The sequence below is a fragment of the Aeromonas sp. 603079 genome, from assembly GCF_049172135.1.
GTDB lineage: Bacteria > Pseudomonadota > Gammaproteobacteria > Enterobacterales > Aeromonadaceae > Aeromonas > Aeromonas veronii.
Genome location: NZ_JAAKPX010000006.1, coordinates 1 through 115,343, shown reverse-complemented (window position 1 = coordinate 115,343; position 115,343 = coordinate 1). Strand labels below are relative to the sequence as shown.

The following is a 115,343-nucleotide window of genomic DNA, read 5'->3' as shown; positions in this document are numbered from 1 at the left end:
ATGTGCAGCTTTTGTGCAATGAAATTTAAACAGAGAAGCCGTGGAGAGCAGGTAGGGAAAGAGGAGGAGAGGAAACACCAATAAAGCAGAGAGGGTGGTCATTCAGGCCTATACGGCGCGGGCAAAACAATCAGGCCCGCAAGGGGCCTGATTGATCACAAGGGGAGGGTGGTTGCCGATCAGCGGGCGCGTACCACCAGACCCTTGAGGTAGAAGCCTTCCGGATAGGCGGTACCGATAGGGTGATCGGAGGCCTGGGAGAGCAGCTCCAGGATCTGGGCATCGCGACCGGCATCAAGCGCTGCATCGGCAACGATCTTCTGGAACAGGCTCTGCTCCATCAGGCCGGAGCAGGAGTAGGTCAAGAGCACGCCACCCGGCGCCAACAGCTGGAACGCCAGCATGTTGATGTCCTTGTAGCCACGGCAGGCACCCAGCAGCTGCGCCTTGCTCTCGGCGAACTTGGGCGGATCCAGCACGATGACGTCGAACTTCTCGCCCTTCTCGCGGTATTCACGCAGCAGCTTGAATACGTCGTGACGGACAAACTGGGTGTTGCTGGTATCCAGCCCGTTCAGCTTGGCGTTCTGGCGGGCGATATCCAGCGCATTCTGGGAGAGATCGACGTTGACCACTTCCTTGGCGCCGCCCTTGAGGGCATAAACGCCAAACCCGCCGGTGTAGCAGAAGCAGTTGAGCACCCGCTTGCCTTCGGTGTACTTGGCGGCAGCCTGACGGTTGTCCCGCTGATCCAGATAGAAACCGGTTTTGTGGCCGTTGCGAATGTCTACCAGGATCTTGACGCCGCCATTCTCCTCGATGACCACCGGCTCGTTCGGGGTCTCGCCATAGATAACGCCGGTGCGCTCTTTCAGCCCTTCCTTCTTGCGCACTGCCACATCGGAGCGCTCATAGATGCTGCACTCGGGGTAGAGGGTACGCAGTGCCTGCGTTATCAGCTCACGCTGGAACTCGGCACCGGCAGAGAGGATCTGGCACACCAGAAAATCGGCATAACGGTCGATGGTCAGACCCGGCAGGCCGTCGGATTCGGCGGCGCAGAGGCGATAGCCGGTGAGGCCCTGGCGCTTGATCAGCGGATCGCGAGACTCTTGCGCATATTTGAGGCGACGGATAAAGAAGTCGAGATCGACGGTCTCATCCTTGTCGAAGGTCCAGACCCGGGCTCGGATTTGGGAGCTGCCTGACCAGGCGCCACGGGCGAGCCACTTGCCATCGTTGGCATAGATCTCGACGGTATCGCCGTCAATGGGGTTGCCCTGAACCCGCTCAATCCCCTTGGAGAAGATCCAGGGGTGGCGACGCAGCAGGGATTTTTCGCGGCCTTTGACGAGATAGATGGAAGCGCTCATGAATGTTTGCCGATGGTAGAAAGAAAAGGGGCCACATTCTATGTGCAATAGTGCGGCTAAGCCAGCCTTTGCTGGTATATGGCAGAGTGACGAATTGTACAACTGGAGAACGCCCGAGTGTTGCATATGCAAGATTTGCAGAATCTCAATGTTGGCGTTTCACGCTGCTTATCTTATATACCACAGCTGGTTATGCTTGTTTTGCGTTCAATACTGGTTGTCATGTGCGCAAAATGTAGTCAGCAAAGCGTTTTAACCTTACTTTATAGTGATTTTCGCTAAAGAGTCATTTGATGATGTCGATAGTGGGGAAGACCATTTTGAATCTTTCCTGTATCGAGCTGTCCATGTCCCTCTCCATCGCTACCAATATTTCTGCCGTTAATGCTTCTCGCCATCTTGGTCAATCATCCAACACGCTGGATTCGGTATATCGACGACTCTCATCCGGCTTGCGCATCAACAGTGCCACCGATGATGCAGCCGGCTTGCAGATCAGTAATCGCCTCACCAGTGAAGTGAACGGGGTCAACACCGCTATTCGCAACGCCAACGATGGGATCTCGGTGATCAACGTGGCTGATGGTGCGCTTGATGAGTCGATGAACCTGATGCAGCGGATGCGCACCCTGGCGCTGCAGTCGGGAAGCGGTGCCAATACGGCAGAGGATCGTGTTGCTCTTAATGCCGAATTCAAGCAATTGCAGTTGGAGATGGACCGGATTGCCACAGGCACCCGGTTTGCCGGGCAGGATTTGCTGGCGGGGAGTTACAAAGGCATCTTCTCGGTTGGTGCCTATGCAGGGCAGAATACCGTCATTACCGATCTCAATGCCCAGACCAAAAATCTGGGGGAGATGGAGTGGCAAGCGCGCAGTCCGGCAGGAAGCAAGCCAGGGGCGTATGACATTGCTGATCTCAAGCTTTCATCTCAGCCTATCACCCTTAATGGCGTCACTTTTGACAAGGACTATTCAACCCTGGAAGCGTTCGTCGCAGATATTAATGGCACCACCTTTCCCAATAATCAGGGGCCGGTACAAGCGCAACAACTGCCATTTTCTGTCGCCTCCGCGGTCGATTTATCCGCATTACCCTCCTATATCGATGTGGCGGGTCACTCTGTGGATTTGACCACAGGCATTGATATGACCGGATGGGATCCGGTCAATCCGACAGCAAAAAATAGTGCCATCATGGCAACCGTGGTTCAACGCATCAACAGTACTGCGCAATCGGCAGGTCTAGGTTTTTATGTGAGTGCCTCCAACAACAGCAATCCCGCCAGCAATGTGTTGACCATGCATAGCGCTCAGGGCAACAGCCTTGCGCTGGCGAATGGCACAACCCCCCCTCCGCAGCCAGCACCACCGGCGCTTCCGGTGATCAGTAGTTCCTCTCTGAGCTCTCTGTTACCCGATGTTACATCGACGACGTATATCGGTCAGATGGAGCTGCGCTCATCAGGCGACAAGTATTCCAATATTGATATGCAGGGATCCAGCTTGCATGCGTTTGGCTTTTATCAAGAGGACAAGAAGAAATATACCGTTGATAATATTGATGTTCTTAGTGAAGACAACGCCAGCAGGGCCATCAAAACCCTGGATGTGGGTATGAAACAGCTGGGTGTTCAGCGCGCTCGGCTCGGTGCCCAAGCCAATGCGCTGGATTCACGGGTACGCAATCTGGCCAATGCCAATGAGAACCTCAGCGCTGCCCGCTCAAGGATCCGGGATGCCGACATGGCTGTGGAATCGGCGCGCTTGGTCAGCACCCAAATCTTGCAGCAGGCGAGAGCTTCGATTTTGAGTCAGGCAAACAGTCGCCCCAATGCGGCCCTGAGTTTGCTGCAATCCTGAGCGGGACTGCCAGCCAGCATAGCAATTGGTCGCTATCATTCATGGTCACTATCCATAAAGACAAAGAGGCCACCCAATGGGTGGCCTCTTTTCTTATTGCTTCTTGTTGCCGGATGCTATTCGGCAGCGTCAGAGAGTGATCCCCTTGAGTGCTTGGGTCAGTTCGCTGGCGGTGGCTTTCAGCCCTTGCGTGCCAGCCACCGAGGCGCTGGCAGACTCCTCCACCTGCGCCGCTTCATGGCGCACTTGATCCAGATTGTGGGTGATCTCGGTGGCGACCGAGCTCTGCTCTTCGCTGGAGGTGGCGATCTGGGTACTCATCTCCAGTACCGCATCGCTGTGGTTGCTGAGCTTTTCGATATCGAGCCCCACCTCGCTGATGAGCTGCTGGCTGCTGGCGGCGCGCCCCACGGTTTTCTCCATGATCTCGTTCAGCGCCCCGGTACCGGTCTGCAGCTCTTCGATCATCTGCTGGATCTCCACCGTCGCCTGCTGGGTACGACTGGCGAGGGTACGCACCTCATCAGCTACCACCGCAAAGCCGCGACCCTGCTCACCGGCACGGGCCGCTTCGATAGCGGCGTTGAGGGCCAACAAGTTGGTCTGCTGGGAGATGGCGTTGATGACGTTGACCACCTCGTTGATCCGGTTGGCGTTGTGGGTGAGCCGCTCGACCGCGCCGGAGGCGTTGCCAATTTCGTCGGCCAGGGTGCGGATCGCTTCGATGGTGCGGGCTACCCGGTTGGCGCCATTGGCCGCCTCTTCGCTCGACTGGCGGGTCTGCTGCAGGGTGTCGTTGGCATTGCGCGCCACTTCGCGGATCGCCGCCGACATCTGCTCCATGGCAGTGGCCAGTGAATCCATGTGCTGGCGCTGGGAACGCGCCATGGTCTCGCCTTCGCGGGCATGATCACGAAACTCGTCGGCGGCCATGGTCAGCGCTTCGGCAGACTCCTCCACCAGTTTGACGATCTGGTGCTGGCGGTCGGTAAAGCGGTCGATGCTGCCCGCCAAGGTGGAGAACTCGTCGCGCACCGGGAAGAAGTTGAGGCGGAAGGTGAGATCCCCGTCCGCCACGGTTTGCAATGCCTTGTTGGTGGAGTAAAGCGCACCGGAGACAAAGGTCATCATGTAGTGGATCACCAGCGCCATCAGGGCGGCCAGCGCGCCGATCAGGAGCAGGGTCGAGCCCTGCCCCTCCCACATGGAGAGGTTGCCGGTATCGAGATCACCGGTGACGTAGCCCGCCTGACCCGCTGGCGCGCTAAAGAGGTAGTGATCTCCTTGCTGCTGCAACCCGCTGCTGCCTTGCCGGGTGAGGCGCAGATCAGCAGGCAACACCAGAGTGGGCTGCTGGCTGACCAGCTGCGCCGTGGTTTCGACCCGTTGTTGCAACTGCGCTACCCGCAGGGAGATCTCCTGCTGATGGCTGGCCGCCAGCATGTACCAGCTGAGGAAGGCGATGATGAAGAGAGGTAACCAGAACGCGATATGGAATTTTTCACTGATGGTGAGGTGAATGAGATAGCGGTCAACCCACCGGAATTTAACTTCTTTCATAATGGAGCTGCATCCTGCAGAGATAGAGTGTCGGGCACATTATCGTCTCGGGAATTTTTTTCTTAAGCAGAAGGTGTGAGAAATGGGAGAGCAATCGTTTGTCATTCGGGTGTGGGGGCAGGTGCAAGGGGTCGGATTTCGCTACTTCACCCGTGAGCGTGCCTTGCAGCTGGGGCTGCGCGGCCATGCCTACAACCTGGAGGATGGGTCGGTGGAGATCCTCATCAGCGGGCCGACGCAGGGGGTACAGATGATGCTGGGCTGGCTGGAACATGGCCCGCGCACCGCCAGGGTGACCCGGATGGAGTATGAAGAGGCGCTGCCGCCCACCGGTCAGGGCTTTCACACCAACTGAAGGGGCGGAGACGAGATGGACGCTGACAAGGAAGGTCTGTTGCTGACTCAGGCAACAAGCTGGGTCGCCCGTTATCAGGAGGCGGCGCGGACGGTGCGCGAAGAGGCCAGTGAACCGGCCGTGCATGGCTACCGTATCGCAGCGCGCCGCTTGCTGGCGCTGCTCGCCCTGTGGCGGCCACTCACCTATCATCCCGAGCTGGAGCGGCGTCTGCTGCGCTCGGTCGGGCGGCTTTCGGCGCTGCGGGATGCTCAGGTTTACGCCGAGCGTTTTGGCAAGCCGCCTGCCAGCACGGGCAATACTCACAAATCGGCCTGTCGCGTACCCCTGTTGTCGCGGCGACTGGCCCGCTGGCTTGCGGCGGTGGCGCAGGTGCAGGATGCGTGGGCATTGGCGTTCCTCTATCAGCAGCATCTGGCCCTGCGCCTTGATGAGGCGCAGAGCGCTCACGATGAACCTATTCCCTGCGTTGGGAAATCTGCCAGCTCCCGTCAGCAACAGTTGCGCCGCTGGCATCGGCTGCGCCTCGAGATCAAGCAGGCCCGTTATGGCGTGGAACTGTTGCTGGATCTGGGGAGTGGAGATCCCGGCTGGTTGAGCACTTTGACTCACTGGCAGGAGCGACTCGGCCAGTTGCAGGATTGGCGTCAATGGCGGCGGAGGTTGCGAACAGAGCAGGGGAACACCTGCAAGCAGACGAAACTGCGGCAGCAGTTGAAGGGGAAGATCACCGCCCGTTTGTGTCAACTGGACTGCCAGCAGGCGGAGCTGGTGGCGCTCAAACTGGCGATGCTGGCAGGCCACAACATGAATGACATGCCAAGTCGGGTGGTCAGGTATTCAGAACAAAATGTATCGTCCACCAAGTCAAGCGCTGGATAGCCTCGAGGCCGCAATCTACGAAAGTCATCCGCGACCAGCATCTACAAAAACTATCCAAGCCAAACAGGTGAGACAAAAAAGAGAGGCCGTTTGGCCTCTCTTCTCTATCTGGTTGTGGTCGCAGTCAGCAATACGCTTACTTGACGCGCATGCCCGGCTGGGCGCCTTCCTGCGGCTCCAGGATCCAGAGATCCTTGCCGCCCGGGCCTGCGGCCAGCACCATGCCTTCGGACATGCCGAAACGCATCTTGCGCGGCGCCAGGTTGGCCACCATCACGGTCAGCTTGCCTTCCAGATCTTCCGGGTTGTAGGCGGACTTGATACCGGCAAACACCTGACGGGTTTCGCCGCCGATATCCAGTTGCAGCTTGAGTAGCTTCTCGGCTTCCGGTACCGCTTCGGCCTTCTTGATCAGCGCTACGCGCAGGTCAATCTTGGCAAAGTCGTCATAGGTGATGGTTTCGCTGATGGGGTCATCAGCCAGCGGACCGGTCACTTTCGGTGCCTGCTCTTTGGCCAGGTCTTCCTTGGATGCCTCGATCATGGCTTCAATCTTCGCCGGCTCGATGCGGGAGAAGAGGGCCTTGAACGGGGCAACGGTGTGATCGACCAGCGGCATCTCGATGCCATCCCAGCTGAGGGTTTCGGCCAGGAAGGCTTCGGCACGTTCGGCCAGGAGCGGCATGACGGGCTTGAGGTAGGCCATCAGCACGCGGAACAGGTTGATGCCAACAGAGCAAACCGCTTGCAACTCGGCGTCAGCCCCTTCCTGCTTGGCGATGACCCAGGGAGCCTTGTCATCCACATAGCGGTTGGCCTTGTCGGCCAGCGCCATGATTTCACGGATGGCGCGGCTGAACTCGCGGCTCTCATACGCTTCGGCAATGGCGGTACGGGCATTGGCAAACTCGGCGTAGAGCTCGGGTTCGGCGCAGGTTGCCGCCAGCTTGCCGCCAAAACGCTTGGCGATAAAGCCGGCGTTGCGGGAGGCAAGGTTGACCAGCTTGTTGACCACGTCGGCGTTGACGCGCTGCACGAAATCTTCGAGGTTCAGGTCCAGATCGTCGATGCGGCTGTTGAGCTTGGCGGCGTAGTAGTAACGCAGGCACTCCGGATCCAGGTGGTTCAGGTAGGTAGATGCCTTGATAAAGGTACCCTTGGATTTGGACATCTTGGCGCCGTTGACGGTCACATAACCATGCACGTTGACCTTGGTCGGCTTGCGGAAGTTGGCACCTTCCAGCATGGACGGCCAGAACAGGCAGTGGAAGTAGGCGATATCCTTGCCGATGAAGTGGTAGAGCTCGGCGTCGGAGTCCGCTTTCCAGTAGCTGTCAAAGTCGATGTCGCCGCGCTTGTTGCACAGGTTCTTGAAAGAGGCCATGTAACCGATGGGGGCATCCAGCCAGACGTAGAAATACTTGCCCGGGGCGCCCGGAATTTCGAAACCGAAGTAGGGGGCGTCACGGGTGATGTCCCACTGCTGCAAGCCGCTTTCGAACCACTCCTGCATCTTGTTGGCCATCTCTTCCTGAATGGCGCCGGAGCCACGTACCCACTCAGAGAGCCATTTTTCAAACTGCGGCAGGTCGAAGAAGAAGTGCTCGGAGTCCTTCATTACCGGAGTGGCGCCGGAGACGGCAGATTTCGGATCGATCAGCTCGGTCGGGCTGTAGGTGGCGCCGCAGCTGTCACAGTTGTCGCCATACTGCTCCGGAGACTTGCACTTGGGGCAGGTCCCCTTGACGAAACGGTCCGGCAGGAACATGGATTTTTCCGGATCGAACAGCTGGGAGATGGTGCGGCTCTTGATAAAGCCACCATTTTTCAGGCGGCCGTAGATCAACTCCGCCAGCTCACGGTTTTCGTCGCTGTGGGTGGAGTGATAGTTGTCAAAGCTGATGTTGAACCCGGCGAAATCGGCCTGGTGCTCCTTGGAGACAGCGGCAATCATCTCTTCCGGGGTGATCCCCATCTGCTGTGCCTTGAGCATGATCGGGGTGCCGTGGGCATCATCGGCACAGATGAAGTGCACCTGATGACCGCGCATTCGCTGATAACGAACCCAGATATCGGCCTGGATATGTTCCAGCATGTGGCCAAGATGGATGGAGCCATTGGCATAGGGGAGGGCGCAGGTTACCAGCATTTTACGAGGATCAGTTGCCATATTACGTTCTTGATGTGCTTGTTGGGATGATAGAGTGCCGTGCATGTTACCCGAATTGGGGGTAGCCTGCCTAGGGTTGTGGCTATGCCAACCTTGGCAGCACCTGCTGTTACGATGGCAGGCAAACCACTGATTTGTGTGCGGTAACCGTTCACCTCAAGATAATGACAAGATAATGAGGAGTTAATGGTGATTGATTCAGTAAAACAGATCCTCGCCGAATTTAAGCCAGCAGGCTGGCACAAGGATCTGGTGGATGCCGGATTCGTTCGCGAGATCATCAATCAGGGTCAGGGGCTTACTATCCGGCTGGTCTTGCCGTTTGCCGGTCTCTCGCTGCTCGATCAGCTCAAAGAGAACTACGATGCCAGGCTGCGTAGTGCCACCGGCGCTGCCCGTATCGACTGGGCACTGGAGATTGACGTCGCCAGCATGCCGCGGGCGCAGGGCCTCAATGCCGTGCAGGGCATTCGCAACATCATCGTGGTTGCTTCCGGCAAGGGCGGGGTAGGCAAGTCCACCACCGCAGTCAATCTGGCACTGGCGCTGCAAAAAGAGGGGGCGCGGGTCGCTATTCTCGATGCCGATATCTATGGCCCTTCCATTCCCACCATGATGGGCACCCTCAAGGAGCGCCCGGTCAGCCATGACGGCAAGCTGATGGAGCCGGTGATGGCCTGCGGCCTCAAGAGCAACAGCATCGGCTATCTGGTCTCCGAGCAGGATGCCACCATCTGGCGTGGCCCGATGGCGAGCAAGGCGCTGGCGCAGATCCTCCATGAGACCCGCTGGGGCGAGGTGGATTATTTGGTGGTAGACATGCCGCCGGGCACTGGCGATATCCAGCTCACCATGGCCCAGCAGGTGCCGACGTCGGCGGCGGTGATTGTCACAACCCCGCAAGATGTGGCGCTGGCCGATGCCCGCAAGGGGATCGCCATGTTCAACAAGGTCAATGTGCCAGTGCTCGGTATTATCGAGAACATGAGCTACCACGTCTGCAGCGCCTGTGGTCATCATGAGCCGCTGTTTGGTACCGGTGGCGGCCAGAAGATGGCAGAGCAGTATCAAGTGGCACTGCTTGGTCAATTACCGCTGCACATCGATATCCGCCAACACATGGATGATGGCTGTCCGACGGTGTTCGGCGCACCGGAAGGAAGCCTGGCTCAGGCCTATTTGAAGCTGGCGCGCAGGGTAGGGGCTGAACTCTTTTTCAGCGCAAAACCGATTGCGACCCCCCTCTATGCCATGGCGCTGGATGAATAATCGGCGGTCGGTCACTTGAAAGGGAATTGAGGGTGGGCATGACCCACCCTTTTTTATATAATGGATCGGTTTAAACCATCCCCACTGCTCTTCTCTTTTAGGTATTTGTCATGTCTGATACTCAACATTCGTGTGTGATCATCGGTATTGCGGGCGCATCTGCGTCTGGCAAAAGTCTTATAGCCCAGACCATTTATGAAGAGCTGGTGGCCGAACTGGGCGCAGGTCAGATTGGTGTGATCACCGAAGATTGCTACTACCGTGATCAGACCCACCTGACCATGGAAGAGCGGGTCAAGACCAACTATGACCACCCCAATGCCTTGGATCACGACTTGCTGGTACAGCACCTGAGCCAGCTGGTCAAAGGTGACGCGGTAGCCATTCCCCAGTACTCCTACACCGAACACACCCGGATGAGCGAAGTGACCCCGTTTGCGCCGCGCCGGGTGATCATTCTGGAAGGGATCCTGCTGCTGACCGACAGCCGTCTGCGTGATCTGATGGATGCCTCCATCTTCATGGACACCCCGCTCGACATCTGCCTGCTGCGCCGTCTGGTGCGTGATGTGCAGGAACGTGGCCGTACCATGGACTCCGTGCTCAAGCAGTATCAGAAGACGGTGCGTCCGATGTTCCTGCAGTTTATCGAGCCGTCCAAACAGTATGCCGATGTGATCGTGCCCCGTGGTGGCAAGAACCGCATCGCCATCGACATGCTCAAGGCGCGTATTCGCCACATGTTGATTGGTTAAGATGAAACAAGCCGGGTGATGCCCGGCTTTTTTAAAAGCACATTTTGTCAGGAGAGTCGCCCAATGCGTCTGTGTGATACCGATATTGAACGCCATCTGGATGAAGGCAAGATCGTCATTGAGCCACGGCCCGGGGTAGAGCGGATCAGTGGTGTCAGTGTCGATGTGCTGCTGGGTAACGAGTTTCGGGTGTTTCGCGATCATACCGCGCCCTATATCGACCTGAGCGGCCCGAGCAGCGAGATGGCCGATGCCATCGATCGGGTGATGAGTGACGAGATCCACATCCCCGATGGTGAAGCCTTCTACCTTCACCCGGGTCAGCTGGCGCTGGCGGTGACCTACGAATCCGTCACCTTGCCTGCCGATATCGTCGGCTGGCTGGATGGCCGTTCTTCATTGGCGCGCCTGGGTCTGATGGTGCACGTGACCGCGCACCGCATCGATCCGGGTTGGTCCGGTCGCATCGTGCTGGAGTTCTACAACGGCGGCAAACTGCCGCTGGCGCTGCGCCCGAAGATGAAGATCGGCGCCTTAAACTTCGAGATGCTCTCCGGTGTCGCGGCCCGTCCCTACAACAAGCGGGAAAATGCCAAGTACAAGAGCCAGCAGGGCGCCGTTGCCAGCCGTATCAATCAGGACTGATGACAGGCCGCATAGCAACGATTCAAGGGAGCACAAGGTGCTCCCTTTTTGCATCTGGAATCAAACGGATATGGGGTTGATGGTGCTGGTCGGATGAGATTAGTGGGGCAGGGACGTTTTATCACCACTTTCGCTCGTTTTTCTGTCATAAAAACGTCATAAAAATGAAATTATTGGCTTAATTGTCAGCTATTTTTGCCCTTTCCCGCAATCATTGGTGGCTTTAATTAATCGATGGCAAGCCGCATGATGACTGGCTCTAGGATATTTTTTTCCAAAAAGCTCTTTTTTTTTATGGCTGAAATATTTCAATGGTGGCTATGGTGTTGGCCGCCATCTGGCATAATCCGCCGCAACTCATAAACAGGCTTTTTTTTATGTTTGAAATGTTTAGTGGTTTGGGTTTGTGGTGGTCAATCGGTTTGGTATTGGCCGTTTTTTTTGTGCTTGCCTATGAATTTATCAACGGCTTTCACGATACCGCCAACGCGGTAGCAACGGTTATCTATACCAAGGCGATGCCAGCTCACCTGGCGGTCGTTGCATCGGGGATCTTCAACTTTTTTGGCGTCATGTTCGGCGGTCTGGGTGTGGCCTATGCCATTGTCCATCTGCTGCCCATCGACTTGCTGCTTGGGATGGACTCCACCCAAGGGTTGATCATGGTCTTCTCCTTGCTGTTTTCCGCCATCGTGTGGAACCTGGGCACCTGGTTCTTCGGGATCCCGGCCTCCAGTTCACATACCTTGATCGGTTCCATTCTGGGGGTAGGCGGCGCCTATGCCTGGATCACCCATAAACCGGTGACAGAAGGGATCAACGTGGGCAAAGCGATCGACATCATGCTTTCCCTCATCATTTCTCCCACCATCGGCTTCATCATCGCGGCACTGCTGCTGCTGGCGATGAAGCGCATCTGGACCAGCAACAAGATCCACAAAACGCCGGAAGAGCGCCAGCTGGTCGATGGCAAGAAGCACCCGCCGTTTTGGGCGCGTCTGACCCTGGTGGCCTCGGCCATGGGCGTCAGCTTCGTTCACGGCTCCAACGATGGCCAGAAGGGCATCGGTCTGGTGATGCTGGTGCTGATCTGTATGGCGCCCGCCTATTTCGCGCTGGACATGAACAGCCGCTCTTATGACCTGGATCGGACCCAGGATGCCAACCAGCGCATCATGGAGATCTACCAGCGCAACCAGTCCGCCCTCTCTGGTGTCATCAACTTCTCTGCACCGGCAACGGCTCAGGAAGAGCTGATGACCCACTGCTCCGCCGATGGCGTGCTGCAGGCGATGGCCACCCTGGATGCCCGTCTGGGTGCCGTGCGTACTTATGATCAGATGAGCCTGACTGACCGCCGCGAAGTGCGTCGTCTGCTGCTCTGTATTGATGACACCGCCCGCAAGGCTGCCAAGCTGCCGCTGCCAGCCAAGGAGCTGACCGATCTGGCCAAATGGCGCAAGGATCTGACCGCGACCGCTGAATACGCACCGACCTGGGTGATCGTCTCCATCGCGCTGGCGCTGGGTTGCGGCACCATGGTGGGCTGGCGTCGTATCGTCCATACCGTGGGCGAGAAGATCGGCACCACCGGCATGACCTACAGCCAAGGCATTGCGGCCCAGATCACTGCTGCTACCTCCATCGGGGTTGCCAGTCTGACCGGTATGCCGGTGTCCACCACCCACATCCTCTCTTCTGCGGTGGCGGGTACCATGGTAGCCAACAAATCCGGCCTGCAGAGCCAGACCATCAAGACCATTCTGATGGCCTGGGTGCTGACCCTGCCGCTGACCATGTTGCTCTCCGGTGGCCTGTTCATCGTCAGCCACCATCTGTTTGGCTAAATGCCAATACCATATTCGATAAAGGGCCTGCGGGCCCTTTTTTGTGTTTCCTGTCCTCTCCTGAATATGGTTTACACCTTTCCCCCCAATAAATGAACAGTCCTATGGGATAAGGTGTGAAACGGACACCGCGCGATGACTCGCTGACGTTTAAACTGGCGTTGGTCGAACAGATTGAAAAAGGCGAGCTCAGCTGCCTGCAAGCACAAGCCCGATATGGCATTCAGGGCAATTCGACCATTCTGGTGTGGTTTGCGTAAACATGGTTGGCAAGATTGGAGCCTGAGGTATCTGTACCCGCCGGCAATAGCATCACCATGCCTGACCCCGACAAACAGACGCACCAACAATGTATCAAAGAGCTCGAGCAGCTGGCGCTGATAAGCCTGAAGGCCCAAGTCGTCGATGTGCTGAAGAACGACTAGGCGTTTCCATCGTAAAAAAGCGACCCGATAAGTCCTCTCGCAGCGGCAGGTCGAGAGACTGACCATTGTCAGGGCTTGCCTGTTTCTGGGAATAAGCCGGCAGGCTTTCTACAAGCGCAATCGGGTTGCGGACGGACATCTAAGCTCAGGGGCTGCAGGTGGTGCGATTTGTGCGTCAGGTTCGGCTGCGACAACTGCAGGTCGGCACTAGCAAGCTGCATTATCTGCTTCAGGGTCAGGATGATGCCTAGTTCAAGGTCGGGCGGGACAGGCTGTTTCGGATATTGGCCGAGTACCGCTACTGGTGCAGCCCAGTCTAGGGTTTCCTCGTCGCGCAGTAATGCCGATTAATCCCTGTTTGTATTGTGTATGCACTGAGCGATGCTTTGCTGTTATATGCCAACAGACTAGAAATCGAATATCATTTTTAACGAGTCGGAAGATAGAATGAAAATCTTGAGCCGGTTTAGCAAACCTTTACGACACAGACACAGTTTGCTGTCGCCAAGCTCCCGGTTCAAACAGAGGAGGGAGTCATGAGCCAGTCTGTGGCTTGGTCAATGCCATGCGGCGTATCGGTAGCGGATTTGTTTGTCCATATCCGAGGTATTACTGACCGGAGTCGGGTGTTCAAGAGGATATTTGCATTAGGTTCCTCATCCAAACTCCTTATCGATGAAGCTCGAGCAATCTATGTCATGAAGATAAAAAAAGAGCCACACAATGGTGTGGCTCTCGATTTAGTCGTTACCGGTGGATATCAGGGGCGGCCGGCCGGGCAGGTGGCCACGTTGACGGCGGCAGTGCTGCCACCGTGACGACCTGATGTGCTCACTTCGTTGCGTACCAGCGGCGGGTAGTTAACCGGCTCACGAGCAGGCAGGGCAGGGGCTTCGGCGGGGGTTGCCATCGGCGCGGATGCTTTGCGGGCACGAGCCAGCAGGCCAGCTCCGTGAGCTACCTGTTTGGTGACGGCCGGAGTCTCTTCCACCGCAACGGCAGCGACAGGAGTCAGGGCTTCGACAACAGCAGCTGGCATTTCGACTGCAACAGGTACAGCTTCCACGACAGGAGTGTTGACTGCAGGGGCTTCTTCAACAACCGGAGCGGTTTCAACCACGGTTGCGGCAGCCACGTCGACAGCCGGAGCGTCGACAACGGCAACTTCCGGCTCTGCTGCAACCACGACCTCAGCGACAGCTGCAACAACCGGGCTGGCAGCCACATCGGCTTGAGTTGCTTCGACCTGGGCAGCAGCCTGCTCGGCCGCTTCTTCAGCAACGGCTTCGACAACCACATGCTCGGTCAGTGCCGCAGAGGCTTGCAGAGCAGCAGCGACGGCTTCAGCGCTCGGGATGGTAACAACAGGCACTACCGGCTCTTCAACCTGCGCTTTGGCAATATCTGCCTGGGCTGCGGTGGTCAGAGTGGTGGTATCTTGCTGTTCTTCGTCACGCTGGCTGCGGACATCTTCGTTGATGCGCTTGCGGCGCTGACCTTCGATACGCTGGCTGCGCGGAGTGCGGCGTGAACGGCGCTGGCCTTCACTCTGCTCTTCCTGCTCGTTACCCACGGTGGCATCGATCACTTCAGCTTGCGCTGGTACTTCGTCAATCGGCAGGGCAGGGGTGTCAGCAGCGGCGACATCGACGCGGATCTGCTTGCGCAGTTGGCGACGTTCGCGGCGCTCGGCCACTTTCTGCTCTTTCTCCTGACGTGGCTGGACGGCAGTTGCATCAACGCCGTCTACCGCTTCAACAACGACTTCGGCGCGCGGCTCACGGGGAGCACGAGGTTCACGGGCTGGACGTGGCGCACGTTCCTGGCGCGGCTCGCGAGGTTCGCGCTCCTGACGGGGTTCACGTTCCATGCGCTGTTCGCTACGCACCTCACCACGGGCTTCACGCTCCTGACGAGGCTCGCGCTCTTTGCGGGGACGGCGATTGCGGTTTTCACCGGCTTCGCGGTTGCCACCTTCACGCTTCTCGCCAGCTTCCGCATTGTTGCGGTTGCCACGATTGTCATCACGACGAGGACGCTGACCACGGCCACGGCCTTCTTCGCGCTGGTGACGTTGACCCTCTTCTTTGCGTGCTTCACGAGCAGCAGGTTTCTCGGCGGGCGCTTTCACGTCGGCAGGGGCAGCATCGCTGCTGAACAGGCCGGTAATGCCTTTGATCAGCTTGCTGAAGAAGCCGGCTTCGGCAGGGGCCGCAGCAACGGGAGCCGCCGGCTGTTGCGGTGCAACAGGGGCCGGTTGTGCCGGTTGGGCAAAGCCTTGCAGTAGCGGTTGCTCACGCTCGATCACCTGAGCTTGCTTCGGTTGGTAGACCGGCTTGGCAATCTCGGTTTTCAGCTCGTAGCTGGCCGCTTCCGGGATCTCGTTCTGACGAATGCGAGTCACTTCGTAGTGCGGGGTTTCCAGATGCTGGTTCGGAATGATGTAAACACGCACATCATTGCGCTGTTCCAGACTGGCGATGGCGGCACGCTTCTCGTTAAGCAGATAGGCGGCAACATCCACCGGCACCTGGCCGTGAACCTGCTCGGTATTGTCCTTCATGGCCTCTTCTTCGATGAGACGCAGGATGGACAGGGCGAGGGATTCGTTGTCACGGATCACGCCCTGACCCTGGCAACGGGGGCAGATGTGGCTGCTGGACTCGTTGAGGGAAGGGCGCAGACGCTGGCGAGACATCTCCAGCAGACCGAAACGGGAGATCCGGCCCAGCTGGATGCGGGCGCGATCCTGATGAACCGCTTCACGCAGACGGTTTTCTACTTCGCGCTGATGGCGAACCGGGGTCATGTCGATGAAGTCGATTACGATCAGGCCACCCAGGTCGCGCAGACGCAATTGACGGGCAATTTCGTCGGCCGCTTCCAGGTTGGTTTGCAGCGCAGTCTCTTCGATATCGCCGCCCTTGGTGGCGCGGGAGGAGTTGATATCGATGGAGGTCAGCGCTTCGGTCGGATCGATAACGATGCTGCCACCGGAAGGGAGGCGCACTTCACGCTGGAAGGCTGATTCGATCTGGCTCTCAATCTGGAAGTGGTTGAACAGGGCAACTTCACCCTTGTACAGCTTCACGCGGTTGAGGAAATCGGGACGTACCAGCTCGATATGGGCCTTGGCGCGTTCGAAAATCACCGGATTGTCGATCAAAATCTCGCCCACATCGCGACGCAGGTAGTCACGGATGGCACGCACGATGACGTTGCTTTCCTGGTGGATCAGCACCGGCGCAGCGCGCTCCTGAGAGGCCTTGTGGATGGAGTCCCAGTGGTTGAGCAGAACGTTCAAATCCCATTCCAACTCTTCCGGAGACTTGCCCACACCAGCGGTACGCACGATTAGCCCCATGCCTTCCGGCACGGTCAATCCACTCAGGGCTTCTTTCAGTTCAGTCCGCTCATCACCCTCGATGCGGCGGGAGATACCACCGGCACGGGGGTTGTTGGGCATCAGTACCAGGTAGCTACCTGCCAGGCTGATAAAGGTGGTGAGGGCTGCACCCTTGGTGCCTCGCTCTTCCTTGTCGATCTGGACGATAACTTCCTGACCTTCGCGGACCACTTCTTTGATGTTGGGACGACCCTGATAGGAGTAACCGGAGGGGAAGTAATTGCGGGCGATCTCCTTCAACGGCAGGAAACCGTGGCGCTCGGCGCCGTAGTCGACAAAAGCAGCTTCAAGGCTGGGTTCTACGCGGGTGATCTTACCCTTGTAAATGTTCGCTTTCTTCTGCTCGTGTCCCGGACTTTCAATATCCAAATCGTAGAGCTGTTGTCCGTCAACCAGCGCTACGCGCAACTCCTCTTCTTGAGTTGCGTTGATAAGCATTCTTTTCATTGAGTTCTCATTATTGTGTCATTTTGATTTCCTCCATCTGGGTCCTGCCAGCGCCGGCCTCGGGTCTTCAGCATACTGGGGCAACCTCCCGGTTGGGGTATGCATGAGGCGCAAACTAAGGGCGTTCTGGTCATCACTTCTCGAGAAGGAATGAATAAGGATGCCGAAATGGAGACAAATAAACGGTGATGTTTGTGTTCTCCATGCGTTGTACCTCGCACCCGGGAACCGTCATGTTCTTGTATACACGGTGTTTCGGGATTGGGTGGCATACTTTTTGGCCACTTAGTACAAGGCTTGAACACAATGACAAAACCTTGTTTATTATCCCATTTAAACCTCTTTTATAGCAAGGCGCCATTTTTCAACAAACCATGCAGCCAAGGGGCGCGGGCAGTGTTAAAATCCGCGCCATGACACAGATACAACAACAAGTGCAGCTGCTCACCATCGAAGCTGAGCATGACGGGCAGCGCATCGACAATTTTCTCAAGACTCAGCTAAAGGGCGTCCCCAAGAGCCTGATCTATCGCATCCTTCGTAAAGGCGAAGTGCGAGTAAACAAAAAGCGCATCAAACCGGAGTACAAACTCTGCGCAGGTGACGAGGTACGGGTACCCCCCGTGCGCGTTGCCGAGAAGAATGAGCTGCCTTCAGCCAACCTCGGGGTTATCCAGCGTCTGGAGAGCCAGATCCTGTTCGAAGACGATGCCATGATCGTGTTGAACAAGCCCTCCGGCATGGCCGTACACGGTGGCAGCGGCCTCAGCTTTGGTGTGATTGAAGGGCTACGCGCACTGCGTCCGGAAGCCCGCTTCCTCGAACTGGTTCATCGACTGGATCGTGACACCTCTGGGGTATTGCTGGTTGCCAAGAAGCGCAGCGCCCTGCGCAGCCTGCATGAACAGTTGCGGGTCAAGACCATGCGCAAGCAGTATCTGGCACTGGTACGCGGCAAGTGGCAGGCTCACGTCAAGGTGGTCAATGCGCCGCTGCGCAAAAACGATCTGCAATCCGGTGAACGGGTAGTGCGGGTCAGTGCCGATGGCAAGCCCTCCGAAACCCGGTTCCGTATCGTGCGTCAATTTGCCGAAGCGACTCTGGTCGAGTGCAGCCCCATCACTGGCCGTACCCACCAGATCCGCGTGCACACCCTGCATGCCGGTCACCCGATCGCCTGTGACGATAAGTACGGTGAAGCGGCGTTTGACGATAAAATGCGCAGCCAAGGTCTGAAACGGCTCTTTTTGCATGCCTGGAAGCTCAGCTTCACCCATCCGGCCGATGGTCGCGAAATGCAGGTAGAAGCGCCGCTGGCACCTGAGCTCGACAACTTCCTCAACGGCTTGCCACGTTGATGCAGGATATCCGGCTCGCCATTTTCGATTGGGACGGCACCCTGATGGATTCGGTAGGCCGGATTGTTGCCTGTGTGCAAGGGGCCGCCAGAGATTGTGAGCTGGCGGTACCTGCACCAGCCCAGATCCGGCAGATCATCGGATTGAGCCTCGATGTCGCCACGTCCCGTCTGTTCCCCTTATGCAGTGGCAGTGGCGCCACCAGCGGTGAGCGCCAGATTGCCGCACTCATCGATCGCTATCGTCATCACTATCTGCACGATGCCACCCCCAGCCCGTTGTTTGCCGGGGCAGGGGAGTTGCTGCATGACTGGCGGTCACGAGGGCTGCAACTGGCCGTCGCGACCGGGAAATCACGCCGCGGGCTGGATCGGGTATTGGATGAAACCGGGCTACGCCCGTTGTTTGTGGCTAGCCGAGGGGCCGATGAGGCCCGCTCCAAGCCTGATCCGCTGATGCTTGAGCAGATCCTGGACGAGCTGGGGCTGTCACCCCGGCAGGCGGTAATGATCGGCGACTCTGTTCACGATATGGCGATGGCCGAGGCGATCGCCATGCTGCGTATTGGTGTCACCTGGGGGGTGGATAGCCGCGATGCCCTCAGTCGTCACGGGCCAGTGGCGGTGGTGGATTCTATGGCGGCTCTTCGCGGGCTGTTATAGACGCCTCTCTTTAAGAGACGTCGATCTGATTGATAACAGAAGCCCGGTCTATTGACCGGGCTTTTTATATGCTCGATCTAGCTTATCTATTCGTCCGCGATCAGGGCAGGGCAATACCGTGGCGCTCCAGCAGCTCGATCAGGCCGATCAGTGGTAGACCGATCAAGGCGTTAGGATCGCGCCCCTCCAGCCCCTTGAACAGCACGATCCCCATCCCTTCACATTTGAAGCTGCCCGCACAATCTAGGGGCAATTCTGCCTCTACATAGCGGCGAATGGCGGCTTCATCGAGGTTGCGAAAATGGACGGTGAAAGGTTCCACCAACTGATGAGCCTCCCCGGTTGCAGCGTTAAGTACGCACAGCCCGGTGTAAAAGGTGACGCAGCGCCCCTGGGCCGCCATCAGCTGGGCGATGGCATTGTCTATAGTGCCCGGTTTGCCGAGGATGTGATTATCGCAGACACACACCTGATCAGATCCGATGATCAAGCCGTGATCACGTTGCCCGGCGATGGCATCAGCCTTGGCACGAGCCAGTCTGGCCACCAGCGCCTCGGCGGATTCGCCAGCCAGTGGTTGCTCATCCACATCGGGCGCGGCACATTCAAAGGGGAGTCCGAGCTTCTCCAGCAGGGCTTTGCGATAGCGAGAAGTTGAGGCGAGGATCAGATTCTGTGGCATAATCGAGTTACCGATGAAAGCGAGTACCGGCATTCTAGGGACTTGTGACGTTAAAATCATCGGCGGTAAGGACTTTTTCCTTTGACTATCAGTTGTTGGACCTATATTATTCGCGCCCTATGCAAAAGGTGAAGTTGCCCGTTAAGGTTGATCCAGTCCGTAGTGCCTTGAAGCTGCTCGATTACATCGGGATAGTGGAAAAGTCGCAGATGCCCAGGCTGGAGGAATCAACCGCTGGCTTGCAGAGTGATATCGAGGTATCACTGCACTTTGGCAAAGATGTCCAGAAGTTGACCGTTATGAAAGGCACTGCCCATGCCAAGGTTGACCTGGTTTGCCAACGTTGCGGAGAGACATTCGAACACCTCTGTGAAGCTGAATTTATCTACACTCCGCTGTTCGAAAGAACAAACGAGGAAGAACTGCCGGAAGCTTATGAGCCCATTGAGTTGGACGAAAACGGCGAGATAGATCTTCATCAAATCCTGGAGGATGAACTCATCCTCTCGTTGCCTCAAGTCGCTATGCATTCTCTGGATGCATGCCCGAGAGGAAACATGGAGATGACTTGGGGTGAAATCGAACCTGCTGATGAGCGGCCGAATCCCTTTGCAGTTCTTGAAGAGCTTAAACGTAAGTGAATTTAGGAGTTAGCCTACAATGGCCGTACAACAGAACCGTAAAACCCGTGCCAAGCGTGGCATGCGTCGTTCCCACGATGCGCTGACCACCGCTGCCCTGACTGTTGATCAGACCAGTGGCGAAATTCATCGTCGTCACCACGTGACTGCCGATGGTTTCTACCGCGGTAAAAAGGTAATCGCTTAAGGATTGCCTTTGTCTACGCAAACTGTCGCGCTAGACATCATGGGGGGAGATATTGGCCCCTCGGAAACAGTGCCTGCCGCCGTGCAGGCACTGTCTCTTTTACCCCAGTTAAAACTGATCCTGGTCGGCGACCAGCACCAGACCTCCTCTCTGCTGCAGCAACATGGTTTGCTGAATCATCCCCGAGTCCGTTTCGTACATGCATCCCAAGTGGTTGGCATGGGCGATAAACCGATCGTGGCGCTGCGTACTCTGAAAGACTCCTCCATGCGGGTGGTACTCAATCTGGTGAAAGCCGGTGAGGCCGATGCCTGCGTCAGTGCCGGCAATACCGGTGCGTTGATGGCGATGGCCAAGTGCGTGCTCAAATCCCTGCCCGGGGTCGATCGGCCGGCACTTATCAAGGCGCTGCCGACATTGAGCGGCAAACGCACCGTGATGCTGGATCTAGGCGCCAACGTCAGTTGCGATGCGGATACCTTGCTGCAGTTTGCGGTGATGGGCTCCGTCGTGGCCGAAAAGGTAGAAGGCATTGCATCCCCCCGTGTTGCCTTGCTCAACATCGGCGAGGAGGAGATCAAGGGCAACGATCTGGTGCGCCACAGCGCCGAATTGTTGCGTCAGTGCCAAGCGCTCAATTATGTCGGGTTCGTCGAAGGGGATCGCATCTTCAGCGGCGACAGCGATGTGATCGTCTGCGACGGTTTTGTCGGCAATGTCGCCCTCAAGACGGCAGAAGGGGTGGTGCGGATGATGGCCCAGCTGGCCGGATATCCCCGCAAGAAACGCACTTTTCTTGGCCGGATCGCCGGATTTATGTTCAAACGGCGTTTTTCTTACCTGAACCCCGACCAGTATAACGGAGCAAGTCTGTTAGGATTGCGCGGCATTGTGGTAAAAAGTCATGGGCGGGCCGAACGGCGCGCTCTGTGTAATGCGATCCTGCTGGCCGCACAAGAGGCCAAACATCAACTTCCACTGCAAATAGCAGATCGCCTTGAAGCTGTCTTCTCTGACAGGGATCTATAAGAACTCTATGCATAGCAAAATTCTGGGTACTGGCAGCTACCTGCCGAGTTCAGTGCGTACCAACGCCGATCTCGAGCAGATGGTTGAGACCAGTGATGAGTGGATCGTGGAACGTACCGGTATCCGTGAGCGCCGTATTGCCGGGGCTGACGAGACCGTTGCCACCCTCTCTTACCAGGCCGCTCTGCGCGCCCTGGATGCAGCCGGTTTGACCGCTGCCGATCTCGATATGATAGTGCTGGCCACCACCAGTGCTGAAAATGCCTTCCCGGCTGCCGCCTGCGAGCTGCAGGGGCTGCTCGGCGTACCGGGCATTCCTGCCTTTGACGTGGCAGCGGCCTGTGCCGGTTTCACCTACGCACTCTCCATTGCCGATCAGTTCGTCAAATCCGGCGCCGCCCGCCATGTGCTGGTCGTCGGGGCCGATGTGCTCTCCCGCATGTGCGATCCGCAAGATCGCGGCACCATCATCCTGTTTGGTGATGGGGCAGGGGCTGTGATTGTCGGTGCCAGCGAGACGCCGGGCATTCTCTCTACCCATCTCCATGCCGATGGCCGTTATGGTGAGCTGCTCAAGCTGCCTCATCCCCGTCGCGGCATGCCGGGTGCTGAGCTCGAAGCCTACATGTATATGAAGGGCAACGATGTCTTCAAGGTCGCGGTCACCCGTTTGAGCGAGATCGTCACCGAAACGCTGGCCGCAGCTGGCATCGAGCCGAGCGAGCTGGACTGGCTGGTACCGCATCAAGCCAACTTCCGCATCATCAGTGCCACCGCCAAGAAGCTGGGTATGAGCCTCGATAAAGTGGTGCTGACCCTCGACAAGCACGGCAATACCTCTGCTGCTTCCGTTCCGGTCGCCTTCGACGAAGGGGTGCGGGATGGCCGGATCAAACCGGGTCAGCTGGTACTGCTGGAAGCCTTTGGTGGCGGTTTCGCCTGGGGCTCGGCGCTGGTTCGCCTCTGATCTTCGGCGGGATGGTGCGCCTATCATCCCGTCACCGATTTCATTTTTGTCTTATCTAAAAGGAATCAATGATGACCCAATTTGCCATTGCCTTCCCGGGACAAGGTTCCCAGTCCGTAGGCATGCTGGCCGAGCTGGCCGAACAACATGCCGTGATCAAGGAGACCTTCGCCGAGGCGAGTCAGGTGCTGGGTTATGACCTGTTTGCCATGGTGATGGATGGTCCGGTTGAAGATCTGAACAAAACCTGGCGCACCCAGCCTGCACTGCTGACTGCCTCTGTCGCTCTGTGGCGCCTGTGGCAACAGCTGGGTGGGGCAACTCCTGCCATGATGGCGGGTCACAGCCTGGGTGAGTACTCCGCGCTGGTTTGCAGCGGCGCACTCGATTTTGCCGATGCGGTCAAACTGGTCGAGTTGCGTGGTCTGGCCATGCAGGAAGCGGTACCGGAAGGCACCGGCGCCATGGCTGCTATCATCGGTCTGGATAACGAATCCATCGCAGCCAACTGCGAAAAAGCGGCACAAGGGCAGGTCGTCTCTCCGGTCAACTTCAACTCCCCGGGCCAGGTGGTTATCGCCGGTCACAAAGAAGCCGTTGAGCGCGCCAACGTGCTGATGAAAGAGTCGGGCGCCAAGCGTGCGCTGCCGCTGCCGGTCTCCGTGCCGTCTCACTGCGCGCTGATGAAACCTGCCGCAGAAAAACTGGCAGCTGCGCTGGACGGGATCGAGATCAAGGTTCCAACCATCGCGGTCATCAATAATGTCGACGTATCCTGTGAACAGGATCCGGCCGCCATCAAGCAAGCGCTGGTACGTCAACTGTTCAGCCCGGTTCGTTGGACCGAGACTGTCGAGCGGATGGCCAATGATGGGGTTACCCTCGAGATCGAGATGGGACCGGGCAAAGTGTTGACCGGGCTCGCCAAGCGCATCGACAAGCGCGTGGAAGGTATTCACGCCAACGATGCCGCCTCTTTCGAGCAGGCGCTGGCCCAGATCAAGTAAACAGGAGCAAGTGATGAGTTTTACCGATAAGGTTGTGTTGGTGACCGGTGCCAGTCGTGGCATCGGCCGTGCGATTGCCGAAACATTCGTGGCCCGTGGCGCGAAAGTGGTCGGTACGGCGACCAGCGAGAGCGGTGCCGAGGCAATCAGCGCCTATCTGGGCGACAATGGTTGCGGTATGGCACTGAACGTGACCAGCCAGGAATCCATCGAAGCTGTCTTCGCCGCCATCAAGGCGCGCTTTGGCGACATCGACATCCTGATCAACAACGCAGGGATCACCCGTGACAACCTGTTGATGCGGATGAAAGATGACGAGTGGAACGAGATCATCGATACCAATCTGACCTCGCTTTACCGTCTGAGCAAACCGGTGTTGCGTGCCATGATGAAGAAACGTCACGGTCGCATCATCAGCATTGGCTCCGTGGTGGGAACCATGGGCAATGCCGGTCAGGTCAACTATGCTGCCGCCAAGGCCGGTCTGGTTGGTTTTACCAAATCGTTGGCGCGGGAAGTGGCATCCCGTGGTATCACAGTGAACGCGGTTGCTCCCGGTTTCATCGAAACCGACATGACCCGTGCCCTGAATGACGATCAACGTGCCGGCATCATGAGTCAGGTGCCTGCCGCCCGTTTGGGTGATCCAAAAGAAATTGCCGCAGCTGTGGTATTCTTGGCTTCTGATGAAGCAGCCTATATCACCGGCGAAACCCTGCATGTTAATGGCGGGATGTACATGGTGTAATCAATTTGTCGTAAGATCTGTTCAAATTTGCGATAGTACGCCGAAGTTTGGCACATTTCGTGGTTTGACCAGCGGCAAGCTACTTGCAAACTCACGTCAATTGAATAAACTACCCCAACCAGACGCAAATAGCGTATTTTTAAAGGAAAATTCAGGTCATGAGCAACATCGAAGAACGCGTAAAGAAAATCATCATCGAACAACTGGGTGTTAAAGAGGAAGACGTTAAGAACGCTGCCTCCTTCGTCGACGACCTGGGCGCTGACTCTTTGGATACCGTTGAACTGGTAATGGCGCTGGAAGAAGAATTCGATACCGAAATTCCTGATGAAGAAGCCGAGAAGATCACCACTGTTCAAGCGGCTATCGACTACATCACCGCTAATCAGGAATAAGTTCCTGTTCTGAAAGAAGCGGCCCAAGGGCCGCTTCTTTTGTATTTGTTCCTTTTCAAAACACCTCTCGGAGACTACCTCAGTGTCAAAACGCAGAGTCGTGGTGACCGGCTTGGGGATGCTTTCCCCGGTGGGTAACACTGCCGAATCCAGCTGGCAAGCACTGCTCAACGGGCAGAGCGGCATTTCCCTTATCGAACACTTTGATGCCAGCGAGTTTGCAACCCGCTTCGCAGGTCTGGTCAAGGATTTCGATCCAGAGCAGTACGGTATCAACCGTAAAGACGCTCGCAAGATGGATCTCTTCATTCAATACGGCATCGCGGCCGGTATGCAGGCGCTGGATGATTCCGGCCTGACCATCAATGAAGAGAATGCCGAACGTGTCGGCGTGGCGATTGGCTCCGGTATCGGCGGTCTGGGTCTGATTGAACAGAACCACGAAAGCTTGGTCAACGGCGGCCCGCGCAAGATCAGTCCCTTCTTCGTTCCGTCCACCATCATCAATATGGTGTCCGGTCATCTTTCTATCATGAAAGGTCTGCAAGGGCCGAACATCGCCGTGACTACCGCCTGTACCACTGGTACCCATGCCATCGGTATGGCTGGCCGGATGATCGCTTACGGTGATGCAGACGTGATGGTCGCTGGCGGTGCCGAGAAAGCCTCCACCGCGATGGGGATGGGTGGTTTTGCTGCCGCCAAGGCACTCTCCAACCGCAACGATGAGCCGCAAAAAGCGAGCCGTCCGTGGGATAAAGATCGCGATGGTTTCGTGCTGGGTGACGGTGCCGGTGTGCTGGTACTGGAAGAGTACGAACACGCCAAGGCCCGTGGCGCCAAGATATACGCCGAGCTGGTCGGTTTTGGCATGAGCGGTGACGCGTACCACATGACTGCGCCTCCTGCAGATGGCAACGGTGGTGCTCGCGCCATGAAAAATGCTATCAAGGATGCCGGCATTGCTCCCGAGCAGATTGGTTACATCAACGCGCACGGTACCTCCACCCCGCTGGGTGATGTGGCCGAGCTGCGTGGCATGAAGTCGGTGTTTGGTGAGCACGCCAAATCCCTGATGGTGAGCTCTACCAAGTCCATGACCGGTCACCTGTTGGGCGCCGCCGGTGCCATCGAGGCGATCATCACAGTGTTGGCCCTGCGTGATCAGGTGGCTCCGCCCACCATCAACCTGGACAACCCGGATGAAGAGTGCGACTTGGATCTGGTGCCCCATGTGGCCAAGCCAGGTAGCTTCGAGTACGCCCTTTCCAACTCGTTTGGTTTTGGCGGCACCAATGGCTCACTGATCTTCAAACGCGTATAATTTGCCGCAGGGCAAAGACACAGGCCCGATACTGCCGGTATCGGGCCTTTTTTATCGGAGGGATCCCTTTGCTTATCAATGGCATGAAGCTTGATACCATCTCGGCCCATGATCGGGGGCTGGCTTATGGTGACGGTCATTTCACCACCATGGCGGTCAGGGAGGGTCGCGTGTTGCAGTGGCCTGCCCATCTGGCACGGTTGCAGCAGGCGAACAACCGGTTGGGCTTGGTTGAACCGGACTGGGATCTCTTGACCCGGGAGGTTGAAGAGATGGTGGCCGACCAGCCACAATGCGTGGCCAAGGTGATCCTGACCCGCGGCGAAGGGGGACGGGGCTATGATGGCAGCGGATGTCAGCACACAACCCGGATGGTCACTCTGGCGCCATTTCCCACTCACTATGGCCAGTGGCAACAGGAGGGGATCGAGATGGTGGTGTGCCGCCAGCGGATCGGCGATGCCCCCATGCTGGCCGGGCTTAAAACCTTGAATCGTCTGGAGCAGGTATTGCTGAAAAGCGAACTTGTCAGCCGAAATGCAGTCGAAGGGATAGTGCTTAACAGTCGCGGTTTTCTCATTGAAGGGGTCAGTGCCAATCTGTTTTGGCGTCGGGGCAAGACGGTGTTTACGCCCGATCTCGCCCGCGGTGGTGTCGATGGCATCATGCGCCGCCAGGTGATGGCGATGTTGAAACAGATGAGTATTGAGTTGCGTGTGGTAGAGGCTCCGCTGGAGTCACTATGGCAGGCGGAAGAGGTGTGGCTCACCAATACCCTGATGGGGATCGTGCCGGTCAATGGCATCGAGGATATTCACTATCCCCCAGCGGTATTGAGTCGCCGTTTACAGGAGCGTTTGGTCATTGAAGTTTAATCGGCTTTACACCCTGCTCGCGGGGGCGGCACTGACGGTAGCCGCTGCCGGGGGCTATGTACATTACAAATGGCAACAGGTAGAAACGCTCACCAACAAGGGGCCGACCCGGCTCTTTACGGTGGAGAAGGGCGCCCATGCGGCGCGCCTCATCGCCGAACTGGGGGAGGGGGAAACCAGCCCCTGGGCGGTACGGCTCTGGCTGCGTAGCCACCCCGAACTGGTGGCCATCAAATCGGGCACCTACGAAATCAAGGAAGGGGCCCCTCTCAAGGAGACCCTTTCTCTGTTCGCATCGGGCAAGGAGTTTCACTTCAGCCTCACCTTCGTCGAAGGTTCCCGTTTCGAGGATTGGCAGAAGCAGCTCTCCAGCGCGCCATACCTTGAGCGATTGACCGTCGAGCAATCAGAAGCCGACCTGGCGCAGGAGCTCGGCATCGAGAATGGCAAGCTGGAGGGGTGGTTCCTGCCGGAAACCTACGCCTATACCACCCATGCCAGCGATCTCTCGATCTTGCGTCGTGCCCATCAGGATATGGAGACTTTCCTGCAGCAGAGCTGGGAGAAACGTCAGGCCAACCTGCCTTACAAGACCCCCTACGAGGCGTTGATCATGGCCTCCATCATCGAGAAGGAGACCGGTCAGCCGGACGAGCGGGCACAGATCGCCTCGGTGTTTGTCAATCGTCTGCGTCTGGGCATGAAGTTGCAAACCGATCCCACTGTCATTTACGGGGTGAAGGATCGCTACGATGGCAATATTCGCCGTAGCGATCTGACCGACAAGAACCCCTACAACACCTATGTGATTGACGGTTTGCCGCCCACGCCTATCGCTATGCCGGGCAAGGCCTCCATCGAAGCTGCGCTTAACCCCAAGTCGACCGATTATCTCTACTTTGTCGCCAAGGGGGGCGGTGCCCACTATTTCTCCAAGACCCTCGATGAACACAATCGGGCGGTTCGCGAATACATATTGAAGAAACCTTAATGTCTAAATTTATTGTGATCGAAGGATTGGAAGGGGCAGGGAAGAGCTCGGCCGTGCGTTATGTGACCGACTATCTGCAGCGCCACGGCATCAACCGGATCGAGTGCACCCGCGAGCCGGGTGGTACGCCGCTGGCCGAGCGGATGCGGGCCATCGTCAAAGAGGTGCACGACGAACGCCTCACCATCGAGGCGGAACTGCTGCTAATGTATGCCTCCCGGGTACAACTGGTGGAGACCCGCATCAAACCCGCACTGGCCGACGGTGTCTGGGTGGTGGGGGATCGCCACGATCTCTCCTCCCAGGCCTATCAGGGTGGTGGCCGTGGTATCGATGCCCAGCTTATCGGAGCCATCAAGCAGGCGGTGCTCGGCAACTTCAAGCCGGATCTCACCCTCTATCTCGATATCGATCCTGCCCTTGGCTTGCAGCGCGCACGCCATCGCGGCGAGCTGGATCGCATCGAACTGGAGCAACTGAGCTTCTTCGAGCGTACCCGAACTCGTTATCTCGAACTGGCCGCCCAGGATGATTCCATTGTGGTGATCGATGCGGCGCAAACGCCGGAACAGGTCAAAGCGGCCATCGAGTGTGCATTGGATCACTATCTGTCGAACGAGCCGCTATGTATCCCTGGCTGATCCCCGACTGGCATGCCCTGAGCCAGACGGCCCAGTCCGGTCGTCTCGGCCACGCCTGGTTGTTGCTGGGCGATCCCGGTCTTGGCAAGGAGCAACTGGCTGAGCGGCTGGCGCGTTTGCACCTTTGCCAACAACCGGATCGTGGAGAACCGTGTGGTCAGTGCCACTCCTGCCAGCTGTTTGACAAGGGCAACCACCCGGATCTCGGCACCATAACGCGCGACAGCAAGACCATCGGGGTCGAGGCCATTCGCGAGATCTGCACCCGGCTGCAGGGCTCTGCCCAGCTCGGCCGTGGCAAGGTGGTGATCATTCCTGATGCGGAGCGGATGACCGAATCGGCAGCCAATGCCCTGTTGAAAACCTTGGAAGAGCCGGCCGGCGACAGCTTGCTGTTGCTGATTGCCTCCCAGGTTTCCCGGTTGCTTCCCACCATTCTCAGTCGCTGTCACAAACATGTCTGTCAGTTGCCTGCGGAAGGGGAAACAGTACGCTGGTTGGCCGAGCAGGGTCATCAGGCCACTCTGGCTCAGGTGCGGATCTGTCAGGGGGCACCGCTGCGGGTACTCGACTATATCGAGCTGCAACAGGACGGTACTCGCCGCGAACTGCTGGAACAGTTTGTCGCCCTGAGTCAAAGTCCGGTCAAGGCGACGGCACTGTGCAGCCAGCTTGGTCAGGAGACGCAGGTCAGGTTGCACTGGTTGCAGCTCTTCTTGTGTGATGCCCTGAAAACCCAGGCCGGATGTGGTCACCATCAGCTGGCCATGCCTGATCTGGCCATCTTGAGCCAGCGGTTGGCGGAGCAGCACTCCAGCGAAAAACTGCTGGAGGCAGAACAAGATCTGGTTGCCCTGAAAGCGGCCTGTCAGCCGGGTCAGCTCTCCAATCCCACCATCCATCTGATGAACTGGCTCAGTCGCTGGTTATAAGTACCGACAAGCAGAAAGGTTTTATATGTTACTCGTTGATTCCCACTGTCATCTCGATCGCCTCAGCTATGGTAGCAAGCAGACCAGCATGGCCGATGTGCTGGCCAAGGCCACGCAACTGGACGTGGGATATTTTCTCTGTGTCAGTGTGACTCAGGCACAGTTCCCGACCATGCTCGAGGCGATCGCGCCCTATCCCCAGGTATTTGCCTCTTGCGGGGTACACCCGCTCAATCAGGAACCCGGTGTCGATGCCGAGTTGCTGCTCAAGCAAGCTGCCGATCCACGTGTGGTGGCCATCGGTGAGACCGGTCTCGATTACTTTTACTCGCCCGAGAACAAGGAAGTTCAGCAAGCCTCTTTCCGCGAACATATCCGGGTTGCTCGCGCGCTGAACAAGCCGCTGATCATCCATACCCGCGATGCCCAGCAAGATACCTTGCAGATCATGCGTGAAGAGGGCGCTGATCAGGTTGGCGGTGTGCTGCACTGCTTCACCGAATCCCTCGAAATGGCAGAAGCAGCAATGGCGATGGGGTTCTATATATCCATCTCCGGGATCGCCACCTTCAAAAATGCGTCTGCACTGCAAGAGGTGGTCAAGGCTCTGCCCCTGGACAGATTGCTGGTCGAGACCGACTCGCCCTATCTTGCCCCCGTGCCGCATCGGGGGAGGGAGAACGAACCTGCCTTTGTGCGAGACGTTGCGCAGTTTATTGCCGATTTGCGTCAGATTCCGCTTAATGAATTGGCAGAAGCCACCAGCCGGAATTTCTTTGAACTCTTCAAGCTGGCGAAAAAATAATCCCCAAGCCCCGTTGCTCGGGGCTTTTATATTTCAAATACCAAGCTGATTACCCACCTGAATATAAACACCGAGCTGCGTTATCTCTCACTTCTTCCTGCCAATTTTACTTTTTCGTTTCTGCTAAACTGGGTCGAATGATATTCCTATGTTTCCTTTATTCAGCGTGGTCAACGGGTATTGAAATAAGATGTTCTAGGTATCGATAATATTCATTATCGATACTTGATGTATGGGAAGGATCCTGTAAGATCCTCTCAAACTTCATATGAATCATAGAGTTCCGTGGCATATCCATCCTTATCCAATCCGGCTCATCAGTCACTGCAGACTGTTTTCGATGCACAGCTAAATAGTCGGGCACGCCGCTTTTTGCGCAGTGCAAAAGCGGATTCCACCCTCAATGCCTATCAGGCGGATACCCGTATTTTTGTCTTCTGGTGCCAATTACACGGGCTTGATCCGCTGCAAACCACCCATCACGACATCATGAATTTTCTCGCAGATCAGGCTGACGGCGTATTGGCCGACTGGGTATGGCTGGATAAAGAGGAGGGAAAAGGGGAGCTGCGCAACGGTGAACCTCGTAAACCGGCAACCCTGGTGAGACGGCTTGCCGGGATCCGTTATGCCTTCAAGCAGAAAGGGATTCACCCCTTGCCCACCGAACATCCCGAAATCAAGGAGATGATGCGCGGTATTGTCAGATTGGGGGATAACCGTAAACGCAAAACCGGCGCCCTGACGCTGCAACCATTGACCCAGGTGCTGGATGGCATCGACACCGGTGATCTGGCTGGCTTGCGTGATCACACCCTGCTGCTCTTGATGTTCAGTGGCGCCTTGCGCCGCTCGGAAGCAGCCCGAATTGAGGTGAGCGATCTCGATTTTGTGGGGCAGGGGATCCGCCTTCGCCTCAAACCGAGCAAGCATCAGCTGCATGAAACCGAGATAGCCCTGATCCCGGGCAAACACTACTGCCCCGTGTCGGCACTTCAAAAATGGCTACACAAAAGCCGGATCAGCGAGGGGCCGCTGTTTCGGCGCATGAACCGCTGGGGCCAACTGATGGCCGAGCCACTCGGCCCCCAGGGCATCAATCTGATGATCAAACGCCGAACCGGCCAAACCATCGACGATCTTTACGTCAGTGGCCATAGCCTGCGCCGCGGTTTTATCACCTCGGCGGTAACAGCCGGCAAACCAATGAACAAGATCATTGAGGTGACGCGCCACAAGGATATACGAACCCTGCAGGAGTACTTCGATGACGCCCATAAATTCTCCGATCATGCCCTTGATGGCTTGCTTTGACACAACTGCGCTACTGCATTTTTTATGTTAAATGATATCTTGTTGATCTGATGATATATTTGCCGTGCAGCCAGCAGCCCAAGGTGGAAGGGGCATCTTCCAATGGATAATGGCATGTGATGAGAGATAACAAACTCGGAAACGTAATATCGCAAGGACATATGAGCCAAGAAATGACAGTGCGTGAAGAGCAAGAGGCGGGGCCCCAAAACAATGCCGAGCGGCAGCGCCAACATGTAAAACGCAAGCAGGAGACCCATACCCGGCTGCAATGCTGGATCAGCAATCGCCACGCCGAACGATTGGCCGCACTGGGTCTTCATCTCGAAGACAGTCAGGCATCACTCATCGAGCAGGCGATCGATCTGCTCTACCAACATGAGTTGGGTAGAGAACCTCCGTTTGAAAACAGAGTCGCCACACAGGTCGAAGAGACCGTTGAATAGACACAAAAGTGAAGTAACAGCGATACGTGAAGAGATAAAAAAAGCCAGGTACGAATTCCTTGTACCTGGCATAGGGGAATTGGCTCCTTGCAGAGCCGTGCGCTAACTGGTGTTCGGATTGCCTTAAGCTTAGACAAGGCTCAAGGCTTTTCAAGATCCGAAGAAAAGTTCAACCAGAGTGTGGGTATTTCAGACTCGTTCAAGTGCTTATGCACCGAACGGCCCACTAGGCATTGAACAGATTGTTGTCACGCACCAGCTCGCGGGGGAGGGCATTCTTGACCCGACTCCCCACCCATTTCCCCATGCCTAGGGTATGCCCCTGATAGCGGACGATCACCTCGCCAGTGCCCGCATCCTGTTCTGGCCAGACATCCCGCCCCATCATGAATTCCCGCGCATTGGCGCTATCCAGCTCGACCACGCCCTTGCTCGCTTTATCGCCATAGGCCAGCGCCCACTCATGGGTGATGCGATAACCCTTCTTGAAAGTCTCCGCCAGCTTGATGCCAATGCGATCGAAGCGTAGCTTGCCCTGCACCTGATCAAACCGCTGGGGGAAGAGCCAGATCTCGTCATTGCGGCCAAACAGTTGACCCTGCGGTGCCACCCCAAAGTTGGCTTCGATCTCGCGCAGCATGGGCTCTGACTCTTTCGCTGCCAGTGGCAGGAAGGGGAATTTGCCCAGCTTGCCCGGCTTGAACATGGTGTTGGGCACCGAGTGATGTTTGCGCAATCTGGCGACGAAAAAGCCTTCACTGTCGAATATCTGGGGCCAAACGTGCAGGTATCCTTCGGATGTACAGGCCTGCTCTGCATGGGGGAACAGGTCAGCCAGCGAGTCAAAACTCAAGGCATCGCCAAACTTGTCCAGCAGGGATTGGCAAACCGCCTGATTCTCCTGCTCACTCAAGGTGCAAGTGGAGTAGACAAGCACACCACCCGGTTTTAGGGCATGGAAGGCGCTCTCCAGTAACCCTTGCTGCACCGCCGCAATCTCGTCGATGCTCTCGATGCTCCAGTTGCGCAGCGCATCTTCATCCTTGCGCACCGTACCTTCACCGGAGCAGGGGGCATCGAGCAGGATGGCATCGAAGGTCTCCGGCAACCACTGGCCAAATACCTTGGCATCAAAATGGGTCATGCCCACATTGGTCACACCGCAGCGCTGGATATTGGCACTAAGCACTTTCAACCGGCTGCTGGAAAACTCGTTGGCAACCAGCATTCCCTGATTGTTCATCAGAGCCGCGATCTGGGTGGTCTTGGAGCCGGGGGCCGCCGCCGCATCCAGCAACATGCCATCCGCTTTGATCTTGTCGCTGGCAAAGAGTGCCGTCACCGGCAGCATGGAGCTCGCTTCCTGAATGTAGAAGAGCCCGCTCAAGTGCTCGGCGGTGTTGCCAAGTGGGACGGTTTCATCGCTGCGGGTCAGCCAGAAGCCGGTATCACACCAGGGGACAGGGTCAAGCTGCCAACCCAGTGGCTCCATCAGGGCGACGAAATCCGAGACGGCGATCTTCAAGGTATTGACCCGAATGCTGCGGCGCAGCGGACGTCGACAACTGGCCACAAACTCATCCATCGAGAGATGGGCCGGCATGATGGCCGCAATGTGGCGTAAAAAGTAATCGGGAAGGAAGGTGTTGTCGTGCACTGTGCCGTCTCGTTGACCAAAAAGAGGGGCGATATCCTACCACAAGGCCAAGAATATTCTGAATCTGAACCCTATCAACAGGCACCGGAATATAAAAAAGCCCGGCACTGTGCCGGGCTTGGATGAGATACAAAGGGAAGAGATCAGGGCTGGATACGCGGACTCCACTCCAGCCACTCTTTCTCGGCTTTGCCGTAGAGCGGATAGCTGTGGCCAGCCTTGACGGTTGGCCCCATCTCTTTCTCCGGCGTATTGAAGGCGATGCCGCCGGCCAGCAGGCTCTGCACCGTCTCCACTTCGATGGTGCCACCGGTCAGCCCGATATCCGCCTTGACCCCGGAGACATTCCAGAAACGGGAGTTGGCCCGCACCAAATGGGCATACTCCTGATCCACGTTAACGTCGATCACCACCTCGCTGCCATCCCGAGCCAGCGCCACCTTGGTGACACTGCCCACCACCATCTTGCGAAACAGTAGCGGACTGCCGACGCTCAGGCCATTGACGGAGGGGCTCTTGAGGGTCAGGGCCAGACCCACCGGGCCGACCTGACTCAAGGGGAAGCGATCTTTGCCAGCGCCTTTACCGGGTTGTGCTTCTACAAACGCCCCCTTGATCAGGGTGTCGAGGTGAGCGACACCGCCCAGCCCCAGCTTGGCCTGCACCAGAGTAAAGCGGGCGCCGGACTGCAGGAAACGCTCGGCATAGTGACCATCAAGTTCCGCCTTGAAGATCACCTGACCCAGAGACGGCTCCAGCTCGATCTCTTCAATTTTGCCGATATCGACACCGCGATAGCGGATCGGGCTGCCAATCCCGAGCCCCGGATTGCTATCTGCTACCAGTGACAGCTGGCGCACCTTGGCCTTGGCTTGCTCCCTGGAATCGAACAGTTGATGACTGCTGCGGCCATTGGCCAACCGGTCGAACTCGATAGCGCCGCGCAGCAGGGTACCGAGGTTGCCCACCTTGACCTGCACCCCATCGACCCGCACCTTGGTGTCGATGGCCGGTTTTTTCCAGAACTGGGGTTGCTGGGCGAGGAGGGGTGCATAGACTCCATCAATCTCGAGTTCGATCTCGACCCCCTCTTTGGCGGCGCGCAGCTGTTTGACCTTGCCCGCTTCCAGCCCCAGATAAAGCACTGGCGAGCCAATGCCAATGCCATCGGCCTGATCTGCCTTGAGCAACCAGCGCCGGGGCTTGGCATCACGGGTACCGAGCAGTGCCAGCTCCTGACTCGGGTAGAGACGGTTAATCCGCTCGCCACTGCTGGCTTGTACCAGCTTGATCCCGCCCCCCAACCAGGCACTGGCCGGACTGGTTTCTACTTTGATGCCGCTCAGATCGGCATCGATCTGCAACGGGGCGGCGCGATAGAAGCGGGCACGGTTGAGCAGGTGACCATAGTTCGGCGCCATCACCAGCTCGACGCTGGCATTGCCGCGCGCATCCAGGGTGAGCTGGCTGATACGGCCCACCTGCAATCCCTTGTACCAGACAGGTGCATCCTGATTGAGCCCCGCCAGATCGTCAGCCTGCAGCGTCACCTTGGTACCGCTCTGGGGCGCGCGCTCGGTAAGTGTCATCTTCTCTACCGGTTTGCCCGCTACATAGTCGAGGCGAATGGCCGGGCCGGAGAGCAGGCGATCTGCATGCTGCACGCCGGTCGCGGAGAGGGAGACGCTCTCCCACACCAGTTGACTCTTGTCGGTAATGCGATAAGCCTGCTCCGGGTTGATCAGCGCTGTGACCACACGGCCTTTGTCGGTGAGGCGAATGGGGTCGATACGACCAATCTCGATCCCCTCATAGAGGATGGGCATCCCCTCCTTGACCGGAAGATCGCCAGCCGCAATGTCGATACGCTCGCCACGCGCCGCTTCCGCCAGCCCTTTATAGAGGACGAAAGTCTGTCCCTTCTCCGGCTCTGGTGAATCTTTGGGTGAGTCAAAGGCAATGCCGCCGCTCAGAATGGAAGTGAGGCTGCCTGCCTCCACGCTCACCCCGGCCAGACTGAAGGAGCCCTTGATGCCGCTGATGTTCCAGAAGCGGGTATCGGCTTTGACCAGATGTTCGAAACGCGGCTCGATCACCAGATCCAGAATGACGTTCTGGTTGTCCTGACCCAGACGGGTATTGATGACGCTACCCACCTCGATACCGCGGAAATAGAGCTTGGCGCCAATCCCCACCGAACCCAGCGAATCGGCGGTCAGGTGCAGCATCCGCCCCTGAGCCTGATAGCCGGGGGGAGGGCCCTCCAGTGCATCAAAGGTCTCCTCCAGCGGATTGCTTTCACGCCCCGGTTGCAAGTTTATGTAGTTGCCGGAGACCAGGGTATCGAGGCCGGAGATCTCGGTGAGCGACGCCTTGGGGCTCACCAGCCAGAAGTCGGATCCCTTGCGGATCAGCGGCCGGGCACGGCTGTCAATCTTGGCCATTACCGCAATCTTGCGGCCATCTTCAGCCAACTCCAGCTCCTGCACCACACCGATAGCCACCCCCTGATAACGAACCTGGGTTTTACCAGGCAAGATGCCGTTGCCCTGGGCGAAGTTGATCTGGATAAGCTGGCCACGGCTCAATACCTGCTGATAGAGAAAGCCACCTGCCAGCAGCAGGGCTATCAGGGGTAACAGCCAGACCGGCGATAACCAGCGACGCTTTTCGATGACGGGTTCAGCCCCGATCATAGTGACTCCTTATTGGCTGGATTAAACAGCACATCAGACAAAAACAGAGAAATCATCAACGGGCCGCCTTGTCCCACAGTAAACGGGTATCGAGCATGCGGGCCGACATCATGGTCAGCACCACCACACCGGCAAAGGCGGTGGCCCCCGGGCCTGCGCGGACACTCAGCAGCACACCCCGATCGACCAGTGCCACCATCAGCGAAATCACGAACAAGTCCAGCATTGACCAGCGACCGATAAAATCGATCACCCGATACATCACTAGCTGGCGCTTGCGCCGCACCGGCTTGGCCCGCTGCAACTGCCAGCAGATCCAGCCCAACCCCAATATCTTGCCCACGGGTACCAGTATGCTGGCGGTGAGGACTATGGTGGCAATCCCGCTCATCTTGCTGCGATAGAGCATCATGATACCGCTGAAGATGGTATCTGACTGCAGTAACCCCTTGTTGTAGAAATGGGTAATGGGCAACAGATTGGCAGGCAGCAACATGAAGGTGGCGAGCGCCAGCAAGCCCCACGACCAGGCGAGGGAACGGGGAATGCGCACCTGCAATTTGCTGCTGCAACGGGGGCAGACTGCCCCGGCTTGATAGCGCACCAGCAAACCACAGGTATGGCAGCGGCAGAGTCCCATCTCACGGGCGCTGGTCATGTTCCGGCTCCTTTAACGGGATCCGCGCCCAGTAGGGGGCGGGGTCAAACAGGATCAGCAGGGTCATGTTGAGCAGCATCAAAATACCGAGGCTGAGCAACCCGCCACCGAGGCGCACATCGGCGATGTCGATCAGTTTGAACAGGGCAACCAGCAGGCTGACGATATAGACCTCCAGCATGGCCCAGTGGCGAAACACCTCGACCAGCTTCAAGGTGACGGGAAGAATGTGCCAACGTTTGGCCAGACCCGAAGCCAGCACAAAGATCCCCGCCAATAACCCTACCGGTGCCAGTACGGCGCACCAAAGCACCAAAGAGGCCACCCAAAACTCACCTTCGCCAAACAGCACCAGGATACCGCGCAGCAGGTCGGCATCGGTGTTGACCCCAGCCAGCCGCAGATAGATCAGCGGCTCAAAAAATGCGGAGGGCAGCAGCAGAAATCCGGTGATGGTCAGGGCCATCAACTGGGAAGGTCGAAAGGCATAACGGCCATAGAGATGTTGGTGACAACGCGGGCAGTGGGCATGGCGACGCAGCGGCAGTGCTTTGCGCTGGATCAGCAAGTCGCACGCCGGACATACAATTACGGAACCGGGCTCCATCATACAATTCAACCTGTTGAAGGAATTGGTGAAATTTACCCTAAAACCGGTTTCCTGTCTTGCCTGCGGCCGGAATGTTACGAAAGTATAATTGACGTTAACGTAAACGTGATATTAGATAGCCAGACTAGACAGGTGAAAGGAGTCATGATGTCCAGTTTGTCCCCCTCGGCAGGCCTGCGCTTTCGCACCGCCCTTGCCAATGAACATCCCCTGCAGATCGTCGGCACCATCAATGCCTATATGGCGCTGATGGCCGAACGCAGCGGTTTTCAAGCCCTCTATCTCTCCGGCGCCGGGGTAGCCAATGCCTCCTACGGCTTGCCGGATCTCGGCATGACCTCCCTCAACGACGTGCTGATCGATGCCGAGCGGATCACAGCGGCGACCCGTGTGCCGCTGTTGGTCGATATCGATACCGGCTGGGGGGGGGCGTTTAATATCGCCCGCACCATTCGCGCGTTCGAGCGAGCCGGGGTTGCCGCCGTCCATATGGAAGATCAGGTAGCTCAGAAGCGCTGTGGTCATCGCCCCAACAAGGCGGTGGTCACGCTGGAGGAGATGTGCGATCGCATCAAGGCGGCAGTGGATGCCCGCGAGAATAGCGAGTTCGTCATCATGGCCCGCACCGATGCACTGGCGGTGGAAGGGATAGAGTCTGCTCTTGAACGCACCGCTGCCTATGTGGCCGCCGGTGCCGACATGATCTTCGCCGAGGCGGTGACCGAGCTTGCCCAGTACGACCAGTTCAAGCTGGCGGCCAAAGTGCCGATCCTCGCCAACATGACCGAGTTCGGCAAAACCGCGCTGTTTGACAAAGAGCAACTGGCCGCCCACGGGGTCGACATGGTGCTCTACCCCTTGAGTGCCAACCGGGCCGCCAATCAGGCCGCCCTCAACGTCTATCACCATATTCGCCAGGATGGCCATCAGCGCGCTGTCGTGGAGACCATGCAGACCCGGGAGTCACTCTACGACTTCCTCGGATATCACCACTACGAGCAGACACTGGATCGTCTGTTTACAGCCAAGGAATAGGAGGCAGCTTATGGGACAGCAAAAACCGTTGGGCGGGGCCGGTCTGCGCGGTCAAAGCGCAGGGGAGACCAGTATCTGCACAGTAGGCAAGAGTGGCACCGGTCTTACCTATCGCGGCTATGACATCAAGGAGCTGGCCGACAGCGCCCAGTTCGAGGAGGTCGCCTATCTGCTGCTCAAGGGGGAGTTGCCCGGTGAGCAGCAGCTTGACGCCTACAAGCGCGAGCTGCGCCGCCTGCGCACCTTGCCCCAGCCGCTGCTGGAGGTACTGGAGCGCATTCCCGCCGATGCTCACCCCATGGATGTGCTGCGCACCGGTTGCTCCATGCTCGGCGATCTGGAGCCGGAAGATGGCTTCGAGCATGAGCATGAAGTGGCGGATCGTTTGCTGGCCGCCTTTCCGGGCATTCTGATCTACTGGTACAAGTTCAGCCACGAGGGCGTACGCATCGCCCTCGATACCGACGAGGAGTGCATCGGTGGCCACTTTCTGGCGCTGCTGCACCAAAAAGCGCCGAGCGAGCTGGAGCGGCGGGTGATGCATGTCTCCCTTATCCTCTACGCCGAGCATGAGTTCAACGCATCCACCTTTGCGGCGCGGGTCTGCGCCTCGACCCTTTCCGACATGTTCTCCTGTATCACTGCCGCCATCGGTACCCTGCGCGGCCCACTCCACGGCGGAGCCAACGAGGCGGCCATGGCGATGATCGAACACTGGCAGGATGAAGCGCAGGCAAGGCGCGAACTGCTGGCCAAACTGGCGGCCAAGGAGAAGATCATGGGCTTTGGCCACGCCATCTACCGCACTTCTGATCCGCGCAACGTCATCATCAAGGAGTGGTCGGCCAAGCTTGCCGAGGCGGTAGGGGATGATCGCCTCTATCGCGTCTCCTGCGAGGCGGAGAAGGTGATGTGGGAAGAGAAAGAGCTCTTTCCCAACGCCGACTTCTTCCATGCCAGCGCCTATCACTACATGGGGATCCCGACCAAGCTGTTCACGCCTATCTTCGTCTGCTCGCGGGTCACCGGCTGGTGCGCCCACGTGATGGAGCAGCGCGAGCACAACCGGATCATCCGCCCGAGCGCCGATTATGTCGGCCCGGCCCCCCGTCACTTTGTCTCTCTACAACAACGATAAGGAAATCACGATGTCCGCCAACGTCGACGTCAACCACAGACCCGAGCCCGATCAGGTACTGGTCGATATTGCCGATTATGTCTGCAACCACCCCGTAACCAGCGAGGCGGCTCTCGACTCCGCCCGTTACTGCCTGATGGATACGCTCGGCTGTGGCCTCTTGGCCCTGCGCTTCCCCGAGTGTACCAAGCACCTTGGCCCCATCGTACCCGGTACTGTCGTGCCCCACGGTGCCCGGGTGCCCGGTACCCAGCTCTGCCTCGACCCCGTCAAGGCAGCCTGGGATATCGGCGCCATCATCCGCTGGCTCGATTACAACGACACCTGGCTGGCCGCCGAGTGGGGTCACCCATCCGACAATCTGGGCGGCATTCTGGCCACTGCCGACTGGCTCTCACGTACCCGCGTGGCCGAGGGCAAGGCGCCGCTCACCATGGCCGATGTGCTGGTGGCCATGGTCAAAGCCCACGAAATTCAGGGGGTGCTAGCGCTTGAAAACTCCTTCAATCGGGTCGGTCTCGATCACGTGGTACTGGTCAAGGTCGCCAGCACCGCCGTGGTGACTCACATGCTGGGTGGCACCCGCGATCAGGTGATTGATGCGGTCTCCCAGGCCTGGGTCGATGGGCAAAGCCTGCGTACCTACCGTCATGCCCCCAATGCGGGGTCGCGCAAGAGCTGGGCGGCGGGGGATGCCACCTCCCGCGCGGTGCGCCTCGCCCTTATCACCATGAGCGGCGAGATGGGCTATCCCGGTGTGCTGAGCGCCCCCAAGTGGGGCTTCTACGATGTGCTGTTCAAGGGCAACCAGTTCGCCCTGCATCAGGGGTACGGCAGCTATGTGATGGAGAACGTGCTGTTCAAGATCTCTTATCCCGCCGAGTTCCATGCCCAGACCGCGGTCGAGTGCGCCATGAAACTGCACGGTCAGGTGAAGGGGCGGCTGGATGAGATCGACCGCATCGAACTCACCACCCATGAGTCGGCCATTCGCATCATCAGCAAGGTGGGTGCCCTCAATAACCCGGCCGATCGGGATCACTGCCTGCAGTACATGGTGGCGGTGCCGCTCATCTTTGGGCGCCTGATAGCCGAGGATTACGAGGATGACGTGGCGGCCGATCCCCACATCGACGCGCTGCGTAGCAAGATGGTGGTGCAGGAGGACAAACGCTACAGCCGCGAATATCTGGAGGCGGACAAGCGCTCCATTGCCAACGCCATCCAGATCTTCTTCAAGGACGGCACTCACACTGCCAAGGTGGAGGTGGAGTACCCGGTCGGCCATCGTCGCCGTCGGGAGGAGGGGATCCCGCTGCTGGTGGAGAAATTCCAACACAATCTGGCCACCCGCTTCCCGGCCAAACGGGTCAGCGACATTCTGGCCCTCTGTCAGGATGGGCCGCGTCTTGCCGCCACCCCGGTACACGCCTTTATGGATCTGCTGGTGATCTGACCGCTCTTGCATTGGCCAACATATCGGCAAACAGTGATAAACGAAAAGCGGGCTCATAGGCCCGCTTTGTTATTCTGGCGGCTTATCCCTCGATAAGCCTTACCCCAGCACACGGCTGTCGCCGTTAAAAAGCGCCGTCATGATGGCCGTCTCGCGACTGGCGATGGTTTCGAGAAACTCGTTGGCACGCCCCATCTGATGACACACCTGATAACCACGCTCGACAAAGGAGAAGAGCTCGCCAAGCCCCGCCAGATGGGCGGGACCTGACACCAGCTTGAGGGTCGCCCCCAGCAGTGGTTTTCTCGCCAGCCTGTCCAGCGTCATGCCAAGCTCGCTCACCAGCGCAATCTGATGTTCCCGGCGCGCCTGTTCACCTACGGCACGATAGGCGATGGTGTAATGGTCCGGTGTGATGGGAGCAATGCCATCAATGCGCCGTAGCGCCACCACCATCAGGTAATCCAGCTCTTCGGAGAGAGCGTCTAGCTCGATCGCCTGCGCCAGCACCTTGAGACCGGACTCCGGCAACAACCGTTCGGCGGTCGGCATCACCCGCATCACGTCCGCATCGCGGCGGGCGCAATCCCCGGGGCCATAGAGATCGGTCAGGAAAAACTCGGCGGCGGGGCCGTAGCGGTCACTCTCCAGCAGATCTCGATGGGTTCGCCCCAACCGGTCGGCCTGCCACTGGCGTAGCCGATCCCGATCCTGCTGATCTTCCGGGTGGGCACGCATCTGCTCGCGCAAGGCTGCAACCCGCTTGAGCTGGCGGTATAGCCGACCCAGGGTGCTATCGTCGTCGTGGGCATGTTCTTGATGCGTCATCTACAGCTCTCTGGCCTTGGGCCCATTGATGGGGATTGGGTGATACGAAGATACAAGTGAATGAAAAACAAGCAGCTTTTGCTGACCGTTCCGTGACAAGTGTAGCGCGCACGGGGGAGGGAATAAATGCCATGCCCCGCTGATGGCCTGCATCCCTCTCGACTCTGTTAAGTGAGTCCCATTTATGTGAACCATCCTTTCATTTGTTGTGAACATGTGTTTAATATCAATAACTAACTTATGACCCAGAGTAACGACCATGTTCTTCAACTCGCTCGCTGGCAGCAGCGCACTCTCTACCATCCAGATCAGCCGTCAGCATCCGCTGGGATTGGCCGCCGCACGGCTCGCGGCCGAAGCCATCGCTGCGGACATGAGCGAGAGCTATCAACTCGATTGCGAATGGGCAGATGAAGAGGAGACCGAGCTACACTTTCGCGGCTCAGGGGTACATGGCACTCTCACCCTGGACGAAGATACCCTGGAACTGGAAGTGCATCTTGGTTTGATGCTGTTACCGGTACGCAGCGTACTGGAGCAAGAGATCCTCGATTATGTCGACAATCGCTTACCTTGCCCCAAACGTGTTTGAAACTTTTCGTCGGACTGGCTTTAAATAAACCAGCTGTAAACGATGGCTGTTTGAAATAAGTTGGCAAGCCATATGGTTTGTCAGGCTTATTATCCGGCAAGGTCTCGATTCTATTTTTCAAGTAATCTTTCATCTTTATTTCATATTTCGAGTCGGCACTCATTAATGTCATTCTGATTGCATCAAGCCTTCATCCGGATATGAGGACTTGAGCAATTTGCCGCCTCGGTAAATTCATTTTGTAGGGAAACAACCATGCCACTGAGTGAATTTATCTCCTGCGTCGATACCGCCTGGTTACGCATGGACAGACCCAACAACCTGATGCAGATCATCGGTGTTCTGATGTTTGAAGGAGAGCTTGATGAAACGCGTCTGCGGGCCGGATTGCGCCACACCATTTCGGTGCAACCTCGCTTCCACCAGCGGGCCGTGCTGGAGGGGGGCTCCTACTACTGGCGTCATGATCCCGATTTCGATCTCGATCAGCACCTCAAGCGAGTGATCCTGCCAGGTGAAGCAGGCAAGCTGGAGCTGGAGAAGCTGGTGGCCGATCTCGCCTCGACGCCGCTCAACCACCAGCGCCCCCTGTGGGATATGCACCTGACCGACACGTCGCTGGGTGGGCAAGCGCTGGTGGTGCGCATTCACCACGCCATGGGCGATGGCTTCTCGCTGGTTCGGGCCATGCTGACCATGATGGATAACATCCCGGAAGGGGCGCCGCGACCACCGTCACCGGAGCCACTGGATGACAGAGATGACGAGGATGAGGAGGATTGCCACCAGGGCAGCCGTCTGGTGCGGGCCGGTCTCAAGCTGACCGGTAGCCTCTGGTCCAAATATGTCGAAGTGGTCACCCATCCCACCAAGGCGGTGGATTACCTCAAGACCGGGCGCGATCTGGCGAGCGAGCTGTGCAATATCGCCACCCTCGGTGATGACTCCCCCTGCCGCCTGCGGGGCAAGACCACCAGCACCAAGCGGGTGGCCTGGTCGGAGCAAATTGATCTGCCGGATATCAAGGCGGTGGGCAAGGTGCTGGGCTGCTCGGTCAACGATCTGCTGATCGCCGCCACCGCAGGGGCGTTTCGCCACTACCTGCAGGAGAAGGGGGATGATGCCAACAAGGTCAAGATCCGCGCCCTGGTGCCAGTCAATATGCGTGCACCGGACGATGAGGGGGCACTTGGCAACCGCTTCGGGCTGGTGGCCCTGGACTTGCCACTGGATGTTGAACACCCGTTGCAGCGGCTCTATACCGTACGTGACCGGATGCAGGCGCTGCGCACCTCGCTGCAACCCGTGGTGGTGCTCAACCTGTTACATGCCCTTGGCATGGCCCCCAATGCGGTGCAGCAGCAGGCCGTCGAGCTGCTCACAGCCAAAGCCAGTGCGGTGATCACCAATGTGCCCGGCCCGCAGCAGACCCTCTATCTGGCCGGTGCAAAACTACGCCAACCACTGTTCTGGGTGCCGCAATCGGGGGATATCGGCGTCGGCGTCTCCATCCTCTCTTACGATCACAAGGTGCAACTGGGCCTAATCACCGACAAGAAGCTGGTACCGGATCCGGATCGGGTGGTCGAGCGGTTTGCGGTGGAGTTCGAGCAACTGCTGTTGCTGGTTCTGATGGAGCCGGAGCTGTTGTTTGACCCCAACGGACTGGATGCGCTGCTGGGTTGATCCGATACGTAAAAATCCCAATAAAAAGAGGCCAACCCGCGGGTTGGCCTCTTGTTTTGTTATCTATCCGTGGCAAGTGTGGCGGTTAATCCTCCAACTCTTCCCGCGCCGCCTCCACATCGAGGCGCTCCATGGCATCCATGGGTTCGCACTCGGCAGCTTCAGCATAGAGGGCTTCGGCCGCTTTCAGGCGGCTCTTGCCGTGCAGCATCACCTGAGCGTTGGCGTACTCCATGCGGGCGATAGCCGAGTCGGGGATCAGCGCCAGCGCCTCCTTGAAGTGACGCTCGGACTCCTCCTTCTTGGCGCCATAGGTGAGGCCGCCGATCATGGCCCCCAACTTGTCGACGATCTCCGCATGCCAGGCACCAAAGGCGATATGGGCCTCGGCGTGATCTGGCGCCAGCTCCAGCGCCTTCTCAAGGCTTGCCTTGATCTTGTCGCCAATTCCTTGCGAGAGGGCCTTGGAGATGGAAATCACCTGACTGTAGCGACCGAGTGCCAGCGCGTGGAAATACCAGGCGTTGGCGTTCCTGGGCTGGCGTTTTTGCAGCTTCTCGGCATGGCTGGCCGCCCGCTCGAAGGCGGCGCGCTTGGCATACTTGTCTTCCAGCAGATAGCTGGCGTGGATCACCAGTGCCTTGTTTGCCACATTGAGGCCCGCCTCACCGGCCGCTTCGCCAAGGGCGACGGCCCGGGCAAAATCCCCGGCATGATAGGCCCGCCAGGCATCCTGTACCTGCTCATCCTCGGGCCAGGGTTCGGCATCCCCCTGATGGAGACGATCCCAGTTGTCCGCCAGCTTCTGGCCAGCATACTCATAGGCCGCATCCGCGTAGGGGAAGGGGACAAATTCGAGTTGTGAAGTGGTCATGCTTGTTCTCCCTGTAGCATGTGAATCAAACCTTGTCGGTGTAGTGATGGGCGAGGGCGCCCAGATGAGCGCGGGCATCGGCCCGCAAATAGGGTGCGACCAGCTGCATCACCTGAAAGACGCCGAGGGCGATATCGGCATCCGCCTTGGGGTGCAGTGCCCGCTGGTAAGAGATCCAGAATGTGCCCACCAGCGCCACATTGGCCGCCAGCGTGCGCATCTGTTGCGTCGTGCCCTCCATCAGCCCGACCGTTTGCAGATGCCTGCAAATGGCGATGGCGGTCTGCTCCTTGCGGCGCAGCAGGGCGGAAAAGCGCTGTTCCACCTGATGATAACCACTCATCAGGGTCGCGATATCATAGTAGAGGAAACGGTACTGCCAGATGGCTTCAAACATCAGGTGGAGAAAGAGCCAGATATCTTCGGGCTCATCGGACGGGGTGCTGACCGCCTCCAGCAGGCGATCCATCTGCTGTTCAAATTCGCAGAACAGGGCGTTGACGATCTCCTCCTTGTTGTGGAAGTGGTAGTAGAGATTGCCTTGGCTGATCTCCATCTCGGCCGCAATGGCCGAGGTGGTGACGCTGGGTTCCCCTTGTCGATTGAAGCAGGCGAGGGCAGTGGTCAGGATCCGCTCCCGGGTACGACGTTTGGGTTTGCGATCCATGCTACTCCTTTGGTGATGAACGGCGCACGCCGTGGCGATAGCGTTTGGCAAGCCAGTGCTGCAACTGCTCCAGCGACTTGTCAAGGGCGGCGACCGAGCCAATGCCTGGGGCCAGCAGGGTGCGATCTTCATCGGCCAGCGCGGCCAGATTGAGCTCGAGGCCATGCTTGGCCAGCACCGGCGCAAGCTCGTCACGACGCTGCCAGAGATCGCGGCGGGTATGCTGGTAAGCGTGCTCGCAGAGGCGACGACGATCCCGATAACTGAACACATTGGTGAAGAACATCTCGCCATCGGCAGAAGAGGGCTCAAACAGCAGGGCGTCGGCGTCGGGATATTGGTGTTTGTAGCGATCCATCCCCACATGCATGCGGGAGTGGATGATGGCGCGAAAAGTCTGGGCCAGCACCACCGGCAGACCGCTGTCGACCAGATTGGTCGGGGTGCCGGCGGCCATGTCCGCATCATAGGGAACCAGCGGATTGATGCAGAACACCAGATCCGCCCCCTCTTCCAGCGCTACCGAAGCGTGCAGAGTCTTGATCAGCGCCCCGTCCACATAGTAACGACCGTTAATCAATGAAGGGGGAAAGAGGCCGGGCAAGGCGGCCGACGCCTGTACCGCCGCCGAGATTGGCACGTCATCGAGCCCCGGGCTGCCGAAGGCGACCGGATGACCGGTGTCGAGTTCGGTAGCGACCACAAACAGTCGGCTGCGCAGCTGGCGAAAATCGTTGCTGCGGCCGGGACGAGAAAAAAACTGGGTCAGAGTGCGATCCACCCCGCGGTTGTCGAACAGTCCGGTCGGAATGGCCTTGGAGAGCCCCTGCAGCGATTCAAACAAGCTACGCTTCCAGGGCGCCGCCAGATAGTAGGTCAGGCTCTGCCACGCCAGTGGCGGGATCGAGGTCAGGCGGTCGGCATATTCACGAAAGGCGGGTCGCAGCAAGGTAGCCGGGTCAAACATCTCCCCCGAATCATCGCTGAGCAGGATCCGTACCAGCTTAGCCGGCGAGATGCCGTTGGCCAGCGCCGAGGCCACCACGGCCCCCGAACTGACGCCAACATAGATATCAGCATGGTCAAGGCGCAGGCCGTTGATGCTGTCAGAGAGGGCTGCGCAGGCACCGATCTCGTAGATGCCGCCGAGCGGCCCGCCGCCAGCAAGGGCAATTGCGATGGTACTCATAGCGTCGCCTCTCTATCCATGACATTCACCATGACAAGACCGGCCCAGCGCAGGGCATGGGCCGGTATCAATCACCTTCCGTCACCGCGAGGGATCAGGGCAGGACGCTCTCTGCTTTGGCCTTCACCTCTTTCACCGCATCTTCCGCAGCGGAGAGGAGATCGGCGGCCTGCTCAACTACGGCCTCTTTAGCCTTGGCTACCGGTGCCTTCTTTACCGGAGGCTTGCGGGCAGCGGGCTTTTTGGCGGCAGCCGGTTTGGCTTCAGCGGCAGGGGCTTCTTCTTCCTGTGCATCCAGCAGTTGCTGGACCACGTCGGTCAGCTCGGCCATGCGCTTGGAGAGCTTGTCGATATCCTTGCGGGTCGGAATGCCGAGGCTGGCCACAGCGCGGGCCACGCGATCTTCAAACACCTGCTCCAGACGGCCCCAGGTATTGGCGGTCTTGTCGGTCACAGCGGCAATCTTCTCATCTGCACTTTGACGGGTTTTTGCTTGCAGCGCTTCACCTTCCTGTACCAGCGCTTCAAAGATCTTGCCACCCTCTTCCTGTGCTTTGGCATAGGCACCCAGACCCGCCAACCAGATCTGCTGGGTGGACTCCTTGATGGTGGAGGTGAGTTGGTTGTCGGTCACTGACCCTGCCAGCGCTTTCAATTTCTTAGCCATGATCTTCTCCTTGAATAACGACAGTTAAATGTAATGGCGACAACGAAACTGCAATCGGGTTGTGGCATTACTGATTTTTCAACTTCAGTCTAGGGACAAAAAATAGAGGGTTCTACCTAATAACGGAACAGGCACACCACCGAAATTAGGGTTTGCTCACGAACCGACAATCAAATTGCGGATTCCCATATGAATCGTGATATATCTAACAACCTAGTAACACCCTAATCAGTAGCAGGATTCTCTTTATGAACTATTTCATTACTGGCGGTAGTGGTTTTATCGGGCGTCGATTGATCAAAAAGTTATTCCAACAGCATCCCGACTGTATCGTCTATTTTCTGATGCGCGCCTCTCATCAGGATAAATTGCCGGAGTTATTTGCATTCTGGAATGTGGATGAATCGCGTGCAGTCCCGGTTTTTGGTGACATGACGCAACCGCTGCTGGGGGTGTCGGTCGAGATGCAGGAGCAGTTGATCGGCAAGATCGACCACTTTTTCCATCTGGCTGCCATCTATGATCTCAACGCCAAGGCAGGGATCCAGCAGCAGGTCAACACCGAAGGGACCCGTCAAGCCGTTCAGCTTGCCGAGCGGCTGGGGACGGGGCAGTTCCATCACTGCAGCTCCATCGCTGCAGCGGGCCTGTTTGACGGTCTGTTTCGCGAGGACATGTTCGATGAGGCCGAACACCTCGACATGCCTTACTTCCAGACCAAGCACGAAGCGGAAGGGATTGTGCGCAATGAGTGCACAGTTCCGTGGCGAGTCTATCGACCGGGGATCGTTGTCGGTGACTCCAACACCGGCGAGATGGACAAGATCGACGGCCCTTACTACTTCTTCAAGACCATCCAGAAGCTGCGTCGCCTGCTGCCGCCCTGGATGCCCGCCATCGGGGTTGAGGGCGGGCGCATCAACATAGTGCCGGTCAACTTCGTGGTCGATGCCATGGTGCATATCGCCCATCAAGAGGGCGAGGAGAACAAGACCTTCCACCTGACCGACCCCAACCCGATGCGGGTCGGCGACATGCTGAGCACCTTCTCCCGCGCCGCCCATGCGCCGGAGCCTGCGATCCGCATCAATGCCTCTCTCTTTAATTTCATTCCCCGCCACCTGACCGCCATGCTGATGACCATGGCGCCGGTGCGCCGCATCCGCGATGCCGCCATCGCCGATCTGGGTCTGCCCAAGGATGTGTTCCGCCTTATCAGTTATCCCACCCGTTTCGACAGTCGCGAAACCCAGCGAGTACTGAAAGGGACCGGTATCGAAGTGCCACCACTGCACAGCTACGCCTGGCGGCTGTGGGATTACTGGGAGCGTCACCTCGACCCGGAGCTCTTCATCGATCGCTCCTTGCGTGGTCGGGTAGAGGGCAAGGTGGTGCTGGTGACCGGGGCCACCTCCGGCATTGGCCGAGCAACCGCACGCAAGCTGGCGGGGGCAGGGGCCAACGTCGTTACCATCGCGCGCGACGAGCAGAAGATTGCCGAGACTAAAGCTGAGTTTGCCGAGCTGGGGCTGACCATCGAGATCTATCAGGGGGATCTCGCCAATCTGGCGCAAGCCGAGGAGATCACCGCTCGCATCGTGGCCGATCACGGCGGCGTCGATATTCTGGTCAACAATGCCGGCCGCTCCATCCGCCGCTCCATCGAGGACTCCTTCGATCGCTTCCACGATCTGGAGCGCACCATGCAGCTCAACTACTTCGGCGCACTCAAGGTGATCATGGGGGTGCTGCCCACCATGATTGAGAAGAAAAAAGGGCACATCATCAACATCTCCTCCATCGGGGTGTTGACCAATGCGCCGCGCTTCTCCGCCTATGTTGCCTCCAAGTCGGCCCTCGATGCCTGGGTGCGTACCGCCGCCTCCGAGTTTGCCGATAAGGGGGTCAGCTTCTCCATCATCAATATGCCGCTGGTGAAAACGCCGATGGTAGCGCCGACCAAGGTCTATGAGCAGGTACCTATGATGACGCCGGAAGAGGCGGCCGATCTGGTGTGCGATACCATCATCAACAAGCATGTGCGACTGGCCACTCGCCTCGGGGTGTTTGGTCAGGTGGTGCATGCCCTGGCACCACGTGTCGCCCAGGTGATCATGAACACCAGCTTCCGCACCTTTGCCGATCCCAAGGACGGCGACAAGTCCAAGGCGACCGCCGATCAGGTTGCCGTCTCGACCCTGATCAAGGGGATACACTTCTAACCGGATGATGGGATAAAGAGATCAACAGGGGCCTGAGCAATCAGGCCCCTGTTTTATTTGGAATAACAGTTGAAGGACGAATAAGGAGGGTCAGACTCGGGACAGCAGATCAAGCAGCAGATCTGTCGTACGACGGGAGTAGAGCAGAGAGAGATGGCCAATGGCAGGCAACTCGATATCTTCCATTCCCGCCAATCGTTGCCGCTCCTGCGGCATCACCACATTGTCGTGACTGGTGCGCACCGAGATGCCGGGCACGCAAAGCGGCACCGAAGCAAAACGCTGTAACCAACCGGAGCCGGGCTCCATCTCGCGGGCATTGGCCCCAAGCCCAAGGGCGGCTAGCTGACTGCCCTGATGAGGCGTAGCCAGCGTGATCAGGCGTGCGACCTTGTCACCCCCATGGAGAGCCAGATAGTCGCGGCAGACCAGCCCCCCCATGCTGTGACCGACCAGCACCAGCTTGTCAGCCCCGGTTTGCGCGAGCACATCGTCAATTCGCTTGGCCAATAGCGGCACCATCTCATCGATATGACCAAATGGTGGCATCAGGGTAATGGTGGCAACCACATGGCCTGCGGCTTCCAATCGGGCGCGCTGGGTGCGCCAGATCCCGCGACTGCAACCGTAACCATGCACCAGCAATACGGGACGCTGGTATGGCCGCAGCCGATCTGGTGCCATCAGCAAAGGCTCGAACGGTAGCAACAAGGTGAAGGTGTAGAGGTAGGCCAACATCTCCTGCGCCATCATCTTCACCCTGCGCCAGGGGCCGATAGCCGGGGAGGGGTAGAAGCGGGTAAACAGCCAGCTGCCGAGCACCACCAGACAGCGCAACCCAAGCAGGGCAAACACCACAAACAGCAGGGTCAGCAACCAGGGGAGTCCCACGACCACGTGGGCGATACTCCCGAGGAGCAGCACCTCTACCATCAGCAGGATAAACAGGTGTCGTACGATCGTCATAAGGCCATGATCCGACCAGTCTGGCGTGGAAGTCAAATGGCACTTTGAGACAACTTGATCCAGCGCGGCTTTTGTCGCTAACCCCCGACGAACTCATTTCCGGTGAGGTTATTTGCAATACTGTATATCCATACATATACTCTATCCATCATCACCAAGAGGAGGCCATCATGGCTGTCGAGATCAAATATGTGGTTGTTCGTGGGGGAGTGGAAAAAATGACCTTTGCCAGCAAAAAAGAGGCCGATGCCTATGACAAGCTGCTGGATACGGCAGACGAGTTGATGACCCTGTTGGCTGGCGCCCCGATCGAGTTGGCGCCAGAGCAGCAGGAGAGTCTGGCATTCTACCTGGCAGAGCAGCGCGATGTGCTGCAAACCCTGCTGCGCGGCGGCAAGGTTCAGGCAGGCACAAAAGAGGAAGAGGCCCCAGCAGCCAAGCGCAAGGAGAAGCCACTAAAGCAGGTGGCCTGATTGCACAGACCTGCTATTTCTCGGGATAAACAGCTCTGTGCATTCACTTTATTTGCATTTAAAACCATTTTTACGGCTATTTACCCCGAGAATTTTTTAACCATGCTGCATATCCCATGCATAACTGAATAGCGTGCACCACTGAGCGACACCAACCAGAACTATGAGGAAATAATGAGCAAACAGTGGAGAGAACGTTATCCAGATCGCTCCTGGTGACCTTAATCAGCAACAACAAGAGGTAGTACCAATCCCAATAGAAGCCGCATTCATCTATCACGAGCCCTTTTCTAGCAACTCGGCTCACAGGCTCATATCGACTCATCTCAGCATCAACAAGCAACACCATGACTCAACAACCATTATCCTTGCCGCCGGTCATGCCGCTGTTTGACAGCCTTATCTATCTGGAAGCTGGCAATCCGCAGGTCAATCAGTACCTTGCCAACCTCAGCCTCAATGATGTGCCCGATGCCGGGCTGGTTTACGAACTGGCGGTCGATTGGCTGCTAGAGCAGCGCAACAGCGAAAACAACTACAAAACCTATCGCAGCGAACTGACCACTTTTTTACACTGGTGCTTTCGCGAGGCGGCCATCAGCCCGAAAGATCTCACTCGCCGCATCATGATCCGCTATCTCGACTACTGTCAGTCGCCCCCTGACGAGTTGATCGCCTATCGCAACGTAGCGCAGTTCATCCTCGACAAGGAGTGGGGAGAGCGGTTGCCCAATCCGCAATGGCGACCGTTTCTCGGCAAGCGGGAGCTGGGCCGCACCTTGCCCTATCGTCTTAGCGAGCAGGCGATGAAGACCAAGCTCGCCATCCTGTCGGCCTTCTTCCAGTTCCTGATCCAGGAGGAGTACATGGACAGGAATCCCGCTCTGCTGCTGCAGCGGGTCAAACGGCCGCAACAGCAGGAGGCCGATGATCAGGTTCAGGCCTTCAGCGAATTGCAGTGGTCATACGTGATGCAGGCCGCCGATACCCTTGCCAACGACCATCCGGAGCAACACGAGCGCAGCCGTTTTCTCACCATTCTGATGTACGCCTGCTATCTGCGGATCTCTGAGGTTGCAGCCCGGCCGGGCTTTACCCCTGTGATGGGGCAGTTCAGGCGGGATCGCAAAACCGGCGTCTGGGGCTACTTTATTCCGCAAAGCAAGGGGGGCAAACGGCGTACCGTAGCGGTATCCCAAGCGCTGTTGGCGGCACTCGAACGCTACCGCCGTTTCCTCGGTCTCTCTCCCTTGCCGAGACCGGATGAACAGACACCACTGTTCGTTCGCCATAAAGCGGCAGCACATGGTCGCGATCAGGGGGAACTCAACGCCAACCTTGGAATTCGCCAGCTACGGGATTTGATCATGGTGATCATCGGTAAAGGCGCAGAATTGGCAGAGCAGGATGGATTTGTCCAGGATGCGGCCGAGATGCGGCAACTCTCTCCCCATGCGATCCGCCACACCGGGATCACCCATGACATCAACCTGCATGGTCGACCGCTTTCCCACGTACAAGCCGATGCAGGACATGACAGCATCGACACCACTTCGAAATACCTGCACACCAGCAACAGCGAACGACATGAGAGCGCGCAACAAAAACCGCTAGACAGATTGAGCCAACAAACGAGAGATAATCGTTCAAAGGGCGGGTGAGCATCGTGACCTAAAAAAGTGATTCATTAAGGTCTAATTCAAGCTGGTGCCGTTATTTTGTACTTCTCTGGATGGCAACCGGTTCAGGGAACAGCAGGGCTGTTAAGAACGAGCAGGTAGCCATCCGCGGGATCAATATTTATTCCGTATCAGAGAGAAAAATAACCAAATCGCTTGCTCAAACATCGAGACAACCCCCTATGCCGATAGACATCATCAAGAAGACCTACAAGATTGTCGGACAAGGCGATCTGATGGCGCAATTTACCCTTATCCCCTCAGGCACGTTGAATATCTGGTTTCCCGAAACAGGATTGCAGATGGAGGCACCCTGTAGCCAACTTCGTTTTGAAAATGACACCCTGCTCTATACCAACGGCATGCACTACAGCCAGGCGAGAGCATTCTGGTCGTTAACACTTCACTCTGTCGATATGAATGAACTGAAGAGGTTAATCATGGATATGTGCAGCAATGTCCACATATCCCATCCGCGAACGCCCATACCCAAACGCAAACATTGGCTAATAGCCTGATCAGCCGGAATGAAAGAACAAGACCCGTCTCGCAAAAGGCGGGTCTTTTTCATTCTCTCTGTGGAGTGCATCGAGGTCTAAAAAGGTGATTTGATGACTTATAAGAATGGTCATCATCGTGGGCTACCGAAAACACTCAGGAGCCAAACACAACATAACGAAAATATATAAATGGTTACGTTAAATGCACCATTATAAAAGTCACGAAAGCCAAGAGGGGAGGGAGCGCTTATTGCATCAAGGGCATTGGTGATCCAGCACTTTTGTAAGTGTTAACTATTCAACACGGGAAATTTGCATCTTTAGCATATTGAGTAAGGGCAGGGGATCTGTCCATCCATTAAGGCGACTACTTTAACCAGGTCAAGGCAGCCTCTAATAGTGGACTCTTGTCTCAAAATGGGACATTTGTGGTTTCAGAATATCGACTAAGGGGAGGGGGTATATCTGATCATTGGGATGACTACTTCAACCAGGAAAAGGCACCGCCCGACTTCCTGGTTGAGCGAGTAGATGTTGTGGGCGAGGGGGCTTTGGCGGATCAGTTGGCCAAGTTGGCCGACCTCTACATTGCCAAACAGCAGGGGAACCGGATGGCAGGTCTTGCTGACTTGGGTGAGGATCTTCTTAAGCTGGCCGAGAGCGGCATTCGTGACGGTTCATCGTCATGTGCTGGATTGGTGAAGGAATTGTGCCGCAGAACCGGCTGAATAAAGCCTTGTTATCTCTCACAATGATGCCGATAAATGGGGTTATCGGCATTAGCCTTAACCTTGTCTGCTATCTTGGCTTGTTGCATCATACGAATCTCATTTTCTACTTAATGAAGGACTATATGGCAAGCAGGGACAAACGGGCTCAGCGCTCGAAACTCAAAGCCAAGCAGGCTAGAAAAGCGAAGCAGGCGTCCATAGCTCGACAATCAACTCATTACACATTAAACGATGACCAGATTCGTGTGTTTCAGTCATTGCCGCAACCAGACCCTTCATTTTCCTATGTAAAACCATTGATAGATGAAATGTACGCAGGGCTCTGTGCTGAGGGCCAAGAAGATGATGTGTTGGCCTTTGAGTTCATTGAGATCGTAACTCTCGCCGCTGCTTCTTATATCATCTGGTCAGAGAACAACCTGAGGTCATTCCAGCAAAGTCTCATTGCCACAATATCCGATGAGCTTGCTGATAATCCTCAGTTCATGCACGCATTGATGGGTTCTTTGCCGCCAATCTTCCTTGAAGACCTCAGTGTGATGAGCCAAGTCTTCGAGAACGCTAACGAACAGGGTGAAGTTTCTGAAGACTTTCTGAAGAAACTCAATTCACCGGCTATCAACTTTCTCTGAACCCATATCTGGGCCCCAATCCATTTCACCTGGTGACGCGGCATTGGGGTCACAGTGTGCCAACAGTTCTTTCAGTGTGTAGCTCGGCTGGCCACGCAGTTTGGCACGAGCACGCTCCACATCATCAAACGCCGCAGTCAGCAGCGCCGGATCACCATCTTCAAGGGCTGCCTGCAGATAGGCAACCATATCGGCCTCAGTGGCCAAGCCGTCAGCCACATCAAAGCGGCTCCATTGCTCAGTTCTCTTCATTCAGTCCTCCTGCATCCGTCATTGCGTATAATGCATATTATGTTAAATCAATTGTCTTGTTTCCTGTCACCACTTATTGAACTGTGTATAATGGCAACAATTGATCCTATCTTCGACCGGATGTCTTAAGTGGCTGAATTAACATCAGAACAATTAAAACCCGCTTTTGCGATTGAACAGTTCCCCAAGCTTAGCGAGCTTGAACCTATCCCCTTTGCTGCGCTGCAACCCAGAGCCATTTCCGGCATCAAACGTCTTGCCAGCTTTGATGGTGACTGTCCGGTCATGCTGCTCAACGGGTTCCCCGGCGCAGATTACGAAGGCGTTTGCCAAACGTTGATTGCCGACTCCAATGGCAAGGATGGTGACCTGTTTGATCTCTGCTACACCGAGAATCTGAACAACCCCTACAAGCCTATCTGGCTGCGCCTGCAACCAGGCACCGGCGTTGAGTTTTGCGAAATGGTTGGCGAGCTGCTCAAGCTGTTGAGCCACCATCTCGATGCCGAACGCATCGTGACCCGCATCATGCGCAAGCAGAACAATGATCCGAAAATCGATGATTTCCTCTCCGATCTGGCGGCTCACGTGGCATTGGGTCTGGAATTCCAGCACCCCATTCTGATCAACTTGCTGATCCACCACGAAGCGCAGGAAGCGCCGGTAATTTATGGCCGTGATCTCAACTGGGATACCCTGTTTGGCTCCATCAACTACCAGACCGAGCAAGGCTCTGTGTATGCTAACCAGCACCTGCTGGAGCCTGGCTTGCTGCGCGAAGCCAACGGCGGCTACCTCATTTTGCAACTGGACGAGCTGCTGGATCAGCCGCACCTCTGGTTCAAACTGAAAAATGCCATGCAAAAAGGCGAGCTGGACTGGAACGCCTATCAGGAAGGGAAAACCCTGACCCCCTTCTTCGCGCCTGAAGCGACCCCCATCAAGCTCAAGCTGATCCTGGTGGGTGACCGACTCGACGTGGCCGAGTTCCAGATGCTGGATCGGGATATGTCCGAGCGCATCTTCCTGCGCGCGGATCTGGTGTCAGAGGTGAATATTGAAGAGGATCTGCAGGAATTTCTGCAGTACCTGGCCTGGCTGCGCCAGCGCTGGAGCCTGCTGGACTTCACGCCAGCCGCCCTCGCCGCCATTTGTCGTCATGCCAGCCGCCTCTGTGACCATCAGGAGTGGCTGTCGCTCTCCGAAGTGCAACTCTCCGCCATCATGCGGATGGCTGACAGTCTGGCCCGGGAGCTGGAATCTGATGTGGTCACCGACGAGCATATTCGCGGCGCACTGGAAGAGCAGGATTACCGCCTCAACTATCTGGTTGAGCAGTCCGATCAGGGGGTTATCGACGGCCAGATCCTGCTGCAAACCGATGGCGAAGAGATTGGCCAGATCAACGGCCTGTCTGTCATTCAGGTCTCCGGTCACCCCTATGACTTCGGTGAACCGGTGCGCCTCACTGCTACCGTACACCTTGGTGATGGCGATGTGGCGGATATCGAGCGCAAAGCGGAGCTGGCCGGTCATATCCACGCCAAGGCGATGATGATTATCCACGGCTATCTCTCCAACAAATTTGGTGCAGAGAACCCCTCCCCCCTGTCGGCCAATCTGGTGTTCGAGCAGTCTTACCACGAAATTGATGGCGACAGTGCCTCCCTGACCGGCTTGTGTGCCCTACTCTCTGCCCTCGCCCGCCAGCCTATCTATCAGCACTTCGCCGTGACCGGTGCGGTCGATCAGTTTGGCAATGTGCAGGCCGTTGGTGGCGTCAACGAGAAGATTGAAGGCTTCTTCCGGGTGTGCAAAATCCACGGCATCACTGGCAAGCAAGGGATCATTTTGCCGGGCACCAACATCCAGCAGCTGAACCTCTCTGACGAGGTGATTGCAGCGGTTGAAGCGGGCCAGTTCCACATCCACCCGGTGGATCATGTGGAAGAGGCCATCGAGTTGCTGACTGGCTGTGTCGCCGGTGAGCCTGATATACCCGATACCCTGTTTGGCCGTATTCAGGAGCGGTTGGACGAGTTGAACGGCTCCACTGCCAAAGTCGGACTGCTGCAATCCCTGCTGGGGCGCCTGTTTGGCCGCTGATGAAGTGATCGGAGTTGTTTAGCGAACAACTGTAAGCTAAATTGGCCCGGATTTGACCCATTTGAAGGAAATACCGCGTGACCGTAGACAATACCACCATGGAAGCCCGCCTTTCCCTGTGCGAACAGGGCAAGAACTCTTTTACCCGTGAAGAGCTGCTGGCTTGCAGCCGTGGCGAACTGTTTGGTGAGGGTAACAGTCAGCTGCCTGCCCCCAACATGTTGATGATGGACCGCATCGTCAAGATCAATGACAACGGCGGCGAACACGGCAAGGGCGAGATCCTGGCTGAGCTCGACATTACTCCGGATCTCTGGTTCTTCGATTGCCACTTCCCGGGTGATCCTGTGATGCCTGGCTGTCTCGGTCTGGACGCCATGTGGCAGCTGGTTGGCTTCTTCCTTGGCTGGAAAGGTGGCCCCGGCAAGGGTCGTGCTCTGGGCGTAGGTGAAGTGAAATTCACCGGCCAGATCCTGCCGACTGCCAAGAAAGTGACCTACAAGATCACCTTCAAGCGCGTCATCAACCGCAAGCTGGTGATGGGGATTGCTGATGGTGTGGTCGAAGTCGACGGTCGTCCGATCTACAGCGCCACCGACCTGAAAGTGGGCCTGTTCAAAGATACCACCGCATTCTGATCTCTCTGATTGGTGGTAAAACAACATTAACGCAAAGGGGCCACAACGGCCCCTTTCCTTTTGTAATGAGTGATGAAGTACCTGCTACTTCATGAAGAGGCCTGAGCCCCGCCCTTCCATGGCGTCACGCCAACCACCAAGCCAATGCCCTCGGGCATCCAGGCATTGATACGGACACGCTTCTTTCTGTTTGCCGACCACGCCAGCCTGATAACCACGAGCACGAGCTCTTTCCAGACGGTCCCGCTTCTGTCTCTTCATCATCTACGACCCTCTTCGTGGAACAAAAAAAGCGACCAATTCTGCATCGGTCGCTTTCATCTTTACTCCTGCGAGCGCACTCGGTCAAACAAAAACTTCCACCCTAACCGGGCTATGTGACACAAGGCACTGAACTGGATTAAGTTTTAATTACAGGGAACTTACTCCTTATTTTTGAGTCCTTCCAGCTCTTCCCAGCGAGCAAATGCCTGCTCCAGCGCGGCTTCAGCGGCATTGAGCGCATCGAGTTTCGGCTGGGTTTTATCTGCCGGCAGCGAGAAGAACCCAGGCTGGTTGATCTCGCTTTGCAGCGCATCCAGCTCGGCTTCCAGCTGCTCAAGACGAGCAGGCAACCCTTCCAGTTCAAGCTGCAGCTTGTAGGAGAGCTTCTTGCTTTTCTTCGGCGCTTCTGGCGCGGTGGCTACGACCGGCTCGGGCGCCTTGACCGGTGCACTCTTAGCCTGTTGTTGAGCGTTCTGCTGTTCGCGGGTCGCCATCATGTCGGCGTAACCACCCACGTAATCGCTGATGCGGCCATCCCCTTCAAACAGCCAGCAGCCGGTCACTGTGTTGTCGATGAAGCGACGATCGTGACTGACCAGCAGCAGGGTGCCGGGGTAGTCGGAAAGCAGCTCTTCCAGCAGCTCCAGAGTCTCGACGTCGAGGTCGTTGGTCGGTTCATCGAGGATCAGCAGGTTGCTCGGCTTGAGGAACAGCTTGGCCAGCAGCAGCCGGTTCTTCTCGCCACCGGAGAGCGCCTTGACCGGCGTACGGGCCCGCTTGGGCTCGAACAGGAAGTCCTGCAGGTAACCGAGGATATGACGGGAGCGACCACGCACCATCACCTCCTGCTTGCCCTCCCCGACGTTGTCCACCACCGTCTGCTCGGGATCGAGCTGCTCGCGGTACTGATCGAAGTAGGCCACCTCCAGATTGGTGCCCCCCTTGACGGTGCCACGGGTTGGCTCAAGCTGACCCAGCAACAGCTTGATCAGGGTCGATTTGCCGCAGCCATTGGGGCCGACCAGCGCAATCTTGTCGCCACGCAGCACTTGCAGATCGAGCCCCTTGAACAAGGTGCGATCGCCAAAATCCAGCCCCAGCCCTTCGGTCTCGAACACCAGCTTGCCGGAGCGATTGACCTCGTCCAGTTGCAGCTTGGCCTTGCCCTGCAACTCGCGACGCTGGGAGCGCTCCATCCGCATCGCCTCAAGTGCGCGCACCCGGCCTTCGTTACGGGTACGGCGAGCCTTGATACCCTGACGAACCCATACCTCTTCCTGGGCCAGTTTGCGGTCGAACTCGGCATTCTTCAGCTCTTCAACCCGCAGCCACTCCTCTTTTCCCTGCAGGTACTCGTCGTAGTTGCCAGGCCAGGAGGTGATGACGCCGCGATCAAGATCGATGATTCGGGTCGCCAGCTTGTGGATGAACTCACGGTCGTGGGAGATAAACACGATAGCGCCGCGAAAATCCTTGAGGAAATCTTCCAGCCAGTTGATGGCTTCGATATCCAGGTGGTTGGTCGGCTCATCGAGCAGCAACAAGTCGGGATCACAGGCCAGCGCACGGGCCAGCGCCACCTTGCGCAGCCAACCGCCAGAGAGACTATCGAGGGTCACATCGGGATCCAGCCCCAGCAGGGTCAACACTTGACTGATGCGGGTCTCGAACTGCCAGCCGTTCTGATAATCGAGCTGCTCTTGCAACTCGCTCATCTTGCGAATGTTGGCGTCTGACGGATCGCTCGCCAGCTCCATGGAGATGTGATGGTATTGCTTGAGCAGCTCCCCTACCCCGGCCAGCCCTTCGGCGGCATAGTCAAATACCGTCAGCTCGCTGGAAGCTGGCGGATCCTGCTCAAGGCGGGTCACTTTCAAATCTTGCTGCAGCACCAGACGTCCGTCGTCCAGCGGCAATTCGCTGGCAATGACCTTCATCAGAGTGGACTTGCCCGCTCCGTTGCGACCAACCAGACAGAGGCGCTCGCCCCGCTCGATGGTCAATTCGGCATTGTCGAGCAGCGGGAAATCACTGAACGACAGACATGCGCCGTGCAATGTTAAAAGAGCCATGTGTGTTCCTTATTTCATATGAAAAAAACGGGCAGCAGACTGGGTCTGCCCCCGTTTTATCGTCAAATCACTCTCACCCCTGACGGGCGGCCCAGCTTTTGAGCTCGACCAGCGTGAAGGGCCAGCCAAGCTCGCGGCCTGCCTCGTCACGCAGCACCGGAATGCGCACCCGATAGGCGGCAAGCCACTGCTCATCATCCATGATGTCGCACTGGCAGGTGGTAGCGGCAAGGCCTGCCTCCTCCACCAGCGCCCAGGCCTGCTCACACAGGTGGCAACCGTCGGTATGAAACAGGGTCAGCATCACGCCTCGCCTTGCTCCGGCGCATGAGTGATGATCCAGCAGTTGTGGATGTGCTGGTTACGTTCGAAATCCTTCGGTCGCGTCTTCTGGGTGATGTTCTGGGCCTTGAGACCAGTGGCCTCTAGACCGGCCAGATCCATCTTGAAGTGACGCTTGTTGTTGGAGAAGACCAGAGTGCCGTCCGCCGCCAGCAGGCGCTTCAGGTGCTGCATCAGCAACAGGTGATCGCGCTGTACGTCGAAGCTCTCGTCCATCCGCTTGGAGTTGGAGAAGGTGGGCGGATCGATGAAGATGAGGTCGTACTGCTCATCGGCTTCAGACAACCACTTCAGGCAATCTGCCTGGACAAACTTGTGCTGACGGCCCACCAGCGAGTTGAGACGCATGTTGTCCTGCGCCCAGTTCAGGTAGGTGTGAGACATGTCGACTGTGGTGGTATCGCTGGCACCGCCAAGACCTGCGTGCACGGTGGCACTGCCGGTATAGGCAAACAGGTTCAGGAAGCGCTTGCCCTTGGCCATCTGACCCAGCATGCGGCGAGTCTGACGATGGTCGAGGAACAGGCCGGTATCGAGATAGTCGTAGAGGTTGACCCACAGACGGGCACCGTACTCCTGCACTTCCATCCGGTGCTGCTCTTCGGAGAGCTTCTGATACTGCTGTTTGCCTTCCTGACGCTCACGCACCTTCAGGATCACCTTCTCGCCGTCCATGCCGGTCACCTTGATGGCGGCCTGCACCATGTCGAGCAGACGCTGACGGGTCTTCTGGGCGGGGATGTCCTTGGGCGCGGCATATTCCTGCACCACCAGATAGTCCTGATAGCGGTCGATGGCAGCGTTGTATTCCGGCAAGTCGGCATCGTAGATGCGATAGCAATCGATGCCCTCTTTGTTGGCCCATTTCTCTAGGGTTTTCAGATTCTTACGCAGACGGTTGGCAAAGTCCTGCGCGACCTCTTTTTGGGAAGCCACGGAGTCCAGTGCGATTTGATAATTGCGCAGCTGACACTCGAGGGCGCCGTTGAACAGGCGGTATTGCTTGTCGGCGCGCAGGCGCAGACAGCTCAGCAGCTCGGGCGATGCGGACAGAATGGAGACTTTCCAACCCTGGAAGCTACGACGCAGAGCATCGCCCAGCGCCTGGTGCACTTCCAGCAGCGCCGGAAATTCGCCAAGACGCTCGCCATAAGGTGGGTTGGAGATCAGCATACCGACCTGGCGGGCCTCCCCTTGACCTTCTTCCCCTTCAACAGGGGCAGGCATCGGCAGCGGGTTTTCCAGCTTGGTGACATCGGCTTGCTTGAAGGTGATGAGGTGCGCCACACCGGCCGCTTTGGCGTTATCACGGGCTTTGAGCAGCACACGCTGGTCGGCATCACAGCCAAACAGTTTTACTTCGCAACGCTGCATGCCGCGTTTGGCACGCACTTGTGCTTCCATCATCAGGCTCTGCCACAGCTCGCTATCATGCTGCAGCCAGCGATCGAAACCGAAGCGCTCGCGACGCAGCGCCGGCGCCATGTCGGCGGCGATAAAGGCCGCTTCGATCAGCAGCGTACCGGAACCGCACATCGGGTCCATCATGGGCTCACCGGCCCAGCCACTACGGGCAATCATGGCGCAGGCTAGGTTTTCTTTGAGCGGAGCTTCACCGGTGCCCTGACGATAGAAACGCTGATGCAACGCCGGGCCTGACAAGTCCAGCGTGATATTGGCCTTGCCTTTGCCCAGGTGCGCCATGATGCGAATATCCGGCGACTTCTTGTCCACGTCCGGACGCACGTGACCGCGCTTGGTGAAGCGGTCGACGATGGCATCCTTGATCTTCAGCGCGCCATATTGGGTATTGCGAATGGCAGGGTTGGTACCGGTAAAGTCCACCGCGATGGTAGAGGTACCGGAGAAGTGCTCTTCCCAGGGGATTGTGTGGGCGCCCAGATAGAGATCCAGATCATCGTTCATCTGGAATTCGGAGAGCACCAGCACGATACGGGAGGCAAAACGGCTCCACAGGCAGGCCTTGTAGCCAATCGCCAGTTCGCCTTTGAAATGGACGCCAGCCACGGTCTCACGGACCTGCTCTGCGCCAAGATTGGTCAGCTCGTCGGCCAACAGGTTTTCCAGCCCCTTGGGGCAGGTTGCAAAAAATTCTTTCATCACGCTCACGGGGAACCCATAAAAATAGTGCCGCATTATACCTCATCAGGCGGGCTGGAGCATGCAAAAGTCGGCGCAAACAGCAGGATGGAAACAGATTGATAGGTGGCGAAAAGGTAAAAGGCCCCATGACTACCCGATGGCGAGATCATGGGGCCAGACATCATTTAGCGGATCACTTCATACGAGCCTTGAAACGGGGATTGCTTTTGCAAATCACGAACAATTTGCCCCGACGGCGCACCAACTGACAATCGGGATGACGCGCCCGTGCGGATTTGAGTGAACAGACGACCTGCATTCAGGACTCCTTCTTGCTTGAAAATGCGCCAAAGCGCTTGTTGAAACGGGCCACACTCCCCTCGCTCGATACCTGCTTCTGCTTGCCGGTATAGAACGAGTGCGACTGGCTGGAAACATCGAGCGATACGTAGGGATACTCCTTCCCATCTTGCCACGTATAGCGGCGATCGCTCTTGATGGTTGAACCTACCAGGAAAAAGGCATCTGCCGCCGTGTCATGGAACAGCACCAAACGATAATCAGGATGAATATGAGGCTTCATAGCAACTCCATTTTGTTATGTTATAACAAAATGTAAGTGAGAATAGCTCTCGTTTCAAGCATAAAATGTCGTATGTAGAAAATCGCAGCAGTGAGTGATGTGTTGATAGCTAGGTGAAGGCACTACGCAAGCAGAACGAAACTAGAGGGAGGCACCATGCTTACAGCACGGAATACCAAGATACTGCGTGGTGCAAGTGGATGTAACAAGCCTCAAGAGAGGCTGGATCACAACTATGAAGATCAATCAGAATGGGCAAGATGTTCGCGGATCAATGAAGTATCAGAAACGAGGCACGATTGAGGTGACAACAGTAAAAACAGGCAGCGGTGTAATCACAGAGATAAAACGATTGATGAAAATATATCAACTAACCTGACGATATTGCTCGGTCACGGTAATACGCGGTTTCATCCGGTTATTCATCACCTTGATCACCCCGAAACGCGGCAAAGCTTTACTGGTGGTCAATACCAGATCGGCAGTGAGGTTCAAACAGACGCTGGCCTGCTCCCCTGCCTCAATGACCATAAATTCGCCGTTACCATGGGGTGTATTCATCAGGACCAGATCACCGTTTTGCGGGCTCACTTGCGGATGTTGTTCACTAAAAAACCAGCTTTGCGGCATCAGGGGTTTATAAAAACGACTGACCGCGATGGCATTAAGCACCAACTGAACCTGATGCGGAATACTCCACTCAAGTTCGGCTGCTTTATCCATCAACTGATAATAGAGGGCGGCATCATCGACACAAAAAGGCTGGGTCGCAAACGAGCTGGGCACCAATTGTCGCCCTTTATACTCGGTCGCAAATAACATGTTATCAGACAGGTCCAACATCAGACGGTCACTCTGGGCATCGTAGTGCCATTGCCAGCTATCGGTCGGTTGGATAAACATGTTGGAGCCCTTACTTGATAATTACCAGTTGACTTTATTCCATATGCAGGAAATCAGCAACGTCAAATAAAGGGCTCCGCCATCTATTTCTTAAATATTGGTCACAATCTCTTTGACCAGCCCCGGCCCTTTATAAATAAAGCCGCTATAAATTTGTACCAGACTGGCACCGGCGGCCAATTTTTCACGGGCGGCCATGGCACTATCAATACCACCCACCCCGATAATTGGCAGAGCACCATTGAGCGCCTTGGCCAGATGACGGATCACCTTGGTACTCTTGTGCTGCAGCGGACGACCACTCAGGCCACCCGCTTCACCGGCGTGGGGCATGTCATAAATCATCTCGCGCTCGAGAGTGGTATTGGTGGCGATAACCCCATCAATACCATTTCGTACCAGCGAAGCGGCCACCTGATCTATTTCTTCAAGGCTTAAATCCGGGGCAATTTTAACCGCCAGCGGCACATACTTTTTATATTGAGCGGCCAGCTCTTGCTGACGCACCTTGAGGGCGGCCAGCAATTCATCCAGCGCCTCGCCATATTGCAGTGAACGCAAACCCGGGGTGTTGGGGGAAGAGATATTGACGGCAATATAACCGGCATGATCATAAACCTTGTCCATGCAGATCAGGTAATCATCCTTACCCTGTTCGATGGGAGTATCTTTGTTCTTGCCGATATTAATGCCGATGACCCCCTGATATTTGGCCTCTTTTACCTTGGCCACCAGATGATCAACCCCCTTGTTGTTGAATCCCATCCGGTTGATGATCCCCTCTGCCGGAATAACCCGGAACAGGCGGGGCTTGTCATTGCCGCTTTGGGGTCTGGGGGTGACGGTACCGACTTCGATAAAGCCAAATCCCATGGCGCCCAGCGCGTCAATGCACTCACCATCTTTATCCAGACCGGCCGCCAATCCCACCGGATTGGCAAAAGAAAGCCCCATGACAGTGACGGGGCGTTTCGGCAAATTCTGGCGGAAGAAACAATCGAGTGGCGTACCGAGAAGGCGGGGCAAATATTTCATGGAGAGATCGTGAGCCTGTTCCGGATTGAGTTTGAACAGGAAATGCCTGGCGATGGGGTACAACATCTTTGCTCCTTAAAGAAAGCCCCGGCAACTGGCCGGGGCTTTGGGTGTAATGTCGGTGTCATGCCTTAATCTGGCAATTAAAGTGCCCGACAATTCAACTGGAGCAGGTTCAACTCTCGCAAGGCCACCGAGAACTTGGCGAACTCGTGGGTACTGGTGGTCTTGAAGTCGGCCAACATGTGGGTCCAACGGGACAAGAGTTGCTCATGCTCCGAAATCCAGTCGGCCAGTATGGTAGCGCATTCTCCCTGATCTTTGCACCCTTCCAGTACCACAGAAGTGAGACTGCGCTGCTGCCAGTCCAGATCTTCGCGGAAGGAGGCTCGCGCCATCGCCTGCCAGTGGTTGCCGACCGGCTGATGGTTGATCTGGTCGAGGAACCAGTGCAGATCCAGTTTGGCACCGAGGCGATAGTAAACATTGGCGGCACGCAGGATATCGGTCTTGTGCTCGGCGGCAATCTGCGCCAGATCCAGACTGGAGAAGAGGCTGCTCATATGGGCGACCTGACGGGCAATGGCTTCAGGCACCTGTTTCTCCATCCACTTGGCAACAGCCTGACGATGCTCGGCCACTTCGCTCTCATCCATCACCTCGTAAAGGTGCTTCCCTAAGGTCTCGAACGCCGGACGGAAGAAGGCGATGTTCTCGCTGATGCTCCAGCTGCGATTGCGGGCGCGCAGGAACCAGCGGGTGGCACGGCGCACGATGCGGCGGCTGTAGAACATCAGCTCGAGCTGAGTCTGGGCATCCACCAGGTTGTCGCACCCTTCGATATCGCGCCACAGCTGGTTCATGCCAAACACTTCGCGGGCCATGGCAAAGCAGCAGGCCACTTCCGCCACCGAGGCTCCGGTCTCGTCCTTCATCCGGCTGGCGAAGTTGAGCCCCATGTCATTGACCAACATGTTGGCCACCCGGGTAGCGATGATCTCGCCGCGTAGCGGGTGATCGGCCAGCTGTGCACCAAACTGCTGCTGCACCTTGGCCGGGAAGCTGGTGACCAGCATGTTAGCGAGGAAGGGCTCGTCGGTCACTTCCGGGCAGTTGAGCTGCTCTTTCAGCACCATCTTGCCGTAAGCCACCAGCACCGCCAGTTCGGGGCGGGTCAGTCCCTGCCCTGCCGCCATCCGCTCGGAAAGCTCCTCATCGGATGGCAGGAACTCGAGCGCACGGTCCAGCTTGCCTTCCCGCTCCAGTCCCTGAATAAAGCGCTGCTGCTCTTTCAGTTGTTCAGAGCCGCGGAAGCTGGTGACCGAGATAGACTGGGACTGGCGATAGGCGTTGGTGATCACGATCTGCGCCACGTCGTCGGTCATCTCATACAGCATCTGGTTACGCTGCTTGAGGGTCAGATCTCCTGCCGCCACCAACTGGTTCAGCAGGATCTTGATGTTCACCTCGTTGTCGGAGCAATCCACCCCGCCCACGTTGTCGGTAAAATCGGTATTGATGCGACCGCCCTGGCTGGCGTACTCCACCCGACCGAGCTGGGTAAAGCCAAGGTTGCCCCCCTCTCCTACGATACGGGCCCGCAGATCGCGACCATTGACCCGCAGTGCATCGTTGCTGCGATCGCCCACTTCCCCATCGCTCTCGCGAGCGCTCTTCACGTAGGTGCCGATGCCGCCGTTCCACAGCAGGTCGACATTGAGGCAAAGCAGTGCCTTGATCAGCTCGTTCGGCGCCATGCTGGCCTTGTCGGTGCCGAGCAGGGTCTGCATCTCGGGGCTCAGCTTGATGGATTTGGCAGAGCGCAGGAAGATGCCGCCCCCTTGTGATATCAGCTCGCGGTTGTAGTCATCCCAGCTGGAACCCGGCAGATCGAACAGACGCTGGCGTTCGACAAAGCTCTTTGCCGCATCCGGGGTCGGGTCAACGAAGATGTGCATGTGGTTGAACGCGCCCACCAGCCGGGTGTGCTCGGAGAGCAGCATGCCGTTGCCGAACACGTCGCCGGCCATGTCCCCAATCCCCACGCAAGTGAAGTCGGTGGTCTGGCAGTTGACGCCAATTTCACGAAAATGCCGTTTGACCGACTCCCAGGCACCGCGGGCGGTGATGCCCATCTTCTTGTGGTCGTAACCGACCGAACCGCCGGAGGCGAACGCATCGCCGAGCCAGTGACCGTATTCGAGACTGATCTCGTTGGCAATATCCGAGAAGGTGGCAGTCCCCTTGTCGGCAGCAACCACCAGGTAGTAGTCATCCTCATCGTGGCGCACCACGGATTTGGGCGGGATCACCTCGCCGCCAATGATGTTGTCGGTCACATCGAGCAGGCCGCGAATAAACAGGCGATAACAGGCCTTACCCTCCTCCTGGATTACGGCACGGGGCGCCCCCACCGGCATCTGTTTGCAGTAGAAACCGCCCTTGGCCCCTACCGGCACAATGACGGTGTTCTTCACCTGCTGGGCTTTCACCAGACCCAGCACTTCGGTGCGGAAGTCCTCTTTGCGATCGGACCAGCGCAGACCGCCACGGGCAACCTTGCCCCAGCGCAGATGTACCCCTTCCACTCGTGGTGAATAGACGAAGATCTCGAACTTGGGCAGCGGCAGCGGCATATCGGTGATGCTGGACGGCGCCAGCTTGAAGGAGATGTAGGGCTTGATGTTGCCCGCCTTGTCCAACTGGTAGTAGTTGGTGCGCAGGGTAGCGTCGATCATCTCCACATAGCGACGAATGATCCGATCGTCATCCAGGTTGGCCACCTGATCCAGCTTGGCGGCAAGCTCCTCGTGCAGCTTGGCCTGCACCTTGGCATCTTGCTTGCCGGCAGGATCGAGGCGCTGTTCGAACAGGGTAAACAGCAGTTGGGCAATATCCGGGTAGCGGGTCAGGGTCTCTTCGATATAGGACTGGCTGAAGGAGACGCCGGTCTGGCGCATGTATTTGGCATAGGCGCGCAGCACCGACACCTGACGGCCGGTAAGTCCCGCCCCCAATACCAGCCGGTTGAAGCCGTCATCTTCCAGCTGCTTGTTCCAGATGGCGGCAAACGCCTGCTGGAAGCGCTGCTGGCTCTGGGCCAGATCAAAGGGCTGCTCGCCGTGCAGCAACATGGAGAAGTCGAGGATCCAGAACAGATCGCCAGCCGGAGTGCGTACCTGATACGGGGTCTCGCCGATCACCCGCAGCCCCATGTTCTCCAGCATCGGCAGCACATCGGAGAGGTGAATGGGCTCGGTGCGATGGAACAGCTTGAGCCGTACCCGACGGTCGTTCTCCTCCTCCTGCGCGCGATAGAACAGCATGCCCAGCGGCTCGGCTTCGCTCAGGTTATCGAGCGCCATAATATCGGCCACGGCAGAGCCAGGCAGCACATCCTCCTTGTAAGCGCGGGGGAATGCAGTACTGAAACGGCGGCGCAGCTCGTTGCCACGAGCCTCGCCATAGTGGGAAAGCAGCACGGAGTCGAGTCTGTCGTCCCAGCTGCGGGCCGCTTCAATCAGGTTGTTCTGTACTTCGTTCACATCCACATCCACGTTGTTGTTGTTGACCCGCACTATGTAGTGGGTCCGCGCCAGCACGCCTTCGGTGAAGTAGACGTTGAACTCCACCTCTTCATTGCTGCCAAAATATTTCTGCAAAATTTGCTGGGTCTTGATCCGCAGCGCCGTGTTGTAGCGCTCCTTGGTGACATAGACCATGCAGGAGAAGAAGCGACCATAGACATCGCGGCGCACGAACAGTCGCAGCATGTCCCGCTCCTGCATCTCCAGCACCCCAAGACCGGTGGCCAGCAGCTCCTCTTCACGAGCCTGGATCAACTCATCGCGGGGATAGGTTTCCAATACGTTCAGCAGCGCCTTGTAGGCGTGGGAGCCCTTCTCGTGACCGGAGGCGGCCATGATGCGTTCGAGACGATGGCTGATGAGCGGGATCTGGGTCGCGCTGGTGTTGTAGATGGAAGAGGCGTAGAGGCCGATGAAGCGATCTTCCCCGATCACCTTGCCATGCTCGTCAAAGCGCTTGATGCCGATGTAATCCACATAAGCCGGACGGTGCACCCGGGACTTGCTGTTGGATTTGGTGAGGATCAGCAGGTCAGAACTCAGAGCGGCGTGACGGGCGCTGGCCGGCATATTGCCAAGGCGCTGACCCACCTCCTTGATGGAGTTTTTCATCAGCCCAAGGCTGGAGCTCGCCTGTGGCAGGATCTCGTGATCCCCCTCCACTGCCTTGACGTCGTAACGGCGATACCCCATCAGGGTGAAGTTGTGGGCAGCCACCCATTTGAGGAAGGCAACGCAGGAGGCCACCTCCTCCTTGCTGACCGGGTGCTTGCGCTTGGGCAGTTCGTCAATGATCTCATTGAGCTTGGCCAGCATGGGCTGCCAGTCGCCCACTGCCAGCGCCACTTCACCAGCCACCGAGTTGAGCTCGGCAGCCAGCGCGGCCATCTGCTCCTCGCTGGTGAGGTGATCGATCTCGATAAGGAAGGCCGTTTCAACCGAGGTCTGCCCATCGGTGTTGTCGAGCGCCAGAATGGCGTCAATCTTGCCATCCGCTCCACGAATGAGGTGCAGCGGTTGGTGCAGCATCATGTGGGCGGTGATATTGAGTCGCTTGAGCGCCATCCGGATGGAGTCCACCAGGAAGGGGGAGTCCTGCAGGATCACCTCGACGATGGTATGGGGCGATTGCCAGCCGTGACGGGTCAGTTCGGGATTGTAGACCCGGATGTAGGGATCGGTACCGCTGCGCTGATTGAGGGCATTCCACAGGCTCAGGGCCGCGCCATAGAGATCGCTGTCATTGCGATCGTGCAGGTCGGAGCTCGCCATGTTGCCGTAGAACTTGGCAACGAAGCGCTCGACCAGAGAGGCACTGTTTTTGGGCAACTTCTGATGGATCAGACTGAGAACGTTTTCGAGCAGAACTGAGGTAGGGGCGTCTTTCAATGCCATTTTTATATTCCTTATCGGACGACATTAACCACCGACGCAGAGGCAACCACCCTGGTTACCCGCTGGTGCAGAGTTGTTGCGAAGTGTAATGGCTTGGCTAAGGGAAGGCGAGGAAAGGTGCTAACGAGATGTTAAAAACAAGGTGCAGATCACGGCTTAAACTGTGAGAAATTTTGCAAATAACAAAAAATACAGAAATTCCCACTACCTTTGTGCCAGTTTACCGGATAGATAGTGACGCAAAGCAGATAAACAGTCGGTAATCTGTTCGATTTTTGTTAATTTATGCGTTCGAGACTGATAAAGCGGTAATCGTCCTGGGTTTTCAGCCGAAAATAGCCATGCACACCATTGATGGCGACAAAGGGTCGTATTTTTTCTATGCCAAGCTCCAGGGTCAACCCCTGTTCGCTGCGCACCACCAGCCGTCTGGCATGGCCCTGATACATCAGCATCACCTCGTCACTGCTCAATGAGAGCCGAAAAGTAAACTGCTTCACGCTTGCTCCTGATCACACAACAAATCACACAATAGGGGCAGGCGCATTCACGCCCCTGCCCCGTCGACACTTACTGCTGCAGCGCCTTGCTGACCTTCTCGAACAGATCCCGTGCCAGCCCCTCAAGGTTGGCAAGGCGGGTCAACTCGGCGCGGATCAGGGCCTTGCGCGCCTCATCCAGTCGCTTGAACTGGATAAGCGGAGTGATGAGGCGGGAGGCCACCTGCGGATTGACCTCGTTGAGCTCGATCAGCAGATCGGTCAGGAAACGGTAACCGCTGCCATCCACCGCATGGAACTGCACCTGATTGCTCATGGCGAAGCTGCCGATCAGCGCCCGCAGCCGGTTCGGATTGCGAATGCTGAAAGTGGGGTGATTCATCGCCTGTTTCACTTCGCTAAGCACATCGGCAGCCGGTTTGCTGCCAATCAGCCGCAGCCAGTTGTCCAGCACCAGTCCATCCTTGGCCCACTTGCCTTCAAAATCGGCCAGCAGCGCGGCACGGCATGGCAACAGATAGCAGTTGGCCACCTGCAGCGCCGCCAGGGTATCGGTCATGTTGTCGGCAGTTGCATACTGCTCGCGCACCAGCGCGTCGGCATGCTCTGCATCCAGCGCAGCCAGATAGCCGAGCACTACCCCTTTGAGGGCCCGCTTGGCCATGTCGGCATGCACCACCTGATAACCATTCAGACGCAGACTCTGATAGGTCGCCGCCAAGCGCGCGCCAAAGGCCTCGGCAAGACGGGTGTGGATCGCGTCTCGTACCTGATGGATGGCATCGATATCGGCCACCTCGAACAGCTCGGCCAGGGTCGCTTCACCGGGCAGCGCCAGGATCTCCGCCTTGAGGGCCAAATCGAGATCGCTGTCGTCCAGAATGGCGACGAAGGCGGCCAACAGGGTTTGGGAGAGCTCAACCCCCTGCCCATGCTGGACCCGTGCCACCCCGTCGATGACCGCCTTGTTGATCAGCATCTGGGCCGCATCCCAGCGGGCAAACTCGTTGCGGGCAAAGCGCATCAGGAAGGCGAGCGCTTCGTCGCTGTAGTCATAGTGCAGCTTGACCGGCGCGGAAAAGTCCCGCAGCAGGGAGGGAACCGGCTTGAGCGGCACCCGATCGAATACGAAGGTCTGCTCCGCTTCCAGCACATCGAGCACGTTGCCGATAGCCTTTCCCTGATACTGCAACGGGATGACGGCACCCTGCTCGTCATAAAGCTCGATGTCGAGAGGGATATGCAGCGGCAGCTTCTGCGGCTGATCCTGAGTCGGCGGGGTGTGCTGGCTCACATGAAGGCGATAGATGCCGCTGGCGGCATCGTACTCGTCGGTCACGGTCAGTTCGGGGGTGCCTGACTGGCTGTACCAGCGGCGGAAACGGCCAAGATCGACACCGGAAGCATCCTCCATCGCCTGCACGAAATCATCGCAAGTAGCGGCCGAGCCGTCGTGACGCTCGAAGTAGAGACGCATACCGGCCTGGAAGGCATCTTCCCCCAGCAGGGTGTGCATCATGCGGATCACTTCCGACCCCTTCTCATAGACGGTCAGGGTGTAGAAGTTGTTCATCTCGATCACCACATCCGGGCGGATCGGGTGTGCCATGGGGCCGGCATCTTCCGCAAACTGCGGGCCGCGCACGGTACGCACGTTGTTGATGCGGTTGACGCCACGGGAGCCCAGGTCGGAGGAGAACTCCTGATCCCGGAATACCGTCAGCCCCTCTTTCAGGCTGAGCTGGAACCAGTCTCGACAGGTGACGCGGTTGCCGGTCCAGTTGTGGAAATATTCGTGACCGATCACCCGTTCGATACCGTGGTAGTCGCTGTCGGTAGCGGTGGCCGGATTGGCCAGCACGAACTTGGAGTTGAAGATGTTGAGCCCCTTGTTCTCCATGGCGCCCATGTTGAAGAAGTCCACCGCGACGATCATGTAGATGTCGAGATCATACTCAAGGCCGAAACGCTGCTCGTCCCAACGCATGGAGTTGATGAGGCTCTCCATGGCAAAACCGGCGCGATCCAGGTTGCCCTTGTCGACGAAGATCTCGAGGGCCACCTTGCGGCCGCTCTTGGTGGTGTAGTGGCTGCGTTCCACATCGAAATCACCGGCCACCAGCGCAAACAGGTAGCTCGGTTTGGGGAAAGGATCCTGCCACTGCACGAAGTGACGGCCGCCATCCAGATCACCACTGTCGACCTTGTTGCCATTGGAGAGCAGGAAGGGGAACTGGGACTTGTCGGCGGTAATGCGGGTGCTGTAGCGCGCCAGAATGTCGGGGCGGTCCAGATAATAGGTGATGCGGCGAAAGCCCTCCGCTTCACACTGGGTACAGTAGGCATCGCCAGACTTGTAAAGCCCTTCCAGCGCGGTGTTGGCGGCCGGATCCAGCTGGGTGACAATGGTCAGCACACATTCGGCCGGCAGGTTGAACAGGGTCAGACTGCTCTCGCCTTGCTCGTAGTGGTCACAGGGAATGCCATCAATGGCAACGCTCTTGAGAGTCAGCTGCTCACCATCGAGGACGAGCGGCGCATTGTGCTCGCCGTTGCGACGAATGCGGGTGATGGCGGTGACCTGGGTCAGTGGCTCCTGCAGTTGGAAATCGAGGTCGATGGTGTCGATCCAGTAGAGCGGCGCCTGATAATCCTGGCGATATTTGGCCGTCATGGCCTGGGAGTGATCGGTCATTATTGTCTGCTTCCACGCTTGTTAAAGGCGAGAAAGAGGCTGTCACAACCAACTGGCGGGGTCAAACAATTTGCATTACGCCAGATAAGCCAGACAAAAAGAAAGGGCGACCGCAGTCGCCCTTGTGCATTGGAGGTCGCTTTGTCAGCTGCGTTTGCTGACCTTGGCCAGATCTGCCGTGATATTGGCCGCTTCGATGAGATACTCATCCGGCGCTTCAAAATCAGCGGGCAGCTCATCCAGACTCTTCACCGCCGGCTTGCCAAGACGTGCCAGACGCTCGTTGGTACGTTTGAGCGCTTTCTCATCCTGTTTCGCCTGCTCTGCAACACGCTCCGCCTCGTTGAGGGAGACCGACTTCTTGTCTTTCTCCTCCTTGTAGTCGGCGATGTCTTGCATCACATAGGCAAACTCGGGATCCTTGGCGATCCGGGCATCGTGCGCCGCCTGCAACTTGGGCAGTACGCTGGCGAAGTTGCCGAGTTTCTCGTAGTTGGCGGAGGCAATCTTGTCCCACGGCAACGCATTGAACTCACGGCTTTCGCCCGTCTCTTCCGGAGCAATCGGTGTCGGGAAGCTGATATCCGGCGCAACGCCCTTGTTCTGGGTGCTGCCACCGTCGATCCGGTAGAACTTGGCGATGGTGTACTGCACGTGACCCAGCGGCTGCTCGTAGAAGTCATAGACCTTGGCGAGACTGCGGTGCTGCTGCACCGTCCCCTTGCCGAACGAGTTTTCACCCAGAATCAACGCGCGGCCATAATCCTGCATGGCTGCAGCGAAGATCTCGGAGGCCGAGGCACTGTAACGGTCGATCATCACCGACATGGGGCCGCCGTAGTAGACGTTGCCATCGTCATCGCCATTGACCGTGATACGGCCCATATGATCACGAATTTGCACCACGGGACCGCTGGCAAAGAAGAGACCGCTCAGGGCGGAGGCTTCGGTCAGGGCGCCACCGCCATTACCGCGCAGATCGATGATCAGACCATCGATCTTCTTCTTGTTCAGGCTGGAGAGCTCCTTGATCACGTCGTCGTGCAGATTGACGTAGAAACTCGGGATCTCGATGACGCCAATTTTCTTGCCTTCGGCGTTAATCACCTTGGACTTGGCAGCCCGGTCTTCAAGGCGCACCTTGTCGCGAGTCAGCTCGATCTGCTCGGTCTTGGCGGTTGCACCCTTGCCGCGCTGGATCTCCAGCTTGACCTTGCTCCCCTTGGGCCCCTTGATGAGCTCGACCACGTCATCAAGACGCCAGCCGATCACATCGACAATCTTGCCATCTTCCTGCCCTACCCCGGTGATCTTGTCATCGGGTTTGAGGTGGTTGGATTTGGCTGCCGGGCCACCGGGCACCAGAGAACGGATGACGGTAAAGTCATCTTCCGCCTGCAACACTGCACCAATCCCCTCGAGCGAGAGGTTCATCTCGGTGTTGAAACGATCGGCACTGCGCGGTGAGAGGTAACTGGTGTGCGGTTCGATGGCGCGAGCGAAGGAGTTCATGAAGAGCTGGAAGACATCTTCGCTCTCGGTCTGGGACATCCGCTTGATGGCGTTGTTGTAACGCTTGCCAAGCAGCTCCTTGATCTCGGGCCACTCCTTGCCGCTGAGCTTGAGACTCAGGGCATCGAACTTGACCCGCTGACGCCACAGCTCGTTGAGCTCTGCTTCATCTTTGGGCCAAGCCGCCCCTTCCCGATCAAACACATAGTTGTCGGTCTGGGTAAAATCGAAAGGAGTATCAAGCAGTTTGAGGGCGTATTCGAACCGCTCATAACGCCGCTGCTGACTCAGGTTGAACATCTCGTAGGCGGGAGCCAGGCGGCCTCTTTCGAGGTCGGTGTCAAAACCGTTACGGTACTTTTCAAAACGGCTGATATCAGAGGCCAAAAACAGGTTGCGGCTGTAGTCCAGATTCTCCAGATATTTATCGAAAATCACGGAGGAAAAGGCATCGTCCAGCTTGAACTGTTTGTAGTGCGAGCGGGTAAACAGATTGGTAATTCGCTTGCTGGCCGTAGCATGTTGGCTCTCTTGAGCCAACACAGGCAAATCACTCTCCTTGAGCACCGGCTCGATGGCCTGTGCAAGCCCGGCAAGCGCCAGGCTACAGGCAACGAGGGAAAAACGAATTACGCCATGCTTCAACATTTGTCTCCTTAGAGAACCAAGTGCTCTGATTTGACCCGCACCATCATGCCGGTCTGCAGTTGGACCTGTACATCGTCCTTGGTTACTTCCTTGATGGTTGCCGGAACCGGGAATTTACCCATAACGACGCGCACATCCTGGCCCACTTTCAGCGTAGCGGCATCCACTTTAACCAGCGGAGCGTCAGCGACCGGTGCCTTGGCGGCAGCTTTCGGCTTGGCAGCTACATCAGCTTTCTCGGTTTTGCGCACAGCAGGACGACGGGGCTTCTTGGCCTTCTCATCCTTCTCTTTGGTATTGGTACGACGGCTGGCGAATACGCGCTCTTTGCTCTCTTTCAGAGCTTGCTTGGCGTGTTCGATGTGCTCTTCGGTCAGCAGCTCGCCCGGGTTGCCATCCAGATCAACGCGAGCCTGGCCAGCTTTGAGACCGTGCAGGTAGCGCCAGCTGGAGGTGTATTGACGCAGTGCGGAACGCAGCATGGTCTTGGAGACTCTGGCATCGTCAGCAAGACGCTCGGCCAAATCCTGGAAGATGCCAATCTTGAGCGGCTTGGCCTCTCCTTCAGCAACGAAGCAGGCCGGGAATTTCTCGACCAGGTAGGCAACGATCTCTTTACTGTTCTTCAGCTTCTCAGTGTTTTCCATGTATAACCTTGGCTTTCATATAAACGCACGGGCACGTCCCGAGCACAACAAAGGCCCCATTATAGAGAGCTTGGGGCCTTTTGCGAACCATCTAGCAATGACTTAGAGCATGCTTTCCAAAATTTGCACCGTTTCTTCGAGGCCAATCCGGTCTTCCTGGTTGAAACGGTTAAAAATCGGACTATCGATATCGAGTACCCCGATGATCTCGCCACCACGGCGCACCGGGATCACGATTTCCGAGTTGCTCGCGCCATCGCAAGCGATGTGACCATCGAACTGGTGGACATCGTCAATGAGCTGGGTTCTCCCCTCTGCCACTGCCGTACCACACACCCCGCGGCCGACCGGGATCCGCACGCAGGCCGGTTTGCCCTGAAATGGCCCCAATACCAGGGTCTCGCCCTGCAACAGATAAAAACCGACCCAGTTGATCTCCGCCAGCTCCTGATTCAGCAGTGCGGAGAGGTTGGCCAGATTGGCAATCAGATCGGTTTCCCCCTCCAGCAGCGCCTTGGCCTGCTGGTTGAGGGTGCGATAAAATGGTTGTTTTTCAATCATGATTAAATGAACTTCACTCCCTGATGGTTTGGGGAAGGTAACGCCTGGCCGGGAAATTTCAAATATTTTTTCCACTCCCCGCTCCTTGCGCCGTTATTCCCGGGCAACGGAAAGCGCCAATTGCTGGCGTTGACCATTACTCCACTCGATATTTAACAACCAGATCATGACGGGTGATGTACAACTCCCCACCTGGGTTACCCCCTGCCACTGTCCGTCTATTTGTTCAAAGTTCACCGGAATGGTGCCCATAAACATATCTTTGCCTTCGAGTGTCGCTTTCACCGGTTTGATGGCCGGATCGCCGCCGCTAATAGCGATGACAAAGTCATGTTCAGCGCGCAGCGGTAATTCCTTGATGGCGACCGTCAGCGACTTGTCACCAATCAGCGCGCTGCAAGGGGTGTGGGAAAGATCACAAATCTGATCTTTTGTCTGGTCAGCAGAGACGCTGTTATCGACCGAAAACCAGGTGCGATAGGCCATCAGCGCCAATAACAGCGCCAATACCAGTACGAGGTGCAAAACTTTACGTGCGGTAAGTCTCTCTTTCATCAAAAACAGCCCGATTAAGATGCAATTAAAATAGTTTTTTGTGATCTCGAACAAGGTAAAAAACTGCCATATCGAGACCGGACGGAGCCAAATATATCACTGTTTATACTGTTATTTTACCTGTCACTTCAGTATCATTCCCATGCAGTTTTCATTTAGCCATCTTTTGCTTTTCCTTTCGTTAACAGATGTTAACAACTGGTCGGCGGTGGCTGATGAAGCCAGTCCGGTTCTCCGGATACAAAACCAAACAACAGCAGCATCGGAAGCGGAATATAACGATGAGCCATACAACTAACCATCCTGAGTACAACTACACCGTTGTTCGCCAGTTTACCGTCATGACGATTGTCTGGGGAATTGTCGGCATGTCGGTTGGCGTACTGATCGCAGCCCAGTTGATCTGGCCTGCCCTCAACTTCGAGACCCCGTGGCTGACTTACAGTCGTCTGCGGCCCCTCCATACCAACGCAGTGATCTTCGCCTTCGGCGTCAGTGCACTGATGGCCACCTCCTTCTACGTGGTGCAGCGCACCTGTCAAACCAGACTGTTTGGTGGCCCGCTGGCAACCTTCGTCTTCTGGGGCTGGCAAGCAATCATCCTCTCTGCCGCCATCTCTCTGCCGCTGGGTTACACCTCCGCCAAAGAGTATGCCGAGCTGGAGTGGCCGATTGATATCGCCATCACTGTGGTATGGGTCGCCTATGCCATCGTCTTCTTCGGCACCCTGATGAAACGCACCACCTCCCACATCTATGTGGCGAACTGGTTCTTCGGCGCCTTCATTATCACCGTTGCGGTGCTGCACATTGTCAACAACATGGAAGTGCCCCTCTCCGGCATGAAGTCCTACTCCATGTACTCCGGCGCCATGGACGCCATGGTGCAGTGGTGGTATGGCCACAACGCGGTAGGCTTCCTGCTGACCGCCGGCTTCCTGGGGATGATGTACTACTTCGTGCCCAAGCAGGCGGGTCGTCCGGTTTACTCCTATCGCCTCTCCATCGTCCACTTCTGGGCGCTGATCTCCCTCTATATCTGGGCCGGTCCGCACCACCTGCACTACACCGCACTGCCTGACTGGGCTCAGTCGCTGGGCATGGTGATGTCCCTGATCCTGTTCGTACCCTCCTGGGGCGGCATGATCAACGGCATCATGACCCTCTCCGGTGCCTGGCACAAACTGCGTTATGACCCCATCCTGCGCTTCCTGATCGTCTCCCTCTCTTTCTACGGCATGTCGACCTTCGAAGGCCCGATGATGGCGATCAAAACCGTCAACGCCCTCTCCCACTACACCGACTGGACCGTTGGTCACGTTCACTCCGGTGCGCTGGGCTGGGTTGCCATGGTCTCCATCGGTGCTGTCTATCACCTGATCCCGAACTTGTTCGGCCAGGGCAGGATGTACAGCGTCAAGCTGATCAACGTTCACTTCTGGCTGGCGACCGTGGGCACCGTGCTCTACATCGTTGCCATGTGGATTTCCGGCGTGATGCAGGGCCTGATGTGGCGTGCAGTCAACGAAGACGGCACCCTGACCTACAGCTTCGTTGAAGCGTTGCAGGCATCCTATCCCTTCTATTTCGTGCGCTTCCTGGGTGGCTGCTTCTTCGTCACCGGCATGTTGCTGATGGCTTACAACGCCTATCGCACCATCACTGCGCCCAAAGGTTCTCTGGAACCTGTCGCCCAGCCAGCATGATTGAAGAGGTCAACCCATGAGCAACAATAACCGTCACGAAATATTTGAAAAAAGCGTTCCCATGCTGGTGGTCGGCATCATCTTCGCCATCAGTCTGGGGGGCCTGGTTGAAATCACTCCGCTGTTCTTCCAAAAGCAAACCACCGAGCCGGTGGAGGGCCTCAAGCCCTACACCGCTCTGCAGATGGAAGGACGCGACATCTTCATTCGCGAAGGCTGCACCAACTGCCACAGCCAGATGATCCGTCCGTTCCGTGCCGAAACCGAGCGTTACGGTCACTACTCGGTCGCCGGTGAGAGCGTCTGGGAGCACCCCTTCCTGTGGGGCTCCAAGCGTACTGGTCCGGACTTGGCCCGTGTCGGTGGCCGCTACTCCGACGAGTGGCACAAGGTTCACCTGATCAACCCGCGCGATGTGGTACCGGAATCCAACATGCCCGCCTACCCCTGGCTTGATACCAATGTGCTGACCGGTGAGATGACGGCCAAGAAGCTGGCGCTGTTCCGCGATCACTTCGGTGTGCCCTATACCGACGCTGATATTCAGGGTGCTGGCGAAGCCGTCAAGGGCAAAACCGAGCTGGATGCGCTGGTGGCCTATCTGCAATCACTGGGTCATGCCCTGAAATAAGGAGGCGAAAATGGACTACGGCACATTTCGCGGTCTGTATACCCTGCTGTTGATGGCCATCATGATTGGCATCATCGTCTGGGCCTACAGCAAACGCCGCAAGACCTCTTTCGACGAGGCTGCCAATCTGGTTTTTGCCGATGATGAGCAACCCGGTGCTGATAAAAAGAACGCAGGAGCGAAACAATAATGAGCACTCTGTTTAGCATTTTTGTGACTGTCATCAGTCTGGGAACCATCCTCGGCTGCTTCTTGCTACTGATGTGGTGCCGCAAGGACAAGATGGGTGTTGAAGAAGGTAAATCGATGGGTCACTCCTTCGATGGCATCGAGGAGATCAACAACCCGCTGCCGAAGTGGTGGACTTACATGTTCCTCTTCTTCATCGTCACCGGTCTGGTCTATCTGATCGCCTTCCCGGGGCTTGGCAACTTCAAAGGCCTGCTGGGCTGGCAAAGTTCCAACCAGAACGTGCGCTCGCTGGCCGAGTCCAAGGCTGCAACAGAATCGGCAAAGGCCGAAGGTCGCGCGGTGGAGTATGACCGCGAGGTCGCCAAGGCTGACGAGATCTACGGCGCCAAGTTCCGTGAACTCACCTACGAAGCGGATGGCAAAACCTATCGTGCCATCACCGAGATCGCCAAGGATCCGGAAGCCCTGAAAGTGGGTCAGCGTCTGTTCCTGCAGAACTGCTCCCAGTGCCACGGCTCCGATGCCCGTGGTGGCCGCGGCTTCCCGAACCTGACCGACAGCGAATGGCAATGGGGCGGCCAGCCTGATCAAATCAAGACCACCATCATGGGCGGTCGCCAGGGGATCATGGCTGCCTGGGGTGAAATCCTCGGCAAAGATGGCGTTCAGGAAGTGGCCTCCTATGTGCTTAGCCTCTCCGGTCGCAAGGTCGACCTGGTGGAAGCGAAGAAAGGTGAAGCACGCTTTGCCATCTGCGCTGCCTGCCACGGGGCCGATGCCAAGGGCGGTGTTGCCGTCGGTGCGCCAGATCTGACCAACAACACCTGGCTCTACGGTGGCTCCCGCGAAGTGGTGGTGCAAACCATCACCCACGGTCGTCACGGCGTGATGCCAGCCTGGAAAGATATTCTGGGTGAGGACAAGGTTCACCTGCTGGCCTCCTACGTTTACAGCCTGTCTCATCAACAGTCTGCCAAATAAGGTTCGCCCGTAACGTTGTAACATGTGATAAACACGTGATTACACAGCAAAAAGCCTCGACTCCTCGAGGCTTTTTGTTATCTTGTGTTGCGTAAAAACCATCTTCCACGTTAATCATTCGTTTCATGGCAGTAGCAATCATGACCCAACCTCTATCCAAACCGTGGTATCGCCAATTCTGGCCCTGGTTTATCATCGCCCTCCCCACTGCCGCCGTGGTCGGCAGTATCGCCACCGCCATCATCGCCAGCAAGGATGGGGTCAATCTGGTGGCCGAGGACTATTACAAACAAGGGAAAGAGATCAATCAGGACTTGAGCAAGTTTGACCGCTCCGAAGCACTCAATATCCGCTTTGGGCTGGAGGTTGACGGCAACGAGCTGACCCTCAAACCCATCAGCGGTGACATTCCTGCCGGGCAAGCTCTCTATCTCTCATTGTTCCATCCGACCTTGGCCGGTCAGGACAGCGAACACATGATCACCGCCGATGCGAGCGGCACCTATCGCCTCCATTTCGACAAGCCGCTGGTCGGCAAGTGGCACATTCGGGTCGATGCCTTTGATCATGAGTGGCGATTGCAAGAGACCGTCCAGCTGCCCACCCTGGCCCCTGTCGAACTCGACCCGAAAGGACGCTAAGCCATGACCGGCTGTTCTCACTGTGGCGAGCCGGTGCTCGTCAGCGCTCCTGCTGCTTGCATTCTGCATTCAGGGAGGCATAACGCATGACCCCCTGTTTTCACTGTGGCGAGCCGGTACCCGCCAATAGTGGCTATTCCCTCGAGATAAAGGGGATTGTTCGCCCCATGTGCTGCCCCGGTTGTCAGGCGGTGGCAGAAACCATCATGGAGTGCGGCCTCGCCAGTTACTACGATCACCGCACCGCTCCCGGCACCAAGGGCGATCTGGTGCCCGAGGAGCTGGCCGCCCTCACCCACTACGATCTGGCAGAAGTACAACAGGATTTTGTCACCGACAGCGGTACCCTTCGCGAAATCCAGCTGACAGTTGAAGGGCTCACCTGCGCTGCCTGTGCCTGGCTGATCGAACGCCACCTGATGACCCTTGGCGGCCTGCGCTACATCAACGTCAACACCACCACCCACCGGGCCCGCATCAAGTGGGATCCGGACCAGCTCTCCCTGAGTGACATTCTCAAGGGGTTCGCCCAAATCGGCTATCGTGCCTACCCGTTCCAGACCCATCAACAGGAGGCGCTCTACGCCAAAGAGGTGCGCAGCTATATGTTCCGGCTGGCACTGGCAGGGCTTGGCTCAATGCAGGTGATGATGTGCGCCGTGGCCCTCTACATGGACCTCTTCATCAGTGTTGAAGATGAGTTCATGGTCTACTTCAAGTGGATAAGCCTGCTGCTCTCCACCCCCATCATGATCTACTCGGCCCAGCCCTTTTATGTGGGTGCCTGGCGCAGTCTGAAACAGGGTCACCTGTCGATGGATGTGTCGGTGTCGCTAGCGCTGATCGGGGCTTTTATCGCCTCCATGTGGGCCACTGTGTTCAATACCGGTGAGGTCTATTACGACTCCATCACCATGTTCGTCTTCTTCCTGCTGCTGGGGCGCTTTCTCGAGTTGCGGGCCCGGCGCAAGGCGTCGGAATCAAGCTCCAACCTGGCGCGACTGGTGCCCATCATGGCGACCCGCATTGATGATGAAGGGGAGTATGAGGTAGCGGCCAAGACCTTGCAGGTCGGCGATCGGGTACGGGTGCTGGCCGGAGCAACCTTGCCAGCGGACGGCATCATTGTCGAAGGGCAAGCCAGCCTCAACGAATCCATGCTGACCGGCGAACAGCTGCCCCTGCTCAAACAGCCCGGCGATCAGGTCTATGCCGGCACCATCAACACGGATGCCCCGCTGCAGATCCGGGTCAGCCACCGTATTGAAGAGTCTCGGATCGCCCAGATCATGCGGCTGCAGGATCATGCTCTCGATGACAAACCAGCCATCGCCCAGATGGCGGATCAGCTGTCACGCCACTTTATTCTGGTGCTGCTGATCATTGCCGCCGCGGTCTGGACCTTCTGGCACTTCCATCAACCGGATCAGGCGTTCTGGGTCACCCTGGCCGTGCTGGTTGCCACCTGCCCCTGTGCCCTGTCGCTGGCCACCCCGACGGCGCTGACCTCGGCCACCGCCAATCTGACCCGCAACGGCATTCTGCTGCGCCGTGGTCATGTGCTGGACGTGCTGACCAAGGCCAACCGGATCGTGATGGACAAGACTGGCACCCTGACCACAGGTGAGATCAGTCTGACCGGCACCACCACCTTGGCAGAGATGGACGAGGCGCACTGCCTCGCCATCGCCCGGGCCATGGAGGCGCAATCCGAACACCCCATTGCCCGCGCCTTCCGACTGCCCGCCGACAGCATCGCCGTGTTGCCATCCGTTCGCGAGATCACCCCGGTCATCGGTCACGGCATCACAGCTCTGGTGGATGGCGTACGCTACCGCATCGGCAGTGCCCGCTGGCTTGGGCTGGATCCGGCGCAAGAACGCGGCCGCGGTCTGGCTATCTATCTGGCTGACGAGCAGCAGGTCTTGGCTCGCTTCAATCTGGAAGATACCCTGCGCCCCGATGCCAGGGCGCTGATCGCGGCATTCAAGGCAGCCGGTCTGCAAACTACCGTACTGACTGGCGACAGCTCTTTGCAGGCAGACGAGATTGCCCGCGAGCTGGGCGTGGATGAGCTGGTCAAGGGGGTCTCGCCCGATGGCAAGCTGTCCTACCTCAAGACCCGGGAAGCCCAAGGGGATATCAGCATCATGGTGGGCGATGGCATCAACGACGCGCCGGTACTGGCCGGGGCGCACGCCTCGTTTGCCATGGCTGGTGGTACCGATCTGGCGAAAAACAGCGCCGACGCCATCCTGCTGGCCGATGACCTGAGCCGACTGCTCGAGGCCAGAGTGCTGGCAATGCGTACCCGCAAGATCATCATCGAGAACTTCGCCTGGTCCATCGGTTACAACCTGCTGGTGCTGCCGCTGGCGGCCTGCGGCTGGCTGCCCCCCTATCTGGCGGCGGCGGGCATGTCGCTCAGTTCACTCATCGTGGTAACCAACTCCATGCGCCTCAACCAATGAGACCGGTGGCGAAAAATAGCTGAAAATGTGGCCTGCCTCCGATGCAGGCCACATTTCTCACTGATAGCGGCTGGCCCCCTGCCCGAACAGAGTTACCATAGGGGACGCTTGCCAAGGATGAACGCCAAGGTACCTCCCATGAATATAATTTTTGTCCTGATCCCCATCGCCATCCTATTTGTGATCATCGCCGGGGTCGTCTTCTTCTGGGCCATTCGCTCCGAGCAGTTTGAAGATCTCGACCGGCAGGGTTCCAACATCCTGTTTGACGAAGAGCAACCCACCCACAAACCCGCAAAGCCTGCTGACAATGACCCACAACCTTGACCTGGCCGGCGCCCTGCTGGTCGGACTGGCAGGCTCTGCCCACTGTATCGGCATGTGCGGGGGTGTCTCTGCCGCGCTCTCCATGGCGATCCCCGCCAACAAACAGCATTTTTGGGGGCGACTCGCCTATCTGCTCAACTACAACCTCGGCCGGATCCTGAGCTATGTGATTGCAGGTGCACTGGTGGGCGGCCTGCTCGCCACCACCAGCGAGCTGGGGGCTGGCAAACACGCCATCGCCGGATTGCGCTTGGTGGCTGCGCTATTGATGATTGCACTTGGCCTTTATCTGGCGGGCTGGTGGCAAGGGATCTTGCTGCTGGAGCGGCTCGGCGCCAGACTTTGGCCCCGTATCAAACCGCTGGCGGGCAAATTTATCCCCTTCACCTCACCTGTGCAGGCACTGCCCTTTGGCATGGTGTGGGGTTGGCTGCCCTGCGGGCTGGTCTACTCCATGCTGACCTGGAGCGCGGCGGCGGGTTCGGCCGGCGGCGGGGCGCTCATCATGCTCTTTTTTGGTCTCGGCACCCTGCCCACCTTGTTTGCGTTGGGCGGGCTCGCCGATCGCCTGAGATACTGGCTCACTCTGCGCAGTTTGCGCCTTGGCGGTGCCCTGCTGCTCATTTTGTTCGGGGTACATACCTTCTGGATTGGCATTGCTTCCTTTTGAAACCCTATCCAAAACGGATGAGTTGATGGTAAACTTGTTTGATATAAATCAATTATTCGTATGAGCCTATGATCCCGGAAAAGAAACCTGGCAGACGTATCCAGAGCGGTGGCTGTGCAATTCATTGCCAGGATTGCAGCATCAGTCAGCTCTGTATTCCCTTCACTCTGAACGACAACGAGCTTGATCAGCTGGACAGCATCATCGAGCGCAAGAAGCCGATCCAGAAGGGTGAAGAGCTGTTCAAGGCTGGCGATGAGTTCAAATCGCTCTATGCCATCCGTTCCGGGACCATCAAGTCTTACACCATCACCGAGCAAGGGGATGAGCAGATCACCGCGTTCCACCTCGCTGGCGATCTGGTCGGTTTTGATGCCATCCACAAACAAGCACACCCCTCCTTCGCCCAGGCGCTGGAAACCGCCATGGTGTGCGAGATCCCCTTTGAAGTGCTGGATGATCTCTCCGGCAAGATGCCCAAGCTGCGCCAGCAGATCATGCGTCTGATGAGCAACGAAATCATGGGCGATCAGGAGATGATCCTGCTGCTCTCCAAGAAGAATGCCGAAGAGCGCCTCGCCGCCTTCCTGCACAATCTGTCGGTACGCTTCTCCGAACGCGGCTTCTCCGCCAAGGAGTTCCGTCTATCCATGACCCGTGGTGACATTGGCAACTATCTGGGGCTGACCGTTGAGACCATCAGTCGTCTGCTCGGCCGTTTCCAGAAGTCCGGTCTCATCAGCGTTAAAGGCAAATACATTACCGTACTGGATCAGGTCGCGCTGGGCATGATGGCCGGTGCAACTCGCCCGCCCTGCGGCTGATTTTTCCGCTTACCCTCTCACTTTTTTCCTGCTTTCCCTGCCGGATCCTTTCCTCTGGAATGTGATCCGGTACGTTCCCCATACCCTCCTCCTGCGCTAAGCTGTAATGGCTAAGATTCTGCTGTCATTGGACTTTTCCAAGGAGGAGAAGATGGTCAAATATCAGAATATTCTGGTGGTTATCAATCCAGAAGAGGAGCGCCAAATCGCCCTCGAACGGGCAGTCAAAGTCGCCGAGCTGGACGAAAACGCCCATCTGACCCTGCTGCTCACCATCTATGACTTCTCGTATGAAATGACCGCCATGCTCTCGGTGGACGAGCGGCAAGAGATGCGCGACGGCGTCATTTCACAGCGACGTGAGTGGCTGGACGAGATCCTGACCCCCTATCGGGCACAGGGGATCGAGTGCGAAGTGAAAGTGGTCTGGCACAATCGTCCCTTCGAGTGTGTCATTCAGGAGGTGCTGGAGCAGCGCCACGATCTGGTGGTCAAAGCCACTCACCATCACAGCTTCCTGCAAACCTTCATCTTTACCCCCACCGACTGGCACCTGCTGCGCAAATGCCCCTGTCCGGTGCTGCTGGTCAAAGAGGGTCACTGGCAACGGGGCGGCAACATCATCGCCGCCATCAACTGCTCAAGTGACGATCCGGATCAGAAACTGCTCAACGAACGGATCACCCAGGAGGGAAGCGACATCGCCGAGCTGCTGGGCTCCAATCTCTATCTGGTCAACACCTACCCGGGCACCCCGGTCAACGTGGCCATCGAGCTGCCAGAGTTTGATCCCAACGCCTACAACGAAGCTATCCGCAAGCACCACGAAAGCCTGCTGCTAAGCCATGCCGACAAGTTCGGTATCGGTCATCTCTGGACCCGGGTTGCAGAGGGGCTACCGGAAGAGGTGTTGCCGGATATGGCCGAAGAGCTCAAGGCGACCCTGATGATCATGGGCTGCGTCGGCCGTACCGGGCTTTCTGCAGCTTTGCTCGGCAATACCGCCGAACATGTGATTGACCGCCTCTCCTGCGACATCCTGATCCTCAAACCGGCGGACTACAGCTGCCCGGTCGACAGTCGTCGCAATCAATCATAAGGTGCCTGGCACCTTGCCCTCCCCCGGGACATGGCTATAATAACGCGCTTATTTGTGTCCCGGGTTTTACGAGCATGCTAGAAGAGCTGAACGCCAAAGAAAAATACAGTTTTAACAAACTGCAGAAGCGCCTGCGGCGCAACGTGGGTCAGGCCATTGCCGACTTCAACATGATTGAAGAGGGCGACAAGGTCATGGTCTGCCTCTCAGGCGGCAAGGACAGCTTCGGTATGCTCGACATACTGATGAGCCTCAAAGCCAGCGCCCCCATCCATTTCGATCTGGTTGCCGTCAACCTGGATCAGAAGCAGCCCGGTTTCCCCGAGCATGTGCTGCCCGAGTATCTGGATTCCCTCGGCATCGAGTACAAGATTGTTGAAGAGGATACCTACTCCATCGTCAAGGAGAAGGTACCGGAAGGCAAAACTACCTGCTCTCTTTGCTCACGGCTGCGCCGCGGTATTCTCTACCGCACCGCCCAAGAGCTGGGTTGCACCAAGATTGCCCTTGGCCACCACCGCGACGACATCCTCGAGACCCTGTTCCTCAACATGTTCTACGGTGGCAAGCTCAAGTCCATGCCGCCCAAGCTGGTGAGCGACGATGGCAAGAACGTGGTGATCCGCCCGCTGGCCTACTGCAAAGAGAAGGATCTGATCCGCTACGCCGACGTCAAAGCCTTCCCCATCATTCCGTGCAACCTGTGCGGCTCGCAGGAGAACCTGCAGCGTCAGGCCATCAAACAGATGATGCAGGATTGGGATCGCCGCTTCCCCGGTCGTATCGAAACCATGTTCACCGCCATTCAGGACGTGATCCCGAGCCACCTGCTCGACCACAAGCTGTTTGACTTCAAGAGCATCAACCGCGACTCCGGCATCATCGATGGCGGCGACAAGGCCTTTGATCCGCCCGATATGCCAAAGGCGCCGCTGCTGGATATCGACGAGATGGACATGCTGGATGTGATTGAAGTGCGCTAAGCCGCGCTCACATGGCAAACGCCACACAATAAAAAAGGAGCGATAATCGCTCCTTTTTTGCTTTCTTGACCTGCCTGTTACCAACGTGACAACACCATCGGCATCAGTCCTTGTGCAGCCAGGGGGTCAGTCGCAGCACGTCACCCTGCAGGCGCAGTTGCCCGGCAGCGAACGCGGCCAGTTGCTCATTGCTTAGCAGCAGGTGGCCTTCCTGCCAGGGCAGCGCTTCCTGACGGGCGCCATCAATCAGATAAGCAGTGCCGCTCTGCTGCACCAGGGTAATGCGTACCCCTTCCATCTTCGGCAGGAAGTGCTTGCCGACCATGCCCGCCATCTTGTCGAGCAGCGACTGCATCTGCTGCTGACGGGCCGCCAGCTCCGCCAGCGGCAGTTCGGGGCCATTCGGTGCGTCGGCCATCACCTGTACCGTCATATCGCAAGTGGCGTGCTCTTCTTTCAAGCCGACGGTCACGATCCCCTTGTCGAGGTTGAGATCCTCATCAAAAGGCAGGCGCAGTTCGCTATCGACCGTTACCTCGCCCGCGACCTCCTTGCTGTCGGTTGCAACCCGGGCAAAGGTGAGGCCGCAGCGCTGACCATTTTGCGGATCGGTCAGATAAAACCCCAGTCTGGCGTGACCAAACTCCCCTTTGGCAAAGGTCTTCATCTGGCTGTAGAAGGTGCTGTATTGCAGATCCAGCACCGGCTCAGCCAGCGCCAGCCCTGGCAGCAAGAGCGTGGCCAGCAGACTCTGGCGCACAGCCTTGGTCACTCCATATCGACGGGTCATTCAACGTCCTTTTGCATCATGCATTGAAATGGTTGGGGCCTTCTGTCACCTCGTTAACCTCTACCCCCACCCCGCAGAGATCCCGATAGAGGATCCCCTTGCAGTTGAAATAGAGCGGTGCCACCCAGATAAGCCCCAACCCCATGGGGATCAGAGCCAAGAAGAAGAGCGCGGTCATCACGCCGTGGAACAGCACAATGCTGGGCCAGCCGCGCGCAAAGAGCTTGAGAGAAACCAGAATGGCTTGGGGCGGCGTCAGGCCACGCTCCAGCACCAGAGGTACGGTAAAGAGCAGCCCCATGCCGATCAGGGCCGAGGGAATGAAAGAGAGTACGGCGGGCAATCCCAGCAGATCGAATAGCGGGCCAAACAGGCTGGTGAGCAGACTGCCAAGCAGGCTCAGCATGCCGAGGCGTACAAAGTGGCGGAAGAAGTCGAACACCTGGTTGGCGCGGGCGCGCACCCCGACCGACTGCTGCAACCCAAGCATATCGAGGGAGCTGGTCATGGGGGCCATCACCACCGTCATCAGCAGACTCAGCACCATGGCCACATTCATCTGGCTGTCATCCCCCAGATAGGGCAACAGCAGCACATTGCTGAGCAGGATCCAGATCGCCGTCACCCCGACAATCGCCAGCAGCAGGCCAAATCCGGTACGGCGGGTCTGTTGCCATCCCTCCTGGATGACCCCTTTCAGATCAAGGCGGTAGCCCTGGTTCAGAGACTGCTCAAGGGAGCCGCCAATACGCATTTTATTACTCAATTGACTATCCAATATCGAAAACGACCAAATCAGGTGGCACATTATAGCGATTTGGTCTGCTATTCGTAGCCGTTTTTCCTGCGCACTTGCGGCTAATTCGGGCCAAAAAGCCTTTAATTTCATGTGTCGGCTGCATAGAATGCGGCCCTCTTTCAACACGATGGCCACTGGCTGGGGTGAGACTGGCGGATGATGAACAATCCACAGGTAATTGTCGCGCTGAACAAGATCAGCAAAAAATACGATGGCAAGGTGATCCTGAGTGACCTTGACCTTGAAATCTATGACGGTGAATTTCTTACCCTGCTGGGCCCTTCCGGCTGTGGCAAGACCACCCTGCTGCGCCTGCTGGCTGGGCTCGAATCGGTCGATGGTGGCACCATCCATCTGGCCGGTGACGAGATCACCCATATTCCCGCCGAACACAGGCACATCAACACCGTGTTCCAGAGCTATGCGCTCTTCCCCCATATGACGGTGTTTGAAAACGTCGCCTTTGGCCTCGAGATGCAGAAAGTACCGGCCAGCGAGATCCGCCAGCGGGTCGAGGAGACCCTCGCCATGGTGCAGCTCACCGAGCTGGCCAACCGCCGCCCGGATCAGCTCTCCGGCGGTCAGCAGCAACGGGTCGCCATCGCCCGCGCCGTGGTCAACAAGCCCCGCCTGCTGCTGCTCGACGAATCCCTCTCGGCGCTCGACTACAAGCTGCGCAAGCAGATGCAGAGCGAGCTCAAGGCGCTGCAGCGTCGCCTTGGTATCACCTTTGTCTTCGTCACCCATGATCAGGAAGAGGCGCTCACCATGTCTGATCGCATCCTGGTGATGGAGGGGGGCAAGATCATCCAGCGCGGCACCCCGCGCGATATCTACGAGTCGCCAGCCAACCTGTTCGTGGCCCGCTTTATCGGCGAGATCAACGTGATGGATGGCAAGCTGATCAGCCAGCGCGAACCCGGTATCTGGCAGGCCGAGGTAGAAGGTCGCGAATGCCTGCTCCATACCACCTTGCCGTTCCAGCCAGACGACAAGGTGCTGGTGCTGCTGCGCCCGGAAGATCTGCGCATTCTCGATCAGGATGACGATCAGAGCGGTGCGCTGCGTGGCAATATCCGCGAGCGCAACTACAAGGGGGCGACGCTGGATTCGGTGATCGAACTCGAAAGTGGCAAACAGCTGCTTATCTCCGAGTTCTTCGACGAGGATGACCCCGACTTTGACTACCGTCTGGGTCAGGAGGTGGCGATCCACTGGGTCGACAGCTGGGAGGTGGTGCTGCCCTATGAGCCTCACTAATCTGCGGGTACCGCACAGCTTTGCCCACAACGGCTTTCGCAACACGGCCATTGCGCTGATCCTGGGCTGGCTGACGCTGTTTGTCTTCCTGCCCAACCTGATGATCATCGGTGTCAGCTTCCTCACGCGCGATGAGTCCGAGCTTATCGCGCCGCTCTTTACCCTGAACAACTATGGCCGCCTGCTGGACCCCCTCTATTTCGAGGTGCTGCTCCACTCCCTCTGGCTGGCACTGCTCGCTACAAGCATCTGCTTGCTGGTGGGTTACCCCTTTGCCTGGCTGCTGGCCCATCTGCCAGCGCGTATCCGCCCGCTACTGCTGTTTCTGGTGGTGGTGCCGTTTTGGACCAACTCCCTCATTCGCACCTATGCGCTGAAAGTGCTGCTCGGCACCCGGGGGCTGATCAATGGCTGGCTGCTGGATCTGGGGCTCATCGAGCGACCGCTGCAGATGATGTATACCGAGGTGGCCGTCATCATCGGACTGGTCTATGTGTTGCTCCCCTTTATGGTGCTGCCGCTCTACTCCAGCATCGAGAAGCTGGATGGCCGTTTGCTGGAGGCGGCGCGGGATCTCGGCGCCAACGGCTGGCAGCGGCTGGTGCGGATCATTTTGCCCCTCACCCTGCCCGGCATCATCGCCGGTTGTCTGCTGGTGTTCCTGCCCGCCATGGGGATGTTCTATGTCTCCGACTTGCTGGGGGGCGCTAAGCATCTGCTGATCGGCAACCTGATCAAGACCCAGTTCCTCAACAGCCGTGACTGGCCCTTTGGCGCCGCCATCAGCGTGATGCTGACGGTGCTGATGGCGCTCTTGGTCTACTGCTACTGGCGGGCAGGCAAGCTATTGAGCAAGAAGGGGGAGCTGGCATGATGCGCGCACTGAAGGCTCTGTTTCTGCTGCTGGTGTTTGGCTATCTCTATGTGCCCATCGGGGTGCTGATCGCCAACTCCTTCAACCTGTCGAAATATGGCATCGACTGGCGCGGCTTTACCCTTGGCTGGTATGAGAAGCTGTTTGCCAGCGCAAGCCTGATGCAGGCGGCCCAGCACTCCCTGACCATCGCCGCCCTCACCGCCACCGCAGCGACCCTGATCGGCACCCTCACCGCCGTGGCGCTGTTTCGCTACCGCTTTCGCGGCAAGCAGTACGTCAGCGGCATGCTGTTCGTGGTGATGATGTCCCCCGATATCGTGATGGCCATTTCGCTGCTGACCCTGTTTGTAGTGACCGGCATTGCGCTGGGCTTCTGGTCGCTGCTGATTGCCCACATCACCTTCTGTCTGCCGTTCGTGGTGATCACCGTCTACTCGCGGCTGTGTGGCTTTGATGTGCGGATGCTGGAGGCGGCGCGGGATCTGGGGGCAGGCGAGTGGATCATCCTGCGCCGCATCATACTGCCGCTGGCCCTGCCGGCGGTGATGGCAGGCTGGCTGCTCTCCTTTACCCTGTCGCTGGACGACGTGGTGGTGAGCTCCTTTGTTACCGGCCCGGCCTACGAGATCCTGCCGCTCAAGATCTACTCCATGGTCAAGGTGGGGGTCTCCCCCGAGGTCAACGCCCTGGCCACCCTGATGCTGGTCGCCTCCCTCGGGATGGTGCTGCTGGCGCAACTGTTACTGCGTAAACGGCAGGGGTGACCCTGCCCGTTTCGTCCCCGCCACCTTTGGCGAACTCTGTCACGGTGGGCCGCAAGGCCCCATAACCCCAAGGAGTTGTTGATGACAATCCAACACAAGGCTGGCGCCCTGCTGGCAGCCGCCCTCACCCTCACCACCCCGCTGCTGAGCCAGAGCGCTCACGCGGCCGATGACAAGGTGGTCTACTTCTACAACTGGTCGGAATATGTGCCGGACGGCCTGCTGGAGCAGTTCCAGCAAGAGACCGGCATCAAGGTGATCTACTCCACCTACGAATCCAACGAGACCCTCTACGCCAAGCTGAAAACCCATGGCGACGGCTATGACGTGGTGGTGCCCAGCACCTACTTCATCTCGAAAATGGCCAAAGAGGGGATGCTGCAGCCGCTGGATCGCGCCCAGCTGCCCAACTTCAAGCATCTCGACCCTACCCTGCTCAACCACGAGTACGACCCGGACAACCGCTACTCCATCCCCTATATCTGGGGCGCAACCGGGATCGGCACCAACACCGACATCATCGAGCAGCCGGTCACCAGCTGGAAGCAGCTCTGGGCACCGGAGTGGAAAGAGAGCCTGCTGCTGATGGACGATGCCCGCGAGGTGTTCCATATCGCGCTGGTGCAACTGGGCTATAGCCCCAACACCCAGGACAAGGCGCAAATTGCCGAAGCGTTCGAATACCTGAAAAAGTTGATGCCCAACGTCAAGGCGTTCAACTCCGACAACCCGGCCGACCCCTTTATCGCCGGTGAGGTCAATATCGGCATGCTGTGGAACGGCTCGGCCTACGGCGCCCAGCGCGAATACCCCTCCATCCAGATGACCTACCCCGAAGAAGGGGCGGTACTCTGGATGGACAACCTCGCCATCCCGGCCAAGGCCAAGCATGTGAAAGAGGCCCACGCCCTGATCAACTTCCTGATGCGCCCCGATGTGGCCGCCAAGGTGGCCGAGGCAATTGGCTACCCCACCCCAGTCAAGGATGCCATTCCCCTGCTCACCCCAGCGCTTCGCAACAACCCCATGGTCTTCCCGAGCGACGAGATCAAGCGCAAGGGCGAATTCCAGTCCGATGTGGGTGATGCCTCCCGCCTCTACGAGCAGTACTTCCTGCAGCTTAAAGCCATGGTGGCCAAGGCCGGTTAAGTCGGCGGTTAATCGACCCTCTGACGGGCTTAATGGATAAAGGGGGCAATATTTGCCCCCTTCTCTTTTTAACCACCAGCGCAATTTTTAAGCACAACAGTCATAGACACTGAGAGGCACAGGCGCGCATCGATTAACAGCAAAATATATAGATAGTCATCTTTAAGCCAGACAGACCACAATTTTTGTAAGTGCTCCACTGCAGCCGGCTTCAGAGCAAATTTGTAGGGAAATATGAGGGGGGGCGATGTATTTCTCCATTTAGAAGGGAGGAACTCATAGCGACCCCACTGTGGAGATATAGGCAAAACGGATGTGTTTATGGGGAATAACTGTGCAATTTTATCGAAACAGCTAACGTCCGATTACGATTCGCTAATCTAACTAACAGTCTTTATACCCCCTTTTCATAGGACAAATTATTATTTAGTGGATCGCCATATGCACTCTCTAAAACAGTATTTTGTTTAGCGCTTGACATTTTGTCCTCCATAACGAATTTAAAATTAACTATCGATGGTAGCGGTTTATTATGAACTTTATATTTACGTCTATATGTATTTACTTCTCTTTGATTCAGTCGCTTACAAACAACACCACCTTTTAATTTGTTAAGACCAACATCTGGTCGGCATGAAATATTTACACTCCCCAGTTTTAACTCACTCCAATTACTGTATGCTGAAGATAAAAAATACCCTTGACGATTATGTTGATCTGAAGGGTTAGCTTTCAAATTAGCCTCCAACTCGGAACCTGCCTTCACTATAAAATAGCCAACAGAATCTAACACCCAATTACATCGGCCAGGCAATAAATAGTCTTTTGACACTTTTACACTGAATCTGTTTGATTGATATTTCTTAATGGGGTTATCTATTTGCCATCCCCTGAGTCTAGTATTTGCAGGTATAACACCGAACGCATAAAAAGTTTTGCTGCAAGTAGAGTCAGTTTTATTAGATGCAATGAAAGTACTATGAACAGCTAATTGATAGCCCTTATCAAAAGGAAACTCACCCTGAATAGTAAACAATTCTGTTGGGGTGGGATTAATCTCTGGCTCAATATAGGGCTCTTTAAGCCACCAGTACCACCCTCCGCCTATCACGGCCAAAGCTACAAAACCCGATATCAGTTTGGTTTTATTTTTGATATTGCTTGAGTTTCCCTTTTCATCATCCATTGATCACCTCTTTATTTTCCTTAACCTACTTCCTACCTTTCCTTAAGACTCTCAATTTCGCTGAGTTTCACTCCCCTTCTCTTAGTAAACAACATGGCTACTGCATATATATTTCCAACTACCTACATGCTGTTTTATAACCGGATTAAAGCATGATAAAACATTATAGCCACCATGAAAGCCGTGGAAAGTTTGTAGAAGAACATGGTATCAAACACAAACGATTGCAGTCATCAAAAAGTTATCTAAAAAGGCCGTTTTCTGTTTGATGATCTAAATGAAGATCAGTCTTGTTAGATAGGATTCATTGTAACGACCCAAAAATTAGAATATCTGATGACGATCATATCGTGCAAGAGCGGGAGAACAACCAAGGACGCTATTGTGCCCCAGTCCTTTCAGTACCAACCGCCCATCCTCAGGTATCAACTATCCCATCAAGTTCAACACCATCTGATTTGCACCCTTAGCCGAGGAATTTATGAAATGGTCAAACAAACCGATTAATTCTGCGCTTTTTCATCACCTCTAAGGGGTGTAGATTGGTTGAGGGGGCAAACGTTGCCCCCTCTCTTTTTTCATGACCCCTCGAGGTATCACGAAAACACATTTTTCGCCGATATCGCGGGTGGCCTGAGCCAATCAGGAGTATTCATGTCCGATCTGACCCTCTATTTCGCTCCCGGCACCTGTGCCATGGCCGTGCAGATTGCCCTGCTGGAAGCGAATGCCCCGTTCCAACCCCGTCTCGTCAACCTCGCCGCAGGGGAGCAGCGTGATCCTGCGTATCTTGCCATCAACCCCAAAGGGCGGGTGCCTGCCCTTGTCACCGAGCAGGGCACCCTGACCGAGACCCCGGCACTGCTGCTCTATGTGGCGCAGCGCTTCCCCGATGCCAAACTGGCGCCGCTGGACAACCCGTTCCTGCTGGCCCGCATGCAGGAGGTCAACAGCTTCCTCGCCTCCACAGTGCATGTCTCCCACGCCCACGGTCGCCGTGGCAGCCGCTGGGCCGATGACGAGCAGGCCATTGCCGCCATGCAGCAGAAAGTCGCCAGCAATATGCGTGACGGCTTTGCCCAGATTGAGCAGCACTATCTGGCAGGCCCCTGGGTGCTGGGCGAGCAGTTCAGCGTGGCGGATATCTATCTGTTCGTGGTCGCGGGCTGGCTGAAAAGCGATGAGGTCGAGATCAGTGAATTCCCCAAGGTTGCCGATCATTATCAGCGCATGCTGAGCCGTCCGGCGGTCGCCAAGGCACTGGCCAACTAACCATAAAATCAATAGCTCGATAAATAACAAGGGTGTCAGGGCTCTGCTGACACCCTTCCTGCCGCCTCCCCTGCACTTCTTCTCCCGCCTTTGAGATCGTTTTCACATTTCCGTGGTTTTGCCGTGGCCCTTCCTTAGTAAAAAGCCTATCTTTGCGCCATGACGCAACCGGTTGCGTAACCGGTTGCCTAACGGTTCACAGATTGACGGGCCAAGGCCTGATGAGGTGCTGTATGAAACGAGGCGTACTGCTCAATGCTCCCCTGAGTGCCCTGGTGGCACGGATGGGTCACACCGACGAGATCACCGTCTGCGATGCCGGCCTGCCCATTCCGACGGGACCGGAGCGGATCGATCTGGCGCTGATGGCGGGGACGCCGAGCCTTGAAACCGTGCTGACCGCCCTGCTCACCGACTTGGTGGTGGAGAAGGTGATCATGGCAAGCGAGATCAAGCAGATCAGCCCCGCCGCCCATCAGGCGCTTGTGGATCAGCTGGAGGCGCACGCCGCCGCCCAGGGCAAGCCCATCACCATCGAGTACTGCCTGCACGAAGCATTCAAGGCTCGCTCCCAGCAGAGCAAGGCCATCGTGCGCAGCGGCGAGGTGACCCCCTACGCCAATCTCATTCTCTGCGCCGGCGTGGCGTTTTAAATTCCCAAGGAAGCAGCTATGAGCAACGCCAATATGCTCCCCTCGCCCATTCTGGCTCTTTCCGGAATCGTCAAGACCTTCCCCGGGGTGCGCGCCCTCGATGAGGCGGGCCTCAAAGTCTATCCGGGTCAGGTGATGGCCCTGCTCGGTGAAAATGGCGCCGGCAAATCCACCCTGATGAAGGTGCTGACCGGCATCTATCAGGCCGATACGGGCAGCGTCAGCTATCGCGGTCAACCGGTTCACTTCAAGGGGCCGCGCGACTCTCAGGATCAGGGGATCAGCATCATCCATCAGGAGTTGAACCTGCTGCCGGAGTTGTCGATTGCCGCCAACATCTTCCTCGGGCGCGAACCGCGCACCCGTTTTGGCAGCATCGACCACAAACAGCTGCGCGAGCGGGCGAGCGGCCTGCTGGCGCGACTTGGCGTCAAGCATGGCCCGGATACTCGGCTCGGGGATCTCTCCATCGGCGAACAGCAGATGGTGGAGATTGCCAAGGCGCTGTCGTTCGATGCCAGCGTCATCATCATGGACGAACCCACCGATGCGTTGACCGATACCGAGACCGAGCAACTGTTCAAGGTTATCCGCGAGTTGCGTGAGCAGGGTTGCGGCATCGTCTATATCTCCCACCGCCTCAAAGAGATCTTCGAGATCTGCGATCGGGTCACCGTGCTGCGCGATGGCAAGTGGATCGGCGAGAAGGCGGTGAGCGATCTGGATGAAGACAGGATCATAGAGATGATGGTGGGTCGCCGTCTGGAAGAGCAGTATCCGCGCCTTGAACGCGAGCTTGGCCCTGTCAGTCTGCAGGTGAAGGATCTGACCGGTCCCGGCGTGCGCGGGGTGAGCTTCTCCCTGCGTCAGGGGGAAATTCTGGGCTTTAGCGGCCTGATGGGCTCCGGCCGTACCGAGCTGATGAAGCTTATCTATGGCGCCAGCCCCGTCAGCAGCGGTGAAATCACGGTCGATGGCCACGCGCTGGTGCCAACCAGTCCGGCCGATGGTCTTGCCGCCGGTATCGCCTATATCTCCGAAGATCGCAAAGGTGATGGACTGGTGCTGGAGCTCTCGGTGCGGGAGAACATGAGTCTGTGCGCCCTCGACGAGTTCATCAGCAACGGCAAGATTGACGGCAAGGCCGAGCGGCAGGCGGTGAGCGACTATGTGCGCCTGTTCAACATCAAGACCCCGAGTCAGGATCAGCTGATAAAGCTGCTCTCTGGCGGCAACCAGCAGAAGGTGGCCATCGCCAAGGGGCTGTTGACCCGGCCCAAGGTGCTGATCCTCGACGAGCCGACCCGCGGCGTCGACGTGGGGGCGAAAAAGGAAATTTATCAGCTGATCAACCAGTTCAAGAAGGAGGGGATGAGCATCATTCTGGTCTCCTCCGAGATGCCGGAAGTGCTCGGCATGAGTGATCGCATCATGGTGATGCACGAAGGGCGCATCAGCGCAGAGTTCAACACCCGCGATGCCAATCAGGAGAAGCTGATGGCGGCGGCAGTCGGTAAACAGTGGCAAGCAGAGCAAGAGGCAGCACAATGACAACCCAAACCCTTCCCCGCCGCGGCATCATGAACAAGGCCTGGTGGATCGAGAACAAATCCCTGGTCGCGCTGCTGGTCCTGATTGGTGTGGTCTCCTTCCTGAGCCCCAACTTCTTCACCGCCGACAACCTGCTCAACATCCTGCGCCAGACCTCGGTCAACGCCATCATGGCGGTCGGTATGACGCTGGTTATCCTCACCGCCGGTATTGATCTGTCGGTCGGCTCGGTACTGGCCCTGTGCGGTGCGCTGGCGGCGACTATGGTAGCGATGGAGCTGCCGATCTGGCTGGTGGTGCCCCTCACTCTGGGTGCCGGCGCCCTGCTGGGCGGCGTCAGCGGCCTCATCATTGCCAAGGGCAAGGTACAGGCATTTATCGCCACCCTGGTCACCATGACCGCCCTGCGCGGCATCACCATGGTCTATACCGAGGGTCGCCCCATCTCCACCGGTTTCAGTGACGGCGCCGATCACTTCGCCTGGCTCGGTACCGGTTACCTGTTCGGTCTGCCGGTGCCCATCTGGCTGATGGCCATCGTCTTCCTGCTCGCCTGGTTCATGCTCAACCACACTCGTCTGGGTCGATACATCTACGCGCTGGGCGGCAACGAGTCTGCTACCCGCCTCTCCGGTATCAATGTGGATCGGGTGAAGCTGGCGGTGTATGGTCTGTGCGGCGCGCTCTCGGCGCTGGCAGGGCTTATCGTTACCTCTCGCCTCTCCTCTGCCCAGCCGACGGCGGGCATGGGTTACGAGCTGGATGCCATCGCCGCTGTGGTGCTGGGTGGTACCAGCCTGATGGGCGGCAAGGGCCGCATCATGGGCACCCTGATAGGTGCGCTGATCATCGGCTTCCTGAACAACGCCCTCAACCTGCTCGACGTATCCTCCTATTACCAGATGATCGCCAAGGCCAGCGTGATCTTGCTTGCCGTGATGATCGATAACAAAAGCAATCGTTGATAAGACAAGCCACACACAAGGAATGAAATGATGAAAAAGCTCAATACCCTGCTCGCTGCCGCCATCATGTCCGTGCTGGGCACCGCCCAGGCCGCCGATCAAACCCTGGCCATGGTGGTCTCCACCCTTAATAACCCCTTCTTCGTCACCATGAAAGAGGGGGCCGAAGCCAAAGCCAAAGAGCTTGGCTACGAGCTGGTGGTGCTGGACTCCCAGAATGACCCGGCCAAAGAGCTCTCCAACATGGAAGATCTCACCGTACGCAAGGTCGGCGCCATTCTGATCAACCCCACCGACTCCGAAGCGGTCGGCAACGCCATTCGTCTGGCCAACCGCGCCAGAATTCCGGTACTGACCCTGGACCGCGGCGCTGCGCAGGGTGAGGTCAAGGCCCACATTGCCTCCGACAACGTGGCAGGCGGCAAGCTGGCCGGTGACTTTATCACCGAGAAACTGGGTACCGGTGCCAAGGTGATCCAGCTGGAAGGGATCGCCGGTACCTCCGCCGCCCGCGACCGTGGTGAAGGCTTTGCCTTGGCCGTGGCAGCCAACAAGCTGCAGGTGCTGGCTTCCCAGCCTGCCGACTTTGACCGCACCAAGGGTCTGAACGTCATGGAAAACCTGCTGGCTGCCCACCCGACCGTTCAAGCAGTCTTTGCCCAGAACGACGAGATGGCGCTGGGTGCCATCCGCGCCGTGCAGGCCGCCGGCAAAGAGGTGATGATCGTCGGCTTCGACGGCACCGACGATGGCAAGGCCGCCGTGGCCAAGGGTAAACTGGCCGCCACCGTGGCCCAGCAGCCCGCCCTGATTGGCGCCATCGGCGTGGAAACCGCCGACAAGGTGCTCAAGGGTCAGCCGGTGGAAAAATCCATCCCGGTTCCGCTGCAAGTGGTCAGCAAGTAAGTTGATGGGGGGAGGTTCGCCTCCCCCTTTTCACTCAAGGTTTACGGTGCCTCCCGGCCTGGATCCGGCTTTCGTGTCCATGCCAAGATGCATCAGGAGTACTCAACATGAATCGTCTCGTCGTTCTGGGCAGTGTCAATGCAGACCATGTGCTGCGCGTTCCCCACTTTCCTCGCCCAGGTGAAACCCTGACCGGCCACAGCTATCAAGTGGTGCCCGGTGGCAAGGGCGCCAACCAGGCGGTGGCCGCCGCCCGGTTAGGTGCACAAGTCTCCTTTATCGCCCGCATCGGCGATGACGCCATCGGCCACCAGATGAAGACCGGCTTTGCTAAAGACGGCATCGACGTGAGCGCCGTCGAGCTCGACCCCAAGCTCCCCACCGGGATCGCCATCATCTATGTGAGCGATGAGGGGGAGAACAGCATCGGCATCTCAGCCGAAGCCAACGGCGCCCTCACCCCATCCGTGGTGAAAGGCCATGAAGCGATGATCGCCGACGCCCACACCCTGCTGTTGCAACTGGAAGTGCCACTCGAGAGCGTCCATGAAGCTGCACGGCTGGCCCGCGCCCACGGCACCCGGGTGGTGCTCAACCCCGCCCCCGCCCGCCCGCTCTCCGCTGAGCTGTTGGCTCTGGTCGACCTTATCACCCCCAACCAGACCGAAGCGGAGCTGTTGAGCGGCGTCAAAGTCACCGATGAAGCGAGCGCCCGCGAGGCGGCCGCCCGCTTCCACCAGATGGGGATTGCGGACGTGATGATCACCCTGGGGTCGCAGGGGGTCTATTGCAGCAACGCACAGCAGCAACAGCTGATTCCGGGCTTTCGAGTCAAGGCGGTGGATACCACTGCCGCGGGCGATACCTTCAACGGCGCCCTACTGGCGGCGGAACTGGCCGGTGCCGATTTCCACAGCGCGGTGCGCTTTGCCCACGGGGCGGCGGCACTCTCCGTCACCCGCTTCGGCGCCCAGAGCTCCATCCCGAGCAAGCAGGAGGTCGACGCCTTCCTGCTTGAGCAGACTGCACAGGGGCACTGATGGCCAATATCAAGGAGGTGGCGGCGAGGGCCCAGGTCTCCACCACCACCGTATCCCATGTTATCAACGAGACCCGTTTCGTGGCCGAGGAGACCCGCGAGCGGGTCTTCGCGGCCATGCGCGAGCTCAACTATGCCCCGAGTCTGGTGGCCCGCAGCCTCAAGGTGAAGGAGACCAACAGTATCGGCATGCTGGTCACTACCTCCAGCAACCCCTTCTTTGCCGAGGTGGTGCGCGGGGTGGAGCGTTACTGCTTCGAGCAGGGCTACAACCTGATGCTCGGCAACACCGAAGGTCAGGCGGAAACCGCCCTCTCCTACCTCAAGATGATGCTGCGCAAGCGGGTCGATGGCCTGCTGATCATGTGCAGCGAAGGCCAACAAGAGGTGTTCAATCAGCTCGACTGGCTCAAGAGCCTGCCTGTGGTGGTGATGGATTGGGGGCTGGTCAGCGAAGATGTGGATCTTATCGCCGACAACTCCTTCCACGGCGGTTATCTCGCAACCTGCCATCTGATTGAGCTGGGCCATACCGCCATCGGTTGTATCACAGGCCCCCACAGCCGCGCCCCCGCCAACCAGCGCCAAGCTGGCTTTGAGCAGGCGTTGCAGGAGGCGGGTATCACGATCAATCAAGCCTGGATCCAGGAGGGTGATTTTGACTGCGCCAGCGGCCATCAGGCGATGACCCGTCTGCTGGCATTGCCCGAGCGTCCCACCGCCCTCTTTGTCTGCAACGACATGATGGCAATGGGGGCCATCAGTGCCGCCCATCAGGCGGGGCTGGTGATCCCGCGGGATATCTCCATCGTTGGCTATGACAATGTGGCGCTGGCCGAATTTATGTCGCCGCCGCTCACCACCGTCAACCAGCCCAAAGAGGAGCTGGGGCGCCTCGCCGTCACCCGCCTGCTGGCGCGGATCAACGGCGAAGCGGTGGAGAATCACCTGATCACCGTCGACCCTGACCTGGTGATCAGGCAATCCTGCGCCCCTCGCCCCTGATTTTCAGGGGCAACAAAAGAACAAGGCGACCCCGAGGTCGCCTTGTTTCATTCTGTCTCTTGCCGGTGCAATACCGCTTTTTGCCCTCAGGCCAGCGACCTCGTTTCCCTGGTTGCCAGCACTTGCAGTGGCACCAACCCCAATCGTCGGGCCAGCGGTTGCAACAACTCGCCATCTTCATCACCCTGCGGCAGCCAGTAGCGGACAGGCCAGCCGGCTGCCAACTGCGCCGCGGTGGTGCTGCCAATCTCTCTGAGCGCCAGAGAGCAACGCTGCTGCTGCAATCCCGCCAGCAAGACACCATCCGGCTGCAGCGTTGGTATCAGCAACACCAGCGGCGTGCGGGAAGACCCCGGCAGATAGGCCAGTAGATGGGTCAGCTGGGCCTGGTTGTCGAGCGGGACCAGCAGTGCCCGACCATCGGCATACTGCGCCTCGTGCGTTTGCAGCACCCGGGCCAACACGGGCCCCAGCACACCGCACTCCTGCAGCCAGCGCATCTGGCAGGGCACTCCCTGCTCACGCCACTCAAGCGCCAATTGCCACATGTCGTTGCCCTGCCCGTCCGTCAGCGCCTGCAATGCCACTCGCAGCGGTGCAGGCTCGCGCCCCGCTAGCCACTCTCGCAGCTGATGAAGCTGCTGCTGACTCAACTGCAACTGCTGCAGCATGGCAGGCTCAAACCAGCTGATCGCCCCCTCCTGGCTACGCTTGGCCTGATTAAGGGCCAGGATCGCCTGATCCAGCAACCGGGCGGCATCCTGTTGCTGTGCCTTGGCTACCCCGAGCCGACAGGCAAGATCGAAGCTGCACTCCCGGGTCACGAACTCGAAATGGAGCAGATCCACCAGCTCATGAATGGCGGTTTCCAGCGCATCATTCGCCTTGGTCAGCACCACGGCAAATTCATCTCCGCCGAGCCGGTAAGCGTGGCTGCCATGGGCCTGCAGCAGCTTGTTGGCCACCATCTGCAACAGCCGATCACCGACCTGATAACCCAGCAGATCATTGACCTGCTTGAAGCGCTTGAGATCGAGCACCACCAAAGCGCTCACCTCGCCAGCATGCAGAGCGCGAGAGAGCTGTTCCTGCAGGGCACGGCGGTTGCCAAGCTGGGTCAGGGGATCGAGCAGGGCAAGCCGGCGGTTCGCCAGATTGGCGCGAATGAGGGCTGCGACCAGAGCGCCACCGGTCAGCAGCAGGATCAGTTGCCAGATCTGCAGCCAGAACAGGCTGTTGCGGATCTGGCTGACCGAATGCTCCCGCTCCTGGCCGGAGAGGATCTGATCCCCTATCTGTTCGATAAGACGGGTCTGGCTGGCGATCGCCTCCTGCAAGCGGGCAAGCTCAGCCCCCTCGCGCAGCGCACCAGCCTCCATCTGGGGTTCGAGCTGCTTGATCTGCTCGAACAGGGTGGCCAGCACCTTGCCGAGTCCGTGCCGCTGGCGCATCTCGGCGGTCTCGCTGCTGATGAGGAAGATGTCGAGCCGGTTCCACAGCAGATCGTAATCGAGGCTCAGGGTCTCCATCGACAGTCTGCCAGCCCGATAGAGCTGCAGGTCGTAGAGGAAACGCTGGGATTCGAGCATCACCTGGCTGATGTTCCAGTGGACATTGCGGTAGAAGGTATCGACCAGCTGCTCTTGCCGATACTGCAGATAGAGGCTGCTGCCCGACGAGAGCAGAAACAGCAGCGACACCGCAACCAACAGCAGATTTTGGCGGGATAGCCCCATCAATCGACGATCTCGATGCGGGTCACCTGCCACACCATGCAGTTGTGAATGGCAGGCACGTCCAGCTTGGGATAGGTGGTGAACGGGATGAGCAGCCAGAGCGGCCCCTTGTTGCGCCGGGTCAGCGGTTTGCCGTCCTCCTGGCGCACCAGGGTCAGCGGCACGCCGTCGAACAGTGCCAGATCCACCACCTGCTGATAGCCGTTGAGGGCCGAGACGGCGATCTTGCGGGCATCCGGGATCCCTTGCGCCGCCAGCACGGCTGACAGGGTCGGTCCGCGATAGTGGTGGGCACCCTGAGTCCAGGGGGTAGTGGTGGTGAATTCGGTCTGTGGCAAGGCGGAGAGGGCCGACTCATCGAGAGTCACCTGCTGGCCATCTGGCAGTACCAGGGTCATCAGGGGGATGGAGGCCGATGCACTGGCACTGGCCAGCATCAGGAGAAAAAAAGCGATCCATTGCTTTACTGCGGTCATGGTAATTTGCGCCAAATGCGTCCCATTTTTTAAATGGTTGCCAGTGTGGCGATTTCACCGAACCATTGCAACTGTCCCGTCGCACACTAGCTCAGGGACCGCGCATCTCCATCCAGTTGTGTCCCTCGACTTGCCTCGGTTGATGAATGCCGCACGCCTCCAGCAACTCATCGACATAGGCGGGCACCAGCAGGGAGGCTGGGCCATAACGTTTCTCGTCAAACTGGCTGCCCACCTCGCTCGGCTCGAGATTGAGCTCGATGGTGTGCGCCCCGTTCAATCCCGCTTCATGGACAAACCCGGCGGCAGGATAGACAGCGCCAGAAGTGCCGATGGAGATAAAGAGATCGCACTGGGCAAGCGCGCTGTAGATGCGATCCAGCCCGAGCGGCATTTCGCCAAACCAGACCACATGGGGACGCATCGGCTGGGGGAACTGGCAGCAGGAGCAGAGCTCGTCCTGATGGAGATCGCCACGCCACTCGATTACCTGACCGGACTCGGGGCAGCGGGCCTTGAGCAGCTCGCCGTGCATATGGATAAGGTTCTTGCTGCCAGCGCTCTCGTGCAGATTGTCGATGTTCTGGGTGACCAGAGTCACCGAACCGGGCAGCAGTCGTTCGAGGCGGGCCAGCGCATAGTGGGCCGGATTGGGGTGAACCTGGGGCTGTTGCAGCTGTTTGCGGCGGGAGTTGTAAAAGCGCAGCACCAGTTCGGGATCCCGGGCATACCCCTCGGGGGTCGCCACATCCTCGACCTTGTGCTCTTCCCACAAACCGTCGCAGGCACGAAAAGTCTTGATGCCGGATTCGGCAGAGATCCCCGCGCCGGTTAGGATCACGATATGTTTGTATGACTGCGCCATAAGCTGCTCCGTCTATCCCCGCATAATAGTGTGACCTTAGCACAGGGAAAAAAGCGCCACTATTCGCCCTTGGTCTTAAAAGCTTGGCGTGGCTGTGCGGGCAACCACTCATCCAGCACGGTCAGATCGAGCCTGACAAAAACCATCTCCCGCCCGGTTACCAGGGTCAGCGGCAGACCAAGGCGCTTGAGCAAAGTGAGCATGGGACGATTCTGGGCCAGCACCTCCGCGGTCCACTCACAGATCCCCTCAGCTCGGGCCAGCAGTGCCAGCGCCAGCAGAATGCGCCGTCCCGCTCCCTTGTGCTGGAAATGATCTGCCACGATGCAGGAAAATTCGGCACGCTCCGGATGGAGTCGACGCCGGATGGACTGAGCCTGAGCCAGCGGCTCACCGGCAAGATCGGTCAGCAACAGCGAGATCTGGTGTTCGGGATGGTAATTGAGAAACTGGGCCACCTGCTCCGGCGGTGGCCTCCGTTTGGGGCGCATAAAACGCAAGTAGATGCTCTCCTCACTGAGCGCATCATAGGCGGCCAGCATACGGTCAGGATCCACCCCCTGCAGCTCTCGTAGCAGACAAGGTTGGTCGGCGACCTGCATCGTCAGTGGCAGTACCGACCGCGAAGCCGGATGGGGCCAGCCTGCCAGCCCCTTGCAGAGACGCTCCCGATGGATGGGCCAGCAGAGATAACGGGGCACGGGTTACCAGCGCCCCGCAATACCCTGCTCCCGCCACACCTCGGCGTCGAGCAGATTGTAAGGATCATCGAGATAGACGGCGATCCCCAGCTCTCTGACTCGGGCCATAAAGCGTCCCAGCAGGGAGTCCATGGCCAATGACTCTATTTCGGGTAAAAGCGCCTGCCCCAGCAGCAAAGCGCTCAACGGCAAACGCTCCAGCAGATCGAATGGCAAATGCTGGCTGTTATCGAGCAGCAACGCCAGCTTGCTCCCCGCCAGACTCGCTTGCAGTACCAGCGCAAACCGCTCTCCATTGCTCAACAGGTGATCCCGACGATGGATCAATAATGTCAGCTCTGTGGGGCTACGTGACTGATCCGTCAACCACTCTTTAAGTGCCTCCCAGCGGCCGGGTAAACCCGTTACCGCCAGCCAGACCGGATGAGGAGTCGCGGGGCTGGAGAGCAGCCCAAGCTGACCCTGCACTTCCCCCTGCCAACGACGAATTGTTCGACGTTGGCCACTCAGCCGACGCTGACGCAGAGGCCCCAGATAGAGTCCGCGCAGCAACCTGAGCAACTCGTTGCCATCGAGTGGCTTGGCCAGTGCAGCCAGCACATTGAAACCGGCATCGTGCAGCAGACGGCGGGCACCGTCGATCAATGTCTGCTCGTGCGCCGACAAGAGAATGATCGGCAACCCGCTGCGCTGAATTTGCGGCTGGCTCATCAGCAGGCTGATGGCATCCTGCTCCACCAGACTGAGATCACACACCAGCAGACTGATGTCGCCAGCCTCCAACGCAGCAAGACAGGCAGTTTCATCCTGCACCCACTGGCAGGAGAGCCCCAGTTCGGCGATAGCCTGCTGTAACTGCATCCCCTGAAACGGGTGATCTTCTAGCAGCAGTACCCGCTTGGCCGCCAGCCAGTTGTTCCAGTCACGGTAACTGGCGGCAAGTCCTCCCAGCCAATCTTCACCAATGGCATAAATTCCCTGATGATGCTGCAACTCGGGGAAATAGTCCGCCTGCTGGTGAGCGGCAGGATCGTAAAGGGCAATGGCTCCTGCCGCAAACAACCCTTCCCACTGCCAGCAGGCGTCCGGTTGGGTGCGCTGCAAAGTGACATAAGAGGGGAGTGTCGTGCTCTTTGCCAGCTCATGGGAGGCCCGATCAAGCGCATAGAGCAAGACAGGGCAAAAATCTGCCGCCTCGTGCTCTTCCGAGTCGAGCAACGCCAGCAGTTCTTCATCAGTAATGATCATCTTGGGTCCTTTTCGAGAAATGCTGGCTGAACTCATCCAACGCCCGGTTCAAACTGCTCTGTAGAGCTGGATGGGGGGCTTGTTGCCACTCGTCAATCACCGTCACCAGCGCCGTGGCTCCTACCATTCTGGCGGCCCCCTTCAGCTTGTGTAAAGCAGCATTCACGCCAACTTCATCTTCTTCTGTGCAGCAGCGTTCAAGTTCGGCCAAATCATCACGGGTAGCCTTCAGATAAAGGGCAGCCAGTTCATCGGTCAGCAACGAGGCAACCGGCGTCGGGGCGACAGCATTGCTCCCCTCTTTGCCAATATGGCGCAGCAAGGTCGCCAGCACCTTGAGGGCGACCGGCTTGTCCAGATGACCATCGCAACCGCAGGATTGCAGCTCCCTTGCCGCTTGCTCACTGAGATCTGCGGTGATCACATAGACCGGAAGACGGGCCCAACGCGCGGATTTGCGCAATTGCCTGCACAGTTCGGCCCCGTTCATCACCGGCATCTGCAGGTCTGTCAACACAAGATCCACCTGGTGCTTCACCAGCATCTCCAGCGCCAGCTGCCCATTGGCGGCACTGACTACGCTTGCACCGAGTTGCCCCAGTTGCATACAGATCAGCTCCCGGTTGACATCGTGATCCTCAACAAGCAGTACCCGCATACCAAGCCCGGGCTGCATCTCACCCACAGGTTGCTCTGATGTCATCCGTGGCTGGAACAGGCTGATCATGGTGCCCGGCACCCAGGACTCCCCCTGCCATGACCAGTGATACAGACTATCCTCGTCTCTCTCGGCCTGCAGCAGATCAACCGCACGACTGGCAACATGAATACCGAGCCTGGACAACCAGGGCGTGACCCCCAAAACCTCATCGTGAGGCAGTGAGAGGGATAACTGGCGTACTCTTGGCTGCCAATCGATATCTTGCTGAACCTGTTGCAACGGCAACTCGCAGAAGAAGCGGCTACCACCGCCCGGGCGTCCCTCGACATCGATCAACCCGCCCATCTGCTCGAGCAGCTGCTTGCAGATCGCCAGACCAAGGCCGGTGCCCGGCGCCCGCAACTGCCCTTCAACAGCAAACTGTTCGAATGGCATAAAGAGAGTAGGACGCATCTTGGCGGTGATCCCCGGCCCTTCATCATCGACCCCGAAGCGCAAGGTCGATGCGACTACCTCGACCCACAGCACCACTTCCCCACGCAGGCTGAACTTGATGGCATTGGAGAGCAGATTGTGGAGCACTTGCCGTACCCGATGGGGATCGAGAGTCAGCAAGGCTGGCAAGGCGGGGTCAAGCCGCAATCGTAATTGCAGCCGTTTGGATCTGGCCTTGCTCCAGTGCACCGCCGCCACGTGCTCGCACAGCTCGGCGAAATCGGTGGGCTGGGGCGAGAGGGAGAGTTTGCTGTTTTCGTTGCGACTAAAGTCGAGTACATCGTTGAGCAGGCCGAGCAGCTCATCCCCCGCCTGACGCACCCGCGCCAGCGCCGAATCCTGTTCTCTCGACAAAGGGGTGCTGGCCAGCCACTCAAGCAAGCCGAGCATGGCGTTCATCGGTGTACGGATCTCGTGGCTAATCGCCGCCAGGAAACGGCCCTTGGCCTGCACCGCCTGCTGCGCCTGTTCATGGGAGTGCTGCAATGCTTGATCCTGCTCGACCCGGGCAGTGGCATCCTGCATCACCGCATAAATTCGCCAACCATGCGGTTGACTGCGGCCACGGCCATAGAGCTGCAACCAGCGCAGACCCTTGGTCGGATGGTGATAGCGCAGGGTGAATGCGAAGGGTTTGCCAGCCTGCAACATGGCGAACATCTCACGGCTTACCCGGCGGCGATCCTCGCGCTCAAGCATAATGAGCACCCGTTTGGGCTCACGGCGGATCTGCTGGCTCGCCAGCCCCAGCAGCTCGTAACAGCCTCGGCTGATAAACTCGATGGCCCCTACCCGTCCCCGCTCGAACATAAACTGCAGCACCACGCCGGGGACTGTATTGGTCAGGGCACGCAGGCGGCGCTCTGCCTGACGTAGAAAACGGGCCTGCTCACGCAGCACACTGATATCCGACAGGGCGATGAGATCGGTGGCAGGTGCTTGCTTGTCCAGCCGCAGCGGATGCTGGGCATAGGCGAAGACCTGATCCCCCAGCACCAGCTCCCCTTCGCTCTTTTGCGGCTGAACCGGCGGCAGCATCAACTGCTGAGAGTAGCGCAGGGCCAGACGTCGCCCCTGTTTATTGGATTTGATCACCTTGCCCTGGCTGTTGCGCAGATAGACGGGCACCGGCAACGCCTGAAACATGGTTTCCCGCAGCTCGCTCTCGATGGCCAGCGCCTTCTCGGCGGCGTGACGCTGGGCCACTTCCCTTGCCAGTTGCTGGCGGGAACGCCAGATCCCGCCGATGACAATGCCGCTGATCAGCAGTGCCATGGCAATGGAGCCAAACCAGGCGGCGTAGCTCACACCGGGTTGCTGCACGACGAGCAAGCGGCGCCAGCGCTGGTTAAGTTCGTCGATCTGGGTGCTGGTCAGCGCCATCAGGTTGCGATCCATCACACCGGCTAGCTCGGTCTGACTCTTGTTGATGGCAAAGCCTAGGCCGAAACGATCTTCCAGCTCCTCGATATCGAGCCCTTCCAGCAAGTTGGTACGCTGGGGATATTGCAGCTGATATAGCTCGCTCAGCATGGCGTCAGCCTTGCCTTGCTTGATCGCTGCTAACCCCTGCTCGAGGCCGTCGGTGCGAAGCCACTCCTGATCACCAAGCAGGGCGAGCAAGGAGGGATCGTAGAGGGATTCAGGCACCAGAATACGCTGCCGCTTGAGCTGGGTGATGCTATCGGCAGCCAGCTTGCGCTTGCTGATCAAGGCAAACCGATTGGTGGAGATCGTCCGACTGAAAATGAACTGATCCGTCAATGCCGGGGATTCCGGCAAACCGGCCATCATATCCGCCTCACCAAGGCGCAGCTTTTCTACGGCCTCCGCCTTGCTGGCTGCAGGTACCAGCTTGTATTTCAGGCCGGTCTCCTGGGTGACCCAGCGCAGCACATCCGCGCTCCACCCTTTCGGCTCCCCCAGATCATTGACACCGCTATAGGGCATCAACTCGGGATTGACCACAAGACGAATGGTGCGCCCGCGGCCGGATAACCAGGCCTGCTCGGTATCGCTGAAGTGGGGTTGGTTGACGTAGAGCGACCCCTGATCGAGATAACGGGCCAGATCGGTATAGATAGTACCGGCGGGCATATGACGGATCAGGGTGTCCACCAGATTGGCCAACTCAGGCTGATCACGCATCATCAAGCGATAGCTGATGATCCGATCCTCACCAAACAGGCGGCGCAGGCGCAAACCATCGGCAGGAAACTCGCGCATCAGATAGCGCAGTTGCAGATAGTCCCCCAGATAGGCATCACCCTTGCCACTCTGCAGCGCGTCGTAGACCTTCTCTCCGCTTTTTAGGGAAATAATGCGTGCCTGGGGATAGAGCTCGTGCAGCAGGCGGGCAGAGTCTGCCACCGAGTAGACCAGAAAGCGGGCCTGTTTGAGATTTTCTCCCTTGTAGAGGATGGCGGCATCGGTCTCCATCATCGGACGACTTAACCGCATGCCCTCCACGGCCTTCTTGCGGGTTCCGACATAGGGAATGATGTCGCAGTCACCCTCTGCGAGCCCATTGCGCAATGTCTGCCAATCGGGCAACTCTTTGAGCACCAGCGGAATCGGGAACAGCTCCTGCAACCGGGCGAGACGATCCTTGAGCAGTCCCCCCTCGGCCATCAGGTATGGTGGAGGAAGCGTCGCAGGATAGCAGAGCGAAAGCTGACTCAGTGAATTTACATAAGCTTGGGTCACCGGTGCCAACGGCAGCACTGTGGTCTGCAAAGGCTTGGCGTGCAATGGCAGTGCCAGCACGGCACCCAGAAGAAAAATGGGGAATTTGGTCATCTGAAAACAAAAGCCAGGCATCTGCCTGGCTTTTTATCACTCGTTGGGTTCAACATTTTCTACCCTGGCCTTGAGCTTCTGGCCAGGCCGGAAGGTCACCACACGGCGGGCGCTGATAGGAATATCCTCGCCCGTCTTGGGGTTGCGTCCGGGACGCTGATTCTTCTCACGAAGGTCAAAGTTACCGAAGCCTGAAATCTTGACTTGTTCACCACGCTCAAGCGCCTGTCGGATTTCCTCAAAGAAGGCTTCCACCATATCTTTGGCTTCACGCTTGCTCATCCCGAGCTGGGTGAACAGGTGCTCTGCAATGTCGGCTTTGGTAAGCGCCATAGATCAATCCCTCAAGGATGCATTCAACTCTTCACCAAGGGCCCGCACGACATTGTCTACGGTCTCGGCAATCTCTTTCTCCTCCAGGGTGCGCTGGGTGTCTTGCAATACAAGACTGATGGCCAGGCTCTTCTTGTCCTCTGCCATACCAGCACCCTGGTATACGTCAAACAAGTTTATTCCAACTACCTGATTTCCGCCAACTTTTTTAATTACCGCAAGCACATCACCTGCCAGAACCTGACGATCGACTACCACGGCAATGTCGCGACGGTTCGCCGGGAACTTGGAAACTTCGGCCGCAACCGGCACCTTGGCAGGGGTCAGCTTATCCAGCTCCAGCTCAAACATCACCGCGCGGCTCTTGAGGCCCAGCTTCTTCTCGAGGCTCGGGTGGATCACGCCGATGTGGCCGATGATCTCGCCATTGCGCAGGATGGCTGCGCTCTGGCCCGGGTGCAGGGCGCTGTGCTCGGTGCGCTCGAAGGTAAAGGTGGCCCCTTCGGCGGTCAAGTCCAGCACCGCTTCCAGATCTCCTTTCAGATCAAAGAAGTCGGCTGCGCGGGTTTTGATATCCCAGTGTTCGTCGCTCTGGTTGCCAGTGATGATACCGGCCAGCATCGGCTCCTGACGGATACCGTTCTCGGCGCTTTCATCCTTGATGAAACGCAGACCCTGCTCGAACAGACGCACACGCGGCTGCTGACGATTCTGGTTGTAAACAACGGCTTGCACCAGACCCGGGAACAGAGAGACACGCATCGCGGACATTTCGACCGAGATCGGGTTCGGCAGTACGATGGCATCGCTCTGCGGGAACAGGGTTTGCTGGGTCTTGGGATCGACGAAGCTGTAGGTGATCGCTTCCTGGAAACCGCGGTCAACCAGCAGGTCGCGCACGCGCTTCAAGGTCACCTGCCCTTCTGCCTGCTCCACCATCGCCAGAGAAGCGGCGGGTTTCAGGTTCGGGATGTTGTTGTAGCCGTAGATGCGAGCCACTTCCTCAATGAGGTCTTCCTCTATGGCGATATCGAAACGCCAGGAGGGTGCCAGCGCAGTCCAACCGTCAGCATCCACAGTGACCTGCATGCCGAGGCGGGTCAGGATCTCGACCACCTGAGCGTCAGCCACGCTGATACCGATCACCTTGTCGAGCTTACTGCGACGCAGCTTGATGGGGGCCGCTTTCGGCAGATGGGCATCGGATTTGACCTCGATGACCGGACCCGCTTCGCCGCCGCAGATCTCCAACAGCAGACGGGTGGCTCTGTCCATCACCTTGGCTTGCAACTCCGGATCCACCCCGCGCTCGAAGCGGTGGGAAGAGTCGGTGTGCAGACCGTAGGCACGGGCACGGCCGGTGATGGAGAGCGGCGCGAAGAAGGCGCACTCCAGCAGGATGTCGGTAGTGGTCTCGGATACACCAGTGCGGTTGCCGCCGAAGATACCGGCCATGCAGGCAGGACCTTTGGCATCGGCAATCACCAGGGTGGTATCTTTGAGCTTCACTTCGTTGCCGTCGAGCAGGGTCATCGGCTCGTCAGCGTGGGCGCGACGTACCACCAGTTCCCCTTCCAGGGTAGCCAGATCGAAGGCGTGCATCGGCTGACCGTATTCCAGCAGCAGATAGTTGGTGATGTCGACGATGGCGTCGATGGAGCGAATGCCGCCACGGCGCAGCTTCTCTTGCATCCAGAGCGGGCTCTGGGCCTGCAAGTTCAGCCCCTTGATGACGCGGCCCAGATAACGGGGGCAATCAGCTGGTGCTTCAACCTGGATCGGGAAAGTTGCATCAATAGTGGCAACAGCTGGTGCCCAGGTCGGCTCGACCACGTCGACGCTGTTGAGCACGCCGATTTCACGGGCCAGACCGGCGATACCGAGACAATCGGCACGGTTCGGAGTCAGATCAACATCGATGGAGACGTCGTTCAGATTGAGGTAGTCACGAATATCGGTACCGATGGGGGCATCGGCCGGCAGCTCGATGATGCCATCGGCTTCAACGTCGATACCCAGCTCACTGAAAGAGCAGAGCATGCCGTGGGACGGCTGACCACGCAGTTTGGCTTTCTTGATGGTGAAATCACCCGGCAGGGTCGCCCCTACTTTGGCCACACACACTTTCAAGCCCTGACGGCAGTTTGGCGCGCCGCAGACGATGTCCAGCAACTCGGCCTCACCCACGTTGACCTTGGTCACCCGCAGCTTGTCGGCGTCAGGATGTTGGGCGCACTCGACCACTTCACCCACCACCACATTGTTGAACTGGCCAGCCACCGCTTCCACGGCGTCCACTTCCAGACCGGCCATGGTGATCTGCTCGGCCAGCGCGTTGTCACTCAACTCGGTGCGGACCCACTCCATCACCCAGGATTTACTGAATTTCATGTTCTCTCGCCCTTACTTGAACTGCTTGAGGAAGCGCAGGTCGTTTTCGAAGAAGGCACGCAGGTCGTTGACCCCGTAACGCAGCATGGTCAGGCGCTCAACGCCCATGCCGAAGGCAAAGCCCGAGTATTTTTCCGGATCGATGCCGACCGAACGCAGTACGTTCGGGTGAACCATGCCGCAGCCCAGCACTTCCAGCCACTTGCCGTTCTTGCCCATTACGTCCACTTCAGCGCTCGGCTCGGTGAACGGGAAATAGGAAGGACGGAAGCGAATGGTCAGGTCTTCCTCGAAGTAGTTGCGCAGGAAGTCGTGCAGAATGCCCTTCAGCTCGGTAAAGCTGGCATGCTCGTCAACCAGCAGGCCTTCAACCTGATGGAACATCGGGGTGTGGGTCATGTCGTAGTCGTTACGATAGACGCGGCCCGGTGCAATGATGCGGATCGGCGGCTGCTGATGCTCCATGGTGCGGATCTGCACACCGGAGGTGTGGGTACGCAGCATCAGATCAGGATTGAAGTAGAAGGTATCGTGATCGGTACGCGCCGGGTGATGAGCCGGAATATTCAGCGCATCGAAGTTGTGAAAGCCATCTTCAATCTCGGGACCACGGGCAACCTTGAAGCCCATCTCGCCAAACAGGCGCTCGATGCGCTCGATGGTGCGGGTTACCGGGTGCAGACCGCCATTCTCGATGCGACGGCCCGGCAGGCTGACATCGATGGTCTCGGCAGCCAGCTTCTGGTTCAGCACAGCAACTTCGAGCGCTTCACGACGCTCGTTCAGCGCATCCTGAACCTGCTGTTTGGCCTGGTTGATCACGGCGCCCGCGGCGGGACGCTCTTCGGCAGACAAGGCACCCAGGCCCTTCATCTGCTCGGTAAAAAAGCCCTTTTTACCCAGATATTTGACCCGGATTTCGTCGAGGGTCGCGATATCGCTCACGCCCTCAATTTCGGCTCTGGCTTGGCCGACTACTTCTTCAAGCTGTTGCATGTCTTCCTCGTCACCACTCCCGATACAGGAGCCTTTAGGCTAAATAAGGTCAAGAGGGGAATAATACAAAAAAAGCCCCTTCGCTGACCATAGTTAAGGTGGGCTTTTCTCCCTACAAATCATTTTGTTATATCAAGCGAGTCTCATCGATTTACCGTCACTCTTTAAATAGTAGAATAAAGACATGGTTTGTTGGCATACAATCCATTTATAGAACTAGTGATCTCCCACATGTCACTTTGTATGGAGAAAACTGTAGCGCGTGTAAAACAGTGGACAAAACGTGGACGGGAGAAAGAAAAACGTGATGTAAAACCGTGAATGACATGTCTAGTCCTGAAATAGGTTTACACATTTTCAACTAGCATTTTTCTACTCAGAACCCCCTATGTACCGCATCGGGGGTTCTGTATTTCAACGCATGATGCGGCCGCTCCACGTTGTAAATATCCACCGCTTCACGCACCATCTCCCGCGCTTGCGTCAAATCCTGCGGGCTTTGCAACAACAACTCTCCTTTCAAAATCCCGTTCACCCGCTCCGCCAA

102 protein-coding genes and 1 pseudogene are annotated in these 115,343 nt (G+C 57.6%); 59 read left to right on the top strand and 44 right to left on the bottom strand.

The window, feature by feature from the left end:
- Positions 1–179: 179 nt before the first annotated feature.
- Positions 180–1,373: a class I SAM-dependent methyltransferase gene (locus tag G5287_RS05940; RefSeq protein ID WP_335828627.1), complete on the bottom strand. Its 1,194-nt coding sequence runs from the start codon at positions 1,371–1,373 to the stop codon at positions 180–182.
- A 293-nt stretch (positions 1,374–1,666) separates the two neighbouring features.
- Here G5287_RS05940 and G5287_RS05935 point away from each other — a divergent pair, with 293 nt between their 5' ends.
- Positions 1,667–3,235 (top strand): flagellin, encoded by a 1,569-nt coding sequence (locus tag G5287_RS05935; protein ID WP_421231009.1) that lies wholly within the window; start codon positions 1,667–1,669, stop codon positions 3,233–3,235.
- Between the two features lie 129 nt (positions 3,236–3,364).
- On the opposite strand, the gene G5287_RS05930 is transcribed toward G5287_RS05935, so the two are convergent.
- On the bottom strand, positions 3,365–4,795 hold the full coding sequence (locus G5287_RS05930; protein WP_421231008.1) for a methyl-accepting chemotaxis protein: 1,431 nt from the start codon (positions 4,793–4,795) through the stop codon (positions 3,365–3,367).
- An 82-nt stretch (positions 4,796–4,877) separates the two neighbouring features.
- Between G5287_RS05930 and G5287_RS05925 the strand changes: the two genes are divergently transcribed.
- Both G5287_RS05925 and G5287_RS05920 read left to right on the top strand, forming a co-directional pair.
- A complete protein-coding gene (locus G5287_RS05925; RefSeq protein WP_194496408.1) occupies positions 4,878–5,150 on the top strand; it encodes an acylphosphatase in 273 nt (90 codons plus the stop codon).
- A 15-nt stretch (positions 5,151–5,165) separates the two neighbouring features.
- Positions 5,166–6,032 (top strand): CHAD domain-containing protein, encoded by an 867-nt coding sequence (locus G5287_RS05920; protein ID WP_421231007.1) that lies wholly within the window; start codon positions 5,166–5,168, stop codon positions 6,030–6,032.
- A gap of 136 nt (positions 6,033–6,168) precedes the next feature.
- Here the strand turns inward: G5287_RS05920 and metG are convergent, their stop codons facing one another.
- Positions 6,169–8,202: a methionine--tRNA ligase gene (gene metG / locus G5287_RS05915; protein ID WP_026034905.1), complete on the bottom strand. Its 2,034-nt coding sequence runs from the start codon at positions 8,200–8,202 to the stop codon at positions 6,169–6,171.
- 186 nt (positions 8,203–8,388) lie between these two features.
- Between metG and apbC the strand changes: the two genes are divergently transcribed.
- The 5 genes and pseudogenes from apbC to G5287_RS05890 form a co-directional block, all read left to right on the top strand.
- Entirely contained in the window at positions 8,389–9,471 is a 1,083-nt protein-coding gene (gene apbC / locus G5287_RS05910) for an iron-sulfur cluster carrier protein ApbC (RefSeq protein WP_005345574.1), read from the top strand.
- 110 nt (positions 9,472–9,581) lie between these two features.
- Positions 9,582–10,226 (top strand): uridine kinase, encoded by a 645-nt coding sequence (udk, locus tag G5287_RS05905; protein WP_005345570.1) that lies wholly within the window; start codon positions 9,582–9,584, stop codon positions 10,224–10,226.
- Positions 10,227–10,289: 63 nt separating this feature from the next.
- Positions 10,290–10,871 carry a dCTP deaminase gene (dcd, locus tag G5287_RS05900; protein WP_005336719.1) on the top strand — a complete coding sequence of 194 codons (582 nt, stop codon included), beginning with the start codon at positions 10,290–10,292 and terminating at the stop codon, positions 10,869–10,871.
- Between the two features lie 377 nt (positions 10,872–11,248).
- A complete protein-coding gene (locus tag G5287_RS05895) occupies positions 11,249–12,718 on the top strand; it encodes an inorganic phosphate transporter (RefSeq protein WP_181224080.1) in 1,470 nt (489 codons plus the stop codon).
- Positions 12,719–12,834: 116 nt separating this feature from the next.
- Positions 12,835–13,457: pseudogene (locus G5287_RS05890) on the top strand (IS3 family transposase); the annotation flags it as partial.
- 446 nt (positions 13,458–13,903) lie between these two features.
- Here G5287_RS05890 and rne read toward each other — a convergent pair.
- Complete coding sequence (gene rne, locus G5287_RS05885) at positions 13,904–16,996, bottom strand: ribonuclease E (RefSeq protein ID WP_421231006.1); 3,093 nt, start codon at positions 16,994–16,996, stop codon at positions 13,904–13,906.
- Between the two features lie 413 nt (positions 16,997–17,409).
- On the opposite strand from rne, the gene rluC reads away from it, so the two are divergent.
- Both rluC and G5287_RS05875 read left to right on the top strand, forming a co-directional pair.
- Entirely contained in the window at positions 17,410–18,354 is a 945-nt protein-coding gene (gene rluC / locus G5287_RS05880) for a 23S rRNA pseudouridine(955/2504/2580) synthase RluC (protein ID WP_227342952.1), read from the top strand.
- The gene (locus tag G5287_RS05875) at positions 18,354–19,016 is read left to right on the top strand and encodes an HAD-IA family hydrolase (RefSeq protein WP_421231044.1); all 663 of its coding nucleotides are present in this window, start codon (positions 18,354–18,356) and stop codon (positions 19,014–19,016) included. Before rluC ends, G5287_RS05875 begins: the two co-directional genes overlap by 1 nt.
- Positions 19,017–19,116: 100 nt before the next feature.
- Here the strand turns inward: G5287_RS05875 and G5287_RS05870 are convergent, their stop codons facing one another.
- Positions 19,117–19,698 (bottom strand): Maf family protein, encoded by a 582-nt coding sequence (locus tag G5287_RS05870; RefSeq protein ID WP_227342950.1) that lies wholly within the window; start codon positions 19,696–19,698, stop codon positions 19,117–19,119.
- A 119-nt stretch (positions 19,699–19,817) separates the two neighbouring features.
- On the opposite strand from G5287_RS05870, the gene yceD reads away from it, so the two are divergent.
- The 15 genes from yceD to G5287_RS05795 all read left to right on the top strand — a co-directional run bounded on the left by yceD (position 19,818) and on the right by G5287_RS05795 (position 32,000).
- Entirely contained in the window at positions 19,818–20,339 is a 522-nt protein-coding gene (gene yceD, locus G5287_RS05865; RefSeq protein ID WP_005345553.1) for a 23S rRNA accumulation protein YceD, read from the top strand.
- Between the two features lie 19 nt (positions 20,340–20,358).
- Positions 20,359–20,526: a 50S ribosomal protein L32 gene (gene rpmF, locus G5287_RS05860; protein ID WP_005300935.1), complete on the top strand. Its 168-nt coding sequence runs from the start codon at positions 20,359–20,361 to the stop codon at positions 20,524–20,526.
- A gap of 9 nt (positions 20,527–20,535) precedes the next feature.
- Entirely contained in the window at positions 20,536–21,555 is a 1,020-nt protein-coding gene (gene plsX / locus G5287_RS05855) for a phosphate acyltransferase PlsX (RefSeq protein WP_100653778.1), read from the top strand.
- Positions 21,556–21,562: 7 nt separating this feature from the next.
- Positions 21,563–22,522, top strand: coding sequence for a beta-ketoacyl-ACP synthase III (locus G5287_RS05850; protein ID WP_040065495.1), 960 nt, complete (start codon positions 21,563–21,565; stop codon positions 22,520–22,522).
- Positions 22,523–22,593: 71 nt separating this feature from the next.
- Complete coding sequence (gene fabD, locus G5287_RS05845) at positions 22,594–23,529, top strand: ACP S-malonyltransferase (RefSeq protein WP_421231043.1); 936 nt, start codon at positions 22,594–22,596, stop codon at positions 23,527–23,529.
- A 13-nt stretch (positions 23,530–23,542) separates the two neighbouring features.
- Positions 23,543–24,277, top strand: a complete 735-nt coding sequence (fabG, locus tag G5287_RS05840; RefSeq protein ID WP_005351850.1) for a 3-oxoacyl-ACP reductase FabG — start codon at positions 23,543–23,545, stop codon at positions 24,275–24,277.
- A 158-nt stretch (positions 24,278–24,435) separates the two neighbouring features.
- Positions 24,436–24,672 (top strand): acyl carrier protein, encoded by a 237-nt coding sequence (gene acpP / locus G5287_RS05835; RefSeq protein WP_005300909.1) that lies wholly within the window; start codon positions 24,436–24,438, stop codon positions 24,670–24,672.
- An 82-nt stretch (positions 24,673–24,754) separates the two neighbouring features.
- Positions 24,755–25,996, top strand: coding sequence for a beta-ketoacyl-ACP synthase II (gene fabF, locus G5287_RS05830; RefSeq protein ID WP_005333158.1), 1,242 nt, complete (start codon positions 24,755–24,757; stop codon positions 25,994–25,996).
- A gap of 68 nt (positions 25,997–26,064) precedes the next feature.
- On the top strand, positions 26,065–26,871 hold the full coding sequence (gene pabC / locus G5287_RS05825) for an aminodeoxychorismate lyase (protein WP_421172891.1): 807 nt from the start codon (positions 26,065–26,067) through the stop codon (positions 26,869–26,871).
- Positions 26,861–27,862, top strand: coding sequence for an endolytic transglycosylase MltG (mltG, locus tag G5287_RS05820; RefSeq protein ID WP_005333156.1), 1,002 nt, complete (start codon positions 26,861–26,863; stop codon positions 27,860–27,862). The genes pabC and mltG overlap by 11 nt, the downstream gene beginning before the upstream one ends.
- The gene (tmk, locus tag G5287_RS05815) at positions 27,862–28,503 is read left to right on the top strand and encodes a dTMP kinase (protein ID WP_167569690.1); all 642 of its coding nucleotides are present in this window, start codon (positions 27,862–27,864) and stop codon (positions 28,501–28,503) included. The genes mltG and tmk overlap by 1 nt, the downstream gene beginning before the upstream one ends.
- A complete protein-coding gene (gene holB, locus G5287_RS05810) occupies positions 28,488–29,435 on the top strand; it encodes a DNA polymerase III subunit delta' (protein WP_111901115.1) in 948 nt (315 codons plus the stop codon). The genes tmk and holB overlap by 16 nt, the downstream gene beginning before the upstream one ends.
- Positions 29,436–29,460: 25 nt before the next feature.
- Positions 29,461–30,240, top strand: coding sequence for a TatD family hydrolase (locus G5287_RS05805; protein ID WP_421231005.1), 780 nt, complete (start codon positions 29,461–29,463; stop codon positions 30,238–30,240).
- Positions 30,241–30,525: 285 nt separating this feature from the next.
- Positions 30,526–31,554: a site-specific integrase gene (locus G5287_RS05800; protein ID WP_421231004.1), complete on the top strand. Its 1,029-nt coding sequence runs from the start codon at positions 30,526–30,528 to the stop codon at positions 31,552–31,554.
- Positions 31,555–31,715: 161 nt separating this feature from the next.
- Positions 31,716–32,000: a RepB family protein gene (locus tag G5287_RS05795; protein WP_041235150.1), complete on the top strand. Its 285-nt coding sequence runs from the start codon at positions 31,716–31,718 to the stop codon at positions 31,998–32,000.
- A gap of 226 nt (positions 32,001–32,226) precedes the next feature.
- Here G5287_RS05795 and rsmF read toward each other — a convergent pair whose 3' ends face one another.
- From rsmF to G5287_RS05775, 4 genes are all read right to left on the bottom strand, one after another.
- On the bottom strand, positions 32,227–33,657 hold the full coding sequence (gene rsmF, locus G5287_RS05790) for a 16S rRNA (cytosine(1407)-C(5))-methyltransferase RsmF (RefSeq protein WP_421231003.1): 1,431 nt from the start codon (positions 33,655–33,657) through the stop codon (positions 32,227–32,229).
- A gap of 143 nt (positions 33,658–33,800) precedes the next feature.
- On the bottom strand, positions 33,801–36,353 hold the full coding sequence (locus tag G5287_RS05785; protein ID WP_421231002.1) for an MlaD family protein: 2,553 nt from the start codon (positions 36,351–36,353) through the stop codon (positions 33,801–33,803).
- A gap of 55 nt (positions 36,354–36,408) precedes the next feature.
- A complete protein-coding gene (locus G5287_RS05780) occupies positions 36,409–37,011 on the bottom strand; it encodes a paraquat-inducible protein A (protein ID WP_005333132.1) in 603 nt (200 codons plus the stop codon).
- Positions 36,995–37,621 carry a paraquat-inducible protein A gene (locus tag G5287_RS05775; protein WP_100645876.1) on the bottom strand — a complete coding sequence of 209 codons (627 nt, stop codon included), beginning with the start codon at positions 37,619–37,621 and terminating at the stop codon, positions 36,995–36,997. The genes G5287_RS05780 and G5287_RS05775 overlap by 17 nt, the downstream gene beginning before the upstream one ends.
- 147 nt (positions 37,622–37,768) lie before the next feature.
- Between G5287_RS05775 and prpB the strand changes: the two genes are divergently transcribed.
- Genes prpB through G5287_RS05760 form a run of 3 tightly spaced genes read left to right on the top strand, consistent with a single transcriptional unit; the run spans position 37,769 to position 41,250 of the window.
- Positions 37,769–38,656, top strand: coding sequence for a methylisocitrate lyase (prpB, locus tag G5287_RS05770; protein WP_421231042.1), 888 nt, complete (start codon positions 37,769–37,771; stop codon positions 38,654–38,656).
- Positions 38,657–38,666: 10 nt separating this feature from the next.
- Positions 38,667–39,794 carry a bifunctional 2-methylcitrate synthase/citrate synthase gene (prpC, locus tag G5287_RS05765; protein ID WP_201939617.1) on the top strand — a complete coding sequence of 376 codons (1,128 nt, stop codon included), beginning with the start codon at positions 38,667–38,669 and terminating at the stop codon, positions 39,792–39,794.
- Between the two features lie 10 nt (positions 39,795–39,804).
- Positions 39,805–41,250 carry a bifunctional 2-methylcitrate dehydratase/aconitate hydratase gene (locus G5287_RS05760; protein ID WP_421231001.1) on the top strand — a complete coding sequence of 482 codons (1,446 nt, stop codon included), beginning with the start codon at positions 39,805–39,807 and terminating at the stop codon, positions 41,248–41,250.
- Between the two features lie 99 nt (positions 41,251–41,349).
- Here G5287_RS05760 and G5287_RS05755 read toward each other — a convergent pair whose 3' ends face one another.
- On the bottom strand, positions 41,350–42,078 hold the full coding sequence (locus G5287_RS05755; RefSeq protein WP_421231000.1) for an FFLEELY motif protein: 729 nt from the start codon (positions 42,076–42,078) through the stop codon (positions 41,350–41,352).
- A 259-nt stretch (positions 42,079–42,337) separates the two neighbouring features.
- Between G5287_RS05755 and G5287_RS05750 the strand changes: the two genes are divergently transcribed.
- A complete protein-coding gene (locus G5287_RS05750) occupies positions 42,338–42,670 on the top strand; it encodes a polyhydroxyalkanoic acid system family protein (protein WP_069526828.1) in 333 nt (110 codons plus the stop codon).
- Between the two features lie 255 nt (positions 42,671–42,925).
- Positions 42,926–44,356, top strand: coding sequence for a wax ester/triacylglycerol synthase family O-acyltransferase (locus G5287_RS05745; RefSeq protein ID WP_421230999.1), 1,431 nt, complete (start codon positions 42,926–42,928; stop codon positions 44,354–44,356).
- A gap of 85 nt (positions 44,357–44,441) precedes the next feature.
- On the opposite strand, the gene G5287_RS05740 is transcribed toward G5287_RS05745, so the two are convergent.
- The 4 genes from G5287_RS05740 to G5287_RS05725 form a co-directional block, all read right to left on the bottom strand.
- Positions 44,442–45,230 carry a hypothetical protein gene (locus tag G5287_RS05740; RefSeq protein ID WP_270904940.1) on the bottom strand — a complete coding sequence of 263 codons (789 nt, stop codon included), beginning with the start codon at positions 45,228–45,230 and terminating at the stop codon, positions 44,442–44,444.
- 25 nt (positions 45,231–45,255) lie between these two features.
- Positions 45,256–45,897: a TetR/AcrR family transcriptional regulator gene (locus G5287_RS05735; protein WP_421230998.1), complete on the bottom strand. Its 642-nt coding sequence runs from the start codon at positions 45,895–45,897 to the stop codon at positions 45,256–45,258.
- Between the two features lies 1 nt (position 45,898).
- A complete protein-coding gene (locus G5287_RS05730; protein WP_120414267.1) occupies positions 45,899–47,086 on the bottom strand; it encodes a patatin-like phospholipase family protein in 1,188 nt (395 codons plus the stop codon).
- 94 nt (positions 47,087–47,180) lie between these two features.
- Positions 47,181–47,753 (bottom strand): phasin family protein, encoded by a 573-nt coding sequence (locus tag G5287_RS05725; protein ID WP_005333118.1) that lies wholly within the window; start codon positions 47,751–47,753, stop codon positions 47,181–47,183.
- A 248-nt stretch (positions 47,754–48,001) separates the two neighbouring features.
- Between G5287_RS05725 and G5287_RS05720 the strand changes: the two genes are divergently transcribed.
- Positions 48,002–49,975 carry an SDR family oxidoreductase gene (locus G5287_RS05720; RefSeq protein ID WP_421230997.1) on the top strand — a complete coding sequence of 658 codons (1,974 nt, stop codon included), beginning with the start codon at positions 48,002–48,004 and terminating at the stop codon, positions 49,973–49,975.
- A 90-nt stretch (positions 49,976–50,065) separates the two neighbouring features.
- Here G5287_RS05720 and G5287_RS05715 read toward each other — a convergent pair whose 3' ends face one another.
- Entirely contained in the window at positions 50,066–50,941 is an 876-nt protein-coding gene (locus G5287_RS05715) for an esterase/lipase family protein (protein ID WP_227342924.1), read from the bottom strand.
- A gap of 170 nt (positions 50,942–51,111) precedes the next feature.
- On the opposite strand from G5287_RS05715, the gene G5287_RS05710 reads away from it, so the two are divergent.
- The 4 genes from G5287_RS05710 (at position 51,112) to G5287_RS05695 (ending at position 54,956) form a co-directional block, all read left to right on the top strand.
- Entirely contained in the window at positions 51,112–51,414 is a 303-nt protein-coding gene (locus tag G5287_RS05710; protein ID WP_005333111.1) for a YebG family protein, read from the top strand.
- A gap of 380 nt (positions 51,415–51,794) precedes the next feature.
- Complete coding sequence (locus G5287_RS05705; protein ID WP_227343050.1) at positions 51,795–53,075, top strand: tyrosine-type recombinase/integrase; 1,281 nt, start codon at positions 51,795–51,797, stop codon at positions 53,073–53,075.
- A 71-nt stretch (positions 53,076–53,146) separates the two neighbouring features.
- Entirely contained in the window at positions 53,147–53,611 is a 465-nt protein-coding gene (locus tag G5287_RS05700; protein WP_421172900.1) for a hypothetical protein, read from the top strand.
- A gap of 667 nt (positions 53,612–54,278) precedes the next feature.
- A complete protein-coding gene (locus G5287_RS05695) occupies positions 54,279–54,956 on the top strand; it encodes a hypothetical protein (RefSeq protein WP_227342920.1) in 678 nt (225 codons plus the stop codon).
- Here the strand turns inward: G5287_RS05695 and G5287_RS05690 are convergent.
- Positions 54,933–55,208: a hypothetical protein gene (locus G5287_RS05690; RefSeq protein ID WP_227342918.1), complete on the bottom strand. Its 276-nt coding sequence runs from the start codon at positions 55,206–55,208 to the stop codon at positions 54,933–54,935. The genes G5287_RS05695 and G5287_RS05690 overlap by 24 nt on opposite strands.
- A 129-nt stretch (positions 55,209–55,337) precedes the next feature.
- Between G5287_RS05690 and G5287_RS05685 the strand changes: the two genes are divergently transcribed.
- Both G5287_RS05685 and fabA read left to right on the top strand, forming a co-directional pair.
- Complete coding sequence (locus tag G5287_RS05685; protein ID WP_421172904.1) at positions 55,338–57,314, top strand: Lon protease family protein; 1,977 nt, start codon at positions 55,338–55,340, stop codon at positions 57,312–57,314.
- A 98-nt stretch (positions 57,315–57,412) separates the two neighbouring features.
- Positions 57,413–57,952, top strand: coding sequence for a 3-hydroxyacyl-[acyl-carrier-protein] dehydratase FabA (gene fabA / locus G5287_RS05680; protein ID WP_196783564.1), 540 nt, complete (start codon positions 57,413–57,415; stop codon positions 57,950–57,952).
- Positions 57,953–58,036: 84 nt separating this feature from the next.
- On the opposite strand, the gene rmf is transcribed toward fabA, so the two are convergent.
- From rmf to G5287_RS05605, 15 genes are all read right to left on the bottom strand, one after another.
- Positions 58,037–58,216, bottom strand: a complete 180-nt coding sequence (gene rmf / locus G5287_RS05675; protein WP_005315693.1) for a ribosome modulation factor — start codon at positions 58,214–58,216, stop codon at positions 58,037–58,039.
- A 158-nt stretch (positions 58,217–58,374) separates the two neighbouring features.
- Positions 58,375–60,288 carry an ABC transporter ATP-binding protein gene (locus G5287_RS05670; protein WP_421172905.1) on the bottom strand — a complete coding sequence of 638 codons (1,914 nt, stop codon included), beginning with the start codon at positions 60,286–60,288 and terminating at the stop codon, positions 58,375–58,377.
- A 73-nt stretch (positions 60,289–60,361) separates the two neighbouring features.
- Positions 60,362–60,592 (bottom strand): glutaredoxin family protein, encoded by a 231-nt coding sequence (locus tag G5287_RS05665; RefSeq protein ID WP_421172906.1) that lies wholly within the window; start codon positions 60,590–60,592, stop codon positions 60,362–60,364.
- Positions 60,592–62,787 (bottom strand): bifunctional 23S rRNA (guanine(2069)-N(7))-methyltransferase RlmK/23S rRNA (guanine(2445)-N(2))-methyltransferase RlmL, encoded by a 2,196-nt coding sequence (gene rlmKL / locus G5287_RS05660; RefSeq protein ID WP_421230996.1) that lies wholly within the window; start codon positions 62,785–62,787, stop codon positions 60,592–60,594. Before rlmKL ends, G5287_RS05665 begins: the two co-directional genes overlap by 1 nt.
- Positions 62,788–62,926: 139 nt before the next feature.
- Positions 62,927–63,052, bottom strand: coding sequence for a type B 50S ribosomal protein L36 (gene ykgO, locus G5287_RS05655; protein WP_005336596.1), 126 nt, complete (start codon positions 63,050–63,052; stop codon positions 62,927–62,929).
- On the bottom strand, positions 63,053–63,316 hold the full coding sequence (locus tag G5287_RS05650) for a type B 50S ribosomal protein L31 (RefSeq protein ID WP_005336598.1): 264 nt from the start codon (positions 63,314–63,316) through the stop codon (positions 63,053–63,055).
- A gap of 366 nt (positions 63,317–63,682) precedes the next feature.
- Positions 63,683–64,219 carry a cell division protein ZapC gene (locus G5287_RS05645; RefSeq protein ID WP_201937840.1) on the bottom strand — a complete coding sequence of 179 codons (537 nt, stop codon included), beginning with the start codon at positions 64,217–64,219 and terminating at the stop codon, positions 63,683–63,685.
- Positions 64,220–64,309: 90 nt separating this feature from the next.
- Entirely contained in the window at positions 64,310–65,320 is a 1,011-nt protein-coding gene (gene pyrD / locus G5287_RS05640) for a quinone-dependent dihydroorotate dehydrogenase (protein ID WP_421172909.1), read from the bottom strand.
- Between the two features lie 77 nt (positions 65,321–65,397).
- Entirely contained in the window at positions 65,398–70,236 is a 4,839-nt protein-coding gene (locus G5287_RS05635; RefSeq protein WP_421172910.1) for an NAD-glutamate dehydrogenase, read from the bottom strand.
- Between the two features lie 278 nt (positions 70,237–70,514).
- Positions 70,515–70,736 carry a DUF2835 domain-containing protein gene (locus tag G5287_RS05630; RefSeq protein ID WP_033136823.1) on the bottom strand — a complete coding sequence of 74 codons (222 nt, stop codon included), beginning with the start codon at positions 70,734–70,736 and terminating at the stop codon, positions 70,515–70,517.
- A gap of 70 nt (positions 70,737–70,806) precedes the next feature.
- The gene (gene pepN, locus G5287_RS05625) at positions 70,807–73,431 is read right to left on the bottom strand and encodes an aminopeptidase N (RefSeq protein ID WP_421230995.1); all 2,625 of its coding nucleotides are present in this window, start codon (positions 73,429–73,431) and stop codon (positions 70,807–70,809) included.
- 144 nt (positions 73,432–73,575) lie between these two features.
- Positions 73,576–75,591 carry a carboxy terminal-processing peptidase gene (gene prc, locus G5287_RS05620; RefSeq protein ID WP_421230994.1) on the bottom strand — a complete coding sequence of 672 codons (2,016 nt, stop codon included), beginning with the start codon at positions 75,589–75,591 and terminating at the stop codon, positions 73,576–73,578.
- An 8-nt stretch (positions 75,592–75,599) separates the two neighbouring features.
- The gene (gene proQ / locus G5287_RS05615; protein WP_005351923.1) at positions 75,600–76,238 is read right to left on the bottom strand and encodes an RNA chaperone ProQ; all 639 of its coding nucleotides are present in this window, start codon (positions 76,236–76,238) and stop codon (positions 75,600–75,602) included.
- A 102-nt stretch (positions 76,239–76,340) separates the two neighbouring features.
- Positions 76,341–76,799, bottom strand: a complete 459-nt coding sequence (locus G5287_RS05610) for a GAF domain-containing protein (protein WP_216978778.1) — start codon at positions 76,797–76,799, stop codon at positions 76,341–76,343.
- Positions 76,800–76,892: 93 nt separating this feature from the next.
- Entirely contained in the window at positions 76,893–77,354 is a 462-nt protein-coding gene (locus G5287_RS05605) for a hypothetical protein (protein ID WP_040065751.1), read from the bottom strand.
- A gap of 281 nt (positions 77,355–77,635) precedes the next feature.
- Here G5287_RS05605 and ccoN point away from each other — a divergent pair, with 281 nt between their 5' ends.
- The 11 genes from ccoN to ttcA all read left to right on the top strand — a co-directional run bounded on the left by ccoN (position 77,636) and on the right by ttcA (position 87,879).
- A complete protein-coding gene (gene ccoN / locus G5287_RS05600; protein WP_005336616.1) occupies positions 77,636–79,060 on the top strand; it encodes a cytochrome-c oxidase, cbb3-type subunit I in 1,425 nt (474 codons plus the stop codon).
- Between the two features lie 16 nt (positions 79,061–79,076).
- Positions 79,077–79,691: a cytochrome-c oxidase, cbb3-type subunit II gene (ccoO, locus tag G5287_RS05595; protein WP_005336618.1), complete on the top strand. Its 615-nt coding sequence runs from the start codon at positions 79,077–79,079 to the stop codon at positions 79,689–79,691.
- 10 nt (positions 79,692–79,701) lie between these two features.
- On the top strand, positions 79,702–79,881 hold the full coding sequence (locus tag G5287_RS05590) for a CcoQ/FixQ family Cbb3-type cytochrome c oxidase assembly chaperone (protein ID WP_005336620.1): 180 nt from the start codon (positions 79,702–79,704) through the stop codon (positions 79,879–79,881).
- Positions 79,881–80,864, top strand: coding sequence for a cytochrome-c oxidase, cbb3-type subunit III (ccoP, locus tag G5287_RS05585; protein ID WP_421204902.1), 984 nt, complete (start codon positions 79,881–79,883; stop codon positions 80,862–80,864). The genes G5287_RS05590 and ccoP overlap by 1 nt, the downstream gene beginning before the upstream one ends.
- Before the next feature lie 140 nt (positions 80,865–81,004).
- On the top strand, positions 81,005–81,505 hold the full coding sequence (locus G5287_RS05580) for a FixH family protein (RefSeq protein ID WP_043820362.1): 501 nt from the start codon (positions 81,005–81,007) through the stop codon (positions 81,503–81,505).
- 86 nt (positions 81,506–81,591) lie between these two features.
- Positions 81,592–83,976: a heavy metal translocating P-type ATPase gene (locus tag G5287_RS05575; protein ID WP_421230993.1), complete on the top strand. Its 2,385-nt coding sequence runs from the start codon at positions 81,592–81,594 to the stop codon at positions 83,974–83,976.
- Between the two features lie 138 nt (positions 83,977–84,114).
- On the top strand, positions 84,115–84,303 hold the full coding sequence (gene ccoS / locus G5287_RS05570; RefSeq protein WP_033138318.1) for a cbb3-type cytochrome oxidase assembly protein CcoS: 189 nt from the start codon (positions 84,115–84,117) through the stop codon (positions 84,301–84,303).
- On the top strand, positions 84,287–84,973 hold the full coding sequence (locus G5287_RS05565; RefSeq protein ID WP_108613359.1) for a sulfite exporter TauE/SafE family protein: 687 nt from the start codon (positions 84,287–84,289) through the stop codon (positions 84,971–84,973). Before ccoS ends, G5287_RS05565 begins: the two co-directional genes overlap by 17 nt.
- A gap of 68 nt (positions 84,974–85,041) precedes the next feature.
- Positions 85,042–85,797 carry an FNR family transcription factor gene (locus G5287_RS05560; protein ID WP_005336632.1) on the top strand — a complete coding sequence of 252 codons (756 nt, stop codon included), beginning with the start codon at positions 85,042–85,044 and terminating at the stop codon, positions 85,795–85,797.
- A gap of 151 nt (positions 85,798–85,948) precedes the next feature.
- The gene (uspE, locus tag G5287_RS05555) at positions 85,949–86,896 is read left to right on the top strand and encodes a universal stress protein UspE (RefSeq protein WP_005345417.1); all 948 of its coding nucleotides are present in this window, start codon (positions 85,949–85,951) and stop codon (positions 86,894–86,896) included.
- Between the two features lie 74 nt (positions 86,897–86,970).
- Positions 86,971–87,879, top strand: coding sequence for a tRNA 2-thiocytidine(32) synthetase TtcA (gene ttcA, locus G5287_RS05550; protein ID WP_421172914.1), 909 nt, complete (start codon positions 86,971–86,973; stop codon positions 87,877–87,879).
- A gap of 103 nt (positions 87,880–87,982) precedes the next feature.
- Here ttcA and G5287_RS05545 read toward each other — a convergent pair whose 3' ends face one another.
- Positions 87,983–88,669: a DUF2987 domain-containing protein gene (locus tag G5287_RS05545; protein ID WP_421230992.1), complete on the bottom strand. Its 687-nt coding sequence runs from the start codon at positions 88,667–88,669 to the stop codon at positions 87,983–87,985.
- Between the two features lie 16 nt (positions 88,670–88,685).
- Entirely contained in the window at positions 88,686–89,423 is a 738-nt protein-coding gene (locus G5287_RS05540) for a hypothetical protein (protein WP_005351939.1), read from the bottom strand.
- Between the two features lie 201 nt (positions 89,424–89,624).
- On the opposite strand from G5287_RS05540, the gene potA reads away from it, so the two are divergent.
- From potA to G5287_RS05520, 4 genes are all read left to right on the top strand, one after another.
- Positions 89,625–90,728, top strand: a complete 1,104-nt coding sequence (potA, locus tag G5287_RS05535; RefSeq protein WP_005351940.1) for a spermidine/putrescine ABC transporter ATP-binding protein PotA — start codon at positions 89,625–89,627, stop codon at positions 90,726–90,728.
- Complete coding sequence (potB, locus tag G5287_RS05530; protein ID WP_421230991.1) at positions 90,715–91,602, top strand: spermidine/putrescine ABC transporter permease PotB; 888 nt, start codon at positions 90,715–90,717, stop codon at positions 91,600–91,602. The genes potA and potB overlap by 14 nt, the downstream gene beginning before the upstream one ends.
- Entirely contained in the window at positions 91,599–92,369 is a 771-nt protein-coding gene (potC, locus tag G5287_RS05525) for a spermidine/putrescine ABC transporter permease PotC (RefSeq protein WP_005336644.1), read from the top strand. Before potB ends, potC begins: the two co-directional genes overlap by 4 nt.
- Positions 92,370–92,450: 81 nt before the next feature.
- The gene (locus tag G5287_RS05520; protein WP_421230990.1) at positions 92,451–93,518 is read left to right on the top strand and encodes an extracellular solute-binding protein; all 1,068 of its coding nucleotides are present in this window, start codon (positions 92,451–92,453) and stop codon (positions 93,516–93,518) included.
- A 394-nt stretch (positions 93,519–93,912) separates the two neighbouring features.
- On the opposite strand, the gene G5287_RS05515 is transcribed toward G5287_RS05520, so the two are convergent.
- Positions 93,913–94,704 (bottom strand): hypothetical protein, encoded by a 792-nt coding sequence (locus G5287_RS05515; protein WP_421230989.1) that lies wholly within the window; start codon positions 94,702–94,704, stop codon positions 93,913–93,915.
- A gap of 654 nt (positions 94,705–95,358) precedes the next feature.
- Between G5287_RS05515 and G5287_RS05510 the strand changes: the two genes are divergently transcribed.
- The 7 genes from G5287_RS05510 to G5287_RS05480 all read left to right on the top strand — a co-directional run bounded on the left by G5287_RS05510 (position 95,359) and on the right by G5287_RS05480 (position 102,095).
- Complete coding sequence (locus tag G5287_RS05510; protein ID WP_201937827.1) at positions 95,359–95,976, top strand: glutathione S-transferase family protein; 618 nt, start codon at positions 95,359–95,361, stop codon at positions 95,974–95,976.
- 233 nt (positions 95,977–96,209) lie between these two features.
- Positions 96,210–96,629, top strand: coding sequence for a D-ribose pyranase (rbsD, locus tag G5287_RS05505; RefSeq protein ID WP_227342878.1), 420 nt, complete (start codon positions 96,210–96,212; stop codon positions 96,627–96,629).
- Between the two features lie 18 nt (positions 96,630–96,647).
- On the top strand, positions 96,648–98,180 hold the full coding sequence (rbsA, locus tag G5287_RS05500) for a ribose ABC transporter ATP-binding protein RbsA (protein ID WP_421230988.1): 1,533 nt from the start codon (positions 96,648–96,650) through the stop codon (positions 98,178–98,180).
- On the top strand, positions 98,177–99,145 hold the full coding sequence (gene rbsC / locus G5287_RS05495) for a ribose ABC transporter permease (protein ID WP_159158968.1): 969 nt from the start codon (positions 98,177–98,179) through the stop codon (positions 99,143–99,145). The genes rbsA and rbsC overlap by 4 nt, the downstream gene beginning before the upstream one ends.
- Positions 99,146–99,175: 30 nt before the next feature.
- Positions 99,176–100,051, top strand: coding sequence for a ribose ABC transporter substrate-binding protein RbsB (rbsB, locus tag G5287_RS05490; protein ID WP_201932251.1), 876 nt, complete (start codon positions 99,176–99,178; stop codon positions 100,049–100,051).
- Positions 100,052–100,158: 107 nt separating this feature from the next.
- On the top strand, positions 100,159–101,091 hold the full coding sequence (gene rbsK, locus G5287_RS05485; protein ID WP_421230987.1) for a ribokinase: 933 nt from the start codon (positions 100,159–100,161) through the stop codon (positions 101,089–101,091).
- Positions 101,091–102,095, top strand: coding sequence for a substrate-binding domain-containing protein (locus G5287_RS05480; protein WP_421230986.1), 1,005 nt, complete (start codon positions 101,091–101,093; stop codon positions 102,093–102,095). The genes rbsK and G5287_RS05480 overlap by 1 nt, the downstream gene beginning before the upstream one ends.
- Before the next feature lie 86 nt (positions 102,096–102,181).
- Here G5287_RS05480 and G5287_RS05475 read toward each other — a convergent pair whose 3' ends face one another.
- From G5287_RS05475 to G5287_RS05430, 10 genes are all read right to left on the bottom strand, one after another.
- Positions 102,182–103,831: a diguanylate cyclase domain-containing protein gene (locus G5287_RS05475; protein ID WP_421230985.1), complete on the bottom strand. Its 1,650-nt coding sequence runs from the start codon at positions 103,829–103,831 to the stop codon at positions 102,182–102,184.
- The gene (locus G5287_RS05470) at positions 103,831–104,307 is read right to left on the bottom strand and encodes a hypothetical protein (protein ID WP_149152901.1); all 477 of its coding nucleotides are present in this window, start codon (positions 104,305–104,307) and stop codon (positions 103,831–103,833) included. Before G5287_RS05470 ends, G5287_RS05475 begins: the two co-directional genes overlap by 1 nt.
- 91 nt (positions 104,308–104,398) lie before the next feature.
- Complete coding sequence (gene cobB, locus G5287_RS05465; protein ID WP_005336680.1) at positions 104,399–105,172, bottom strand: Sir2 family NAD+-dependent deacetylase; 774 nt, start codon at positions 105,170–105,172, stop codon at positions 104,399–104,401.
- Between the two features lie 59 nt (positions 105,173–105,231).
- Complete coding sequence (locus tag G5287_RS05460; protein WP_216978765.1) at positions 105,232–105,873, bottom strand: GNAT family N-acetyltransferase; 642 nt, start codon at positions 105,871–105,873, stop codon at positions 105,232–105,234.
- 3 nt (positions 105,874–105,876) lie between these two features.
- On the bottom strand, positions 105,877–107,121 hold the full coding sequence (locus G5287_RS05455; protein WP_216978764.1) for a response regulator: 1,245 nt from the start codon (positions 107,119–107,121) through the stop codon (positions 105,877–105,879).
- A complete protein-coding gene (locus G5287_RS05450; protein ID WP_421230984.1) occupies positions 107,108–111,097 on the bottom strand; it encodes an ATP-binding protein in 3,990 nt (1,329 codons plus the stop codon). The genes G5287_RS05455 and G5287_RS05450 overlap by 14 nt, the downstream gene beginning before the upstream one ends.
- Positions 111,098–111,112: 15 nt before the next feature.
- Positions 111,113–111,409, bottom strand: coding sequence for an integration host factor subunit alpha (gene ihfA / locus G5287_RS05445; protein WP_005300715.1), 297 nt, complete (start codon positions 111,407–111,409; stop codon positions 111,113–111,115).
- Positions 111,410–111,412: 3 nt separating this feature from the next.
- Complete coding sequence (pheT, locus tag G5287_RS05440) at positions 111,413–113,800, bottom strand: phenylalanine--tRNA ligase subunit beta (RefSeq protein ID WP_421230983.1); 2,388 nt, start codon at positions 113,798–113,800, stop codon at positions 111,413–111,415.
- A gap of 12 nt (positions 113,801–113,812) precedes the next feature.
- Positions 113,813–114,796, bottom strand: coding sequence for a phenylalanine--tRNA ligase subunit alpha (gene pheS, locus G5287_RS05435; RefSeq protein WP_005336686.1), 984 nt, complete (start codon positions 114,794–114,796; stop codon positions 113,813–113,815).
- A 376-nt stretch (positions 114,797–115,172) separates the two neighbouring features.
- Positions 115,173–115,343, bottom strand: a 171-nt coding sequence (locus tag G5287_RS05430) for an integrase core domain-containing protein (RefSeq protein WP_421231041.1), incomplete at its 5' end; no start/stop codon positions are given.

Excerpts from the sequence above, each read along its gene's own strand:
- G5287_RS05695 (WP_227342920.1), top strand. The coding sequence starts at position 54,279 with ATGTGCTGGATTGGTGAAGGAATTGTGCCGCAGAACCGGCTGAATAAA.
- G5287_RS05480 (WP_421230986.1), top strand. The coding sequence starts at position 101,091 with ATGGCCAATATCAAGGAGGTGGCGGCGAGGGCCCAGGTCTCCACCACC.
- potB (WP_421230991.1), top strand. The coding sequence starts at position 90,715 with ATGAGCCTCACTAATCTGCGGGTACCGCACAGCTTTGCCCACAACGGC.
- G5287_RS05870 (WP_227342950.1), bottom strand. The coding sequence starts at position 19,698 with ATGCCACAGAATCTGATCCTCGCCTCAACTTCTCGCTATCGCAAAGCC.
- ccoS (WP_033138318.1), top strand. The coding sequence starts at position 84,115 with ATGAATATAATTTTTGTCCTGATCCCCATCGCCATCCTATTTGTGATC.
- yceD (WP_005345553.1), top strand. The coding sequence starts at position 19,818 with ATGCAAAAGGTGAAGTTGCCCGTTAAGGTTGATCCAGTCCGTAGTGCC.
- G5287_RS05515 (WP_421230989.1), bottom strand. The coding sequence starts at position 94,704 with ATGGATGATGAAAAGGGAAACTCAAGCAATATCAAAAATAAAACCAAA.
- rmf (WP_005315693.1), bottom strand. The coding sequence starts at position 58,216 with ATGATGAAGAGACAGAAGCGGGACCGTCTGGAAAGAGCTCGTGCTCGT.
- fabD (WP_421231043.1), top strand. The coding sequence starts at position 22,594 with ATGACCCAATTTGCCATTGCCTTCCCGGGACAAGGTTCCCAGTCCGTA.
- pyrD (WP_421172909.1), bottom strand. The coding sequence starts at position 65,320 with ATGTTGTACCCCATCGCCAGGCATTTCCTGTTCAAACTCAATCCGGAA.
- acpP (WP_005300909.1), top strand. The coding sequence starts at position 24,436 with ATGAGCAACATCGAAGAACGCGTAAAGAAAATCATCATCGAACAACTG.
- G5287_RS05455 (WP_216978764.1), bottom strand. The coding sequence starts at position 107,121 with ATGATCATTACTGATGAAGAACTGCTGGCGTTGCTCGACTCGGAAGAG.
- uspE (WP_005345417.1), top strand. The coding sequence starts at position 85,949 with ATGGTCAAATATCAGAATATTCTGGTGGTTATCAATCCAGAAGAGGAG.
- G5287_RS05715 (WP_227342924.1), bottom strand. The coding sequence starts at position 50,941 with ATGACGATCGTACGACACCTGTTTATCCTGCTGATGGTAGAGGTGCTG.
- dcd (WP_005336719.1), top strand. The coding sequence starts at position 10,290 with ATGCGTCTGTGTGATACCGATATTGAACGCCATCTGGATGAAGGCAAG.
- ccoP (WP_421204902.1), top strand. The coding sequence starts at position 79,881 with ATGAGCACTCTGTTTAGCATTTTTGTGACTGTCATCAGTCTGGGAACC.
- prpC (WP_201939617.1), top strand. The coding sequence starts at position 38,667 with ATGGGACAGCAAAAACCGTTGGGCGGGGCCGGTCTGCGCGGTCAAAGC.
- holB (WP_111901115.1), top strand. The coding sequence starts at position 28,488 with ATGTATCCCTGGCTGATCCCCGACTGGCATGCCCTGAGCCAGACGGCC.
- G5287_RS05645 (WP_201937840.1), bottom strand. The coding sequence starts at position 64,219 with ATGTTTATCCAACCGACCGATAGCTGGCAATGGCACTACGATGCCCAG.
- rne (WP_421231006.1), bottom strand. The coding sequence starts at position 16,996 with ATGAAAAGAATGCTTATCAACGCAACTCAAGAAGAGGAGTTGCGCGTA.
- pepN (WP_421230995.1), bottom strand. The coding sequence starts at position 73,431 with ATGACCGATCACTCCCAGGCCATGACGGCCAAATATCGCCAGGATTAT.
- G5287_RS05750 (WP_069526828.1), top strand. The coding sequence starts at position 42,338 with ATGTTCTTCAACTCGCTCGCTGGCAGCAGCGCACTCTCTACCATCCAG.
- potA (WP_005351940.1), top strand. The coding sequence starts at position 89,625 with ATGATGAACAATCCACAGGTAATTGTCGCGCTGAACAAGATCAGCAAA.
- proQ (WP_005351923.1), bottom strand. The coding sequence starts at position 76,238 with ATGGAAAACACTGAGAAGCTGAAGAACAGTAAAGAGATCGTTGCCTAC.
- G5287_RS05560 (WP_005336632.1), top strand. The coding sequence starts at position 85,042 with ATGATCCCGGAAAAGAAACCTGGCAGACGTATCCAGAGCGGTGGCTGT.
- prpB (WP_421231042.1), top strand. The coding sequence starts at position 37,769 with ATGTCCAGTTTGTCCCCCTCGGCAGGCCTGCGCTTTCGCACCGCCCTT.
- G5287_RS05610 (WP_216978778.1), bottom strand. The coding sequence starts at position 76,799 with ATGATTGAAAAACAACCATTTTATCGCACCCTCAACCAGCAGGCCAAG.
- G5287_RS05450 (WP_421230984.1), bottom strand. The coding sequence starts at position 111,097 with ATGCCTGGCTTTTGTTTTCAGATGACCAAATTCCCCATTTTTCTTCTG.
- G5287_RS05775 (WP_100645876.1), bottom strand. The coding sequence starts at position 37,621 with ATGATGGAGCCCGGTTCCGTAATTGTATGTCCGGCGTGCGACTTGCTG.
- G5287_RS05665 (WP_421172906.1), bottom strand. The coding sequence starts at position 60,592 with ATGCTGACCCTGTTTCATACCGACGGTTGCCACCTGTGTGAGCAGGCC.
- G5287_RS05510 (WP_201937827.1), top strand. The coding sequence starts at position 95,359 with ATGTCCGATCTGACCCTCTATTTCGCTCCCGGCACCTGTGCCATGGCC.
- ttcA (WP_421172914.1), top strand. The coding sequence starts at position 86,971 with ATGCTAGAAGAGCTGAACGCCAAAGAAAAATACAGTTTTAACAAACTG.
- cobB (WP_005336680.1), bottom strand. The coding sequence starts at position 105,172 with ATGGCGCAGTCATACAAACATATCGTGATCCTAACCGGCGCGGGGATC.
- prc (WP_421230994.1), bottom strand. The coding sequence starts at position 75,591 with ATGTTGAAGCATGGCGTAATTCGTTTTTCCCTCGTTGCCTGTAGCCTG.
- G5287_RS05710 (WP_005333111.1), top strand. The coding sequence starts at position 51,112 with ATGGCTGTCGAGATCAAATATGTGGTTGTTCGTGGGGGAGTGGAAAAA.
- metG (WP_026034905.1), bottom strand. The coding sequence starts at position 8,202 with ATGGCAACTGATCCTCGTAAAATGCTGGTAACCTGCGCCCTCCCCTAT.
- G5287_RS05740 (WP_270904940.1), bottom strand. The coding sequence starts at position 45,230 with ATGACCACTTCACAACTCGAATTTGTCCCCTTCCCCTACGCGGATGCG.
- G5287_RS05940 (WP_335828627.1), bottom strand. The coding sequence starts at position 1,373 with ATGAGCGCTTCCATCTATCTCGTCAAAGGCCGCGAAAAATCCCTGCTG.
- apbC (WP_005345574.1), top strand. The coding sequence starts at position 8,389 with ATGGTGATTGATTCAGTAAAACAGATCCTCGCCGAATTTAAGCCAGCA.
- pheT (WP_421230983.1), bottom strand. The coding sequence starts at position 113,800 with ATGAAATTCAGTAAATCCTGGGTGATGGAGTGGGTCCGCACCGAGTTG.
- pheS (WP_005336686.1), bottom strand. The coding sequence starts at position 114,796 with ATGCAACAGCTTGAAGAAGTAGTCGGCCAAGCCAGAGCCGAAATTGAG.
- G5287_RS05580 (WP_043820362.1), top strand. The coding sequence starts at position 81,005 with ATGACCCAACCTCTATCCAAACCGTGGTATCGCCAATTCTGGCCCTGG.
- udk (WP_005345570.1), top strand. The coding sequence starts at position 9,582 with ATGTCTGATACTCAACATTCGTGTGTGATCATCGGTATTGCGGGCGCA.
- G5287_RS05700 (WP_421172900.1), top strand. The coding sequence starts at position 53,147 with ATGGCAACCGGTTCAGGGAACAGCAGGGCTGTTAAGAACGAGCAGGTA.
- G5287_RS05930 (WP_421231008.1), bottom strand. The coding sequence starts at position 4,795 with ATGAAAGAAGTTAAATTCCGGTGGGTTGACCGCTATCTCATTCACCTC.
- potC (WP_005336644.1), top strand. The coding sequence starts at position 91,599 with ATGATGCGCGCACTGAAGGCTCTGTTTCTGCTGCTGGTGTTTGGCTAT.
- G5287_RS05635 (WP_421172910.1), bottom strand. The coding sequence starts at position 70,236 with ATGGCATTGAAAGACGCCCCTACCTCAGTTCTGCTCGAAAACGTTCTC.
- G5287_RS05730 (WP_120414267.1), bottom strand. The coding sequence starts at position 47,086 with ATGAGTACCATCGCAATTGCCCTTGCTGGCGGCGGGCCGCTCGGCGGC.
- rpmF (WP_005300935.1), top strand. The coding sequence starts at position 20,359 with ATGGCCGTACAACAGAACCGTAAAACCCGTGCCAAGCGTGGCATGCGT.
- G5287_RS05735 (WP_421230998.1), bottom strand. The coding sequence starts at position 45,897 with ATGGATCGCAAACCCAAACGTCGTACCCGGGAGCGGATCCTGACCACT.
- rbsB (WP_201932251.1), top strand. The coding sequence starts at position 99,176 with ATGAAAAAGCTCAATACCCTGCTCGCTGCCGCCATCATGTCCGTGCTG.
- G5287_RS05690 (WP_227342918.1), bottom strand. The coding sequence starts at position 55,208 with ATGAAGAGAACTGAGCAATGGAGCCGCTTTGATGTGGCTGACGGCTTG.
- G5287_RS05470 (WP_149152901.1), bottom strand. The coding sequence starts at position 104,307 with ATGACCGCAGTAAAGCAATGGATCGCTTTTTTTCTCCTGATGCTGGCC.
- G5287_RS05795 (WP_041235150.1), top strand. The coding sequence starts at position 31,716 with ATGAGCCAAGAAATGACAGTGCGTGAAGAGCAAGAGGCGGGGCCCCAA.
- ykgO (WP_005336596.1), bottom strand. The coding sequence starts at position 63,052 with ATGCAGGTCGTCTGTTCACTCAAATCCGCACGGGCGCGTCATCCCGAT.
- G5287_RS05575 (WP_421230993.1), top strand. The coding sequence starts at position 81,592 with ATGACCCCCTGTTTTCACTGTGGCGAGCCGGTACCCGCCAATAGTGGC.
- G5287_RS05520 (WP_421230990.1), top strand. The coding sequence starts at position 92,451 with ATGACAATCCAACACAAGGCTGGCGCCCTGCTGGCAGCCGCCCTCACC.
- rbsA (WP_421230988.1), top strand. The coding sequence starts at position 96,648 with ATGAGCAACGCCAATATGCTCCCCTCGCCCATTCTGGCTCTTTCCGGA.
- rluC (WP_227342952.1), top strand. The coding sequence starts at position 17,410 with ATGACACAGATACAACAACAAGTGCAGCTGCTCACCATCGAAGCTGAG.
- G5287_RS05720 (WP_421230997.1), top strand. The coding sequence starts at position 48,002 with ATGAACTATTTCATTACTGGCGGTAGTGGTTTTATCGGGCGTCGATTG.
- G5287_RS05475 (WP_421230985.1), bottom strand. The coding sequence starts at position 103,831 with ATGGGGCTATCCCGCCAAAATCTGCTGTTGGTTGCGGTGTCGCTGCTG.
- G5287_RS05935 (WP_421231009.1), top strand. The coding sequence starts at position 1,667 with ATGATGTCGATAGTGGGGAAGACCATTTTGAATCTTTCCTGTATCGAG.
- ccoN (WP_005336616.1), top strand. The coding sequence starts at position 77,636 with ATGAGCCATACAACTAACCATCCTGAGTACAACTACACCGTTGTTCGC.
- ihfA (WP_005300715.1), bottom strand. The coding sequence starts at position 111,409 with ATGGCGCTTACCAAAGCCGACATTGCAGAGCACCTGTTCACCCAGCTC.
- ccoO (WP_005336618.1), top strand. The coding sequence starts at position 79,077 with ATGAGCAACAATAACCGTCACGAAATATTTGAAAAAAGCGTTCCCATG.
- G5287_RS05780 (WP_005333132.1), bottom strand. The coding sequence starts at position 37,011 with ATGACCAGCGCCCGTGAGATGGGACTCTGCCGCTGCCATACCTGTGGT.
- G5287_RS05920 (WP_421231007.1), top strand. The coding sequence starts at position 5,166 with ATGGACGCTGACAAGGAAGGTCTGTTGCTGACTCAGGCAACAAGCTGG.
- G5287_RS05805 (WP_421231005.1), top strand. The coding sequence starts at position 29,461 with ATGTTACTCGTTGATTCCCACTGTCATCTCGATCGCCTCAGCTATGGT.
- tmk (WP_167569690.1), top strand. The coding sequence starts at position 27,862 with ATGTCTAAATTTATTGTGATCGAAGGATTGGAAGGGGCAGGGAAGAGC.
- fabA (WP_196783564.1), top strand. The coding sequence starts at position 57,413 with ATGGAAGCCCGCCTTTCCCTGTGCGAACAGGGCAAGAACTCTTTTACC.
- G5287_RS05670 (WP_421172905.1), bottom strand. The coding sequence starts at position 60,288 with ATGGCTCTTTTAACATTGCACGGCGCATGTCTGTCGTTCAGTGATTTC.
- G5287_RS05745 (WP_421230999.1), top strand. The coding sequence starts at position 42,926 with ATGCCACTGAGTGAATTTATCTCCTGCGTCGATACCGCCTGGTTACGC.
- rbsC (WP_159158968.1), top strand. The coding sequence starts at position 98,177 with ATGACAACCCAAACCCTTCCCCGCCGCGGCATCATGAACAAGGCCTGG.
- G5287_RS05540 (WP_005351939.1), bottom strand. The coding sequence starts at position 89,423 with ATGCGTATTGGCGGCTCCCTTGAGCAGTCTCTGAACCAGGGCTACCGC.
- G5287_RS05755 (WP_421231000.1), bottom strand. The coding sequence starts at position 42,078 with ATGACGCATCAAGAACATGCCCACGACGACGATAGCACCCTGGGTCGG.
- fabG (WP_005351850.1), top strand. The coding sequence starts at position 23,543 with ATGAGTTTTACCGATAAGGTTGTGTTGGTGACCGGTGCCAGTCGTGGC.
- G5287_RS05925 (WP_194496408.1), top strand. The coding sequence starts at position 4,878 with ATGGGAGAGCAATCGTTTGTCATTCGGGTGTGGGGGCAGGTGCAAGGG.
- rlmKL (WP_421230996.1), bottom strand. The coding sequence starts at position 62,787 with ATGCGGCACTATTTTTATGGGTTCCCCGTGAGCGTGATGAAAGAATTT.
- G5287_RS05725 (WP_005333118.1), bottom strand. The coding sequence starts at position 47,753 with ATGGCTAAGAAATTGAAAGCGCTGGCAGGGTCAGTGACCGACAACCAA.
- G5287_RS05850 (WP_040065495.1), top strand. The coding sequence starts at position 21,563 with ATGCATAGCAAAATTCTGGGTACTGGCAGCTACCTGCCGAGTTCAGTG.
- G5287_RS05650 (WP_005336598.1), bottom strand. The coding sequence starts at position 63,316 with ATGAAGCCTCATATTCATCCTGATTATCGTTTGGTGCTGTTCCATGAC.
- G5287_RS05760 (WP_421231001.1), top strand. The coding sequence starts at position 39,805 with ATGTCCGCCAACGTCGACGTCAACCACAGACCCGAGCCCGATCAGGTA.
- G5287_RS05565 (WP_108613359.1), top strand. The coding sequence starts at position 84,287 with ATGACCCACAACCTTGACCTGGCCGGCGCCCTGCTGGTCGGACTGGCA.
- G5287_RS05705 (WP_227343050.1), top strand. The coding sequence starts at position 51,795 with ATGCCGCTGTTTGACAGCCTTATCTATCTGGAAGCTGGCAATCCGCAG.
- G5287_RS05605 (WP_040065751.1), bottom strand. The coding sequence starts at position 77,354 with ATGAAAGAGAGACTTACCGCACGTAAAGTTTTGCACCTCGTACTGGTA.
- G5287_RS05895 (WP_181224080.1), top strand. The coding sequence starts at position 11,249 with ATGTTTGAAATGTTTAGTGGTTTGGGTTTGTGGTGGTCAATCGGTTTG.
- G5287_RS05545 (WP_421230992.1), bottom strand. The coding sequence starts at position 88,669 with ATGACCCGTCGATATGGAGTGACCAAGGCTGTGCGCCAGAGTCTGCTG.
- G5287_RS05590 (WP_005336620.1), top strand. The coding sequence starts at position 79,702 with ATGGACTACGGCACATTTCGCGGTCTGTATACCCTGCTGTTGATGGCC.
- G5287_RS05875 (WP_421231044.1), top strand. The coding sequence starts at position 18,354 with ATGCAGGATATCCGGCTCGCCATTTTCGATTGGGACGGCACCCTGATG.
- G5287_RS05785 (WP_421231002.1), bottom strand. The coding sequence starts at position 36,353 with ATGATCGGGGCTGAACCCGTCATCGAAAAGCGTCGCTGGTTATCGCCG.
- rbsK (WP_421230987.1), top strand. The coding sequence starts at position 100,159 with ATGAATCGTCTCGTCGTTCTGGGCAGTGTCAATGCAGACCATGTGCTG.
- rbsD (WP_227342878.1), top strand. The coding sequence starts at position 96,210 with ATGAAACGAGGCGTACTGCTCAATGCTCCCCTGAGTGCCCTGGTGGCA.